At 39.6% G+C, this 115,343-nt stretch carries 77 protein-coding genes and 2 pseudogenes (2 of these 79 running past the window's edge); 45 read left to right on the top strand and 34 right to left on the bottom strand.

Annotated features, from left to right (window positions below; genetic code table 11):
* From IPO46_13325 to IPO46_13310, 4 genes are all read right to left on the bottom strand, one after another.
* Positions 1-10,372 carry the 5' portion of a hypothetical protein gene (locus tag IPO46_13325; protein QQS63028.1) on the bottom strand. Its footprint begins 1,808 nt before the window's first position, so only the first 10,372 of its 12,180 coding nucleotides appear in the window; its start codon is at positions 10,370-10,372; its stop codon lies off the left edge, out of view.
* Positions 10,373-10,741: 369 nt separating this feature from the next.
* Positions 10,742-16,858 (bottom strand): T9SS type A sorting domain-containing protein, encoded by a 6,117-nt coding sequence (locus IPO46_13320; protein QQS63027.1) that lies wholly within the window; start codon positions 16,856-16,858, stop codon positions 10,742-10,744.
* Entirely contained in the window at positions 16,743-19,199 is a 2,457-nt protein-coding gene (locus tag IPO46_13315; GenBank protein QQS63026.1) for a hypothetical protein, read from the bottom strand. The genes IPO46_13320 and IPO46_13315 overlap by 116 nt, the downstream gene beginning before the upstream one ends.
* A 453-nt stretch (positions 19,200-19,652) precedes the next feature.
* The gene (locus IPO46_13310; GenBank protein QQS63025.1) at positions 19,653-20,255 is read right to left on the bottom strand and encodes a hypothetical protein; all 603 of its coding nucleotides are present in this window, start codon (positions 20,253-20,255) and stop codon (positions 19,653-19,655) included.
* A 135-nt stretch (positions 20,256-20,390) separates the two neighbouring features.
* On the opposite strand from IPO46_13310, the gene IPO46_13305 reads away from it, so the two are divergent.
* Positions 20,391-21,944, top strand: coding sequence for a bifunctional metallophosphatase/5'-nucleotidase (locus IPO46_13305; GenBank protein QQS63024.1), 1,554 nt, complete (start codon positions 20,391-20,393; stop codon positions 21,942-21,944).
* Between the two features lie 23 nt (positions 21,945-21,967).
* On the opposite strand, the gene IPO46_13300 is transcribed toward IPO46_13305, so the two are convergent.
* A complete protein-coding gene (locus IPO46_13300; protein ID QQS63023.1) occupies positions 21,968-23,227 on the bottom strand; it encodes a nucleoside permease in 1,260 nt (419 codons plus the stop codon).
* A 166-nt stretch (positions 23,228-23,393) separates the two neighbouring features.
* Here IPO46_13300 and mqnE point away from each other — a divergent pair, with 166 nt between their 5' ends.
* From mqnE to IPO46_13270, 6 genes are all read left to right on the top strand, one after another.
* Positions 23,394-24,554 carry an aminofutalosine synthase MqnE gene (gene mqnE, locus IPO46_13295; GenBank protein ID QQS63022.1) on the top strand — a complete coding sequence of 387 codons (1,161 nt, stop codon included), beginning with the start codon at positions 23,394-23,396 and terminating at the stop codon, positions 24,552-24,554.
* A gap of 34 nt (positions 24,555-24,588) precedes the next feature.
* The gene (locus IPO46_13290; GenBank protein ID QQS63021.1) at positions 24,589-25,077 is read left to right on the top strand and encodes a dihydrofolate reductase; all 489 of its coding nucleotides are present in this window, start codon (positions 24,589-24,591) and stop codon (positions 25,075-25,077) included.
* 1 nt (position 25,078) lies between these two features.
* Positions 25,079-25,876 carry a class I SAM-dependent methyltransferase gene (locus tag IPO46_13285; protein QQS63020.1) on the top strand — a complete coding sequence of 266 codons (798 nt, stop codon included), beginning with the start codon at positions 25,079-25,081 and terminating at the stop codon, positions 25,874-25,876.
* Positions 25,877-25,927: 51 nt separating this feature from the next.
* Complete coding sequence (locus tag IPO46_13280; GenBank protein ID QQS63019.1) at positions 25,928-27,043, top strand: Re/Si-specific NAD(P)(+) transhydrogenase subunit alpha; 1,116 nt, start codon at positions 25,928-25,930, stop codon at positions 27,041-27,043.
* Positions 27,044-27,052: 9 nt separating this feature from the next.
* Positions 27,053-27,370, top strand: coding sequence for an NAD(P) transhydrogenase subunit alpha (locus IPO46_13275; protein ID QQS63018.1), 318 nt, complete (start codon positions 27,053-27,055; stop codon positions 27,368-27,370).
* Between the two features lie 259 nt (positions 27,371-27,629).
* Positions 27,630-29,030: an NAD(P)(+) transhydrogenase (Re/Si-specific) subunit beta gene (locus IPO46_13270; GenBank protein ID QQS63017.1), complete on the top strand. Its 1,401-nt coding sequence runs from the start codon at positions 27,630-27,632 to the stop codon at positions 29,028-29,030.
* A 9-nt stretch (positions 29,031-29,039) separates the two neighbouring features.
* Here IPO46_13270 and IPO46_13265 read toward each other — a convergent pair whose 3' ends face one another.
* Both IPO46_13265 and IPO46_13260 read right to left on the bottom strand, forming a co-directional pair.
* A complete protein-coding gene (locus IPO46_13265) occupies positions 29,040-30,641 on the bottom strand; it encodes a C1 family peptidase (protein ID QQS63016.1) in 1,602 nt (533 codons plus the stop codon).
* A 163-nt stretch (positions 30,642-30,804) separates the two neighbouring features.
* Complete coding sequence (locus IPO46_13260; protein QQS63015.1) at positions 30,805-32,415, bottom strand: OmpA family protein; 1,611 nt, start codon at positions 32,413-32,415, stop codon at positions 30,805-30,807.
* 155 nt (positions 32,416-32,570) lie between these two features.
* On the opposite strand from IPO46_13260, the gene IPO46_13255 reads away from it, so the two are divergent.
* The 3 genes from IPO46_13255 to IPO46_13245 all read left to right on the top strand — a co-directional run bounded on the left by IPO46_13255 (position 32,571) and on the right by IPO46_13245 (position 34,395).
* Positions 32,571-33,701 carry a 5-(carboxyamino)imidazole ribonucleotide synthase gene (locus IPO46_13255; GenBank protein ID QQS63014.1) on the top strand — a complete coding sequence of 377 codons (1,131 nt, stop codon included), beginning with the start codon at positions 32,571-32,573 and terminating at the stop codon, positions 33,699-33,701.
* A 104-nt stretch (positions 33,702-33,805) separates the two neighbouring features.
* Positions 33,806-34,018 carry a DUF1508 domain-containing protein gene (locus IPO46_13250; protein QQS63013.1) on the top strand — a complete coding sequence of 71 codons (213 nt, stop codon included), beginning with the start codon at positions 33,806-33,808 and terminating at the stop codon, positions 34,016-34,018.
* A gap of 260 nt (positions 34,019-34,278) precedes the next feature.
* Complete coding sequence (locus tag IPO46_13245) at positions 34,279-34,395, top strand: lipoprotein (GenBank protein QQS63012.1); 117 nt, start codon at positions 34,279-34,281, stop codon at positions 34,393-34,395.
* A gap of 78 nt (positions 34,396-34,473) precedes the next feature.
* Here IPO46_13245 and IPO46_13240 read toward each other — a convergent pair whose 3' ends face one another.
* Complete coding sequence (locus IPO46_13240) at positions 34,474-34,632, bottom strand: hypothetical protein (protein ID QQS63011.1); 159 nt, start codon at positions 34,630-34,632, stop codon at positions 34,474-34,476.
* Between the two features lie 109 nt (positions 34,633-34,741).
* On the opposite strand from IPO46_13240, the gene IPO46_13235 reads away from it, so the two are divergent.
* Together IPO46_13235 and IPO46_13230 are read left to right on the top strand one after the other, a co-directional pair.
* Positions 34,742-37,402, top strand: a complete 2,661-nt coding sequence (locus tag IPO46_13235; GenBank protein ID QQS63010.1) for a 4-alpha-glucanotransferase — start codon at positions 34,742-34,744, stop codon at positions 37,400-37,402.
* 23 nt (positions 37,403-37,425) lie between these two features.
* A complete protein-coding gene (locus tag IPO46_13230; GenBank protein ID QQS64426.1) occupies positions 37,426-38,445 on the top strand; it encodes a dipeptide epimerase in 1,020 nt (339 codons plus the stop codon).
* Positions 38,446-38,478: 33 nt separating this feature from the next.
* Here IPO46_13230 and IPO46_13225 read toward each other — a convergent pair whose 3' ends face one another.
* Positions 38,479-38,886 (bottom strand): DoxX family protein, encoded by a 408-nt coding sequence (locus IPO46_13225; GenBank protein QQS63009.1) that lies wholly within the window; start codon positions 38,884-38,886, stop codon positions 38,479-38,481.
* Positions 38,887-39,080: 194 nt separating this feature from the next.
* Between IPO46_13225 and IPO46_13220 the strand changes: the two genes are divergently transcribed.
* The 4 genes from IPO46_13220 to IPO46_13205 are packed head-to-tail and all read left to right on the top strand — an operon-like array spanning position 39,081 to position 45,331.
* A complete protein-coding gene (locus IPO46_13220; protein QQS63008.1) occupies positions 39,081-42,113 on the top strand; it encodes a tetratricopeptide repeat protein in 3,033 nt (1,010 codons plus the stop codon).
* Positions 42,114-42,125: 12 nt separating this feature from the next.
* Complete coding sequence (locus tag IPO46_13215) at positions 42,126-43,766, top strand: TonB-dependent receptor (protein QQS63007.1); 1,641 nt, start codon at positions 42,126-42,128, stop codon at positions 43,764-43,766.
* 13 nt (positions 43,767-43,779) lie between these two features.
* Positions 43,780-44,421 carry a hypothetical protein gene (locus IPO46_13210; protein ID QQS63006.1) on the top strand — a complete coding sequence of 214 codons (642 nt, stop codon included), beginning with the start codon at positions 43,780-43,782 and terminating at the stop codon, positions 44,419-44,421.
* A gap of 1 nt (position 44,422) precedes the next feature.
* Positions 44,423-45,331, top strand: a complete 909-nt coding sequence (locus tag IPO46_13205) for a class I SAM-dependent methyltransferase (protein QQS63005.1) — start codon at positions 44,423-44,425, stop codon at positions 45,329-45,331.
* On the opposite strand, the gene IPO46_13200 is transcribed toward IPO46_13205, so the two are convergent.
* Positions 45,323-46,132, bottom strand: a complete 810-nt coding sequence (locus IPO46_13200) for a glutaminyl-peptide cyclotransferase (protein ID QQS63004.1) — start codon at positions 46,130-46,132, stop codon at positions 45,323-45,325. The two genes, IPO46_13205 and IPO46_13200, sit on opposite strands and share 9 nt — an antisense overlap.
* A gap of 276 nt (positions 46,133-46,408) precedes the next feature.
* Here IPO46_13200 and IPO46_13195 point away from each other — a divergent pair, with 276 nt between their 5' ends.
* Positions 46,409-47,656 (top strand): T9SS type A sorting domain-containing protein, encoded by a 1,248-nt coding sequence (locus IPO46_13195; protein QQS63003.1) that lies wholly within the window; start codon positions 46,409-46,411, stop codon positions 47,654-47,656.
* 1 nt (position 47,657) lies between these two features.
* On the opposite strand, the gene IPO46_13190 is transcribed toward IPO46_13195, so the two are convergent.
* The 7 genes from IPO46_13190 to IPO46_13160 all read right to left on the bottom strand — a co-directional run bounded on the left by IPO46_13190 (position 47,658) and on the right by IPO46_13160 (position 57,071).
* Entirely contained in the window at positions 47,658-48,785 is a 1,128-nt protein-coding gene (locus IPO46_13190) for a saccharopine dehydrogenase NADP-binding domain-containing protein (GenBank protein ID QQS63002.1), read from the bottom strand.
* A 115-nt stretch (positions 48,786-48,900) separates the two neighbouring features.
* Positions 48,901-50,226, bottom strand: a complete 1,326-nt coding sequence (locus tag IPO46_13185; protein QQS63001.1) for an OmpA family protein — start codon at positions 50,224-50,226, stop codon at positions 48,901-48,903.
* 139 nt (positions 50,227-50,365) lie between these two features.
* Positions 50,366-50,848: a 5-(carboxyamino)imidazole ribonucleotide mutase gene (gene purE / locus IPO46_13180; GenBank protein QQS63000.1), complete on the bottom strand. Its 483-nt coding sequence runs from the start codon at positions 50,846-50,848 to the stop codon at positions 50,366-50,368.
* A gap of 37 nt (positions 50,849-50,885) precedes the next feature.
* Positions 50,886-52,208, bottom strand: coding sequence for a TolC family protein (locus IPO46_13175; GenBank protein ID QQS62999.1), 1,323 nt, complete (start codon positions 52,206-52,208; stop codon positions 50,886-50,888).
* Between the two features lie 26 nt (positions 52,209-52,234).
* Positions 52,235-55,324 carry an efflux RND transporter permease subunit gene (locus IPO46_13170; protein QQS62998.1) on the bottom strand — a complete coding sequence of 1,030 codons (3,090 nt, stop codon included), beginning with the start codon at positions 55,322-55,324 and terminating at the stop codon, positions 52,235-52,237.
* Positions 55,325-55,401: 77 nt separating this feature from the next.
* Positions 55,402-56,466: an efflux RND transporter periplasmic adaptor subunit gene (locus IPO46_13165; protein ID QQS62997.1), complete on the bottom strand. Its 1,065-nt coding sequence runs from the start codon at positions 56,464-56,466 to the stop codon at positions 55,402-55,404.
* 122 nt (positions 56,467-56,588) lie between these two features.
* Positions 56,589-57,071, bottom strand: a complete 483-nt coding sequence (locus IPO46_13160; GenBank protein QQS62996.1) for a nuclear transport factor 2 family protein — start codon at positions 57,069-57,071, stop codon at positions 56,589-56,591.
* A 41-nt stretch (positions 57,072-57,112) separates the two neighbouring features.
* On the opposite strand from IPO46_13160, the gene IPO46_13155 reads away from it, so the two are divergent.
* The 7 genes from IPO46_13155 (at position 57,113) to IPO46_13125 (ending at position 70,501) form a co-directional block, all read left to right on the top strand.
* Complete coding sequence (locus IPO46_13155) at positions 57,113-59,014, top strand: CocE/NonD family hydrolase (GenBank protein QQS62995.1); 1,902 nt, start codon at positions 57,113-57,115, stop codon at positions 59,012-59,014.
* Positions 59,015-59,021: 7 nt separating this feature from the next.
* Positions 59,022-59,699, top strand: coding sequence for a hypothetical protein (locus IPO46_13150; GenBank protein QQS62994.1), 678 nt, complete (start codon positions 59,022-59,024; stop codon positions 59,697-59,699).
* A 27-nt stretch (positions 59,700-59,726) separates the two neighbouring features.
* A complete protein-coding gene (locus IPO46_13145; protein ID QQS62993.1) occupies positions 59,727-62,018 on the top strand; it encodes a beta-N-acetylhexosaminidase in 2,292 nt (763 codons plus the stop codon).
* Positions 62,019-62,199: 181 nt separating this feature from the next.
* The gene (locus IPO46_13140; protein ID QQS62992.1) at positions 62,200-68,070 is read left to right on the top strand and encodes a gliding motility-associated C-terminal domain-containing protein; all 5,871 of its coding nucleotides are present in this window, start codon (positions 62,200-62,202) and stop codon (positions 68,068-68,070) included.
* Between the two features lie 113 nt (positions 68,071-68,183).
* Positions 68,184-68,957 carry an META domain-containing protein gene (locus tag IPO46_13135; GenBank protein ID QQS62991.1) on the top strand — a complete coding sequence of 258 codons (774 nt, stop codon included), beginning with the start codon at positions 68,184-68,186 and terminating at the stop codon, positions 68,955-68,957.
* Positions 68,958-69,021: 64 nt separating this feature from the next.
* Entirely contained in the window at positions 69,022-69,906 is an 885-nt protein-coding gene (locus tag IPO46_13130; GenBank protein QQS62990.1) for a hypothetical protein, read from the top strand.
* A gap of 16 nt (positions 69,907-69,922) precedes the next feature.
* Positions 69,923-70,501 carry a hypothetical protein gene (locus tag IPO46_13125; protein QQS62989.1) on the top strand — a complete coding sequence of 193 codons (579 nt, stop codon included), beginning with the start codon at positions 69,923-69,925 and terminating at the stop codon, positions 70,499-70,501.
* 13 nt (positions 70,502-70,514) lie between these two features.
* Here IPO46_13125 and IPO46_13120 read toward each other — a convergent pair whose 3' ends face one another.
* From IPO46_13120 to IPO46_13110, 3 genes are all read right to left on the bottom strand, one after another.
* Entirely contained in the window at positions 70,515-71,498 is a 984-nt protein-coding gene (locus IPO46_13120; GenBank protein ID QQS62988.1) for an amidohydrolase, read from the bottom strand.
* A gap of 55 nt (positions 71,499-71,553) precedes the next feature.
* Positions 71,554-71,790: a four helix bundle protein gene (locus IPO46_13115; protein QQS64425.1), complete on the bottom strand. Its 237-nt coding sequence runs from the start codon at positions 71,788-71,790 to the stop codon at positions 71,554-71,556.
* 87 nt (positions 71,791-71,877) lie between these two features.
* The gene (locus IPO46_13110) at positions 71,878-72,402 is read right to left on the bottom strand and encodes a 3-hydroxyanthranilate 3,4-dioxygenase (GenBank protein QQS62987.1); all 525 of its coding nucleotides are present in this window, start codon (positions 72,400-72,402) and stop codon (positions 71,878-71,880) included.
* A gap of 172 nt (positions 72,403-72,574) precedes the next feature.
* Between IPO46_13110 and IPO46_13105 the strand changes: the two genes are divergently transcribed.
* The 9 genes and pseudogenes from IPO46_13105 to IPO46_13065 all read left to right on the top strand — a co-directional run bounded on the left by IPO46_13105 (position 72,575) and on the right by IPO46_13065 (position 80,447).
* Positions 72,575-74,029, top strand: a complete 1,455-nt coding sequence (locus tag IPO46_13105) for an aldehyde dehydrogenase (GenBank protein ID QQS62986.1) — start codon at positions 72,575-72,577, stop codon at positions 74,027-74,029.
* A 77-nt stretch (positions 74,030-74,106) separates the two neighbouring features.
* Positions 74,107-74,472: pseudogene (locus IPO46_13100) on the top strand (four helix bundle protein).
* A 12-nt stretch (positions 74,473-74,484) separates the two neighbouring features.
* Complete coding sequence (locus IPO46_13095) at positions 74,485-74,973, top strand: RidA family protein (protein ID QQS64424.1); 489 nt, start codon at positions 74,485-74,487, stop codon at positions 74,971-74,973.
* A 23-nt stretch (positions 74,974-74,996) separates the two neighbouring features.
* Positions 74,997-75,402: pseudogene (locus IPO46_13090) on the top strand (four helix bundle protein).
* Between the two features lie 19 nt (positions 75,403-75,421).
* Entirely contained in the window at positions 75,422-76,720 is a 1,299-nt protein-coding gene (gene kynU / locus IPO46_13085; protein QQS62985.1) for a kynureninase, read from the top strand.
* A 337-nt stretch (positions 76,721-77,057) separates the two neighbouring features.
* On the top strand, positions 77,058-78,410 hold the full coding sequence (locus tag IPO46_13080; protein QQS62984.1) for an FAD-dependent monooxygenase: 1,353 nt from the start codon (positions 77,058-77,060) through the stop codon (positions 78,408-78,410).
* A 6-nt stretch (positions 78,411-78,416) separates the two neighbouring features.
* A complete protein-coding gene (locus IPO46_13075; protein QQS62983.1) occupies positions 78,417-79,028 on the top strand; it encodes an FMN-binding negative transcriptional regulator in 612 nt (203 codons plus the stop codon).
* Between the two features lie 4 nt (positions 79,029-79,032).
* Positions 79,033-79,887 (top strand): orotidine-5'-phosphate decarboxylase, encoded by an 855-nt coding sequence (gene pyrF / locus IPO46_13070; GenBank protein QQS62982.1) that lies wholly within the window; start codon positions 79,033-79,035, stop codon positions 79,885-79,887.
* Entirely contained in the window at positions 79,884-80,447 is a 564-nt protein-coding gene (locus IPO46_13065; protein ID QQS64423.1) for a thioredoxin family protein, read from the top strand. Before pyrF ends, IPO46_13065 begins: the two co-directional genes overlap by 4 nt.
* 14 nt (positions 80,448-80,461) lie before the next feature.
* On the opposite strand, the gene IPO46_13060 is transcribed toward IPO46_13065, so the two are convergent.
* Entirely contained in the window at positions 80,462-80,947 is a 486-nt protein-coding gene (locus IPO46_13060; protein ID QQS62981.1) for a YkgJ family cysteine cluster protein, read from the bottom strand.
* 145 nt (positions 80,948-81,092) lie between these two features.
* Between IPO46_13060 and gcvP the strand changes: the two genes are divergently transcribed.
* The 5 genes from gcvP to IPO46_13035 all read left to right on the top strand — a co-directional run bounded on the left by gcvP (position 81,093) and on the right by IPO46_13035 (position 86,505).
* Positions 81,093-83,978, top strand: coding sequence for an aminomethyl-transferring glycine dehydrogenase (gene gcvP / locus IPO46_13055; GenBank protein ID QQS62980.1), 2,886 nt, complete (start codon positions 81,093-81,095; stop codon positions 83,976-83,978).
* Positions 83,979-84,452: 474 nt separating this feature from the next.
* The gene (locus IPO46_13050; protein ID QQS62979.1) at positions 84,453-84,671 is read left to right on the top strand and encodes a DUF2892 domain-containing protein; all 219 of its coding nucleotides are present in this window, start codon (positions 84,453-84,455) and stop codon (positions 84,669-84,671) included.
* A complete protein-coding gene (gene trxA / locus IPO46_13045) occupies positions 84,661-84,954 on the top strand; it encodes a thioredoxin (protein QQS62978.1) in 294 nt (97 codons plus the stop codon). Before IPO46_13050 ends, trxA begins: the two co-directional genes overlap by 11 nt.
* Before the next feature lie 4 nt (positions 84,955-84,958).
* Positions 84,959-85,681: a thioredoxin gene (locus IPO46_13040; GenBank protein QQS62977.1), complete on the top strand. Its 723-nt coding sequence runs from the start codon at positions 84,959-84,961 to the stop codon at positions 85,679-85,681.
* A 293-nt stretch (positions 85,682-85,974) separates the two neighbouring features.
* Positions 85,975-86,505, top strand: a complete 531-nt coding sequence (locus IPO46_13035) for a cytochrome c (protein ID QQS62976.1) — start codon at positions 85,975-85,977, stop codon at positions 86,503-86,505.
* A gap of 402 nt (positions 86,506-86,907) precedes the next feature.
* On the opposite strand, the gene IPO46_13030 is transcribed toward IPO46_13035, so the two are convergent.
* The gene (locus IPO46_13030; protein QQS62975.1) at positions 86,908-87,894 is read right to left on the bottom strand and encodes a chorismate synthase; all 987 of its coding nucleotides are present in this window, start codon (positions 87,892-87,894) and stop codon (positions 86,908-86,910) included.
* A 9-nt stretch (positions 87,895-87,903) separates the two neighbouring features.
* Positions 87,904-89,169 carry a 3-phosphoshikimate 1-carboxyvinyltransferase gene (gene aroA, locus IPO46_13025; protein QQS62974.1) on the bottom strand — a complete coding sequence of 422 codons (1,266 nt, stop codon included), beginning with the start codon at positions 89,167-89,169 and terminating at the stop codon, positions 87,904-87,906.
* A gap of 86 nt (positions 89,170-89,255) precedes the next feature.
* On the opposite strand from aroA, the gene IPO46_13020 reads away from it, so the two are divergent.
* A complete protein-coding gene (locus IPO46_13020; GenBank protein QQS62973.1) occupies positions 89,256-90,071 on the top strand; it encodes an alpha/beta fold hydrolase in 816 nt (271 codons plus the stop codon).
* A gap of 1 nt (position 90,072) precedes the next feature.
* Here IPO46_13020 and IPO46_13015 read toward each other — a convergent pair whose 3' ends face one another.
* Entirely contained in the window at positions 90,073-90,981 is a 909-nt protein-coding gene (locus tag IPO46_13015) for an LD-carboxypeptidase (protein ID QQS62972.1), read from the bottom strand.
* Between the two features lie 40 nt (positions 90,982-91,021).
* On the opposite strand from IPO46_13015, the gene IPO46_13010 reads away from it, so the two are divergent.
* A complete protein-coding gene (locus IPO46_13010; GenBank protein QQS62971.1) occupies positions 91,022-94,141 on the top strand; it encodes a gliding motility-associated C-terminal domain-containing protein in 3,120 nt (1,039 codons plus the stop codon).
* Between the two features lie 2 nt (positions 94,142-94,143).
* Here the strand turns inward: IPO46_13010 and IPO46_13005 are convergent, their stop codons facing one another.
* On the bottom strand, positions 94,144-95,157 hold the full coding sequence (locus IPO46_13005; protein ID QQS62970.1) for an LD-carboxypeptidase: 1,014 nt from the start codon (positions 95,155-95,157) through the stop codon (positions 94,144-94,146).
* Positions 95,158-95,263: 106 nt separating this feature from the next.
* Between IPO46_13005 and metG the strand changes: the two genes are divergently transcribed.
* Complete coding sequence (metG, locus tag IPO46_13000) at positions 95,264-97,405, top strand: methionine--tRNA ligase (GenBank protein ID QQS62969.1); 2,142 nt, start codon at positions 95,264-95,266, stop codon at positions 97,403-97,405.
* Between the two features lie 184 nt (positions 97,406-97,589).
* Complete coding sequence (locus tag IPO46_12995; GenBank protein ID QQS62968.1) at positions 97,590-99,962, top strand: 3-hydroxyacyl-CoA dehydrogenase/enoyl-CoA hydratase family protein; 2,373 nt, start codon at positions 97,590-97,592, stop codon at positions 99,960-99,962.
* Between the two features lie 74 nt (positions 99,963-100,036).
* Here IPO46_12995 and IPO46_12990 read toward each other — a convergent pair whose 3' ends face one another.
* From IPO46_12990 to IPO46_12955, 8 genes are all read right to left on the bottom strand, one after another.
* Positions 100,037-101,965, bottom strand: coding sequence for a M1 family metallopeptidase (locus tag IPO46_12990; protein QQS62967.1), 1,929 nt, complete (start codon positions 101,963-101,965; stop codon positions 100,037-100,039).
* 3 nt (positions 101,966-101,968) lie between these two features.
* Complete coding sequence (locus IPO46_12985) at positions 101,969-103,117, bottom strand: M28 family peptidase (protein QQS64422.1); 1,149 nt, start codon at positions 103,115-103,117, stop codon at positions 101,969-101,971.
* An 86-nt stretch (positions 103,118-103,203) separates the two neighbouring features.
* Positions 103,204-103,869, bottom strand: coding sequence for a 16S rRNA (cytidine(1402)-2'-O)-methyltransferase (rsmI, locus tag IPO46_12980; GenBank protein ID QQS62966.1), 666 nt, complete (start codon positions 103,867-103,869; stop codon positions 103,204-103,206).
* Positions 103,870-103,928: 59 nt separating this feature from the next.
* Entirely contained in the window at positions 103,929-104,180 is a 252-nt protein-coding gene (gene purS / locus IPO46_12975; protein ID QQS62965.1) for a phosphoribosylformylglycinamidine synthase subunit PurS, read from the bottom strand.
* Complete coding sequence (gene pssA / locus IPO46_12970; protein QQS62964.1) at positions 104,177-104,938, bottom strand: CDP-diacylglycerol--serine O-phosphatidyltransferase; 762 nt, start codon at positions 104,936-104,938, stop codon at positions 104,177-104,179. Before pssA ends, purS begins: the two co-directional genes overlap by 4 nt.
* Positions 104,939-105,014: 76 nt before the next feature.
* The gene (locus tag IPO46_12965) at positions 105,015-107,528 is read right to left on the bottom strand and encodes a zinc carboxypeptidase (protein ID QQS62963.1); all 2,514 of its coding nucleotides are present in this window, start codon (positions 107,526-107,528) and stop codon (positions 105,015-105,017) included.
* Positions 107,529-107,611: 83 nt separating this feature from the next.
* Positions 107,612-108,958, bottom strand: a complete 1,347-nt coding sequence (locus tag IPO46_12960; protein ID QQS62962.1) for a RagB/SusD family nutrient uptake outer membrane protein — start codon at positions 108,956-108,958, stop codon at positions 107,612-107,614.
* A gap of 32 nt (positions 108,959-108,990) precedes the next feature.
* The gene (locus IPO46_12955) at positions 108,991-112,035 is read right to left on the bottom strand and encodes a TonB-dependent receptor (protein QQS62961.1); all 3,045 of its coding nucleotides are present in this window, start codon (positions 112,033-112,035) and stop codon (positions 108,991-108,993) included.
* A 390-nt stretch (positions 112,036-112,425) separates the two neighbouring features.
* On the opposite strand from IPO46_12955, the gene IPO46_12950 reads away from it, so the two are divergent.
* Together IPO46_12950 and IPO46_12945 are read left to right on the top strand one after the other, a co-directional pair.
* The gene (locus tag IPO46_12950) at positions 112,426-112,980 is read left to right on the top strand and encodes a fasciclin domain-containing protein (GenBank protein ID QQS62960.1); all 555 of its coding nucleotides are present in this window, start codon (positions 112,426-112,428) and stop codon (positions 112,978-112,980) included.
* Positions 112,981-113,150: 170 nt separating this feature from the next.
* The gene (locus tag IPO46_12945) at positions 113,151-113,489 is read left to right on the top strand and encodes a hypothetical protein (protein QQS62959.1); all 339 of its coding nucleotides are present in this window, start codon (positions 113,151-113,153) and stop codon (positions 113,487-113,489) included.
* Between the two features lie 15 nt (positions 113,490-113,504).
* Here IPO46_12945 and IPO46_12940 read toward each other — a convergent pair whose 3' ends face one another.
* Positions 113,505-114,794 (bottom strand): aminopeptidase P N-terminal domain-containing protein, encoded by a 1,290-nt coding sequence (locus tag IPO46_12940; protein ID QQS62958.1) that lies wholly within the window; start codon positions 114,792-114,794, stop codon positions 113,505-113,507.
* A 462-nt stretch (positions 114,795-115,256) separates the two neighbouring features.
* On the opposite strand from IPO46_12940, the gene pckA reads away from it, so the two are divergent.
* Positions 115,257-115,343, top strand: the start of a protein-coding gene (gene pckA, locus IPO46_12935) for a phosphoenolpyruvate carboxykinase (ATP) (GenBank protein ID QQS62957.1). Its footprint extends 1,518 nt past the window's final position; 87 of the gene's 1,605 nt are visible here — the first part of the coding sequence; the start codon lies at positions 115,257-115,259; its stop codon lies beyond the right edge, outside the window.

Genomic DNA, 115,343 nt, shown 5'->3' with positions numbered 1-115,343 from the left:
TATCGTAATTTATAAATACAGTTGAAGGAATAGCAGCCACCCATGCGGTTGTATCTGCCCTGCTTCTTAAATGCACATTGCCAGAATCAAGCACAAATACAGTATTTGGCGTGCTGTTATCAAATAGCATTTTTTGGTTTACTGCAATACTGTTTTTAAGCGTAACCGAACCGTTATTTTTTAAAGTAAGGCTATTTAGTTCAATAATTTGTTTTACAAATGCCGTATCAGTATAGGTTTGAGCCGTTGTACTATTTAACTCAACAGTACCATCGTTGTGCATAAATATTGCAGATGGCCTTCCGCCCTTGGTTAAATTACCCGCAACAACTATGGTTGCTCCGGCTGCAGGAGTTTTATTTCCATCTCCACTTAATATTAAGTGTTGATATGGTAAAGTAGTGGTTACCACCTGGTTGCCATTAGCAAGGCCAAGGTAAAAATTGCTTCTGTTATAATCAATGCTGCTTCCCGTTGCCAGGTTAATCGTTTCAATATCCGATTTTACTGTAGGAGCATTGAAGCCAATTAACGGGCCGTTAAAACCAAGGGTATTTGCTGTAAACAATTTTGAATTTGCTTCCATAATAAAACTTTGTGTTCCAGTGCCTGATGAGTCAACAATAGACACATCGTTCATGTGCAATACAGCATTTGATTTAATGGTAAATGTACCACCGTTCCTGATATTGATATTGCCCGATGACTGACCAACATTGGTGCCGGTAACTTCCACATTGTAATAGGCATTGGTTTGCGTACCTCGTATCGTTTGGCGAGAAACATTGCTTCCTGCAAATTCTACAACGCCTCCTGTGAGTTTATAAACGCCATCCATCAGTGGGCCAGGTGTGGTAACTGTTCCTAATCTTAAGCGGCCGCCATCCATAATAAAGGTTTCACCAACAGAAGAACCCAGGTTAAAACTCATGGCATCTACAACAGCTGTACCGGTAATAATTACACTATCGTGAACATTGGCTAGGTTGGTTAATAGTTTTGTACCACTGCCTGAGAACTTAATAGCATGATAAGTGCTACCGCCCAGCACACCCGAGCCTGTTACATTTTGGTTACCTGCAGCATAATATTCCACTAAGCTTCCGTGGTTTACAGTAACGGTTCCTGCACTTACCGTTGCAGTTCCGCCTCCTCTTAATCCATCTATAGCAGCGGTTCTTAAAGTACCATTAATGGTTACAGCGCCGGCGGTATTGCTCATATTGGTTGTGGTCATATCTGCCAAACCGCTTACTATAAAGTTGGCTGTGCCGGCTTTACTAATGGCAGTTGGTGAAACTGTACTTGATATCGTAACCGAAGAATCTTTGGGAACTACCACAGTTGCAGTTGTTGCAATATTGAGTGTTTTGGCCAAATTAAGGTTAAGCATAGTACTACCTCCCAAAATAGCTGTTGCTCCTGGAGCAGATATTGCAAATTGTGGTATTGGCGTTGTTCCAGTTATATTTTGCGAGCCGCTGCCGCCAGCAGGTATAGTAAGCGTACTGTTGCCTGTAATTCCGTTCTTAAATGTTCTGGCACCTGTTGCTGTGCTAAAGGTTACATTAGTTCTAATATCAAATATTCCATTAATCACCAAAGCCGTACCTCCAGTAGTAGCCGTAGTAGATAAAACGCTAAATACGGGTACATAAGCAGGCGTAGCCACATTGGGGAAATAAGTTGCATTTCCGCTAAAGGCAAGGCCGTTATTCCAGATAAACCAGGCGTCATGCCTCCAAACATTATCGGTACTTGTGGCAAAACCTTCGTAGCCTGTGCCGGTTGCGGCACCAGTGCCTATTTGTATCACACCCAATGTATCAACAATAATATCGGGATTTGAGGTAAAGCTCATTGCAGTTGCATAGTTTGCCGTAGTGGTTACCAAAAATTTACCATTTTCGTCAACATGCATATCTGTTCCGCCGCTATTATTCAGTTCCATTATTCCACCTGTTTGCAACACCAGGGTACCCTGTACTAATACATGATCCATAGATTCTCCTGCCAATCTTATATTCATTACATGACCTGCTTGTACTAAAATTCCGCTGTTTACATTTTTGGCAGGTTTTAATACTGCTGGGTAGTTCCAGGTACCACCTCCATCTGTTGATTCTTCCCAATCGGTATTGGTATCCCAGTTGCCCGTTGCAAAATGCGAACGGTACATGGGCCATGGAGAAAGCATCATAGCATCGGCACCTAAGTCCACAGGCGATGATGATGCCCTGTTGTCTCCATCAATATCGTCAGTAATACCGGCTATTGCGGTACCGGTTCCTTCCAGTAAAAAGTTGGCTGCATTATTTTGTATATGCAAATCAGCAGTGCTTACAAAAAGCGGGTTAATGTTTTGAGAAGCAGCATCGCCGCCGGTAGCTGTTTGCACCTGCGCAATCGTTTGGCCGGTTGCATACCAGTTGTTATTATTGGAGTTGGCAACTGCGCCAGTAAATGCCATCACATTGGCCGGAGTAACAGCTGTACCCAGGTTTACAAAAATATTGTTCTTCATTTCAAAAGCTGCAGCACTATTATTATAAACAGCCGTTGAGCTAAATGCAGCACCACTACCGGTACCAGCAAGCCTAACGGTATTAAAAAATAGTTTTTGGCCTGCATTGTTACCCAATATGCCTACCTGCGACCTTATTCCCGTAAGCACTGCATTTGCAGCAGGAACAGGCGCTGATGTTAAATCAATATTTACAAAATTATTATATACGGTTGCCAGTGTGTTTAATCCAAGTAAAATACCACGTACGGCAGAAGCGCCGGCACCCTGGCCGGGATAAAGTTCACTTACTTTATTTTGATAAATATTAGAAACGGTTGCGCTTACATTATTGATATTAATACCTCGAATATCGGCAGAGACTGTTGCACTGGTATACAGCTTTGCAATACTGTCTTTATATGCAGTAATATAACCTGTGCCAGCCGCAATATTTACGCCAGTAATTGTTGCTGTAGCTCCTGCTGCATTAGAGGCAAAATATAAATTACTTATTTTGTTTTCATATACCGCCGATCCATCTCCCGGAGCCTGCATTAAAAGGCCATGAATGGTAGCGCTGGTTCCGGTATTTGCGGCAAAATACATATTGCTGATGGTATTGCCATACATAGATGTGGCACCCGTTGCTGCGTTATTAATACCGGTTATTGTGGCCCCTGTACCGGCAGTAGTAAATACACTGTCAATTGTATTGTTATAAATACTGATAGGGTTAGTAAATGCAGGCAGGTTTACTCCGGTAATGGTGCTTGCACCTGCACTATTGCTGTAAATCCTGCGTATAGTATTTTGAAATAAATTAAATGGCGCATTGCTGCCTCCTGCATTAATACCCAACACCGTATTAGCAGTACCGGTAAGTGCAGCCAGTTTTTTAATGATATTGCCAGAGTAAGTTCTTGCTACAGGCGCAGCATCGTTATTATATATATTTAAACCCCTTATATGCTGTGCGGCAGTTGAAGTACCTTTTATATACAGGCTGTCAATAGTATTATTGGTAATGGTTTCTGTATTATAGGTTGTACCTGCGGAAACATTATTGGCAACAGCGTTTAAGGTAATTGAAACTGCGTTATTATTGTTTGCTGTAATACCATTATCAATAAACTGGTTACCAGAAATATTCAAAACATCACCTGCGCCAGTATAAAACAGCATACTTATTGTTCGGGCTGTTGAAAATGCACCGGTAAAAGTATTATTCCTGATAGTGTTTGTTGTAATGTCAACAATAGGTGTATTAGTCGCACTGGTAAAACTGATTACTGATGTGATGGCCAAACTTGCACAACTATTATTGGAAATGGTATTACCGGAAATAGTATTATTCGTATTAGTTCCTAATGTAGAAATTATAAAATTTGCGGTTCCCGTACCATTAATGGTATTATTACTTACCACATTGTTATTGATATTTAATACAGCATTACTGCTTCCAATGTTATAAATAGCTGACCAGGTTCCCGTACCTACATTGCTTACATTTTGAATACGGTTACCATTTATATTCATGGTAGGCGCATTTACATTTTGGTTCCTTATACCTTCCCATATTCCACTGGTAGCTGTAGTATAAGATCCTGTAATTATATTGCTGGTAATATTAACTGCCTGGCCCAATGCGGCGCCAATCCCTATTGCATTATCAATTGCAGAACAGGCAGCAGTAGTGCTTCCGCTTTTTACATCAATAGTATTGTTAGATATGGTAATATTGGCGCTTGCTCCATCGGCTGTTAATATTCCCTTAAGTACACCGGAATGAAATTCGCCGCTTCCATTGTTATTATTGATATTGTTAAACGAAATATTATTACTCCACTGGTAGCGCACCCTTATGGCCGCAGCAATATTTGCCACGGCAACGGAATTAGAACCATAGTTGGTAATCGTATTACCATTGGTATTTACCGCACCGCCAATATCGTTATTTAAATCACCATAGAAAGTTGCAGGGCTTGGTGAAGGGCCTACGCCTGCAGAAGCCGCAAACCCGTAAAGTACAATACCATTATGAACATTACTGATGGTGTTGTTATAAAAACGATTATTGGAATTGCTGCCGCTTGCAGCTGTTACCGTTAATGCAGTTGTAGGTGCCGTGCTTGTACTATTCACCATCCAAATACCTTTATTGCCTTCGTAAGAAGTACCCGCTCCTGTAACATTATTCACCTTGTTTAAAGTAATTACACAATTAATTACAGAGTCGTTTTGGCAACCATCGGTACCGCTTACTTTAAAAAAGCCATATCCATATTCCATGGTGGCGTTATTAAGTGTATTCTCATCCAGGAGGTCAATACCATCAATGGTTAAATTATCTACGCCGCTAATGCTCCAAATACCGTCTTGCGCTGTAACGGTAGCAGGAGTAGCCGAGCCGCCAGCAAAAGCTTTTAATAAAGGATGTGCTCCCAGGCCGTCGTTGGTAAAACGAATCCTTCTTGTGCCGGTATTGCCGGCAACCGGGCCAAGTTTTAAACCACCTACAGGTACGGTTTCCACAATACCTGAAACAGCTTGTATAGTTACATCGCCGCTTATTCCTCTTCTGTTTAAGGCAGAAACAGCGCTGTCGAAACTGGCAAAATTGCTGCAGGTTTGTCCACCCGGGCCAATGGTATAAGAGCCGTTGAGCGGGCTCATATCTATGGCAACGGCATGGCCTGTGGGGTTATGAGCCGTACATCCATAGCTATCGGTTACCTGCACCCAATAGGTTTGGTTAGCTACAAGGATATTATAACTAGGATTGGTTTCAATTACTACAGGAGTTGCCGGCCATGTGGGGCCAGTATACCATTGATAGCCGGTAATAGCTCCCGAGCCTGCAACCGGAATTGAGGAAAGTGAAGTAGAGGTAGAACCTTCACAAACCAGGTTGGGCCCACCAATAGTAACCGAAGGATTAGCAGCAGCAACTATAGTAAAGCTGCTGGTATCTTTACAACCGCCTGGGGTGCCGGTAGCTACCACGCTATAAGTACCACTGGCGTTAAAATTATGCGTAGGCATAGTAGCGCCTCCAATAGGCGTTACAGCTACACCATTGTACCATTGGTATGCTACTGCACCCGGGAAAACAGCGTTTGCCGTAATAGTAGTATTGGAGCTTGGGCAATAACCAAAAATACCCGTAGTACCTACCGATGGTTTACCATAGATCCTTAAAATCAATGTATCACTCGATGCCAGGTTACATGGAGATGGCGGCACATTGCTTAAAAGCACAATTTTTACAATACCGGCAGTAATATCTGCGGCTGAAGGGGTATAAGTAGTTGCTGTACCCCATGCTGTACTTGGGCTAAAAGTTCCCGAACCCCAGCCGGGAGCCGTACTCCATGTAGCTGTTGCTGCATTTACAACAGATGCGGATGCATCCGACAAGCTAAATACATTACCTGCACAAATATTTACGGTATCCACCATGCTTACTGAGGCCGGTGTATCACATCCAGCTAAACCAAACACTACATGAATGGTATGGTTTACATTAACATTTAAGAAAGTATAAACATACGGAGACGCCTGTGGCCCAAGGCTTACAGCATCAACTATTACATCCAAAATGGTAAAGCCCACATTGGCTACAGCAGTAAATGAGGTATCGGCATTACAATTTACTGGTACGGCTCCAATAGGCGTTAGCATTCCATTTGCCGTTGCAGTTGCAGTAATTGTATAGGTATTTGATGCAGTAATTACATGAGTTGCCGTATCAAAGCAGGCATTGCCGTTTATTACAGCAACACTATAATTACCGGGGCCGGGAGCGCCATAAACCTGAGCTGTTGCTCCTCCAATTGGCGTGCCGTTCAGCATCCACTGGTAAGTAATATCTACACTTGAAGGGTTAGCTGTAAGGTTAATATTGGGCGGTGCAACACAACCTGCGACTGCACCTGAAATAGTAGGCGAAGTATTGCTGTACCTGTAAACGGTAACTTGTGCAAATACTGAATCACCTGCAGGATAGGAGGTACAAGGGTCTGAGGGCTTTTTACGCATGGATACTTTAATATAGGATACTGCAGTTGCAGGAGTATAAGTATAGGTAAAATCCGGTGGCGTATTTGGACCTACCAGTAGTACAAATCCACCAGCACCCGGGCCATCCGCATCAAGCCACCACAAATAGTTGGCATTGGCGCCCATTTGGCCTGATGGTAAAGCAGAAAAAGTTATACTATCCCCTGCACAAACTTTATTATCTCCATCCGAAGAACTCAAACCAATTGAGGCTACTCCACCAGCGCTGGTAACCGTTACAATAGAGGTATCTGTTTTTGTGCATGCTCCAGAACCTGCATGAGCCACTACTGTATATGTATTTATGGTACCTGTTTCAAACCATACCTGAGTTGCATTTGTACCACCTACATAAGCTGCACCTCCAGAACCTGCATTTGTTGCCCAAAGCGGATTTGGCCCCGGGCTATAGGTCCAGGTTATTGGAGCAGTATTTGTACCGGTAATCTTTATGTTATCAATTGCCCAATAATAACCCCAGATACTTTCATAATGGAATCTTATTTGTACATTGGGTACACGGGGCACAGCTGTAAGTAATAGATTGGCATTAACAAAATTTGTGGCAGTACCCTGGCTGCTCCCGGTATAATCCTGTATATTATTCCATGCACCTGCACCTACCCTGTATTGCACCGCTACTTCTATATCATTAAACCAAGCTAAATAAGCATGCCAGAAATTAATTGCGCCATCTGCGCCAAGTCCTGTAAAGTCCATCACAGGAGAAACTATTTCAGTATTTGTTGTATTTCCAGGTCCGCCTGCATCGGCATCGGAGTAAAAGAAAGTACTGTTGTCGTTACTTATGGTATTAAAATAGCCCATGTAAGGGCTTGCCCTTCTCGTAAATTGAGTTACTGCAGGGCCGGAAATAAGGTTAGAAATCCAATCTGTTGGTACTATGAGGTCATCAGCCTGAAATAAACTTGGGCCGGTATTTACATTAGTATGCACAATGGTTTGGTTTGGAACAACGCCTCCCGTAACAAACAGATTCAATATATTATTCGGGCAAATTGAAGCTGTAGCTGGTGCAAGGTTAATATTTGCCGGCGTGGGGTTTACGGTAATTAAAATGGAATCTTTATTTACACAAACTGGTGTAGTTGTAATATCTGTAGCCGTTACTATATAATAGCCTGTACCGGATGGTGTAACCGAAATAGAAGCTCCGGCAATATTGCCCGGTTGCCATAAATAAGTATAATTGGGGTTTGCACTTGTTGCGGTAATCGTTACACTGCTTCCGCTGCATATTGTTGTTGATGGGCTTGCAGATAAAGTCATAGCCGGAGGAGTGTTTACTGTTGCTAAAACAGCAACCCTTGTTCCTTCGCAACCTTCTACTATTACAAAATCAAAAAACGAATTATAATATGCTGTAGAGGTTGAAGTTGTAGAAAAAATGGCTGAACCTACAATGGAAAAATTACCACCCGGGCTATTGAATGGGTATGAACAACTCATTGAAGGTATCCTGCCTACCCCACCACTAATATTTGTCAATTGGTAGTTTCCAGCTGTATTAATAACAAAGTTTAAAGGCAGGGTTGCAATACCTGCTGAAATTTCAGCAGGCGTATAAGTATGGTTGAATGTAGCAATATTTACATTACTCAGTGATGCACGCAGGCCAACATTTATTGAAGTACCTACCACCACTACCTTTACACTTTGTATGGTAATGGGCGCCATTACATCAAAACGTACCGGCCAGTCGGCTAAATTGCTCACCGAAATTCCTCCGCAAGTTGTACTACCTGGAGTTAAAAGTTGCGGGCCTACTATTGCCGGGCCGCTGCCTGCAGTTGCAGCTGCATAATAAGTTGTAGTAGTATTTATAGGAGGAGTAGTAAAGCTTGTGCCCGTTCCTATGGGAACCCCACCAGTTAAAGCAGTGTACCAGTTTACAGTGTAGCCCGGCGCAGTTGCCCCAAGGTTTACCGTACCATAACCGCAGCGTGTACCCGATGTTGTTGTTGCTATGGCCGGGTTATCTACTGTTGCCGAAATTATTGTAGAGGCATTTGAACCAAAGCCCGGGCAATTTACAAGCAAACGATAAAAAGTAGTTGCAGAAATAGCCACGCCAATTGCATCGGAATACACAGTTGATGGCGCACCAATATTTGCCCATGGGCCGCCTGCTGTAGGGCCCGATTGCCAAACATAGGTAACATTACCACCCCAGCCATAAGATGTAGCAAAAAGGTCAACCGTTCCGGTACGGCAAATGTTTTCTGCAGTTATTATAGAAGCAGCCGAAAAACTTGCCGTTCCACCTGCAGGTGCAGCATTACAGGGTACAGACGTAAATTCATCTGCGCCAATATCAGGTGTTGCTGAACGGGTATCGCCATCAATATCCGTTGTGATACCTGCAATTACGCTGCCCACATTATCCAAGGGTGAGCCGCTATTTAGATGAAGGTTGCTATTGGGGCCTACAAATTGCGGATTTACTGCTACAGAGTTGGCATCTTGTGTTGTTGCTGCCTGCCATGCCGCAAGAGTTGCCTGTTGGCCACCCATAAAGCCAATAAAGTTGTTGGAAAAATAATCGTTATAATTTAAGGCACCGCCGCTACCGGTTGCATAATTGGCATTGCCAACCGAAGAATACATGGAATAACGTACACCCGTGGTTTGGGTATTGGATAAAATATTATTACGGATATTTAACCCCGTGCCAACGCCTGAGCTAACAAAAATACATGAAGAATTAGCGCCATTATCCTGGTTTTGCGCCATGCTGATGCTGTTATTCCAAATATTATATCCACCTCCGCTGTTAATACCTATGCCATGTCCATTATCAGATACAAAAGAAGGAATAAAACTTTCTCCAACTGCCCGTACATTCCAAATAAAGTTGTTGTACACCCTTAGGCCTGAAACCCCGTTTGTATTTTCTAATGCAATACCAAAAGAAGCATATCTAGATAAGTTACCGTTATAAATATCACTTATCCTGTTTTTAAAAATTTCTCCATTGGTAATGGTTCCCACCACTTCAATTCCGGCAATGGTGTTTGTATTTGAAGCAATATTTCCATCAATACCATTAATGATATTCCGCCTTACAACTACATCGGTTTGGTTGGATATCATAATTCCCTGGTAATGTATTTTTTCAGCAACAATACCGGAGCCAATGGTACAGGTATCAATCATATTGGCTTCTTCATTACCTGGTACGCCCCAAAGGCCAATACCTATATAGCAGCTTTTGATTTTTAAATAGGCAAACTCATTACTCTTGTTGGCCGCATCTGCAGCGCCACGTATATTGGTTCCGCTGGATGAAATAACTCCGGCATATGTATTGGTACTGCCCATTGTGGTACCCGAACCTAAAATTGTAGTATTCAAAATATGGTTTTCGGTAGCGCCATCGGATGTAGATGCCGATGCAAGCCATACCACTACAGCATCTAAGGAAGTAGAAGTGTTGGAAATGGTCAACTGGTTATTACCATCTATGGTTACCTGGTCGGCGCCATTGAGTTTAATAATGGCACCAACAATACTTCCGGTTACAGTTACATTTGCCGTAGGCGTAACCAATACCGAAGTGTAATTTGCAGCGCCGGTTCCGCTTGAGTTAAGTACTGCTGTTACCGGTTCTGTAGTATTTGCATTAATGTTTACCGTAATAGCCCCAGTATGTGTACCGGCGTTAATAGCGGCAAAAGCAGCACCAACAGTTGTGTAGGGCGTTACTCCTACAGTTACCTGTGCAAAAGAATTTACTGTGGAAATCAGCAAAAAGGTTAAGAATGCGAAGTAAAATTTCTTCATCATAGTTTTGAATTATAGCAATAAGTGTCCTTAATTTTTTTAAGTAAAAAATTTAATCAATTTTAAAAACAGCATTTAATAGTGTATGCGGATTGGTGAATGCTAGTTAGCGGCATAGTTTGGGGGTCCTCTAACAGGGATATTGGGAGCGTAAGTTAATTGAATTAATGGAAATACAATACATTGTTAATTTATTTTTCTTTACAATGTGAATAATATAAATTTTCCCTTTTATCATTAATTATTGCTCTTAAATGCTACTTTATACAAAAATATTTTGCATCCTTATCCCTGCTGCAAAATTTAAAGAAAAGGCATAAAAAAAGGCTGCTTTTTGCAAAGCAGCCTTAGTTATTTATGGTAAAGAAACCCTTACAGTTTAATTACGGTAGCCGTTTTTCTGCGGCCGGATTGTAATACTTCTACAAGGTAAGTACCTGGCCTTAATTCCTGGCCAAACCTAATCAACTGGGAAGGCTGGGCTTTGAATTGTTTGTAAATTTTACCAGTTACATCGTAAATATTTACCAGCATCCTGTCTGTAGTATTTGCAGTGCTTACATTCAGTACAAACTCGGTAGAGCTTGGGTTTGGCGCAACTTTCAGGCTAAAGATATCTATATCTGTAGCTTCCTGCTGCATTGTAGTACCTCCTTTTGAAGTTTCTACGGCTATAGGAGGAGTTGTGGTATTGCCATCACCCTTCCAGCCCCATGGGTTACCTGGATTAGGGTTGCCATATCCTGGACCCCACCAGCCCCATCCTGGCCACCAGCCCCACCAGCCCCAACCTGGACCCCACCAGCCCCATCCTGGACCCCACCATGGCCATGGGTTGTGGTTGTGACAGTTGGTAGTACATTCTCCAAGATAATCTCCGTGTGCTAAGTGAGCAGCAACTGCACCTTGACTTACACACATTGTACGGCAGCCGTGTGTTCCTTGTTTATGACAAATCTTAACCAGGTTTCCAATTCCACCTAAGCACCTTACATCCTGTGCAAATATTGGCGTAGTACATTTTTGCACACAACCATTTGCATCGGTAATTGTTGCGGTAATTACAGCATCCTGCATCAACGAAACATTTAAACTGTAGGTTTCACCTGCATTCAATGTAGCAGTAGAAGTAGAAACCGGAGGTTGAGACAATGAGCCTGAACCTGGGCATACAGTGTAAGTATTTGTAGCAGTATTAGCAGCAGCTACCCATGTTTCATCGCTTGAACCCCATGAAATATTACATTTCAATGGCCTGTTCATGCTGAAAGAAATGGTATAAGGCCCAGTGCCACCTGTTGCAGATGCAATTATGGTTGCCGTATTATCCCCGGCATATCCAAAGAACAATTCTGGGTTATTAGTACCGCAAGCTGCAAGTAATGGATCGGGTTGGGCAATGGTCATCAATGTTGTTGCCATTGCGCCATCGGCATCCCATATTGCAAAGTTGTAAGTACCGGAGCCAACGGTAAATGTACCGGTTCCCCAATATGGCGGGTTGCCACCTGAGCCGGAAATAGTAACCTGGGTCATATTTCCGTTACACATTATTGGGTTATAAGTTACGCTAATTACCAGTTCTGGACGCCTTGTAACGTTGAAAGAACAATCTACTGAGTTACCGCCTGCATCCGTTGCAGTATAGGTAATAGTAGTTGTAGTACCGTTAGCAAATGTAGAGCCAGAAGCCGGACCTGCAGTTTGGGTTACAGTTAATCCATATCCGCAGTTATCGGTAGCTGTTGGCGCCGTCCATGTTGCTACACCCATGTGGGCTGGCAACATAATATCAGCAGGGCAATCTACCAATGCAGGTGCTGTAACATCCTGTATTACCACATCCTGATCGGTATAAGAAGTATTGCCATTGCCGTCGTCAAATACCCAACGGATGGTATGAACACCTTGTGTACTGAAGGTAAGTGAAGTAAGGACGTCACCTGTACCAGGATCGGTAGGGATACCTTCAATTGTTTTAGCACACTCATCTTCTACAGTAGGAACAACCGTTACAGAGTATTCACATTCTGCAGTATAAGTAGGCAGGCTTGCCGGAGCTGGCGGTGGTGTTACGTCATCTAAATTAACGGTTTGGTCAACGGTGGATATATTACCATGTCCATCATCAAAGGTCCAGGTAATGATATTTACACCTTGTTCAAACACCGTAACCGTAGTAACCACATCGCTGGTAATCGGGTCAATTGTTGTACCCGTTACATTGCCTACGCAGTTATCAGGTGCAATTGGAGCATCCACAGTTGCGGCACATTCACCTGTAATTACAGGCAGGCTGGCCGGAGCTAATGGAGCTTCATCATCAACTGCTGTAACCGTTACAATAGCGGAACCAGAGCAACCTGAAACTACTTCTGTAGCCACAATCGTAAAGTCAGCAGGGGTAGGCACATTTGCTGCATTAGGATTAATGTTAGTTGCCATTGGATTGGTAATACCTGTATTATCTAAAGTAGAGTTTGGTGCTGCTGTCCATGCAAAGTTGAATACATAGGCAGGAGCCAATACTTGTAATACATAGTCTTCTACTTCACCGTTCGTAGCCGTACCACCACCACTTGCAGCGCAAGAATTACTTGGGTTAGTAGTTAACCAGTTATTCATTACCCTAATTCTGTAAGAACCGGGATCAGTTGGTGCGGTAAAGGTTCTGTTATAAACATTTAAATACGAACCAGATGTTGTTATTTCTGATGATTCAAAAATTCCATTGCCATTTAAGTCAACGCAAACACCCCATCCATAAGTATCCGATGCTCCGCCAGTACCTGTAATTGTTACCGAAGTTCCAGGATTAGCAGTTACAATTTTGGTAGCGGTAAAATCACCATACCTGTTGGTTGATAAACCGGTAGGATTAGTGAAATTAGAAACACCACCACTGGAAACTACGTTTGAAATATAACGTGCTGTAGAAATAGCAGCATTAGCTACCGGAGGTGTACAAGCAGTAGCCAATGGAGTACTTCCACCACCACCTGTAGAGGCAGTAGCCAGTAATTGAGATGAACCACCAGGGCATACTGTAGCTGGTGTTGCGGTTGCTGTTACAGTAACAGCAGGGCCTACAACTACGGTATGTGTAGTAGAACCCACGCAACCGTTTGCATCGGTACCATTAACGGTATAGGTAGATGTGATAGCCGGAGTTGCTGTAACAACAGCGCCGGTAGTTGCAGATAAACCTGCAGCCGGGCTCCATGCATAAGTGCTGGCTCCACTGGCTGTTAATGTAGCGCTTGCTCCAGTACCGCATACTGCAGGTACTGAAGTAGCAACATCAATTGTAGGCAATGTATTTACTACTACAGTTTTAGAAACTGTTCTAACAACACTGCATAAATCCATAATGTCAACGGTGAAATTGTAGGTACCTGCAGGCAGGTTGGCTGTAATAGTAGCAGCGTTTGGATAAGTACCACCTACTCCATCGTTCCATGTATAGATTAGGCCAGGTGCGCCTGTAGCATTGCTGGTAAGTGTAAAGTTACCATTGGCACAATTAACCGGAGAAACGGTAATATCATTACCCACTAATGGAACCACATTTACTGCAACCGGAGCACTGGTTAAAGAAGTACAACCCGTTGCTGTGTTTTTAAATTTAACGGTATAGTTTGTGGTTACACTTGGGCTCACCGTTAATGTAGGCCCGGTAGCACCGGTACTCCAGGTATATATTCCACCTGAGTACAGGCCAAAGGTCATATTTGGTTTATTAGTGGATGTACCACTTACTGTATTTTCTGTACTTAAATCTCTGGGTGCACTGCTTGTATTATCATCATAGAAATAAACGGTAGATGCAAAAGTAGAATTAGAATAGGTAATATTTGGTCCGGAGCTCCAGCAAATTGGTGAACCGCTGGCACAAGTACCGTCTGCATTATTATCCCAATAAATATCTACAAGTAAATTATCTGTTCCGTTCCAAGTATAAGGAGCAGAGAAATTAAAGGTATTGGCTCCAAGTACTGCATTGTAACTAGCTGCAGTAAATACTGTAGTAAATGCAGGATTTTCAAAAGTAGTAATTGTTGCAGAACTTGTATGAGCAAGCCTGATAGTATAGCCATCTAAATTTGAACCTGAAGGTATGCTGGTAACATTAAATACCAGTGATGCTAAAGACGCTGCACCGGTAATACCGGCTGCGTTTAATTCTGAAGACCTTACCAGGTATTGAACACGCTGGCCTTCAAATAACCGGTACATTGGTGTATAGGCACTTGAATTACTTGTAGTAGCCGTACCAATTGGGTTACTTGCAGGCGCAACAACCGCCAATGCTGATGAGTTGCCTAAGCATATTGAAGCTGGCGTAGCAGTAAATACCGGTGTTGGAGGTAATGCATTTACTGTTACACTTACATTCGCATGTACAATACATACATTAGGTCCTGTTGCATCGGTACCAGTTACATTATAGCTATATACACCCGGCGCTGAAGGAGTAATAGACTGTAAGAAGCCTGTTACTGTGCCGGTAATTCCACTTCCAGTAGCTGGAGTTGCTGTCCAGTCATAAGTATAAGTTTGACCTACGCCCATTTGCATAGCAACCAGGGCTAAGGGGCTTCCGATACAAATTGCAGGATTAGAAGCAAAGGCTGTTATAGGGTTGGGTACAGTTACGGTAACTGTTACCGCAGCCCTTGGACCTTCGCAACCAAATGAATTGGTTTCGGAAACATAGAAAGTTGTAGTTGTATTTATAGAATGGGTATAAGTAGAACCGCCATCCTGTAATAATGAACCTCCGCTTGGAGCATCGTACCATTTATATGTACCACCGGCACCGGAAACTGATGCGGTTGGCACCTGATCTCCGCAATGTGCGGAATTAGTTGCAATAGGCGCTGCCGGTACTGGATGTACAGATACAGTAGCATAAGCAGGAACTGATGCACAACCACCAGGGCCAGTAAATACTACAGAATAGGTAGTTTCAATCAATGGATTTACATTAATTGAATTACCCGTAGCGCCTGTGCTCCATAAATAAGTACCTGAACTAGGATTAGAAGCTCCACCGGTAATATTTACCGAATAATCTTCCACCTGGCCATAAGATGAATTACCACAAGGTGTAGTATTTGCACCCAATGAATTATCATGCATACGAATCCTCATTCTTGTTGGCCCATTATATGCTCCGGATGGTATGGAAATAGTTCCAGACCATGGAGATGTAGATTCCGGAGTAACCAATACTGCTTCACCGGCATCATCAAAATCACCATCCTGGTTAAAATCTATCCATACCAATACCTGGTCAGAAGAATAGGAAGCGAATGTACCTGAAGTCAGGTTTATCGGGTAAGAACTTCCAGCGCTAACATTTGTAGAAAGAGCCGTGAAATCTTCATAACCTCCGGTTGAAGAAGAATAATTGTTTATTGAACCAAAAGTTACATTGCCAATCTTTTCACAACAAGTGCTGGTAGTAGGATTTACAGCGCAATAAGTATTAACTATTCCAGAAGGCACAGTTAATGAAGCTTCACTACCAGGGCATACTATTGTTGGTGTAACCGTAATTACCGGTGTAGCAGATATATCAATTACTAATACGCTTACAGATGACTGTGCAACACAATCATTTTCCACGCCATCCAAAGTATAAGTATAAGTACCTGCTGCTGTTGGAGTAACGGTAAGTGGGTTAGATGGAGTTACCGGGTTGGTAATTCCGCTTCCTGCTTCAGGGTTTGCAGTAAGGCTATATACATAGTTATTGGTACTACCGGTTTGGCTGTACGATAAATCTATACTGCTGCCAAAGCAAATTGAAGTAGAAGTAGTATTCAGAGTAATTGCATCCGGCTCAATTACATAAGCATCTACCTGAATCCTGGGGCTTTCGCAACCTACGGCATTTACTTCACAAACCCAAAAGGTAGTAGTTGTAGATATAATTGAGGAGAAATGATCTGCTGTTCCATCCTGTAACAGGTTTCCGGCATATTGGTCATCGTACCAGCGGAAAACCGGGGCTGGTTCACCTGAGGTTGAGGTAACTACTGTACCTACAGGAATTTGGGCGCCGCACTGGAATGAGAAACCAAAATAGCTGGGCGCAGCAGGTACAGCATTTACATTTACCAGTACATCGGCAGAAGATTCGCAACCTGCGCTATTGGTAACAACGGCTGTATAAGTAGTTGCACCGGCAACTGCTGTAGTAAATGGACTTCCTGAACCAATTACAGTATTGCCAATTTTCCAGGTATAAGTAAATGAAGCAGACGGGTTATTTACACCACCAGTAATATTAACATCGTAATCTTCATATTCAGCATAAGATGACCCTACTGAACAAGCATCGGTATCAAGAGATTCAGAAGAGTATTTACACAATACACGCAACCTGGTAATACCATTGTAGGCATTGGAAGGTATTGCTATTGTACCGGTTGCAATTGCTGAACTTGAAGCAGAGTTTAAATACACTTTCACCTGGTTCAAAAATACCATTTTGGTTAAAGTCTATCCACACACGCATAGTTTCACTCCAAGAACCTTCCGGTGATATAGATACCAGGTAGCTGCTACCTGCTGTTACATTTGCAGAGAGATTATAATAATTATAATCACCCGGGCCATCGCCTGTATTGTTATTTATTCCTGCAAAAGTAAAGTTGGTAATATTATCATCTGATAATTCATTTCCCGGGGTTGCAGATGTTGTGGGCGTACAATACGCAGAAGCAGCAGATACTACCGCCGATAACTCAACATTGCTGCCATCGCAAACAGAGTTTGGCGAAGCGCTCACTGTAGGTACAGGAGGCAATGCATTTACCGTAACCGTAATATCTTTTGTTGCCGCACAGTTACCGGCAACTCCAGTTACCGTGTAAGTATAAGTGCCCTCAGTAACTGGCGTAATATTTTGAGAAGCGCCTACCGGGTTTCCTGTCATTCCACTTCCCAGTTCCGGATTAGCAACCCAAGAATAACTATAAGCAGCAGCAGAAGCTGCGCTAAGCGCTAAATTGCTACCATAGCATATTGAGGTAGTACCCGTAATTGTAATAGGATCGGCCGCCAGAACTGTAGCTACAACAGGCGTTCTTCCACTTTCGCAATAACCATCTTTTATTGATACATAAAAAGTGGTAGTTGTATTTATTTCGTAATGCTGCAATTGGGAAGCAGACTCAACCGTATTTTCGTAACCAACCATATTACCGTTGAGCGCCGTACCACCTGTAGATGTTAAATACCAGCGGTATTGCTGGCCTCCTGTAGCCCCGGAAGCTTCAACCTGTGGAATACCAAGGCCGCAAAGAGGGCTTGAAGGTACAAAGGTGGTAGGAGGCGTAACAGGAGGGCAGGTGGCAAAGTCTACCAATAGTTGCCAGCTACCCGTAGGCACATAATTATACGTGGTATTACAACCAGATCCTCCATAAGTTCTAAAGGCATGTAATTGAAACTGAACTGTACCCGTAGCTCCAAGTGCAAAAGGTAGCGTACGGCTATAAGAAAGGGTTCCACCAGAAAAACCGGTACCAGAAGTAACACTCGATTCACCTAAGCCTAAAGAAGGCGAAGTAATATAAGAACGTTGTTCACTCATATAGCCACCGCCCTGGGCGGTAAAATTATATTGAGCCGTTATATTAGAAATATATTTACCTGCAGGAACTACTACCGAAAGCGTTCCAGGGCAGGTTGAAGCTGTTGAAGTAGTAGCTGAGGAAGTGTATAATGATTGTACATCACTACCATAAGTTGCTATAACACCATCATTGGTTGTAAAATTTACAACATTTGAATAATTTGATAAACCAGAATTTGAACAAGTAGTTTTTAAGCGATAGAAATAATTTCCCAAAATATTTTCTGCGGTAATATTACTTGTGGTATTTGTTGCACCGGCAATTGCTGACCACCCAGCAATACCATCTGCAGATTTTTCCCATTGGTAATTTATACCGGTACCATTTGTTGTGCCTGTTGCAGATGCAGAAAATACCTGGCCGCCTAAACCTGCAGAAGGTAATAGAGATGCAGTACCTCCAGTTGCAGGTGTGCCTGTGCAGTTGGAACCTGCAGTATAAGCAAACCGTATATTGGGGCGATTGGATGAATTTGTTCCGGCGTAATTTGTACAATTGTTAGTTCCGTCTGTTTGCACATAACGCATTACACCAGAGGTTCCGGTAGTATATCTTAAACCACCATAAGGGCTGGTATAAGGATTTGACCCTGTACATATATTTACTACTATATTACTGGTACCATTCCAAATAAAAGGAGTACCAAATGTAATCATATCAAAATTACCGGCAACTTGCAGCACCGGTAAATAGGTAGCAGCTGACCTTACCACCTGCAACCCAGAAGAAACCATTGGGTTGGCTATTGTTTGTACCGTATGCCCTAAGCTAATTTCAAAATTTGCAAGGCCGGCACCACCTCCCGGAACTTCCGAAATTGAAAAACCCAATCCCGTTATACTTGCACCTGCGGCCATGCCGCCAGCCGTTAAATCGGAAGCCAAATAAACTATTTGGGTATGGGTATAATTGTAAAATTGTTGTACCGGATCGGCAGATGTACCATTAGAAGTAGAAGTTCCTGTACCTATAGTTACTGTTTGTGCCTGGCCAACCATACCAGCAAGGGTAGTTGCCATTATGAGCAATAGTAACTGCAGCCATCGCCATCGTTTTGTAAATACAGCGGATGCCGTTTCATTTTTCGTGCTGTTCGTATGGCCTGCTGCATTACCAGTAGGAACATCGGCTAAGCAAGTTGCTGCATTTTTTGTAAAAGCAGCGATGGTAGAAATGCTCATAATTATGGTTTTAATTAAACAAATAAAAACGTAAATAAATATTTAAAACGCATACGTAACTTTATTACCTGCGTATTGGCAAACACTTGTAAACATTGGCTTTCGCCCTAATTCTTGTTGAGGATGGTTAGCTTATCTAAGTTGTAGCAGATTAGTGTTTTCTAAGAAGGAGAACGGGCTTTTTATAGGAAATTACGGTGTGAATATAGAGCAAACATTTAACAAACCAAAAGTTTTTTAACATTTTTTTTAACAAAGTGAGAAAATCCATAATTTTTCAAAGAATTTTTTAGTACATAAAATTGAAAAACAAGATATTAAACCCGCTATAATAAAATACAAAATGAATTAATCGAAAAAAATTAATAGGTTATACTATTACCAACCAAAAAACCGGCACTAAGGCCGGCGGATAAATAGTAAAGAAAAAAAATTGATAAGGTTACTTATTAGTTAGTTACCTGCGGTAACTGTTTGTGCGTTACTGTTATAAATTTCCACTACCGAGGTTAAAAATTTTCCTGCATTTTTATCGGGTTCATTATTATTGCAAAACTGTGCGGCGCCTGCATCATCTTTTATCATAGCAGCAAGTGTTTCGGCGCTGTAAGGCTGTATTGATTTATTATCGCCTTGTTGTAAATAATATTTTAAGGCAGTTACACGGCCATTATAATATTTAAGTGCAAAAACATTTATTTTACCTTTTACAATACGGTAAGCAAAACCATTTAATGCAGCAGTAGCTACATAGGTTTCTTTGGCATCTTCAAATAATTTTGCAGAGATGGCATAGCGGCCTTTAGAATCGTTGTACGCTTTTATTTCTTCGGGTTTAATAATAATATTATCATCGGCAATAAGGCGTGGCGATTTAAACATGGCGGTTACTAATTGCAGCTTTTGAAATTCTTTAATGCTGCCATCATTATACTCTACAAAACATTTTGCTGTTTCTTTTGTATCAAGATGCGTTTCGGTATTTGCCTGGGCAAAAATACCCATAGTGAAAAAAGGGTAAATCATTACAAAAACTAAGGGTAATAGTTTTTTCATAAAGTTAGCTTTAGCCATAAAACGACATTATAATAAATTTATTGTATAATTTTAGGGTGTATATAATACCAGTAACCTATCCATAATTTATCGCCATCCTTCTTTTCCTTATTTTTACGCCCCGAATAAATGAATATGAAACAAACAAAATTTTTGGCTGGCATAGCTGCGATGGTATTTCTTTTGTCCTGCTCTGCTCCACAGCAAACCACAACCGGCACTACAACAGATAACGGTAAAATAACCTTACAGTTTTTGCAAATAAATGATGTATATGAAATAGCGCCAATAGAAGCAGGCAAAACCGGCGGCATAGCTAGGGTTGCTACATTAAGCAAATTGGCAAAGGCCAAAAACCCCAATACTTTTTTTGTTATTGCCGGCGATTTTTTAAGTCCATCGGTTTATAACAGCCTTAAATATGAAGGCAAACGCATCCGAGGAAAACAAATGGTAGATGCGCTTAATGTTGCCGGCCTGGACATTGCCGTATTTGGCAACCATGAGTTTGACATTAATGAAGACGAATTGCAAAGCCGCATCAACGAATCTAATTTTCAATGGGTTTCTTCCAATAGTTTTCATAAAACAACAAATGGCATTGAACCTTTTGTACAAATGAAAAACGGCAATAAAAAAAATTTTCCCGAAACCTTAATTATTACTGTAAAAGATGCAGATGGCACTACGGCTAAAATTGGTTTTTTGGGCATCAACATCCCATTCACCAAAAAAGATTATGTGCATTATAGCGATCCCCTGCAAACAGCCATAAAATTATACAACCAAATAAAAGATAGCTGCGATGCCGTGGTGGCCATTACGCACCAGGCAATGGAAGAAGATATTAAACTGGCGCAACAAATACCCGGCCTTGCTCTTATACTCGGCGGACATGAACATGATATGCGGTACCAAAAAGTGGGTAATGTAATCATAAGTAAAGCACATGCCAATGCAAGATCGGTTTATGAATTAAAATTGCAGATCAACAAAAATTCAAAAAAAATTAAAACCAGGGCAAAACTGGTGTGGGTAACCGAAGACCTGGTATCGGACCCGGCAACTGATGCGGTGGTAAAAAAATGGACAGCCATTGCCGATGCCAATTTTGCATCGCTGGGTTTTAATGCAAAAAAAATAGTACTGGCAAGCGGAGAAAATTACGATGCAAGGGAAGCCGTTATCAGGTTGCATACCACAAATTTTTCAAGGATGGTTATAAAAGCTATGGAAAAAGCAGCGCCTCAAAGCGATGTATCCATTGTAAATGCAGGCTCTATAAGATTGGATGATGTACTTAGCCCTCCAATTTCCGAATATGATATTATAAGGAGCCTGCCCTTTGGTGGCGGCATTACCGAAGCAAATTTGAAAGGGAGTCTTTTAATAAAAGTGCTGGAAGCCGGGAGGAACAATAAAGGCTCCGGTGGTTTTTTACATTTTTCGGAAAAGTTATTTTACGATGCCATCAACCATGTGTGGACTATAAATAAACAACCCATTGATGCACAAAAAATTTATCGTGTTGCCCTAAGTGATTTTTTGCTTACCGGCGGCGAAGCCAATATGGGTTTCCTTACAAAAGACAATAAAGAAATTGAAAAAATATTTCCGGCAGCAACTAGCACTACCGATGCCCGCAGCGATATAAGGCTGGCTATAATACAGTATTTAAGCCAACCTTAAGCCTTTGTATTTGAGAAAAAAAATTAATGCTGTACGGTTGCCACTTCTTCCGGCACATGCTTGTGCTTAAATAAAACAGCAAATAAAATGGCAATAACCAAAGCATAAACGGCAAATGCAAACCATATACCCTGCCAGTTGCTGGAGCCATCGGCATTTATATAATATTTGCCAATTACCATGCCGCTCACTGTGCTGCCCAGCCATGCGCCTACGCCGTTGGTCATCATCATAAACAAACCTTGTGCGCTGGAACGTATGGATGAATCGGTAGAAGTTTCCACAAAAAGAGATCCCGAAATATTAAAAAAGTCGAAAGCCATACCATACACAATGCAACTTAAAATTATATGCACAGTACCCATTGCTGTGGGATCGCCGTAGGCAAATAAACCAAAGCGCAGCACCCATGCAAGCATGGCAAACAACATCACTTTTTTGATGCCAAATTTTTTCAGGAAAAAAGGGATGGTGAGGATAAATAAAGTTTCGCTCATTTGCGATATAGATAAAATAATGGTTGAATATTTTACCACAAAAGAATCTTTAAAGGCTTCAATTTTATCAAAGCTGGTTAAAAAAGAATCGCCATACATATTGGTAAGCTGCAAAGCTGCGCCAAGCAACATGCTAAATAAAAAGAACAGAGCCATTTTATAATTCCCAAAAAGTTTAAATGCCTGCAGGCCCATTTGCTCAGCAAAACCGGCATCTTTTGCAATAGATTTTGGCGGCGGGCATTTGGGCAATGTAAACGAAAAAATACCCAGTATAATGGCACCAATTGCGCCAATAATAAACTGGTTGCTGTTATCCTTGCTGCCACTAAGGTTGGTACTCCACATGGCTACAATAAACCCAATGGTACCCCAAACCCTGATGGATGGAAAAACTTTTACCACATCAAAACCATCTCTTTTTAAAATGGTATATGCAATGGAATTAGACAAAGAAATGGTAGGCATATAACATATCATTGCCCCAAAAATTACATAATACAATGTACCCGGGTCATCCACCTTGGGAACATAAAAAAGAATGAGGCCATAAACAATATGGAGGATGCCGTAAAGGCGTTCTGCATTTAACCATTTATCTGCAATAATACCAGTTAAAGCAGGCATAAAAAGTGAAGCCAGCGCCAGCGTTGAAAAAATTGCGCCAAACTGAGGAAAAGTCCAGCCTTTGGCATTAAGGCAATAAGTGCCAATTGTAATTAACCATGCGCCCCATACAAAAAACTGCAGAAAGCTCATAATGGTCAGCCTTAATTTTATGCTCATAGCAAGTATCGTTTTATTTATAAAGCGGTAAGATAATTATTTTTTTAATTGAACCTATATGGGCTTTGGGAATAATAGATTTATAAATAAACAGGTTAAATAAGGTTTTTACAGGATTTGCCGATAAAAAATGAAAAGCAATAACTTTGCATAAAATTTCAAAAAAATGGGAAGTGCAGCAGCATTTTTGGCAGCAGCAGAAAAAGACATGCAACTCCGGCAAATAGCCACATCTGTGTTAAACAATAAAAGGATAACCGATGAAGAATGCCTGGTATTATTTGAAAAAGGCAGCCTGGGTTTTGTGGGCGCTTTGGCCAATGATGTAAGAGAAAAATTGCATGGCGATAAAACATATTTCAACCGCAATTTTCATATTGAGCCTACCAATGTATGTGTGTTCAGTTGTAAATTTTGTTCCTACAGCAGGCTGTATGCACACCGGGAAGAAGGCTGGGAATTGAGCATTGATGAAATGCTGGATATGGTAAAAAATTACGATAACCAACCTGTAACCGAAGTGCATATAGTGGGTGGTGTACATCCAAAAATGGATTTGCATTATTTTATTGAACTCTTACAAAAAATTCATGCCCACCGCCCATCGTTGCACATTAAAGCATTTACTGCAGTGGAACTGGATTATATGTTTCGCAAAGCAAAACTTAATGTGGAAGAAGGCATGAAAGCGCTAAAAGAAGCAGGCCTTCAATCACTTCCCGGCGGAGGTGCAGAAATTTTTCATGAGGAGATAAGAAATAAAATTTGCGAAGATAAAGTGAGTGGAGAAGGATGGCTTAAAATACATGAAGCGGCACACCAGCTGGGCATACCAAGCAATGCCAGCATGCTTTATGGCCACATTGAAAAATATGAGCACCGCATAGACCACATGAAAAAATTGCGTGCCTTGCAGGACAAAACAAAAGGCTTCAATACCTTTATCCCACTCAAATTTCGCAATGCAAATAATGATATGAGCCATGTGCCCGAGTCTACTGTTGCAGAGGATATGCGGTTGTATGCCATTGCCAGAATTTACCTCGATAACTTCCCACATATTAAAGCCTACTGGCCCATGCTGGGCAGGCAAAATGCACAACTGAGTTTGTCTTTTGGCGTAAATGATATTGACGGTACCATTGACGACAGCACAAAAATATATTCCATGGCCGGCAGCGAAGAACAATCTCCTTCTATGACAACCGAAGAATTGGTAACGCTAATTAAACAGGCAAAAAGGCAACCAGTGGAGCGAGGAACGCTATACGATGTGATTAAAGATTATGGAACAGTGGAAGTACATGCAGAAGCAGAACTGCATTAAATTTTATTTCGCTTTTTTTTACAAAAAATAAAAAATGGTTTCACTATTAGTTGCGGCTGCAGAAAAAAATGAGATTGGCAAAAACAACCAATTGCTCTGGCATTTACCCAACGACATGAAATTTTTTAAAAACACTACCTGGGGAATGGTAGTAATAATGGGGCGCAAAACTTTTGAAAGTATGGGGAAGCCTTTGGCCGGCAGAATGAATATTGTAATTACTGCACAACCCGGTTGGAAAGCCGCAAATGTAACAACGGCAAATAGCCTTAAAGATGCAATTGAAAAAGCAAAAGAAGCCAGCTATAAAGAAATTTTTATTATTGGCGGCGGGGAAATTTATAAACAGTCCATGACGCTTGCAGATTGCATTTACTTAACCCGGGTACATGCCAGTTTTGATGCCGATACTTTTTTTCCTGAAATAAACCCGGAACAATGGAAACAGGTTTCCAATGAGAATTTTAGTAAAGACGGGAAACATTTATATGATTATTCTTTTCAAAAATGGGTAAGAAAATAATATGTACTCTTCTTATCAACTTGCTCAAAAATATCTTAAATATTATTTTTCTGCTTTCAACGGAAAAGGCCACGGCATACACTCCCCTTTCGTTTTTAATTTTATTGCAAAAATTTTAAACGATAAAAAAAATTATGCCTGTTACCCAACCATTGAAGCCGAAAGAAAAAAATTACTGCATAACACTGCTCAAATTGAGGTAAAAGATTTTGGCGCAGGCTCAGCACTAATTTCTTCAAACAAAAGGCAAATAAAAAGAATTGCAGCATCATCATTAAAGTCGCCAAAATACGGCCAATTGCTTTTTAGGATGGTACAATATTTTAAGCCGCAAACCCTTTTGGAGCTGGGCACTTCCTTTGGCATTAGCAGCAGTTACCTTGCCAGCGGAAATACATCAGGCAAACTTTACAGTTGCGAAGGTTCCCCGGAAATTGCAGCAATTGCCCAACAGGTTTTTAACCAGTTGCCCTTAAAAAACATTTGCCTTGTTGAAGGCAACTTTGATGAAACTTTAAGCAGGTTATTGCAACAATCTGGTAAAATTGACCTGGCTTTTATTGATGGCAACCACCGCAAAGCGCCTACCCTGCTCTATTTTGAGCAAATACTCCAGAATTGCCATGAGCAAAGCATCGTAATTTTTGATGATATACATTGGAGCAAAGAAATGGAAGAAGCCTGGCAAATTGCCAAAGCAAACGAGGCAGTAACCCTAAGTATTAATTTATTTTTTATAGGAATATTATTTTTCAATAAAGATTTTAAAGAAAAACAGGATTTTATTGTACGCTTTTAATATTATAAACAATTTTTACTTTTATAAAAACGAATGCCCTATTTTTAAGCCATGATAATTGGAGTATTAAAAGAACCGGTACCGGAAAAAAGGGTGTCACTATTACCGGAACATATTGCCGGCTTTACCAAATTAAATTGCAAAGTTTTTATAGAAAGAGGCGCCGGAAACAATGCCTGCACCAGCGATGAAAACTATTTGCAGTCAGGGGCAAATATCGTTTCCCGTGAAGAAGTTTTGGAGCAGGCGCAAATCATACTTTCTATAAATGCTTTAAATGATGATGCCCTAAAGCAGTGTAAGGCAAAAATACTGCTGGGCACATATAATGCATTATTGAATACTGCTGTAATCCAAAAATGTGCAGCAGCAAATTTTTCGGTTTTCAGCATGGAAATGCTGCCCCGTACAACCAGGGCGCAAAGTATGGACGTGCTCAGCAGCCAGGCCAATATTGCCGGGTACAAAGCGGTTTTATTAGCGGCAAATTTGTATCCAAAATATTTCCCCATGTTTATGACGGCTGCAGGAACCATTCCTCCGGCAAAAGTGCTGGTACTTGGTGCAGGAGTTGCCGGCTTGCAGGCTATTGCCACAGCAAAAAGATTGGGTGCAGTAATAGAAGTGTTTGATACAAGGCCTGCAGTAAAAGAAGAAGTAATGAGCCTGGGTGGAAAATTTATAGAAGTAGAAGGAGCCGCAGATGCCAGCAAGGCCGGTGGATATGCCGTGGAGCAATCACAGGATTTTTTACAAAGACAAAAAGAAAAAATTGCGGAATCGGTTGCCAAAGCAGATATCATTATTACAACGGCACAAATTCCCGGCAAAAAAGCGCCGGTACTCATCAGCAATGAAATGCTTGCCGCCATGAAGAACGGATCGGTGATAGTTGATTTAGCTGCTGCAACAGGCGGCAACACTGCACAAACGCAAAATGAAAAAACAATTGTTTACCATGGCATAACCATTGCAGGCAATAGCTTACTGGCAGGCGATATGCCCGCCGATGCCAGCAAATTATATGGAAAAAATATTTTAAATTTTTTACAACTTATTATTGATAAGGAGGGAAACCTGAATTTAAATTTTGAAGATGATTTGGTGAAAGGAACCTGTGTGGCACATGAGGGAAGAATAACCAATGAAAAATTATTAAACCTATAAAGAAAATATATGGAAAATATATTAAACTTCATTTCAGCGCAGCAGCAAATCATTTATATCATTATCCTCATGATATTTGTGGGCATTGAAGTGATAGGCCGTGTACCCAGCGTATTACATACTCCGCTTATGAGTGGTGCTAATGCAATACATGGCGTGGTAATTATTGGCGCCATCATTGTAATGGGCCGGGCCGAAGCCGATAATTACCTTGCGCTATGGCTGGGTTTTTTGGCAGTAATATTAGGTACATTAAATGTAGTTGGCGGCTTTGTGGTAACCGACAGGATGCTGGAGATGTTTAAACCAAAGAGCGGTAATAAATGAGAGGTGAGTTACGAATTATGAATTTTGAATTAAGTGTTATAAAAACAAAGAGGGAAGAAAAATATTAATTAGAAAGAACGAAAAAAGGTTTTTTACCCGGGATAAGGGATTTGTGCAGTTTACTTAATCAAAAAAAATCAATGTTCTGGTTAAAGCATTTACGAACTTATGATTTGAACGAAGCCGAAACCAGGAAATTAAATTACTTATTGAATTTTTAATTTATAAATGCTTAATATATAATTTGAACATTTAACTTATGTCATTAAACTTACTCACCTTCTGTTACCTTATTGCTTCCGTAACTTTTATTGTTGGTTTAAAAATGCTATCGCACCCTGCAAGTGCACGCAAAGGAAACCTGGTGGCTGCTGCAGGCATGGCGCTGGCTATATTAGGCACTATATTTTTATATGAAGATGAAGGCGTAAAACTTGGCAACCACTTATGGATTTTTGCAGGGCTTTTGATTGGTTCAGTAATTGGTACGCTTGCTGCAAAAAAAGTAAAAATGACCGCCATGCCCGAAATGGTAAGTATGTTTAATGGTATGGGCGGTGCATGTGCAGCATTAATAGGCATTGTAGAGTACAACCATTTGCAGCATCATGGAATTGTGGCGCCCAAAGGCATGATGCTTATCATTGTTTTGGGCCTTATCATTGGTTCCATATCTTTTGCCGGCAGTATGATTGCGTGGGGAAAATTAAATGGCAAAATAAAAGATTTTGCATTTAAAGGACAGCATTTTTTTAACATCGCCCTGCTCCTTGTTATACTTGCACTTGCAGTATTTTTTGTAGGATGGAACAATGAAAATGCAACGGTAATTTTTTATATAATTTTTCTCCTGTCGCTTTTATATGGTTTGTTTTTTGTGTTTCCCATTGGCGGTGCAGATATGCCGGTGGTAATTTCTTTACTTAATTCATTTACGGGTGTAGCAGCTGCCTGCGGTGGCTTTTTGTACAACAATAAAGTAATGCTTACCGGCGGAATTTTAGTAGGCGCAGCAGGTACTTTATTAACCATATTGATGTGCAAAGCCATGAATCGTTCTTTAACCAATGTATTGATTGGTTCTTTTGGAGGAAGCAATGCATCAAGCGCCGGCAACACGGTACAGGGTAATTATAAAGAAATAAGCATAAGCGATGCAGCAATGGTAATGGCTTATGCAAGTAAAGTAATGATAGTGCCTGGCTATGGCCTGGCAGTGGCACAGGCACAACATATTTGCCACGATTTGGAAAAACTCCTGGAAGAAAAAGGCGTTGAAGTAAAATATGCCATTCATCCGGTTGCAGGCCGTATGCCCGGCCACATGAATGTATTACTTGCCGAAGCTGATGTACCTTATGATAAACTGCTGGAAATGGAGCAAGCCAATGATGAATTTAAAAGCACCGATGTGGTGCTAGTACTGGGTGCAAACGATGTGGTAAACCCTGCGGCAAAAACTGATCCTTCCTCACCAATATACGGTATGCCCATTTTAGAAGTAGAGCGTGCAAAAAATACTATTGTAAACAAACGCAGTATGAAACCGGGTTATGCTGGTATTGAAAACCAACTTTTCTTTCAACCGAAAACCAGCATGCTTTTTGGCGATGCTAAAAAAGTACTGCAAAGCCTGGTTACTGAAATAAAATCAGTATAACCAAGTAAATTATTGTTTATCCATTTCCACAATAGTGGCAACAACATTATTGGAATTTTGCACCGAAGCATTAAAGTTTATTTTACCATCTGCTGAAGCTGTATATTTTACATTTTTTAATGCATTACCGGCAACGGCTTCATTTACTTTGGCCGCAAAATTGGGTTGGTTGCTGTTATTGATGGCCGTATTAAGTGCGTTATAATCCAGCTCACTTTTGCTTACTACTACAGCCATAATTTCTTTATTGCCTGCATCATCTGCCATTATAGATTCTTTCCTGGGAAACAAGCGATAGCCTGTAATACCACAATAAGCTGAGTGAATGGGTTTGTATGGGAATAATACGATGCTTTTACTTCCTGCCTGGTCCGGCGTAAAAATATAAATATAACATTCCACAGCATTTTTAATTTCCATTTTAAACTTTGTGCCTTTTTTTATAGGAGCAATAGTTTTAAATACATTTCCGTCAAATGATTTTAATGCAATGGGTTGTTTTGTATCGTTATTCATAAGCCCTACGCTGCACGCAAAAGCAATATTTAATGCTGCGCCACGCTTTGGCAAAGGATCGAGGCCATAAGCTTCTCTCACAAATTCTTTAAAATCTCCATAGCGTACATAGCCAATACCGTTTTGCCCCCATTCAGGGCCCCAGCTATTCATAATTTGAAATGCGCCTCCTTCCACCCTGTCGTCGTACCCAATTACACACATGGCATGGCCGCCAAAACCTACCTGCTGGTAATCAGATTGGTCTGGGTGCCACACTTTTTGGCCCAGCATACCCTGCATAAAACTTTGGCCCACCATCATACCAATTACCACGGGTGCATCTTTTGACAGATGTTCTTTAACTGCCCTAATATTTAATCCGTTTACGCCATCAGATTCTGTAAGCCTTGTAAATCCATGAATGGCATTTTGCGAAGCTTTTACCATCAAATCTCCATTGGCCATACGGGTACAATTATTTTCATCATATTGAAATTCCTTTAAGGGTAATGCGCCACGGTTTTGCATAAACTCCATTGCCCGCTGAATATATGAGCCCTGGCAATCATCTAATGCAATATTGTTGTAAACGAATGCCGGGCTATAAGCTACCTGGTTGGGATCCTGGCTTGTACTTGCGGCTTCCAAAATTGTTCTGGCTGCATAAGCGCTGCTCCATGCTACACAGCTACCCTGCTTACCCTGGTTTAATCTTTTTGGGGCAAATGCCGCCAACGACACGGCTTCGGGCAATGGGTTTTTTACATTATCGTCTTCAAGGCCCTCATATACTTTTGCTTTGCTAAATTCCTGCGCACTAAAATTATAGCCACTTTTCGAAAAAATAGAATTGATTACAGAACCTGTATCGCAACCACTACGGCCTAATAAAAAATAGGCGCCTACGCCAACCAGCAACAGCAAAAAAATACCTTTACCACCACGACGACCACCACTACCACCACCGCCGCCCCTGAAAAGGCTAAATAATAGTGGCAAAAAATTCAGCAAACCACCACCCGTTCCTCCCGTGTTTGTTGTATTGCGATTGGAATTATTGCTGTCATCATAATCATCCTGACTTTGCGGATCATCCACCATGTGTAAAGCCATAATATTAAAGTTTGAATACTAAAAATACAAATTTATGGCAGATGCAAGTACAGGAATTTTTAATCTGGAAATAATAAATTTAGAATAAGCCTGCTTTTGCCCATTTTACAAATTCAAAGGCAAATATTTTTTTTGAAATAAAAACCGGCCAATATTGGGTAAGCTAATTTTTTAAAATCTTAAATTCAACCCTTCTATTCAGTTGCCTTCCTTCATCGTTGTCGTTAGTTGATACTGGTTGCTGCTCGCCATAACCACGGGAAATTACCCTTGCAACTGCAATGCCTTTGCTTATGATATATTCCCTTACGCTTTTAGCACGGTTATCACTAAGGGTGAAGTTATATGTATCTGAGCCTTTTGCATCAGTATGTGCACTCAGCTCTATTTCCACATTGGGGTAATCGTTGAGGAATTTTACCACACGGTCCAGTTCGGCAAATGATTCGTTGCGTAAATCAAATTTATCAAAATCAAAAAATACATTGTTGAGCCGGAACACCTGCCCAATTTCAATAGGCGCCAGGTAAAGGTCTTTATGAATAATGGTATAGCCTTGTTTGATTAAAGAATCAAGATTCAGGTTTTCTGAAATTGCGAAATATTTATCTGCCGAAGCCCTTATGCTGTAATTTTTATTAAAAGGCAGTACAATTTTAAATGCTCCATCCGCAGGATTTGAGGATCCACTGCCTGCTTCCTTTCCTTCGGGCAATACTTCATAAATTAAATCGGCAGCCAAAGGTTGCTTGGTTTTAGCGTTATAAACATTTCCTGTAACCAGCACCACGGGGTCGGGCATTTCCTGTTCCAAAAGTTTTACCCTCACAATATCGCTTGCGCCAAAAGCGCCATCACTACTGGTTAAATAGGCGTATTCGCCACCTGCATCCATGGTAAAAAAGGCTTCACTGCCATGGGTATTTATAGGCGCACCCAGGTTTTTAGCTGTGGTCCATTTTGTCCAGCTTTCATCCAGTCTTTTGCTCATCCAAATATCCATTTCACCCAGCCCGCCGGGCCTGTCCGAAGCAAAGTATAAAGTTTTTCCATCGGCAGCCAAAAACGGGCTCATCTCATCGTAATCATTAGTGTTGATGGTTTTGCCCAGGCTTTTTGGCGTCGTCCAAATATCGGCCCCTTCATTAAAGCATACATAAATATCGTTATAGCCATATTCACCTTCTTTTGGGTTCATATAAAAAAGCATGGTTTTACCATCATTTCCCATACAAGCTCCAAATTGTGCCGTACGCATATATTTTTCAAAATTGCGTATGCGGAGCATTTGCGGTGGGCTCCAGTTGCCATCTTCCTGTAACTTCATTATACTTACGCCCATGCCAAGGTATTGGCCATGCCTGTAAGCGCCTTTTAGTAAAATGGTATTCATATCCGGAGCAATCCAAAATACAGCATTAAAATGAGTAGTATTTATATTGCCATTAAGATGTTTTGCTTTGCTCCAAATGCCTGATGAATCTCTTACACTAAACCAAATATCCTGGGCAATGGGAACGGTGCTAATTTGCACATTTGAAGGGTGGCCCTGCCGTATAAAAAAAAGCATATTTCCATCTGCAGAAACTGTGGGCCGCATTTCGGGATATTCGGTATTAATTTTATCACCCAGGTTTTCTACAGTAACAATTGTATTTTCCTTAATTACATTTTCTTTTTGAGCAACCAGTTTTACAGCAGTATCCATTAAAGGCTGTGTATAAGCTACTATTGCAATTAAAAGAACAACAATAAGCAGGTAAAGTTTTTTCATAGATCAGCTATTTGTCTAATAAACAAAACGCCTAAAATCTATTAAAATTGCCTTTAAACCAGCTTCGCTTCACAAAAGTTGCAGGTGCTAAAATCATATAATCCATTACAGTTTTACAGCCTTTTGAACAATTTACAAACTGCTATATTTGCCATATGAAAAAAGCCGGAATATTAGGTGGCGGCCAGTTGGGCCGTATGCTTTTACAATCTGCCGCCAACTACCCAGTTTTAACGCATGTATTGGAGAATGACGAAAATTGCCCGGCGGCACATCTGTGCCATTATTTTACCAAAGGCAACATTAATAATTTTGATGATGTTTATCAATTTGGCAAAAACCTCGATTGCCTTACCATAGAAATAGAAAGTGTAAATACCGATGCTCTGGAAAAATTACAGCAGGAAGGCGTAAAAATTTTTCCGCACCCCGAAGCACTAAAAACCATTAAGAATAAAATTTTGCAAAAGCAATTTTATGCAGATAACCAATTGCCAAGCAGCCCATTTTTGGTAACTCAAAACAAAGAAGATTTAAAGCTGCATAAAGATTTTTTACCCGCTGTTCATAAAGCTTCCACCGATGGATATGATGGAAGGGGCGTTCAGGTTTTACACTCTGAAGATGACTACGAGAAAGGGTTTGATGTGCCATCGGTATTAGAAAAAATGGTGCAGGTAAAAAAAGAAATTGCCATAATTGTAGCTGTTGCCAGCAATGGCGAAACTGCAATTTACGCACCAGTTGATATGGTGTTTGACAATAACCTCAACCTGCTGAGCCATCAAATATCTCCTGCAGACCTTGATGAAAAAATTTTTTGGAAACTGGAAGCAGTAGCTTTAACAACGGTAAAAAAATTAAATAGCCCGGGCATTTTTGCCGTGGAATTATTTGTAGATAACCACAACAATGTGTGGGTAAATGAAACGGCTCCCAGGGTGCATAATAGCGGCCACCATAGCATTGAAGCCTGCTACAGCAGCCAGTTTGATATGCTTTGGCGCATAATGCTCCAATATCCTTTGGGCAATACCAAACCCATAATGGCGGCTGCAATTGTAAACCTGCTTGGCGCCCCCGGCTTTACAGGCACTGTACAATATAAGGGCATAGAAGAGGTATTAAGCATGCCCAATGTATTTGTACATTTGTACGGAAAAGCGATTACAAAACCAGGCAGAAAAATGGGCCATGTAACCGTATTAAGCAGCGACAGGCAAGAACTTCTTTTTCGGGTAAATAAAATTAAAAATACACTTAGAGTAATAAGTGATACCCCATAATACAATGATTTTATCAACGCAAATTATGGGTACTAAAATTTTCTTTTATTACCATAATACAATAATTTCTTTGGCAAATTTTGTAATCACTCAAAGTAAAAAAGGTGAATTTTGTTTTTGTAATAAAAGCCAATAATGGCAAGGCAATTCTTTCAAGTGAAGGATATTCTTCAAAGTCAGGGGTGCTTAACAGCATGGAAACGGTGAAGAAAAGCAGTCAAAGTAAAATTAACTTTGAGCAAGAAACTGCTTCCAATGGAAAATATTTTTTAAATTTAAAGGCTGCAAATGGCCGCATTATTGGTACCGCCAAATGAATGATTCAACCGATTGTATGATTAACGGACTTGCAGCAGTTTTAAAAAATTCGCAGAATGCAGGCATCCTTGATAAAACGTTGTAATTAGATGAAACAAAACTGATAAAGCACCTGTAACTCCATTGCAGGTGCATTTATTTTACAACTGCTTTTGCTGCAAATTTCTATCCAAAAATGTAGTAAAACAGCCCAAAAAAAGCCCTCTATAAAACATTGTCTGGGGCCATTCGTTTACAGCTTGTATTAAAATCCGAATAAATGAAAAAACTCTTCACAATTTTAGGCATTATTTTTTTATTAAGTTCCTGTTCCCGTTCCATTACCATGGACCAGGCAGCAAGCGGTTATTACAAAAAAAGTAAGTCTATACGGTAATATCTGTTTAAGAAATTAAAATGTCCCGACAAACAAGACGGGACATTTATATCATCATACCAGGAAACGGGCAGATTGCTAAATTAAGTCTAAAGCCAATCCAAAAAAGGTTACCACAAAAGGCAAAACCAAAGTGCAATACCCGCCGCCAATGGAATAAACAAAAAAGAAGGCGCAAACACTCAATAAAAAAAGCACCCAATAAAGCAGGCTCGATTTTCTGGCAGTAGTATTCATTTGCAAATAATTTATGCAAATATAAGGCAGAAGATATGAACAGGAAATTTTTGGAAGGATTTTTTATGTGTACAATTCACACATTTATTCTTTCTGCTTATCTTGCGGCATGTTCGTTACTATTTTTATACCATACCATACGCACTATGGGCAGGAAGTTTTCTTAAAAGTTTATCCTTCTAAAAACAACCCTGCAATAAGCCACCAGGTTGACCTGCATTATTACAACGAACAATACTGGAAAACTACTATTGAAACCAGTGAACTGGAAATTAAGTCAAAATTAATTTTTAGCGCCAGTGTAGCCGATAAAAATAACCGGCAGGAATATGAAATAATTCCCGTAAAAACCGTTGACCTTAAATACAAAAAAAAGGAAATCACTTTATTTGAACAGGTTCCCCGGCAAAACGACGCACAGGTATTTGTAAATAGTAAAGCTTTTACTGTATTAAACACAAATAAAAAGCACCCCAAAACTGAGGATAAACCACCCAAAAACCTTACGCATCTTTTTCATGTACAAGCCCCGGCATTACCGGCAAACTATGTACTATGCCTTACCGGAGCCGACAAACAACTCGGCAACTGGACCGAAACAGAGCCAATTATACTGAACTACAAAAAAGGCCAATGGTATATAGGGCTCAATCTTTCCAAAACCCTTTTTCCTACGGAATTTAAACTGGCTGTTTTTGATATAGGAGCAGGAAAAATTGCCTCTTACGAAAATGGGGACAACCGTGTACTTTTTGGCTCTGCTGGCAACGATAGTTTGGTAATAAGTAATTTAAACGCAGTGTTCCCGGGCTTTAACTGGCGTGGAGCGGGTTTAAATATTCCCGTTTTTTCTTTACGCTCCGAAAAAGATTGGGGCATTGGCGATTTTAGCCACCTAAAACTTTTAACCGACTGGTCAGTAAAAACGGGTATCCGTATGTTGCAATTATTGCCCATAAACGATACTACGGCTACAAAATCTTTTAAGGATTCTTATCCTTACTCCGCTATTTCGCCTTTTGCATTGCACCCACTTTACCTCAATGTTCAACAACTGGCAACAGCAATTGGTTTTACGTTTCCAAATGAAATACTGATAAAAATTGAACAGTTAAACCAGAAACAAGAGTTGGATTATGACGGAGTTTTAGCTATAAAAATTGCTGCTTTAAAACTTATTTATCAATTAGAAAAAAATACATTTAAAGAAGATTTTGCCTGGATAGATTTTTTTAATCTGAACCGGCACTGGCTGGTACCTTATGCGGTTTTTTGTTATTTACGAGACAAAAACGGAACGGCTGATTTTACCCAATGGAAAGAATTTAGCAACTACAACGAAGAAGCTGTAGAAGAATTTGCCAATATTGGCACTGAACAATATGAAGAAATTTGCTTTAATTATTTTGTACAGTACCAGCTACACCTGCAATTAAAAGATGCGGTGGATGATGCCCACAAAAAAGGCATTATTTTTAAAGGCGACCTACCCATTGGTGTAGGCAGGCACAGTGTGGATACCTGGATGTATCCCAAACTTTTTCACATGGATATGCAGGCCGGAGCACCACCGGATTATTATAGTGCAACCGGGCAAAACTGGAATTTCCCCACTTATAACTGGCAGGCAATGGCCGAAGACGATTATAAATGGTGGCGGCAACGCATGGAACAGCTTGGCAATTATTTTGATGCCATCCGCATTGACCATGTGCTGGGTTTTTTTAGAATTTGGAGCATACCTGTGGCCAATAAAACCGGCACCCTTGGCATATTTCAACCTGCCTATTCTATTGCAGAAAAAACATTTAAAGAAAACGGAATTACCATTAACAAGCAACGTTTTTGCAAACCCTTTATCAGCAAAGAAATTATTGAAAGCAATTTTGCAGATAAAACAGGATGGGTAACAAATACTTTCTTTGATAATGGAAGTTTTAAAAGTGAATTCAACACCCAGGCTTCTATTGCTGACTTTTTTACAAAAAACAAGGAACATAAAAACCTGCAGCAGGCTTTGCAATTTTTGCTTACCAATGTTTTACTTATTGAAGATGAACAGCAGGCAAGCCATTATCATTTTCGTATTGGAATGCATCAAACGGAATCGTTTAAAGCGCTTCCTGATTTTGACCGCTCCGTAATGGACAGGTTGTACAATGATTATTTTTACCATATTCAAAATACAATGTGGGAAGAAGAAGGCATAAAAAAACTGAATGCCTTAAGGAACACAACCGATATGCTTATTTGTGCCGAAGACCTGGGCATGGTTCCTGAATTTATGGACAGGGTTTTGCACAAAATGGGAATGTTGTCTTTAAAAGTGCAGCGCATGCCCAAGGAAGAAGGTGAATTATTTTCCCGTCCTGTAAATGCGCCGTACCTGGCTGTTGTAACCACCGCAACACACGACATGAGTACCTTAAGGGAGTGGTGGGAACACGAAAAAGGCAATATCCAATATTTCTTCAAATCTATTTTGGGTCATTTTGGTACAGCGCCAAACAATTGTGAACCTTGGATTGTGTATGATATTTTAAAGCAACATTTGGAAAGCCCGGCAATGTGGGCGGTTTTTCTGTTCCAGGATTTAATTGCCTTTGATGGCAGCATACGTTCGGCAGGTATTGATAAAGAACGCATCAACAACCCTTCTAACCCTGACCATTACTGGAATTACCGGATGCACATAAGCTTGGAAAGGTTATTACATAACGAAGAACTAAATAACAGGATTTTGGAACTTATAAAAAGAAGCGGGCGTTAATTCGCTTGTTTGTTACAACTGCGGTGAAAGTAAAATCAAAAATATTCAACCTCCCTTTTACGCATCCGTTTACCATTTCAAAAGGCACAAAAACACATCAGCCCACTTTTGTTGTGGAATTGGAGCATTTTGGTATTAAAGGTTATGGTGAGGCCCCGGCAATAACGTATTATAACATCAGCACCGAACAAATGGCTGCCAACCTTGAAGCAAAGAAAATATTTGTTGAAAAATTTTCGTTCACCGATCCTGAAAGATACTGGCATTACCTCCACCACCTTTTTCCCGAAAACCCTTTTTTGGTTTGTGCACTCGATATGGCAGGCTGGGATATTTTTGGAAAAATAAAAAGGAAACCTTTGTATGAGTTATGGGGTTTAGATACTGATAAAAGCCCCGTTACCGATTATACTATTGGCATTGACAGTATTGAAAAAATGCTGAACAAAATAAAAGAAAAACCCTGGCCAATTTATAAAATTAAAGCAGGCGTAGAAAATGATATAGAAATAATTTCTGCATTAAGAAAAGAAACCAGCGCCAGCTTTAGAGTAGATGCCAATGCAGGATGGACTTTGGAGCAGGCCCTTGAAAAAATACCTGTACTCAAAAACCTTGATGTGGAATTTATAGAACAACCCTTAGCAAAAGAAGATTGGGAAGGCATGAAAATTTTGTACCAGCAATCTCCACTCCCATTAATTGCCGATGAATCCTGTGTTGCAGAAGATGATGTAGAGAAATGTAAAAATTATTTTCACGGCATCAATATAAAACTCACCAAATGCAGCGGCATTACCCCTGCAAGAAGAATGATTGCCAAAGCCAGGGAATTAAATATGAAAGTGATGATTGGCTGCATGAACGAAAGTTCCGTTGGTACTGCTGCCATTGCACAGTTAGCGCCATTGCTGGATTATGTAGATATGGATGGCCCACTGCTGCTTAAAGAAGATATTGCCGCAAGTGTAATATTTGACCATGGTAAAATAAATTATCCGCAGGTAAACGGTCTTGGTGTTACCATTGCAGCATTTGAATAATGCAACAATTTTCTAAACAAAAAAATATCCTAACTATTTTCCAAACAACCTGTCTACGCTAAACCTGCCCGGCCCTACCAGCAGCAAGGTTACAAATGCGCCAATGTATAATGTTGCTTTTTCGCCGTCACCAAAAAAATCGCCACTGTGTGCCATAAACAGGGCTACACACATTGCAATAATAAGTGGTATTACGGCAAAGCGGGTGAACAGTCCCAATACAATAAACAAAGCACAAAAGAATTCGGCAAAAACAACCAGGAGCAAAGATGTAGTTTGGCCCAGGCCCATAAAACTCATAAACTTTACTTTATACTCAGAAAAATGAATGAGCTTACCATAGCCATGGTTCATCATCAAAACACCTGATGCCACCCTCAGAATAAGAATTGCCACATCAAATGCTGTGGCAGAATACTTGGTTGATAAAAATTTTGCCATAAATATAGAAATAATTTTTGCGTAAAAATAGCTATTCCCTTTTAATTAAACCTACTTCTTTTACCATTCTTTTAACAGCAATTGAAAATAGTTTTGCCTCGGTAGATTGTTTTCAACATATTCACAACGGCTGCAATTAACGGCTTGTTTGGATTTAATTTTGTTATCTAGTTTTTAATTTAACTAACCCAATAATGCAAAAGCTTATTATATTTTTTGTGGTAATGCTATTTTTTTTCCCGTCTATTGCCCAGCCAACTCATTTTGTAACAGACAAGGAAAAAAAGTACAAAGAAGTAAAAGAACATATTACCAAAGAAGAATATGCCTTTGCGTACACTGCCGTAAAGGAATTAAAAACAATGTACCCGGAAAACATGGCAAGCAACCATAATTATATAAATGAAGATGTGGATTTTTTTTATGTGCTTTGCGGGCTAAAATTAATGCAGGAGCCTGCAAAAAATGAAGCCATAAATTATATTGCATCCGTTACCAATGAACCCCGCCGGCAGTTAATAAGTTTTCACCTTGCTCATTATTATTTTTTAAATGATGATTACCTGAATGCTGTAGAATATTTTTCCCGCTCCGGCTACGATAATTTAAGCAATGAACAAATTGCCGACGCTAAATTTGAAAAAGCCTACTCTTTGTTTAACTTAAAAAGATTTGCCGAAGCCAAACCATTGTTTAACGAAATACAACAGGTGCAGGAAAATAAATATTATATACCGGCAAATTATTATTACGGCTTTATTTCTTACTATGATAAAGATTTTACTGAAGCTTTAAGGGCCTTTAAACTGGTAGAAATTTACGAGGAATACAAAGGCGTGGTTCCATATTACATTACCGAAATTTATTATTTTCAGGGAAATAAAGATGAAGCGTTGAGCTATGGCCAGGCGGTATTACAAAAATATCCCAATATTTATTATGCTGACAGGCTAAGGCTACTGATGGGACAAGCCTATTTTGAGAAAAAAGATTTTGCAAATGCCCTGCCACTTTTAGAAAACTATGTGAACAATAATGATAAAGTGAGCAAGGAAGTGCTTTATGAACTAAGCTATTGCTATTATGTACAAAATCAAACCCAAAAAGCCATTGAAGGCTTTAAGCAACTCAGCAACGAAAAAGACTCCATGGGTCAAAACAGCATGTACCTTTTGGGTGGCCTTTATTTAAAAACAGGCAATAAAAATGCTGCAAGAAATGCATTTCAATTTTGTGCCTATAACAGCAGCAATGCAGCACAACAGCAGGTAAGCAGGTTTAATTATGCAAAGCTTTCATATGAACTGGGCTACCAGGATGTAGCTTTAAAAGAAATAAAAACTTATTTACAGGACTATCCCAATGCTGCTAACAATAATGAAGCACGGGAACTATTAGTGTTACTTTTAACCAATACCAGCAATTTTTCTGAGGCCCTGCAATTGTACGAAACATTTAATAGCCCTACGCTTGCCATGCAAAAAGCCTATCCCAAAATTTTATTTGGGCGGGCCATGGAATTTATTAACGACCAGCAAATTAATAAAGCCGATGACTTGCTGAGTAAGATTATTGCCAACCAATACGCAGGTTCTATTTTGCCTTATGCCCAGTTTTGGAAAGGGGAAATAGCCTACCGCCAGCAAAATTTTGATGCGGCAATAAGGTATTTCAATGCCTTTATCCCTACGAATTCACCCACACTTGGTGAAGCAAGTTTAACTACTGCAAAATACAACCTTGGCTATGCATGGATGCACAAACAGGATTATAAACAGGCGCTTGCTTTTTTTGAACAAGTAACCAAAACGGTAAACAGCAATTCATCAACAGTAATACAAGATTCATATTTACGCAGCGCCGATTGTAACTATATGCTCAAAAATTACCAGCAGGCAAATGCGATGTACACCCAAATTACCTTATTGGCCCTGCCCCAAAGTGATTATGCTTTATACCAAAGAGCAATGATTGCAGGTATTAAAAGCAGCAATGAAAAAATTAAGTTGATGAACAGCCTGCAAAATCAATATCCCGGCAGCAGCCTTGCACAGGATGCCAATTTGGAAATTGCACTTACCTACATTACCGATGAAAAATTTGGCGAAGCCATTCCTTACCTGGATAAAATACTGGTTTCCTCCAATGAAGGTATGAAGCCAAAAGCCCTTGCAAAAAAAGCATTGGCGTATTATAATGCCAATAACAATAAACAGGCATTAAGCAGTTATAAGGAATTGATACAAAAATATCCGCAAAGCGCCGAAGCCAATGATGCATTAATTAATATAAAAGATATTTATGTAGAAGAAGGCAACCCCAATGAGTACCTGCAGCTCATGAAGGAAAACGGGAAAATTGTATCTGCCACCGAAGCAGATGAACTCACCTATAACGCTGCATTGCTTAAATACAATACCGGCAACTGCGATGCGGCTATTCCGGCGCTCAACAGCTATATCAATACCTATTCCAACGGTGTGCATATTATTGAAATGTATTACCTGCGCAGCGAGTGTTACCGCAACCAGAAAAAACCCAATGAAGCGCTTGCAGGTTATGAGTTTATCAACAGCAAAGGATTGAACAAATATTACGAAAAAGCCACACTGCAGGCGGCACAAATAAATTACTTTGAACTAAAAGATTTTACCAAAGCAAAAAAATATTTCACCGATCTAAAAAACAATGCAACATCACAGGATAATTTGCTGGAAGCCTTGCGTGGCCTTGTACGCAGCCATTACCTACTTAAAGATTATGCAGAAGCCAATGTGATTGCAAAAGAATTGGTAAGCAAAAAAGGAATAAGTACCGACGATAAATCCATTGGTTACCTGCTGTTGGGAAAAGCCCAGCAACGCTCCGGCGATTGCGCTGCTGCCATTGCTTCATTTAAATCTGTTGCAGTCATTAATAAATCAGCATGGGGCGCCGAAGCAAGGTACGAATCGGCACAGTGCCAGTTTTTGCTCAATAACTTACCTGCTGCCGAAAAAGCCGCAATGTCTGTAATTAAAGAAACCGGCTCATATGATTTGTGGGTAACCAAAGCATACTTGCTTTTGGGCGATATTTTTATGCTGCAAAAAGATTATTTTAATGCAAAAGCCACATTTGAAAGTGTAGCTAAAAATGCTGCGATACCCGAATTAAAAAAAGAAGCAGAACAAAAATTTGATGCTGCAGTTGCTGCAGAAAAAAAACAATCTAAAATTGCCGATTAACCTATGCGTTTTATGTCAAATACCAAATTAAGATTTTGTTTTATTGTAACCGGAATTTTTAGCGTACTCCTGGCAAATGCCCAAAGAGACAGCACACAATCCATTAGCATCACTACCGAGTACCAACCTGTGCTACGCAATGCCGCTAAATTGAATTTTTCGGGCACACACCTGCCCGCCGATACCAACCGAACTGTTGCGCCTTATTATATTCCGCCCCAAAACCTATTTTATGCATACCAGCCAATTCCTTTAAGGCCGCTTGCCTTAGTACAGGACACAAACCTTTACCTGGGCAACAGGCATTTTATAAAAGCAGGTGTTGGAAATTATACAACCGGATATGCCGCAGCTGGGCTGGGTTTTGGCGATGGTAAAAAATATTTACTGAATATTACCGGAAATTTTGTTAGCTCAAAAGGAAAAGATATTGAATTTCAAAATTTCTACAACTTAAATGCCAAAGCTGCCGGGAGTTATTTTATCAATCAAAATGAATTATACGGCTCATTGTGCCTTGCCAAAAACGATTACAGCAGGTACGGATACAACCATACCCTTTACAATTATTCTAAAGCCGATGTAATTCAACACCTGCAGGAATTGAACTTAACCGCAGGCTTTAGAAACCTTGCGGAAAATTCGCTTGGCGTCAATTACAACCCCAATATAGCCGTTGATTTTTATGCCAGTGTAGATAACCTTAGCGAACGTACCATAAACATTAACCTGCCTGCAGAACTTACCATTAATAAACAGTTTTCTGCAAGTGCAGAAATAAAAGCAGACCTTACCCGATACAGTACAAAAGGGTACATACCCAATAATTATTTTTTCAATAATAATGTTGTTCAAATTTTACCTTTGGTAAAGTATAATGGAGATGCGTTTCAACTCAATGCCGGAATAATACCCACCTGGGACAATGGCAGGTTGAGCTTATTGCCCAATATTTATGGAGAAGCTTTTTTGCCGGATAAAAATTTTTCGGTGCAGGCCGGTATTGTAGGTGCATTAAATAAAAATACTTACCGGAACCTAAGCCTGCGGAACCCGTATTTATTGCACAACAACACACAGGTAAATACAAAAGAAACAGAAATATACGGCGGGCTAAAAACTACTTTAGGTAAACATTTTAACCTTGCTGCTAAACTGGGCATCGTATCTTACAACAACTTTGCTTTATTTATAAATGACACGGCAACGGATAGTAAAGGTTTTTTAATTGCTTATGAACCTACTGCAGGCAATTTACGCATCCATACCGATGCCAGTTATATTTTACAGGATAAATTAAGCCTTACTGCATCGCTTACTATGAACGGCTACACCGGCATTGATGTAAATAAGAAAGCCTGGCATACTTTGCCTATGGAATTCAACGGATCGGTAAGGTATTGGCCCTTAAAAAAATTAATGCTCAAAGGAGATTTATATATGTTTGCTGCACCAAAATATATAGAAAAAGGCGGAACACATGATTTTACAGGAAATGCCAGCGACCTTAGCCTTGGTGCAGAGTTCACTATAAACAGGCAATTCTGTGTGTGGCTCAATGCCAATAACCTTTTCAGCAACAAATATGAACGCTGGCACAACTACCCTGTTTATGGCATTAATGTTTTAGGCGGCATTATAGTTCGTTTTTAATATTTTTGCAAAAGTGGAAAAGCATATTGCAACATACCTGTTTCAGCACAAAAACTGTCCCTTACCGGGAATCGGTTCTTTGGAACTCCTCGACGGAAGCGCCTATATTTCTGTAGGAGATAAAAAAGCCATTGCCCCGGTGCCTACAATCTACCTTTCTGAAACAGGTACAAAAATATTGCCGGAAGAATTTGAATTGTACATTGCGGAAATAGAAAATATCCCAACCTGGGAAGCCAAAAATAGGCTTACACATTTTTGCAGGCAAATTTCTGAACTTCCTGTTCACGGGGAATTACCATTAGCATCCATAGGTGTGTTTTATAAAGACCCCGGAAATAAAACCGGCTTCCGTAATTTTCCATTACCCAAAACCTTTGCACCGGATGTTAAAGCAGAAAAAATAATCCATCCCAATGAGTCGCACGATATGGTAGTAGGTGATAAACTTACCACTACTGCAGCTATGTCGGAATTTTACAGCGAAAAAACAATGGCTACACGAAATAAATGGTGGATTGCACCTGCTATTATTGCTTTGCTTTCTCTACTTTTCATACTCATTTATTTCAATAGCCAAAGGCACAATACTAATTCAGGAAATGCACAACCGGTACAATCCAATAACCTCACAGAAAGCTACCAACTAAAATAAAATGGTTCATTACAGCAGTTGCCCTGTTTGCGGCAGCAATGAAATTGAAATTTTTTTACAGGCAAAAGATTATACCGTAAGCGGAAAATTTTTCCCGGTTATTCAATGTAAAAAATGTACGGCTGCTTTTACCAATAACATTCCGGCACCGAACGAAATTGGCGCCTATTATAAATCGGAAAATTATATTTCTCACAGCGATACGGCACAAGGCCTGGTAAATAAACTTTACCATAAAGTGCGAAACATTACGCTGGTTTCCAAAAAAAATATGGTAACCCGTTTTACTCAAAAAACTACAGGTACTATTTTAGATATTGGCTGCGGCACTGCTGCATTTTTACATACAATGAAATCGGCAGGCTGGCAAATAACCGGCCTTGAACCGGATAATACTGCAAGGGAAAAGGCACAAAGCCTCTATCAAATTGCTCCATTGCCTTCGGAAAACTTTAAAACATTACCCGCCAATAGCTTTGATGCTATTACCTTATGGCATGTATTGGAGCATGTGCACGACCTGCAAGGATACCTTCAACAAATAAAAATTTTATTAAAACCTGCCGGCAAATTATTTGTTGCAGTGCCCAATTATACTAGTTACGATGCAAAAAAATACGGGCTGTATTGGGCGGCATATGATGTTCCCCGCCACCTTTATCATTTTTCGCCTTCCAGCATATCGGTATTAATACAGGCACATCAGTTAAAAGTAGTAGCAGTAAAACCTATGTGGTTCGACAGCTTTTATGTAAGCATGCTCAGTGAAAAATATAAAACAGGAAATACCAATTTAATTTCGGCCTTCCTCACCGGTTTTATTTCCAATGTAAAAGCATTTATGAATACACAAAAGTGCAGTTCAGTAATTTATATAATAGAGCACGAAAATAACCCGGTTTTAATTTAACCTTATTTCATATAGTTTTGGCCAGCGCTTACCGGTAATAAAAATAGATTTGCTTGCACTATCATAAGCTATCCCATTAAAATAATCGGTACGTGTTGTTTTTTCATTATCGGGCAGCAAGCTATCAAAATTCATATACCCTACTACATGGCCGCTTTCAGGGTCTATTTTAACTATTTTATTGGTAGTGTAAATATTGGCATAAATAAACCCGTTAATAAATTCCAACTCATTTATATTCTCTACAGGGCCCTTATTATCCACCACTCCTACCTGGGTTTTAATCCTGAAGGTTTCGGGGTCCACAAAATAAATATTGGAAGTTACGCCGTCGCTTATAATTAAATCTGTTCCATTATTGGTAATTCCCCATCCTTCGCTGGCCCATTTAAATTGCTTTATGGGTTTGGTAATATCTTTAATATCATATACATAAACTACATTGCTTTCCCAGGTGAGTTGATAAATCTTATCATGCAAAATGGTTATACCTTCTCCAAAAATATCTTTGGTACCCATTTTGTGAATTTGTTCTACCCTCCCGGTTTTATAGTCGGTAATGCGTATAGAAGAATTTTCGTAATCACCTGTACTTTCATACATTTTACCTTTATACAATTGCAGGCCTTGCGTATAAGCGCCGGTATCATGCGAATATTGGGAAATTACAGCATAAGATAGTAAGGTAGGTGCAGCCAACCCAGCTTTACTGTTGGATACTAATTCCGGGTCGCTATCGGGATTGTTATTATTGCAGGATACAAGAAAAGTCCATACCAGAACAAAGAAAAAAACTTTCATTAATTGATAAATTTTGCACAAATGTAACAAAGGATAAGGCTATTTGATATTAGTAAAATTTAAATTATTCAAAAAATTTTGACTTTTGGCATATGGATATTATATTTGAACCATCCTCTGGACCTGTTTGTACTCTTCCCCCAATAGTATAAAAATGGTTACCCCCTTACCTGCATTACCAATATCCAATTAAAGGCTACTCATACCTCCCTCGTAGAACTATGTATCCATTATCGTTTGCAATGCCCATGCGTAAACTTACACATTCGGGGAAAAATGAAATTTATTTTTGGCCTAATTATTTTTTTGTTGAACTCCTTTATTTTAAAAGCACAAAGGATTTGCGCTTCGGATTTTCATGCATTAGCGGTAATGCAAAGCAATAACCGTATTTTTGATAATTCAGGAACCAGTTTAAGAGATACTGTTCCCAATGAAATCATCAATATCCCTGTGGTAGTACATGTTTTATATAATACTACTGCTCAAAATATAAGTGATGAACAAATACTTTCTCAAATTGCCGTTCTCAACAAAGATTACCGGAAACATAATAGCGATGCCATAAATGTTCCTGCTGTATTTAAAAATAAAGCTGCAGATTGCCGTATAAATTTTTGCCTGGCAAAAGTGGCTCCAGGAGGGTACAGTACTTCAGGAATTGTAAGAAAATATACCGGTAAAAATGCCTTCCCGGCAAATGACGACATGAAGTTTTCTTCCAAAGGAGGAGCAAATGCCTGGGATAGCCGGCAATACCTGAATATTTGGGTGTGCAATATGCAAAGCCGTGTGCTGGGGTATGCCACTACTCCCGGTGGGGATTTATCAAAAGATGGGGTTGTAATTAGCTATACTGCCTTTGGTACTATTGGCAACCTGCAACCGGAATTTACCAGGGGCCGCACTACAACTCATGAAGTTGGCCACTGGCTGGGTTTAAAACATATTTGGGGCGATGCCAACTGCGGTAGTGATGATGTGGATGATACACCTCCTCAATATTACCGCAATTTTTATTGTCCAAGTTTCCCCAGGGTATCGCTTTGCTCTGTAAACGAAAATGGAGATATGTTTATGAATTTTATGGACCTTACCGATGATGACTGCATGAACATGTTTACCTACGGACAAAAAAATAAAATGCGTGCCTTTTTTGCAAAAGGGAACTCCAGGAATGGCATTTTAAATTCTTATGTATGCGATGGTTCTTTGGCCACAGCAGGGCCTTTACCTGTGGATACTACCAGCCCGGTAAATAATCCCAATCCTGTTACGCAAGTAAACATTAAACTATTTACGAACCCGGTGAGCAATACTATTGAAATTGGTAGCAACAATGCCGATGAATTGCAAAATAAAGAACTAAGGTTATTTACGGTACATGGAAAACTATTACACAAAGAAGTACTTGGCAAAGCAACACATCATTCCATTTCGGCAATTCATTTACCGGCAGGTATTTATATTTTAAACATAGGCAATGGAAAAGCAAAAGCAGTATTTAAAGTAATAAAACTTTAGTTTACTGCCTTACCGTTTTTTTATAAACTACAGCTCTATCTTTAAGATATTTAATAATAAACTCAAAGGTTCCCGGCGTGCCTGCTACCAACTCTGGAGGGAAAACGCCTTTTTGCGTAAAAAGGTTTTGATGAAGCAGGTTTACGGCTGCAGTACAGGTAAACCCTGTTGTTCTGCTCATAGATGAAAAGCCGGTAGCCCTATCGTTTTCGTCGTATAGGAAATATTCAATGGTTGTAGGCTTGTTATCCATTATGCCTATGCAGGTAATGTACATAATGGTAAACTCCGGTTCATTGGGATGCAATTTCCATTGGTTCAAAAGTAATTGCGAAGTTAGCTCCAAAGGGACTACCGGCTTGCCCTTTACCAATACATCATCGTTACTAAAAAACCCGGCTTTTTGTAGAGATTGAATGAGCGCAATATGGCCGGGATAGCGAAGTGTTTTTTCTTTCATATTTGGAATATGCTTCATCGTAAATAAAATGCTGCGTAAGCCATCGGTATTAAAACTTTCCAAAGTGCCCACTACAGGAAAGTCAATGAGTTCTGCATCGCTTAATGCAGGCCTGGTAATTATTTCGCCGTTCACCACATACCTTGCCGGCCTGATATATTCTTCAATTACATCTACAGGACTAAATGGCGCTTTGTATTCCCATGGCTTTATCCTTTGCATGGGCAAGCCGCCCACCATACATTCAAATTCCTGTATTTTCATTTGGGTATTATAATGGCCAAGCACCCAGTTGCTCATTCCCGGTGCTACGCCGCAATCTACAATTGCCGTAACATTTTTTTGCTTAGCCAATGTATCCAATGTCAGTGCATCTTGCGAAAAAAAAGAAATATCCACCACATTTTTTCCGGCGTTAATTATAGCCTTTAAGGCCTGGTAACCCATAAACCCAGGTACGGCACACACGGCCATATCAAAGCCATCTAACAGAGATGTATAACCATCAAAATTTGACAAATCTGAAATAGTGGTTTTAACCTTTGGAAATTTTTCCAATAGCAATAAGTTGCTTTGGCTAATGTCAAAAGATGTGGTATCAAAATTAGCGCTTAAGTCAGCAGCAATTGTTCGGCCTACCATACCGGCGCCCAAAACGGCAATTTTCATGTGCTCAATTTTTTACTGAAGCGAAGATAAATTTTACTGCGATGATTCAAGAGAAGCAAAATAAAAAACCTTTTGCCTATTGCACAAAAGGTTTAATAAAAAATTTGTATGCGCATTATTGCTTAATAAATTCCACACGCCTGTTTTCGGCTTTGCCCAGCGCTGTTTTATTGTCGCCAATTGGCTTTATTTCCCCTTTTCCATCTGTGCTTAACCGGCCCTGGTTTATTCCAAATTCGTTCACCAAACAATTTTTAATAGCGCTGGCCCTTTTTTTGGAAAGTTCAATATTGGCATCATCCGATCCATCACTATCGGTATGGCCTACAATGAGCACATTCACACTTTCGTTTTCTTTTAAAACACTTGCAATATCTTTTACGGCGCCATAACTTTCGGGCTTTATCCTATCACTGTTTACATCAAACAAAATTCCATGCGTAACAAATTTGCCTTCTGTTATCAATTTGTTCCGGGTATCGGGTGCGCCTACCGCCAACCTGAAATTGGCAAAATAGTATCCGTCGTTTTCATTGGAAGAACCATCGTTACGAAAGTAAACAGAACTAAGTTTAATACCTTCCGGCAATGCCTTGGGTAAATCCCACACTTTTTTATCGTTAATATAAACCCTCACCCTGTTTTTTTGCCGCCAAATAGAAATATGTGCATTTCTATTTCCGGCTACAATAAACCTGTCCTGGCTTACATCATGGCTAATAACATCAGCCTTTTTTGATGTAGATAAAAACGCAGTGGTACCTAATTTAAAAGCCGCATCCTGCGGATGAAAACTTACTTCAAAACCACCACCATCATCCAGTTTTCCTTTTCCAAATCGTTCGAAAGATTTGAAATTTTTGCCCACACTTTGTGAAGTACTAAACCCTATAAAAAATGCACCACTGTAAAAACTGAATTTATCGGTACATAACAGGTCAAACTCTGCTGTAAAATTATCCGGCAGGCTTTTGATCCATTCCGGATAAAAAACAACTTCCTTTTGGGTTAAAAGATATTTTCCGGCAGCGCTATTTGTTGTTACTATTTCTCCTCCACTGTTTGTATTCCATTTTGCCGGAAAATCTCCCACAGCATCTTGTGAAAAATCTTCTGAAGCAATTAATTTTTCTCCGGGAACAAAATCAAACTTGCTGTAACTTTTTAATGAAACCTCCTTCCCACCCGGCACTTCTCCTGGTTTACCATCGGTACCTTTTTCGTCATCTCCAGGATTATCAGTTTTGTTTTTATTTCCTTTTTTGGTGGATGATTCCGCATTGTCCAAAGTTTTATCTATGGTTTTATCCATTTTTTGATCAATGCGCTGGTTTACTTTATCCTTAGTTTTTTGTTTTGCTTTATTTAGTAAATTATCAAACTGGGCTTGTACATTTAGCATCAAAAAAGAAAAGAAAAAGAGCAGAAGTTTTTTTTTCATAACTTTTATTTTTGTGACTTGAATACCGGGATACAATAGAATAATTAAAGTAATCAATTTATTTTTTTGCCGGTAGCTGCTATTAGGAGCGTTTCTTTCTTATGGTAAAACAGAAGTGCAAACTAAAGATAACACAAATCTATTTTTTCTGTAATTTTTTGGCTGCATTTATTACGTCTTTTTCCATTTGGGTTTTATACGCATCTAATTTTAATGCCACAGCATCATTATTACAACCGATTATTTGTGCGGCGAGAATTCCGGCATTTTTTGCACCATTTAAAGCTACTGTTGCTACAGGAACCCCGGCAGGCATTTGCAGTATGGACAAGACAGAATCCCAGCCATCTAAAGAATTGCTGGATTTTACTGGAACGCCAATTACAGGAAGAGAGGTATAAGAAGCCACCATACCGGGCAAATGTGCAGCGCCGCCTGCGCCTGCAATTATTACTTTAATTCCTTTTTGCCGGGCTTCGGTTGCATAGCTACGCATCCTTTCGGGTGTACGATGTGCACTTACAATGGTAAGTTCATAGGCAATGGCAAACTGTTGCAACATATTTGCCGCTTCCTTCATTACGGGTAAATCACTTTCGCTGCCCATTATTATACCTACCATAATTATATAAATTATAGGGCAAAGATATTATTTTCTATCACTCGGGTTTTGCAAAATCTCCTTTGAGTCTCAATAATTCCGTTTCGGCCTGCTTGGCGCCATAGCGGGCAAGTATAAGGCGGTTATAAGCATCTTCCAGGCTCTTTTGGGTTTCTCTCAATTCTAAAATGGTGGTTAAACCCAGCCTGTTGCGCTCCAATGCAATTGTTACATTTTCTTTTGCCAGCATAATATTTTCTTCTTCTAATTGCAGGGTTTTCTTTTGCAGTTCGTAATTTTTATAGGCTTTACTTATTGCAATACCGGTACTGAATTTTTTATAATTGTACAGCAATTGCTGGTAATTAAGGTCCAGTTGGGCGGTTTGTATTTGCCGCTTTACATTGTAGTTATTAAATACGGGAATGTTTACAGAAATGCCGTAATTAAAGCCATAGTTTTGGCTAAATAAAGGCGTAAACGGATTAATTACACTATGGTTGTTGGCACGGCTGAAATTATAGGCGCTTACCAGTGAAACAGTAGGATAACGGTCGGCTTTTTTTTCTTTGAGAGTAAGTTGTGCTAGTTGTATATTTTGTTTGGCTACCAGTAAATCGGTATTGCTGTTTTCTGCCGTACCCATTACATCAGCAACTATAATGTTTTTATTGATGGGGATGCTGTCGGCAACTTCGTAAAGGGTTCCCTGGGCAAAGCCCAATAACTGGTTTAAATCTTCTTTTACCTGTTCAATGAGCGTTTGCTGAACAAGCTTGTTGGCTTTTTGTGCATTTAAATCTAATTTGGCCTGTAATAATTCCGGCTTGGCGCCAAGGCCAACGCTCAGTTTTTTTTCGGCTTGTTTTACTCTTTCTTCGTTAATGCCCATTTGCTCTTCAATGGATTTAAGCTGCTGCTTTTCTTTTACAATGCGGTAATAGCTGTTGATTACAGCGGCAATGGAGTTTACCACCTGGTTTTTAATAGTTAAATCGCCCAGCTTTACATATTCGGCAAGCTTTACTTTGGTAACAAACATTTTAAAGCCGTCAAACACAAGCCAGTTAAGGTTTACCGATGAGTTAATATTGCCGGAGCGTATATTGTTTGCTTTTCGTTTTGTACCATCAGCCAGTTTTTGATTTTGGTTATTATGGTTAAAAACCGCACCAGTAGTTGCATTTACCCTTGGCCAAAAAGCAGCTTTTGCATAGCTGTTGTTTAAAGCATAAACTGCAGAATCGTTTTTGAGCAATTGAATATCAAAATTACTTTTTAACGTGGCGGCTACTGCTTCTTCAATACTAAGCATTGGTTGTGCTTTTACGGCAACTACCATTAGCAATGTAAAAAGTAAAATACAAAAACGTTTATTCATTATATTCATATGCTCCAAATCTTTTATTAGGCAGATGCTGCCGGTTTATTGTTCATTTCATCCAACTTGCTTTTGTGCTTAACGGTAGATAAGAAGGAATAAATAGCCGGTATTACAAATAAAGTAAGCACCAGCGAAAACATTACGCCGCCAACAATTACAATACCCAGCGGAATGCGGCTGGTTGCAGCATCTCCAAGAGATAAAGCAAGCGGCAATGCACCAAGGCTCATAGCAAGGCTGGTCATTAAAATGGGCCTGAAGCGGGCAACTGCAGCTTCTTTTACCGCCTGAAATTTTTTGATACCCTGTAATTGCTTTTGGTTGGCAAATTCCACAATTAAAATACCGTTTTTAGTAACCAGGCCAATAAGCATTATCATACCAATTTGCGAAAATATATTTAAGGTTTGTCCAAAAATAGAAAGTGAAATTACAGCACCTGCAAGGGCAAGTGGAACTGTAAACATAATGGTAAAGGGATCAACAAAACTTTCAAACTGCGCTGCCAGAACCAGGAAGATCAATACTAATGCCAGGAAAAAAGCAAAATAGGTATTGCCAGAGCTTTCGGCATAATCCCTTGATGCGCCGGCTAGTGATGTATGGAAACTTTCATCCAGTACAGTATCGGCTATTGCTTGTATTTCCTTTATTCCATCGCCTACCGTCATGCCATCTTCCAATCCTGCACTAAGGGTTGCGGAGCGGTAACGGTTAAAGTGGAATAATGTTGGCGGTGTTACGTCTTCTGCAATCGTAACCAGGTTATTGAGTGAAATAGACTGGCCTTTACTATTGGTTACATACAATTTTTTTAAATCGTTGGGGTCATCACGGTTAATACGTTCTACCTGGCCTATTACAGAATATTGCTTGCCATCTTTTGTAAAATAACCCATTTGCTGGTTACTTAAAGCCATTTGCAACACTTGTGAAATATTTTGTACGCTCACACCCAGTTCACTTGCCTTCATACGGTCTATACTTATCCTCAGTTCCGGTTTATTGAATTTTAAATCGGCATCGGCATTTTGTAAAATTTTACTGTTGTTTACCGCCTGCAGCATACGGGGAAGCGCCTGTTTCAGTTTTTCGTTATCGGTATTTTGAATTACAAATTGCACCGGCTGCCCGCTTCGCCGATTTACCTGTATGGTTTGCTCCTGAATGGCAAAAGCACGCCCATCGTTAAACCTGGGCATATTTTTATTTACCCATGCTACAATTTCCTGCTGGCTCTTTTTTCTTTCGGATGGTTCTACAAGGGCAATTCTAATAAAACCGCTATTGGCTCCTCCGGAAATAAATCCTGGCGCAGTCATGCTGGTTACATATCTTTTCTCGGGCAGTGAATCAATAAAGAAATTGGTAAGCTTATCCATGTATTTATCCATGGCATCGTAAGAGGTTCCTTCCGGTGCACTTACGGCAAGCCGAAAACCACTTTTATCTTCCAAAGGAGCCAATTCTGATTTTAAAGTTTTACCTAAAAAAAATATAATGGCAAAGCAGGCTGCCATTATTACCCAGGCCATATATCTTACCCTCATAAAAGTATTTAACAGCCTTCGATAGCCATTTTCCATGCCGGTAAAGAAAGGTTCAGTTTTTATATAAAACCATGAATGTGAATGTGTTTTTTTAGATAAGTAAACATTTAATACAGGTGTAAGTGTAAGCGATACAAATGCAGAAATAAGCACAGCACCTGCTACCACAATGCCAAATTCCCTAAAGAGCCTGCCGGTAAAACCCTGCAGGAAGATAATGGGCAAAAACACCACAGCAAGCGTTATGGATGTAGCGATTACGGCAAAGTAAATTTCTTTGGAACCTTCTTTGGCGGCCTTCCATTTATCCATACCGCCTTCCATTTTTTTATAAATATTTTCTGTAACCACAATACCATCGTCTACCACAAGCCCGGTTGCCAACACTATGGCAAGCAGGGTGAGCACATTAATAGTAAACCCTGTGAGGTACATAATAAAAAATGCACCAATTAAAGAAACAGGTATATCAATTAAAGGCCTTATGGCAATAAGCCAATCCCGGAAAAAGAGGAAGATAATTAATACAACAAGTACAAAAGCTATAAGCAGTGTTTCTTCAACCTCGTTAATAGATTTGCGGATATTATCGGTTTGGTCCCAGGTTACTTCAAGTGTTACGTCATCGGGCAGGGTTTTAATTATTTCGGCAAGTCTTTTTTTTACTTCATCAGAAATGGAAACATAATTGGTGCCGGGTTGAGGCGTTACAGCCAGCGCAATCATGGGCACATTACTTTCTTTAAGGATGCTTTCTTCGTTTTCGGGCCCTAATACAGCCGCTCCAATATCGCTTACACGGATATCCCGGCCGCCGATATTTTTTACAATAAGGTCATTAAATTCTTTTTCGGTACTTATTTTTCCAAATGTACGAATGCCAAGTTCGGTGGCATTACCGCTTATTTTACCTGCCGGCAGTTCAATATTTTCACGAAGTAATGCCGCTTGTACATCATTGGGAGAAAGTGAATAAGCGCTCATTTTTGCCGGGTCGAACCAAATACGCATTGCATAACGTTTTTCGCCCCACACATTTACACCACTTACGCCATTTACGGTTTGCAGCCTTTCTACAATATTATTATTGGCAAATTCCGAAAGCTGTAAGGAATTACGCTTGTCGCTTTTCAGCAGCATAATAATTATGGGGTCTCCACTGTTATCGGCTTTGGAAACTACCGGCGGCATTAATAAATCCGTAGGCAATTGCCGCTGTGCCTGCGATACCTTGTCCCTCACATCATTTGCCGAGGCTTCCAGGTCGCTGCCCAGTTCAAACTCAACGGTAATACTGCTGCTGCCCATTGAACTTTGAGAAGTAATATTGCGGATACCGGGAATGCCGTTCACCGCCTTTTCAAGCGGCTCGGTAATTTGTGTTTCAATAATTTCTGCATTGGCACCGGGGTAACTGGTGCGTACATTAATATTGGGTGAATCAATGGCAGGGTAATCCCTTATTCCTAAATATTTATATCCAATGGCGCCAAACAGTACTATAATAATATTTAGTACAATGGCAAAAATTGGCCTGCGTAAACTAAATTCGGACAATGTCATGTAAAAAAATTTTCATGAACCGGCGGCTAAAAATCTCAAGCAAAAATAATTTTCAGTTAATGCGGTTCAACAATAACCTATTTATTAACTATTTTTCCCAAAGAAACTTTGCTATTGGGCCTAAGGCTCATTATACCCGATACTATTATGGTATCTCCTACTTTAAGGCCTCTTGTGATTTGCACCATACTGGTATCTCTCAAACCCGTTTCCACATCCTGAAAAAATGCGGTACCTTCTTTAAATAAAGCAATTTTTTTGCCACGGGCCTGTGGAATTACAGCCTGTGTAGGCACCATTATGGCATTGGGGTCGGGCGCAAAATTGGTGGTAACTTCCACAAAATTTCCGGGTAAAATTTGACCATCGTTATTCATCACCAGTGCCCTCACATTCAGGCTACGGCTATCTTCTGCAATACCCCGTTCTGTTGCCATAATTTTTGCCGAATATTCTTTGGCATTGTTTTCCATTTTAAAATAAACCAATTGCCCTACCTGAATTTTTATTGCATATTTTTCCGGAAGGCTAAAGTCGAGTTTTAACTGCGTATTTTGACGAATGGTTGTGAGTATTGTAGCAGGCGTTACATAAGCGCCTGGGCTTACCAATTTTAAACCAAGTGCACCGGAAAAGGGTGCCCTTATTTCGGTGCGTTTTATATTACTATGTACAATGGCCATATCGGCTTTTATATTGCTGATGTTGAGCAAATGCTCATCATATTCCTGCTGGCTTACGCCTTGTATTTTTAAAAGCTCTTCGTACCTTTTTGCCGTACGCTGCGCCTGCTGTAATTGAATAGAAAGCTTGGAAAGTTGGGCACGCAGGTCGCCATCGTAAATTTTACCGAGCAATTCGCCTGCTGCTACGGTTTTACCTTCTGCAATATTTAATAAAGTAAGCCTTCCGCTTATTTCGGGATGAATTTCCGATACTTCATTGGCCAAAATATTTCCAGGCAAACTTATATTATCGCTCAGGGGTGTGGCAGCAACAATAAACATATCTGTATTAAGCACCGGTGGCGCTATTGGTCCTTTTTTTGCCTGAGCTTCCAGCCCGGATTTTTTACTGCTGCATGAGGCAAAAATCCCCAAAAAAAGAATGCTTATCAAATATGGAAAGGAAAAATTCTTCACTATTAAAACGGAAATTTTTTAGTGGGCAAAGGTACGTATTTAAAAATGGGCAATCGGGCTCACTTTATGAGCGGTAAGCTTGCCGGATAATCTTAAATTTTCGTTAACAGGAAAAGCAGGAATTAAATGGCATTTTTTTGCATATAGGCCAAAAGTGTTTTACGGGCATTGTTTTTTATTTTTCTTTGAAAAAAACGGTTCCATCCAAATAATTTGCCTGAGAAACCCAGCGCCTGCGAAGCCCATTTATGCATGCTGAACCCATCGCTGTGTTCAATTATTTTCCCGTTTTCAATTTTCATATATGCCTTTACATGGTTCACTACTTTTTTGCCGGTTTTAGAAAAAGTATAAGTTGCCGTCCAGTTGCAGGTATAATATCCATCTCCTTTATTGGTAATATCCGAAAAGGTAAGCGAAAAATCTTGGGCATTAGCACACAACATTTGCCACATACTTTTAACTTCGCCGGCTTTTAATAATTCAAATACAGGATCAAAAAACACTATATCGCTGCTGTAACTGTTGTTCATACCACCTGCATCGAGCCGTTGAAACGCAGTATAGAAGCCGGTTATCAAATTTTCGTTCGTTAATGCATCCATTCAGCAATTGTTTTGGTAAATTTAGCCTTTAAAAATAGTATATGAAAAAAATTCTGTTTATCGTACTCGGCTTTTTTGCCAGTTTACCTCTAAGTGCACAAAACAACGACAGTACATGGTTTGTAAATAATTATACCAAGCAAGAAGTAATGATACCCATGAGGGACGGAATTAAATTATTTACTTCTATTTATATTCCCAAAGACCAGGCGGAGCAGCACCCGATATTAATGAAACGTACGCCTTACTCCTGCTATCCTTATGGAGAAGGTAAATTTATGCCAGTATGGCATTCCTATCAAATGGCGTATGCAAAAGAAAATTATATTTTGGTAACACAAGATGTAAGAGGAAGGTTTATGAGCGAAGGCGATTTTGTAGATGTACGACCTTTTATTCCCATGAAAAAAAGGCCCAATGATATTGATGAAAGCAGCGATACCTACGATGCCATATCCTGGATGATAAAAAACATTGCCAACAACAATGGAAAAGTGGGTGTATTTGGCATTTCTTATCCCGGATTTTATAGTACCATGGCTGCTGCAAGCAACCACCCAGCTTTAAAAGCCGTAAGCCCACAGGCTCCGGTTACCGATTGGTTTATTGGTGATGATTTTCACCACAACGGCGCTTTTTTTCAAATGGACGGATTTAATTTTTATTCTGTTTTCGGGCAACCCAGGCCCAAACCAGTTGAAGATTTTCCTAAAGGGTTTCAACAACCCATAAAAGATAATTACCAGTTTTACCTCAATGCCGGAACTTTAAAAAACCTTTCTGCAATGATTGGCGACAGTATTAAATTTTGGCATGAGGTACAACAACATCCCAATTACGATAACTGGTGGAAAGAACGCAATGCAAGAAATGCCATTCACAATTTGCAACCTGCCATGCTTTGGGTAGGCGGCCTTTTTGATGCCGAAGATTTATGGGGCGCATGGAACTGCTATAAAACCACAAAAATAAAAAGCCCAAATACAAACAGTAAAATAGTGATGGGGCCCTGGTACCATGGCCAATGGGCAAGCAATAATGGCAACTACCTTGGCAATGTACGTTTTGCCTCTAACACATCTGCCTGGTACCAGCAAAATATTGAAGTACCCTTTTTTAATTATTACCTAAAAAATAAAGGAACAGTAAATAATATTGCAGGCGCTACCATATTTTTTACCGGCAAAAATCAATGGGAAACTTTTGTAAGCTGGCCGCCAAAAAATGTAGAAGAAAAAGAATTGTACATTGTTTCCGGCAACCAATTATCTTTTAATAAAGAAAACAAACCTTCAAAGTTTGCGCCAAAAGGCAGCAGGGAAAAAAGTTATACAGAATACATCAGCGACCCTGCACACCCGGTTCCTTATACAGATGGCGTGCTTGACGACCGCACCAGAGAATACATGACCGACGACCAGCGCTTTGCCAGTTACAGGCCCGATGTACTTTGCTTTAGTACCGGCGCTCTTACCGAAGACCTTACCCTTGCAGGAGAAGTTGCTGCAAATCTTTTTGTAAGCAGCAGCGGCACCGATGCAGACTTTGTAGTAAAACTCATTGATGTTTTCCCCGAAGATTTTCAATATGCCGATTCGATAATAGGCAATAACCAAAACCATATAATGGGTGGCTATCAAATGCCGGTAAGGGCAGAAATTATGAGGGGAAAATTCAGGAATAGCTTTGAAAAACCCGAACCTTTTATTCCTAATAATGTTACCGCAGTAAATTTTTCGTTGCCCGATGTTGCCCATACATTTCGCAAAGGCCATAAAATAATGATACAAATTCAAAGCAGTTGGTTTCCGCTGGTTGACCGCAACCCACAACGCTTCCTGGATATTTACAAGGCCAATGCAGATGATTTTTCCAAAGCAGAAATACGTATATACCACAGCAGTTCGGCAAGAACTAAATTTATTTTGCCTGTATTAAAATAATTAAAGAATGAAATTTGTAATCCTTCTTTTTTATTGTGCTGTTTTTTTTTCCTGCAGAATTGGCGGCGACAGGAATTTTCCTTTTTTTCCCAAAGGCGATAATGCCGATGAGTTGGATAAATATGAAAATTTTACCATTTGCTACCGGCAGGGAAATTTTGAAAGGGAACAAGGCTTTATTGGAACCATTGGTGAAAAAAAGTTTTTCTACGACGTGTGGAAGGTACCCAGCATAAGGGAGATGACGGTGAAATATTTATTTTTACGGACTGATACTTCAGAAGTAAATGACTTTGATTTTTGTGTACAGGAAATACCGCTCAACGAAAATTTTGACAAAGATTTTATTTTAATGTTTAAGAAAAATAAAGGTAACTATAGTATTGATACAAGCCTTACCCTTTACCAGGTACCCACCTATATTCAACCACTTATTTTGTATTTAAATGGCTGGCAAAATTTTAATCATTTTAACCGTGGCAGAAAATACGACCCGGAAATATTTATAAAAGATGATATTTTACATATTGATTATTATAAATTTGATGCGGCATCCAATAAAATATTTGAAAAAACGGCATATCATTACAATGGAAAAACTTTTGATAACATCAGCATAAAAGAACCCTTACCTTCAATGTACGGCGAAAACGAGCAAGACAGCAGTTTAAATACAACAGACTAAATTCATCAGCATATAAAAATTCAATACATGAAAGCAAAATTAATTACCTTTCTTTTTTTCTTTTTCAGTTTAAGCAGTCTGTTCGCTCAGCAACTTAATATTATACCAGTACCCGTTTCTTACACCGTAAACCCGGGAAGTTTTACGATAGATAAAAACACTATCATTTTAGTGAACGGTGAAAAGTTTGATAACGCTGCTTACCGGCTGCAGGAATATATTCTCCGTATTTATGCAATGGATTTAAAGGTTATTGATTTTGAAACCTCAAAACAGGTACGCTTAAGTAATACCGTTGCTAAAATTAGGCTGGCATACGACGAAGCAGCTAATACAACAGAAGGCGCATACAATCTTACTGTAGAAAAAGATGGCATAACCATTACCGCACAAAATGCTAATGGAATTTTTTATGGCACACAAACTTTATTGCAACTTTTACCTCCGCAAAAAAATGTGGAATATAAATTACCCTTTGTACAAATTACCGATTTTCCAAGGTTTACCTACAGGGGCATTCACCTTGATGTAGGCCGGCATTTTTTTCCGGTTTCGTTTATAAAAACATATATTGATTACCTGGCCTTTCATAAATTCAATACTTTTCACTGGCACCTTACCGAAGACCAGGGCTGGAGGATTGAAATAAAAAAGTATCCCAGGCTTACTGAAATAGGCTCATGCAGGGCGCAAACCTTAGTGGGTAATTACGGCAGTAATAAATACGATGGCGAAAAATATTGCGGCTTTTATACACAGGAAGAAATAAAAGAAGTGGTAAAATATGCTACAGAAAGATATATAAATGTAGTACCCGAAATTGAAGTACCCGGCCATAGCGTGGCAGCGCTGGCAAGCTATACTTATTTGGGATGCACCAAAGGGCCGTATAAAACTTATGAAACCTGGGGCGTAACCGATGATGTGTATTGCGCCGGCAACGACAGCACTTTTGTATTTTTAGAAGGCGTACTTGATGAAGTTGTTGAACTTTTTCCCTCTTCAATAATACATATTGGTGGCGATGAATGCCCAAAAGAAAGATGGAAACATTGCTCTAAATGCCAGCAACGCATGAAGGATAATAACCTTAAAGATGAACTGGAATTGCAGAGCTATTTTATACAACGTATAGGAAGTTATTTAAAAACCAAAGGCAAAAGCATTATTGGCTGGGATGAAATACTGGAAGGTGGTATTGCTGCCAATGCAACTATTATGAGCTGGCGTGGAGAAGAGGGTGGAATTGCTGCAGCAAAGCAAAAGCATAATGTAATTATGACGCCAGGCGGCTGGTGTTATTTTGACCATAGCCAAAGCCGCAATGAAGACAGTATTACATTTGGCGGATATACACCATTAGAAAAAACATATAGCTACGAACCCATACCTAAAGAGCTCAACAGCGATGAAGCAAAATATATTTTAGGCGCACAAGGAAATTTATGGACGGAATATATTACCAATCCTTCAAAAATTGAATACCAGGTTTTTCCCAGGATGAGCGCTTTGAGTGAAGTGGTTTGGAGCCCAAAAGACAAAAGAGACTGGAAGAGTTTTGAGGCACGCATCCCCACACTTTTTAAAAGGTACCAGCTTTGGGGCGCCCATTACAGTAATGCTTACTACGATTTAAAATCATCTGTTGTGCCCGTAAAAAATCAGGGTATTGGCTGGATGCTGGAAACCAAAAATGCTTCAGGCAAAGTTTTGCTCAAAAAAAATCATGTGCTCCTTAGTCCGGCGGATATTAAAGAGCCAATTTCCGTTAGAGAAACATCTACATTATCTGCAACACTAATAGATGAAAACCAAAAACCCATAAGCAGTAAAATTTCCCAAAAATTTTATATCAATAAAGCTTCGGGCAAAAAGGTTAAGCTGCTTACCGAAACTGCAAAAAATTATTCAGGGTTAGGTGGTTTTACCTTGGTAGATGGCGTACAAAATACAAGGGGAATGGCAAGGTCTTTTGAATTTTTAGGTTTTAAAGGCAATAATTTAGAAGCCATTATAGACCTGGGCAAAATGCAATTAATAAAATCCATCAGTTTACATTCTTTTGAACAGCAGGCAAGCTGGATTTATTTGCCCAAAGAAGTACAGTTTTATAGCAGTGCAGATGGCAAAAAATTTAAGTTGATTAAAGCCATAACCCAACCTGCAAAAGCAGATAATAATATTGTGTACAAAACCACCGCTGCTGCCAAAACAAAGTATATAAAAGTAATAGCACAAAATGTAGGCATTATACCCGATGGCCAGCCAGGCGCAGGTAACCCTGCATGGCTTTTTGTTGATGAAGTTGAGATAAAATAATTTTAGCTTTCCATAAAACTTATTGATTAACAAAGCATTGAATATCAAAGTAGCATTTGTGAAAAAGCTATGAGTAAAATTTGTATTTTCTTGCACCAGGTTTAAGGAGAAAAGAAGCAATTTTCTTAACTTCACGCACTTAATTTAACTAACCGTTATGTATTCCAAATAAAAAATCCAAATGAGAAAAATTTTACCGTTTATTTTTTTGTTCATTTGCATAGGAAAATGGGCTTTTTCGCAGAGTTGTATCCCTACCAATTTAAACGGCTCTACCATTGTCATTTCCTGTAATGCACCCTGCTCTGATATTGGCTTTCAGGTACCGCATTTAAAAACAACTGAAGATTATATTGTAAATAGCATACCCTATAATGCCTTTGCATATACCGGGGGCACCGTAGTAAGCTCTATATATATAGACGATAAGTTTTCTCCATTAATTACTATGGGTTTCCCTTTTTGTTTTTATGGCCAAACCTATAATGATATTGTAATTGGCTCAAATGCAGTAGTGACTTTTGAAGCTATTTGTGCAAATGCTGCAAATGCTTATACTCTTGATGTAGGTGGAGTTCCTCAACCTATACCTTATAATTCACCTGCAAGTCCTGCTGGTATTGGTACTACTTATTATCCCAGGGCATCCATTATGGGCGTTTATCAGGATATTGACCCTGCCAATTCTCCCTTACCCACACGCAGGATAGAATACAGGGTGGAAGGCACGGCTCCCTGCAGAAAATTTGTGATTAGTTATAAAGATATTAGGATGTTTAGTTGCAATAACCTTATTGCTACTAATCAAATTGTATTATATGAAAATACAGGTGTAGTAGAAGTGTATATTCAAGATAAGCCTGTATGTCCTACATGGATAAGCGGATTAGGTATTATAGGTGTTCAGGATTTCACCCGTACAAAAGCCGTGGCAGCGCCCGGTAAAAATTGTACGGCATTTAGTGAATCCAATACAGGTTACCGGTTTACTCCATCAGGCACCAATAGCCGTTATTTAAGTTCGGAGCTTTTAGATATGGGAGGCGCCGTAATTGCACTTGCAGATACGGCAACTACGGTACCGGGCATACTCGATATTAACTTTCCCAATATTTGCCCAGGCCCATCGGTAACGCAATATATAGTGAGAACAAGGTTTTCATCCTGTCCTGTTGGGCCCATTATGGAAAATCTGGATACCATAAATGTGGTTAGGAATAATGTATTACCTGTTGCTGTAGATTCAGTACCTACCACCTGTAATACCAATTCGGGTTCAATTACCATTACGCCATCTGCTGGGGTTGCGCCTTACACTGCTACAGCAACCGGCCCCGGCGGCCCCTATAATTATAATGGCGCTTCGCCAATTGTATTTAGCAATTTACCGGCAGGTATGTATTCCATTTATGTAACCGATAATTTTGGTTGCGATACATCATTTAATATTGAAGTTACTGCCATCACAAGCCTTTCACAAACCGTTACTTCTACTAATACATCCTGCGCTGGCGCTAATGATGGAACCATTACGGTTACGCCTACATCGGGTGTAGCGCCATTTTCGGCAACAGCAACCGGCCCGGGTGGGCCTTATACTGTTGCAGGGCCATCTCCGCTTGTTTTTACCGGGCTTCCGGCAGGTACTTTTAATATTACTTTTACAGATGCCTTAGGCTGCACTGGTAATTTAATAAGAACAATCAACCAGGGTGTTGGCTTAACCGCAGTACCATCAAGAACCAATACAACCTGCTTTGGAGGCAGCAACGGATCTTTAACTATTACACCAACAGTTCCCGGCGCCTATACTTTTGTACTTAACCCGGGCGGCTTTACTAATACTACGGGTGTGTTTACCGGCCTTGTAGCAGGTTCATACCAATGTACTTTTACAAATGCTTCGGGCTGTAGTGGTACAATTGTAAGCCTTGTGGTTCTCTCTGGCCCACAATTAACGGGCACCCATACGTTCACCAATGCATCTTGTTCAGGCGCCCCAAATGGAACTATTACGGTAACGCCAACAACTCCGGGCAGCTATACTTATTTTCTTAATCCGGGTGCAATTACTAATACCACAGGAATTTTTACCGGGCTTATTCCTGGTACTTATTCGGTATTAGCAACCAATAGTGTAGGTTGTACTTTTGTAAGGTCAAATATTGTTATTAATGCCGGTTCCTCTTTATCGGGTACTGCTACTTCGGGTACTACTACCTGTCCCGGTGCAACAGATGGAACTATTACCGTAACACCTGCAACCCCCGGAACATATAATTATGTATTGACTCCCGGAGGTGCAACCAGTACCACTGGTACATTTACCGGGCTTGCTCCCGGAACTTACAGTGTATTGGCAACAAATACCGTTTCAGGATGCACATTTAACGTATCAAATATTAATGTAATTAATGGTACTGCTCCTACGGGGAGCGCAACTTCAGGCACAACAACCTGTCCCGGTGCAACAGATGGAACTATTACCGTAACAACTGCAACCCCCGGAACTTATACTTATGTATTAAATCCCGGCGGCGCAACCAATACAACAGGTGTATTTACCGGACTTGCAACCGGAACATATACTGCAACAGGCACTAATACAGTTTCGGGTTGCATATTTACTTTAAACAATATTAATGTAACCAATGGCCCGGCTCTTACAGGCAGTGCTACTACAAATACCACTACCTGCCCTGGTGCAACAGATGGTACTATAAACGTTACCCCAGCAACTCCCGGAACTTATACTTATGTTTTATCTCCCGGAGGCGCAACAAACACAACAGGAATTTTTACTGCACTTGCTGCGGGAACTTTTTCCGTTACGGCTACAAGCGCCTTGGGATGCAGCTTTACCGTTAATAATATAAATGTAACGAATGGTACTGCGCCCACTGGGAATGCAACAACAAATACCACTACCTGCCCTGGTGCAACAGATGGTTCTATAAACGTTGCACCTGCAACTCCTGGAACTTATACTTATGTATTAAATCCCGGCGGCGCAACCAATACAACAGGTGTATTTACCGGACTTGCAACCGGAACATATACGGCAACAGGCACTAATACAGTTTCGGGTTGCATATTTACTGTAAACAATATTAATGTAACCAATGGGCCGGCTCTTACAGGCAGTGCTACAACAAATACCACTACCTGCCCTGGTGCAACAGATGGTACTATAAACGTTACCCCTGCAATTCCCGGAACTTATACTTATGTTTTATCTCCCGGAGCCGCAACAAACACAACTGGAATTTTTACAGCGCTTACCACAGGCACATATTCCGTTACTGCAAATAATGCAATTGGTTGCAGCTTCACAGTAAATAATATAAATGTAACAGATGGTACAGGGCCTACAGGTAATGCAACAACAAACACTACAACCTGCCCCGGCGCAACAGATGGAACTATTACGGTTACTACTGCAAGCCCCGGAGCATATACTTATGTACTAACTCCCGGTGGCGCAACCAATACAACAGGTGTATTTACCGGACTTGCAACCGGAACATATACGGCAACAGGCACTAATACAGTTTCGGGTTGCATATTTACTGTAAACAATATTAATGTAACCAATGGGCCGGCTCTTACAGGCAGTGCTACAACAAATACCACTACCTGCCCTGGTGCAACAGATGGTACTATAAACGTTACCCCAGCAATTCCCGGAACTTATACTTATGTTTTATCTCCCGGAGCCGCAACAAACACAACTGGAATTTTTACAGCGCTTACCACAGGCACATATTCCGTTACTGCAAATAATGCAATTGGTTGCAGCTTCACAGTAAATAATATAAATGTAACAGATGGTACAGGGCCTACAGGTAATGCAACAACAAACACTACAACCTGCCCCGGCGCAACAGATGGAACTATTACGGTTACTACTGCAAGCCCCGGAGCATATACTTATGTACTAACTCCCGGTGGCGCAACAAATACAACTGGAATTTTTACGGCGCTTACCACAGGCACATATTCCGTTACTGCAAATAATGCAATTGGTTGCAGCTTCACAGTAAATAATATAAATGTTACAAATGGGGCCGTGCCAGTTTCTACCGCTTCATCTACGGCTACAACATGCCCAACGATAAATAATGGCAGCATAAGTGTTACCGAACCCGGCGTTGCAGGCACTACGCTATTTACCTTAAACCCCGGAGGTATTAGTAATACAACAGGCTTATTTAACGGGCTTGCTCCTGGATCTTATACTATAACCTTTGCAACTGCTATTGGATGTACAGGAACTGTAACACCTAATTTAATAAATGTTGTAGCTGGGCCAACACTCAGCTCTGCTGTAGCACAAACAAATCCGGTTTGTAATAATATAAATGATGGCGTAATAACAATCACGCAACAGCCGGGAACAACAGCGCCCTATTTTGCAACACTTACCGGCCCAGGCGGACCTTTTACCTACAATGGACCGGCGCCAATTGTGTTCAACAACCTTGCACCCGGTATATATAGTTATTCATATTCTGAAGCAGGTGGTTGTGCCGGAACAGGAGGCCCTGTAACCCTTTCATCAAACCCGGCAATTAATTCTCTTTCTACTTTAGTAATGCCAGGTTGTAATGGATTTACTAATGGTACCATAACATTTAACCCAACTGGTGGCGTGGCTCCTTATTCGTATACATCTGTAAACGCAGGTACTGCAGCAGGAAATGTGTTCAGCGGCCTATCGGCAAATATTGTGTATTTATTTACGGTTACCGATGCTGTGGGATGCACAAAAGATACCAGTATTACACTTACCGAGCCCAATGTTTTGGTTGCTTCCGCAAACAGCCCAGTGCCATCCACCTGCTTTGGTAATGATGGAAAAATAACCGTTTCGGCAACAGGAGGCACAACTGCTTATCAATATTCTATTAACGGAACCGCATTCCAGTCATCACCCAATTTTACAGCGCCCAATATTGGCGCTTATAATGTAGTAGTGGTAAAAGATGCAAAAGGATGTAAAGACACAACTAACGTTACCGTTGTAATGATTGATACCATGCGGTTGAGCGCAGGAGTTGATACAGTAGTTTGTGTAAGAAGTGCTGTTACGCTTCAGCCACAGGTAAATGCTATTGCCCCTTCTGCAATTACCTGGCAATGGAGTTCTACCAATGCACCTGCATCTACTATTGCAAATCCATCTGTACAAAATGCAGTGGTGAGCCCTGCAGATACAGCAACCTATGTAGTACACGCCATTTGGGGCCTATGCGAAAGATGGGATACTTTAATTGTAAATGTTTTGCACGAACCTATAGCCAACGCCGGAAACGATACCGCAGTTTGCCATCGCTTCACTGCCCTACTTAATGGTAGCCATAGCAACAGTTCCGGCCCGGTAATTTATACCTGGACGCCTAATTTATACATTACCGATATACATGCACCAGTTACTTCTGTGCTGTTGCCGGATGCCGGAAATTATATTTATACTTTAAATGTTCAGGACGATTATGGTTGCAACTTTATTACAAACGATGCCATGCAACTTATAGTTACTCCACCTGTACCTGCTTTTGCAGGCCACGATACTATTGCCGTATTGGGTGAGCAACACCAGCTTTATGGTAGTGGCGGTGTACAATTTACCTGGTTGCCTGCTGCTCCGTTAAATAATGCTGCTGCACAAAACCCTTTAGCAACACTTTATAACGATACAAGGTTTACTTTGGAAGTGATGGATATTGCAGGCTGTAAGGGTTGGGATACCGTATTTATTAAAGTATATGCAGGTCCAACTTATTATGTGCCTACTGCATTTTCTCCAAATGGTGATGGCAGAAACGATATTTTCAGGCCCATACCTTCTGGCATTGTAAAAACAAACTGGTTTAGGGTGTACAACCGGTTTGGCAACCTTTTATTTGAAACCAATGAATGGCTGAAAGGCTGGGATGGCCGCTACCGTGGCCGCAAACAACCTATTGGCGCTTATGTGTGGATGATACAGGGCGTTGACAACAATGGAAAAATTATAGAAAAGAAAGGCACCGTAATACTGGTGGAATAAATTTACAGCGCTTAATTTTAGTAAGTACAATAAAATGCCCAGCAACCTGCAGGGCATTTTATTATTAACAAGTGTTTAGACCCTTTCAATAAATATTCAATTATTTTTACCACATGGCAAAGTATAATTTTATTTTTTATTTACTGGCAATTTTTATGTGGGGATGCAGCACTTCTTCAAATACCAGGCAAAAGAACAGTACATTGCAAAACCAATTTGAAACAAAACTCAACGATACCTTACAAAAAAAATTTATAAACGGAATAGATTTTGTTGCCAACGGAGAAATACCGGCCTCATGGAACCTTGAACTTGATTTTGATAAAAATTTTAATTTTACCACAAATGATGGCATCAGCATTACAATGTATGCAGCTAAAGCTATAGACAAAAATGATTTTGTGTATTATGCAGCTTCATCCAGCGCAGGCCAATTGGAAATATTTATTTATAAAGAAAATTGCAGCAGCGCCAAGAAAAAAGTTGCAGTAAAACTATTAAACAAAAAATATTCCGGCTGCGGCCAATTTCTTTATAACAATCAATTGAACAATACCTGGGTTTTGGAACAGGCAGGCTCTCAAAAGCAGGATGCAAAATCCTATTCAAAAGGGTTGCCCACACTCACAATTGATCTGGTAAACAATACCATGAGTGGCCATGATGGCTGCAATAACCTGCTTTCTGGCATTTCTGTACAAGGCACAAGGATACATTTTGGCCCTATTGCACAAACCAAAATGTTTTGCCATAATAACAACCCGCTTTTTGAAAAAATTGCAGGAGAAAAAATTTCTGAAAAAGTAGTCAGTTATTTCTTTAAAAACGGGAAACTTTTTTTGTACCTTATTGATGATAGCCAACTTGTTTTTTCACCCAAAAAATAAATCTCCCTATATTTCCACTTTACAGAAAACTGATTTCATTCTTTTTTGCCGCTACCTTTGTACAATGAAAAGGCAAATAACCATAGCATTTTTTTTATTTAACTTTTTTTTTGGCCGCATTTCAGCTACACCCTTGCCCTCTATTTCTACACTAAAGCAAGCAATTGAATTTGTAGACTCTATTAAAACTATTGAGAAAAGCCCCTATTGGGTAAATGTTTCACCAGAATTGTTCCTGCAAAATTTAAAAAGTAGTGTACACAACCCTATAAGCATTTATCCCGGGCGCAGTACCAACTTTTGTGCATTTGGGGTAATTTCACAATTGGTTTTGGAACATAACCCATTGGGCTATGCAAAATTTATGGTACAGCTATATTTCACAGGCCATGGAGATTACAATAATATCCATTTTCGCCCTTCTGCCGAAGTAATAAACGCAGCTGGCAACCTGCGTTTTAAAGGTGTTTTAGATATTAACCATGCCGAACAAATTTGGTTCCTTACCCTTGCCGATCACTTTAAGGGATACCTTAATTTTTTTAACCACAGGTACAACCCAGGAGATGAAGATACCTTTTGGGCCGCAACCAATTTAAAAAAATTCAACAAGATGGCCAGGGCTGTTACCGGATTTAAAACAAAATCTGTTGGCGGAGATTTAATTCATCCCCGCCTGAAAAATACGGTTGCTTATTTAAACAATTGCCTTAAAAAAGGCTTTGTGGTTTTATATATCAACAACCGCATTCTGCATAAAAAAAATCATGAAAAAGTAAAATTTGCCACACCTACTCACTATATTATCCTGGAAAAAATTGAAGAGGTTAACGGCACTGTAACGCTCACTTACTGGGATAGTGGCGGAAAATCACTAAGGCAAATGAGTGTAAAAACTTTTAAAAAAATCCTTTTTGGTATAACACTGGTTTCATCAGATGCAAAATAAATATTATACCATAGCATTGATCTTTGCAATACTCATTGCAGCAAGCTCCTGCTCTTCAAAAATTATTTCTACCAATTATTATACGCTGCACCAAAAAGAACTGATGCATATAGAAACCATCTACAAATACCTATACCAGCAAAAACCATTTTCTATTGCTTTTACCAGTAAAAATTTACAAATAGTTTCGGTAGAAATGAAAACGGACAGCCTTAACTACATTTATGAGTTTAATACAATAGATGCAAGGCTTAAAGACAGCCTTTTAAAATATGGATACGATGCCGAAAAAGTAATATGGCTCATTAACGCCATGCAAAAAATTGAATGTACCTGGATAAACAACTACGATTATTATACCAACAATAAAGAACAGCGCTTAATATTCATAAGTATCAAACCCAAAGTTATACGCAGGCCTTTTTCCCCATCAAAATATTACATGCTGGCCTATTTTGACGAACCCCAGCACTTTGACGAAAATGGACTTTTGCTTGATGGCTCTAATACCAAAAGGCTGAGGCGTTTCAATTATTTGTTATTTAAAAAAATTACAGATAAAATCTGCTATACGGTTTCAGAAAAATTCAGGTAACAAATTGTAAAAATTATTGCAACCAATCCTGTGTATTTTTATACAGTAATTTGTCGGCAACAGGTTTAGAAAAATCCATTTGTTCAATCAATTTTCCCGGGTGATGTTCTCCCAAAGGGAAAGGATAATCACTACCCAGGCAAATTTTATCTTCACCCATTATATCCATTATTAAGTGCAAAGTTTTTGCATCATGCACCAAACTGTCTATCCAAAATTTTCCAATATACTCCCGTGGGTTATGGGCATTATCAATAGCCACCAAATCGGGCCGCACATTAAAGCCATGTTCAATGCGGCCAATGGTAGCTGGGAAAGAGCCACCACCATGGGCAAAGGCAACTTTTAATTTTGGAAATTTTTCAAATACACCGCCAAAAATCATGGAGCAAATAGCTCTTGATGTTTCTGCAGGCATACCTACCAGCCAGGGCAGCCAGTATTTTGGCATTTGCGCTTCGCCCATCATTTCCCAGGGATGTATAAATAAAGAGCAGCCCAGCTCTTCTGCCCTTTTATAAAATGGAAAAAATTTTTCATCGCTTAAATTTGCACCATTAATGTTACTGCCAATTTCCAGGCCAGGCATTTTTAATGCTGCTACACAACGCTCCATTTCTGCAATTGCCATATCCACATCCTGTAAAGGCACAGTGCCTATACCCATAAATCTTTCAGGAAACTTAATTACAGAGTTGGCAATATGGTCGTTCAAATAACGGCTGGTTTCCAACCCGTCTTTTGGCTTTGCCCAGTAATTAAATAATACAGGAATTGTTGAAAGCACCTGCATCGTTACACCCGTTTCATCCATTTCTTTTTGCCTTAAGCTTACATCAAAGCAGTTGTCTTCAACTTCCCTAAAAACCTTATCGCCCTTCATCATACAGGCCTTGCAGTTACGCTGCTCCAAATGTACAAATTCCCCATAACCAAATTTTTTTGCCCAGTTGGGCATTTTATCAGGCATTATGTGGGTGTGTATGTCTATTTTCATCTTAATTGAAAATTAAAACTGGATAACTATTTACCCAATTTGGTCTTTGTGAATTTTACAATTCTTGTAAAATATTTTCACCATCTCTGTTGCAGAAGCCATAAGAAAAATCTTTTTTCTCAACATAATTTATATCCTTTAATAAAGAAAGCCAATAAAGTATTTCATTGGCTTCTTTAAATGCACTATTCACATTATGCAAAAAGTAAAGCTTCGATTGCCCATGCTCAGCTTTTCTCACCAGCGTGCCAATTGTAGTTCCGCTTCGCAGCAATAGCTTAATTAATATAATTCTTTTTTAGCAGCACAAAACCATTTTTACAAACCTTCAGCTTTCAACTTTCAATTTTCAACACTCAACTTTCTACCTTCAACCAGCCTACCCTTTCTTTATCGGCGCTTCCATTACTGCTCCGCATTTATTGCAGGTACGCTTGTGTTCATCGCTGTAAAAGCCATTCATAATGGGTGGCAGCTGAGTTACAATATCATTTATTACCTCAAACTCCTCGTACAATTTATGTCCGCATTTTTCACAGTACCACAAAAATCCGTCTTTTTCATTTTCCCTTATTTTTTCAATTACCAGTCCCACAGTTCCTGCTGCACGTTGCGGACTGTGCGGCGTTTTAGGAGGCAACAAAAACATATCACCTTCATTAATTGAAATGTCCTTAGGCACACCATCGTCAATAATTTTTAAAACAATATTTCCCTCCACCTGGTAATATAGTTCTTCACTTTCGTTAAAGTGATAATCCTTTCGGGCATTGGGCCCGCCCACTACCATCACAATAAAGTTTTCTGCATTTTTGTATATACATTGGTTGCCCACAGGAGGTTTTAGCAAATCCCTGTTTTCAGCAATCCATTTTTTTAAATTAAAAGGCGCTATAACTGCCATAACAATAATTTTAAGCCTGTAAGTTAATATTTTTTAGGGAACCGGCAGTATCGCCTTAGGCATCATCGTTGTGTCACTCACTTCTACCTCATACCCTTTATCAGCAATTAAAAACAAGTAAACTGAGCAGCCCAAAATATAAAACCTATTAAGTTTCCGTACCTTTATACTTATGCAATTTACCATTCCATTTCACATCGAAAATTATATTGCCGGAAAATTTATTGGCCCATTGAGCGGTAAATTTATTGACAATGTGAACCCTGCAACAGGCGAAATATATGGCCAAATACCCGATAGCAATGAAAAAGATGTGGAACTTGCCGTAACCTTTGCCCAAAAAGCATTTACTGAATGGGCTGCAACAGCTGCTGAAACCCGTTTTAAAATACTCAATAAAATTGCCTGCCTAATAGATGAAAATATTGAAGCGCTAGCCCTTGCAGAAACCAACGACAATGGCAAGCCGCTATGGCTTAGTAAAAAGGTAGATATTTATCGTGCTGCTGCCAACTTTCGTTTTTTTGCAACAGGCCTCATGCATTTTGCATCCGAAAGCCATGCCATGGAAAACAAAGCCGTAAATTATACATTGCGCCAACCCGTAGGTATTGTTGGTTGCATCTCTCCATGGAACCTTCCGCTTTATTTATTTACCTGGAAGATAGCGCCGGCGCTGGCTGCAGGCAATTGTGTTATTGCCAAACCATCTGAAGTAACACCGGTTACCACATTTTTATTAGGGAAAATTTGTAAAGAAGCCGGGTTGCCCGATGGCGTATTAAACATAGTGCATGGCACAGGCCCTATTTGTGGCGAAGCAATAGTAATGCACCCGCAAATAAAAGCCATTTCATTTACCGGCAGTACAAGGGCTGGCGAACGCATTGCTTCTATTGCAGCGCCAATGTTCAAAAAATTATCGTTGGAACTGGGAGGCAAAAACCCCAATATAATTTTTGCCGATTGCAATTGGGATAAAATGATGCGTACCACTGTTCAATCTTCTTTTAGCAACCAGGGGCAAATATGTTTATGCGGCAGCCGTATTTTAATTGAAGCAAGTGTTTACGAAAAATTTAAAACTGAATTTGCAGATAAAGCCAAACAACTTACTATTGGAGACCCTTTGGAAAATAATAAACAGGGCGCCATAGTGAGCAAAAATCATTTTGAAAAGATTTTAAATTGTATTGAAACAGCCAAAAAAGAAGGCGGAACAATTATTTTGGGCGGCAATGCCATAAAACCTGCAGGCAGGTGCAGCAATGGCTATTTTATAAAGCCTACCATCATCGAAAACCTTGGCCCCGGTAGCAAAACCAATACCGAAGAAATTTTTGGCCCTGTGGTAACCTTGCAGCCTTTTACTACAATTGAAGAAGCGTTGCAACTCGCTAATGCAACAGAATATGGACTTGCAGCCACAGTATGGACGCAGGATATCTCAAAAGCCAATTTAATGGCCGCAAAAATTGAAGCAGGTATTGTATGGGTAAACTGCTGGCTCCTCAGGGATTTAAGAACCCCATTTGGCGGTATTAAAAACAGTGGCGTAGGTAGAGAAGGCGGCTGGGAAGCATTGAAATTTTTTACCGAAGCGAAGAATGTGTGTATAGAATTTTAATTTTATTTATTAATTCTATTTTTTCCATTGCTCGTCAAGAGTAAGTTAAGCTGAAACTCTTTATAAACATTTAAATTATGGGTGCAGTTAAAAAATTTACAGATTTAGAAGTTTGGCAATTGTCAAATGAATTAGAAAAAAAGGTTTTCTCTATTATACAAACAACCTCTTTATCTAAAGATTTTGCTTTGAAAGATCAGATTAATAAATCTGTTGGGTCAATACCAGATAATATTGCTGAAGGTTTTGGCAGAGGGGGACGACTGGAATTTATTCAATTCTTGAGTATAGCAAGAGCATCCACTTCAGAATTACAATCGCAACTCATTAGAAGTTTAAATCGAAATCATATTTCTAAAGAATTGTATGTGGAACTATTTGAATTAACAGATAAAACGGGTGCAAAAATTGGTGCATTTATTAAATATTTAAACAGCTCAGAAAAAACTGGTATTATGTTTCAAAATAGAGTGCCAACAAACAGAAAACAAGAAACGCAAAACGAGAAATCAAAAACGAAAAATGAGAATCAAAAAACAATCCATACAAATTCTGCCGCAAAACCACTAGGAGCTTACCCTCATGCAAGAAAAGCAGGAAATTTACTCTTCCTCTCCGGCATTGGTTCCCGTCAGCCATTCGACAATAAAATACCCGGGCTGGAATTAGACGCCGAAGGAAATATTTTAAAATACGACATAGAAGCAGAATGCCATTCAGTTTTTGCCAATGTAAAAGCAGTACTGGAAGCCAGCGGCAGCAGTTGGGATAAAATACTGGATGTAACGGTTTTCCTCACCAATATGAAAAAAGATTTTGCAGTGTATAATAAAATTTACGGCCAATATTTTGAAGGCATTGATGCCTGCCGAACTACGGTAGAAGTTAAAAGCCTGCCCACTCCCATTTGTATTGAATTAAAAATAATTGCATTAATTGAATAATTTATCATATACTATTAACCATTATGTCAACAATAAATAGATTTGAGGACTTAGAAATTTGGGCGCTTTCGGTACTTTTAGCAAAAGAGATTTTTGGATTAACAAAAATAACAGGATTGTCAAAAAATTTTGCCCTTAAAGACCAGCTTGAACAGAAGTTCAGGCTCAATAATGGACAAAATTGCAGAAGGTAATGGGAGCGCCAACCGATTTGCATTTATTCAATTTTTAAATATCGCTTTTGCCACTGCAGCCGGGTTAACTTCACAGATATATCGTTCACCCGACAGAGAATACCTCAACAAAGATGAGTTTACTGATTTATATGAAAAAACAAATGCAGTGTACAAAAAAATTAATGGTTTTATTAAATATCTTAATACATCAAATGTAAAAGGCACTAAATTTAAAGACAGGAATACCAAATAAAATAAATAATAAATAATAAATGCCTCCTAAACTCGAATACAAAAACACCCAGGCCTACGCCCAATACCTCGACAGCCAGGATTCTTTAAAAAGCTTTAGAGAAAAATTTTATATTCCCCTGATGCATGGCAGGGATGCAATTTATTTTACGGGCAACTCCCTGGGACTGCAACCAAAATCTACACAAGAGTATGTATTAAATGAACTCGAAGACTGGGCAAATTTTGCAGTAGAAGGCCATTTTCATGCACGCAACCCCTGGATGCCTTACCACGAATTGTTTACGGCGCTACTTTGCAAAATTGCCGGCGCATTGCCACATGAAGTAGTAGCCATGAACCAACTTACGGTTAACCTGCATTTATTAATGGTTAGTTTTTATAGACCCACAAAACAACGGTATAAAATTATTTGCGAAGCAAAAGCTTTCCCATCCGATCAGTATGCAATGGAAAGCCAGGTAAATTTTCATGGCTATAAATATGAAGATGCAGTAATTGAGGTGGAACCAAAAGAGGGGGAACACAGTATAAGAACAGAAGATATTTTAGCTGCCATTGATAAAAATAAAAACAGCATTGCCTTAGTTTTATTTAGCGGCGTAAATTATTATACCGGCCAGTTGTTTGATATGCCAGCAATTACCACAGCGGCACACAAAGCAGGCGCTTATGCAGGTTTCGACCTGGCACATGCCGCAGGCAATGTGCCTTTGCAATTACACGATTGGGATGTAGATTTTGCCTGCTGGTGCAGTTATAAATATTTAAATAGTGGGCCAGGTGGCGTTTCGGGCGTGTTTATACATGAGCGCCATTCTTCCGATACTTCGCTGCAGCGCTTTGCCGGCTGGTGGGGACACGATAAAGAAAACCGCTTTCTTATGGAACAGGGCTTTTTACCCATTCCTTCTGCCGAAGGCTGGCAATTAAGTAATGCGCCGGTACTTAGCATGGCGGCACACAAAGCAGCGCTGGATGTATTTGAAGAAGCCGGATGGGAAAATGTATTTGCCAAAAACAAAATGCTCAACCAATATTTATGGCATGTACTCGATGAAGTCAATCATAGCTTTGGCGAAAAAGTATTTGATATTATTACTCCACTTAATGAACAGGAACATGGCTGCCAAATAAGCCTGCTCATTACCAAAGATGGCAAAAAAATTTTTGAAGTGTTAAAGAAAAACTCAGTAATTGCCGATTGGCGTGAACCCAATGTAATTCGCATAGCGCCTGTAGCTTTGTATAATAGTTTTGAAGATGTGTGGCAATTTGGAAATATATTAAGAAATTACTTTCAAAGTAAAACTCAGTAATATTACAACACTAAAAGTTTCCGTATCCCATATTTCCGTCTCCTTCTTCACAGTTATTAAGTTCCTATTCAATATATGCCATTCCTGCATTTCAAAATATAGATTTTATTTGGCAGCAGGAAATTGGGCGTATTGTAGTGCTGTTTTCATTGCCCGTAAGTAAATTTCACTGCTTAGATAAATTGTAAATTTATTCATCTAAAGAGCTTAGCCGTGCATATCTTTGCCGTCTTATCCCTCCAGCTTTTGCGATTTATGAACAGCAGCCAAAATTGAATGAATACGATAACTATCAAATTAGAAAAGGATAACACCAAACAAGAAACGATTTGCGAATATGAAAAAAGAAGTAACCATCATCGGCGCAGGATTGGTTGGCTCCCTGCTTTCCATCTATTTATCTAAAAGAGGCTACAAAGTAACCATCTTCGAACGCAGGCCTGATATGCGTAAAGAAAAAATGAGTGCAGGCCGGTCTATCAACCTTGCCTTGAGCGACCGTGGAATTAAAGCGCTGGAAGAAGTTGGCATCATGGAGGAAATAAAAAAAATTGCCATTCCCATGCATGGCCGCTACCTCCACCAACCCAACGGCAGCACGGCATTTCAGCCCTATGGAAAAGAAGGGCAGTTCATCAACTCCGTTTCCCGTGGCGAACTCAACAAAAAATTAATGGATTTGGCAGAAGCAAAAGGTGTAAGAATTTTCTTCAGCCACAAAGCCGAAAAAATTGACTGGGAAAAAAAAATCATCCAATTTACAGCTGAAAAAACAGCAGCCAACGCTCAACTTTCAACTTTCAACTTTCAATTGCTCTTTGGTGCCGATGGCGCTTACTCCGCTGCAAGGCTCAACCACCAGTTGCAGCACGAGCGCTTTCAATACCAGCAATATTATATCAACTATGGTTATAAAGAATTACTCATACCACCTACTCTACAAAATGATTTTGCTTTAGATAAAAATGCCCTCCACATTTGGCCACGTGGCAACTATATGCTCATTGCCCTGCCCAATATGGACAGGAGTTTTACCTGCACCCTATTCTTCCCTTTTGATGGCGAACCTTCTTTTACATCGCTCAACAGTAATGATAAAATTCAAGACTTTTTTAAAACTCATTTTACAGATGCCGCAAAGCTGATGCCAACCCTGCTACATGATTTTATCCAAAACCCAACCTCATCGCTGGTAACCGTAAAATGTTTTCCCTGGATTAGAAACAACAGTTTTGCATTAATTGGAGATGCCGCCCATGCCATAGTTCCATTTTTTGGACAAGGCATGAATGCCGGCTTTGAAGATTGCATCGTATTAAACGATTTAATCACAAAAAATAATGAAAACTGGAGTTTAATTTTGCCACAGTTTGAAGAATTACGTAAACCCGATGCCGACGCCATTGCAGACCTTGCCTTAAATAATTTTATAGAAATGAGGGACAAAGTGGCAGACGCTCAATTTTTATTACAGAAAAAAATTGAAGGAAAATTCAGTGTAAAGCACCCTGACAAATGGATTCCGGCCTACAGCATGGTAACCTTTTGCCCGCAAATAAGGTATAGCGAGGCATTGGAAAAAGGCTCTAAACAGCAAACTATAATGGATGAAATAATGGCCTTGCCCAATATTGAAAATATTTGGGACAGTATTGAAATTGAAAATTTAATTTTGAGCAAACTCAGCTAAACGCAAATGTATCAATTGCCCCATTTTATTGAAAAAAACAAGCAGCAGGTGGTTCAATTTATGAAGCAACAAAACTTTGCTATAGTAATTGCTTTGGGTAATGACTATCCTGTGGCAACACAATTACCACTGGAAATTATTGAAGAAGGAGAAAAATTATTTTTATCCGGGCATTTTATGCGTAACACAGCCCATCATAAAGCTTTTGAAAAAAATAAAAATGTGCTGGTGCTTTTTCACAGCCCACATGCTTATATAGATGCCAATTGGTACAGCAACCCACAGCAGGCCAGCACCGTAAATTATATTACCGTACAAGCCGCCGGAGCCATGCTATTACTGGATACTGCCAGTTCTGTTGCAATATTAAAGGAGGTAACAGACCGGCATATTGGAACAAAAACTGCTGCATCTTTTGAAAATTTATCAACAAAATATGTGGAGGAAATGGCAAAAGCCATTGTGGGCTTTAGAATAGAGGTAGTTACTTTACAAAATGTTTTTAAATTAAGCCAAAACAAAAGCCGGCAAGATTGCGAAAGCATTATTCACCACTTGGAGCAAAGAGCAAAACCCGGCGATATTTATATTGCCCAAAAAATGAAAGAACGACTTTAAAAATATGCACCGCAGTATTTTAACAGAACAGATAAAACAAAAAGGCACTTACCTGTGCGTTGGGCTCGATACCGACCTTACAAAAATCCCAAAGCATTTACAAAAGCACCCAAATGCAGTAGTAGAATTTAACAAAGCCATTATTGATGCTACGATCGACCATTGTGTAGGTTACAAAATAAACACGGCTTTTTATGAAGCAATGGGCATTAAAGGCTGGCAGGCTATGGAAGAAACCGTTGCCCATATCCCATCTACTCATTTAAAAATTGCTGATGCAAAAAGAGGCGACATCGGCAATACCTCATCCCAGTATGCAAAAGCATTTTTTGAAACCATACCTTTTGATGCCATTACCGTAGCGCCGTATATGGGCGAAGACAGCATTCGCCCCTTTTTGGAATACGAAAATAAATGGACGATAGTACTTGGCCTAACCAGCAACTTGGGAGCACGGGATTTTGAAATGCTCAAATTAATAAACGATTCGGTAAATAATATTACCGAAGAAGAAACTACCTCATTGCGAAACGAATTTTTATACGAAAATGTATTAAAAAAAGTGGCTTCCTGGGGTACGCCCAACAACCTTATGTTTGTGGTGGGCGCTACGCAGGCAACGGAATTTACCAATATACGCAATATTATTCCCCAGCATTTTTTACTGGTACCAGGCATTGGCTTCCAGGGCGGTAGCCTTAAAGAAATAAGCCTTAATGCTATGAACCAGGATTGTGGTATCTTAGTAAATGCAAGCCGGGCAATTATATATGCCGGTTTGGATGAAAATTTTGCTGCCGAAGCCAAAGCCATTGCAACGCAGTATCATACAGAAATGAAATTATACTTAAAAAAATAAACATGAAATCATTATTCTCTTCGCTGCTATTTTGCTTAGCCTTTTCTTTTGGCTATGCACAAAACCCACTATCTGCCAAAGAAATTATGAACAATGCATTTGCCCAGGCAAAAAAGGAACATAAAAATGTATTTGTAAAATTTTCGGCAAGCTGGTGTGGATGGTGCAAAAAAATGGACGCTTCCATGCAAGACCCCGCCTGTAAAAAATCATTCGAGGATAATTTTGTAATAGTTCATTTGGTAGTAGATGAATCAAAAGATAAAAAAAACTTAGAAAACCCCGGGGCAGATGATGTACGCATACAATATAACGGAGATAACAAACAAGGCATCCCTTTTTGGTTTATTTTAGATGATAAAGGTAATTTACTGGCCGATTGTTATATGCGTACCAAGGGCCAGCTGGCTACAGAAAAAGGCGAAAATGTGGGCTGCCCGGCCAGCAATGAAGAAGTGGCCTATCTTTTAGCTGTATTAATGAAAACCACTTCCATGTCAAAATCTGAATTAAATATTATTGGGGAAAGATTCAGGGAAAACCAGTTAAAAAAACAATAACTGAAAATGGGTTGTTATTTTTCCAGCAACCTCTCTAAAACATAATATACCGCCGGGCAAAATTCAGCATTTTTTAATGTTATTTGCTGTCGTTTAAGCAATACATCTACATCGGTATAGGGAAATTGCCGGCAATCTGATGGCCGCATTTCATAAATACCACATTGGTTATTGTTGCCTAAAAAAGGGCAGGGTTTTGTTCTTAATACATAATCGCCATCGCTGTCAATTTGCAAATAAGTATCTATAAAAACGGCTTCTTTCAAGCCAAGCCCTTTTGAAATACGTTTAATATCCGGCGTTTTAAACCGTGGCGAATAATTTTTACAACAGGCAGCACAATCCAGGCAATCAATTTTTGAAAATGCTTCATTATGCAAGGCGGGCAAGCGCTTTATATCTTTTTTGGTATCTACCTTTTGCAAGTATCGTTTATACTCTTTTTTACGGCCTTTTGCTTTCAACTCCCAGTTTTTGAGCAGGTCGGTTTCCTTGTTCACCAGGCTTGTATTTATTTTTTAAAAAAGCTTTTCCACAACTAATATACAATGAAACAGCAATCAGCCAAAAATGTTCTCTGCTTATTGTAAATTTGCAAAAATTTTACCAGCAGCATTTGCTCCGGTATATACCAAATTTACATATATGAACCTATTTGTGTTACAGCAATCAGAATTTCAGCAAAGGCATATTGGGCCAAACGAAGAAGAAACAGCAGAAATGTTACAAACCATTGCCCTTGATTCTATTGACCAGTTAATTGACCTTACTGTACCCAAAAATATAAGGCTGGATGAATCATTAGATGTTGCCGGCCCGGTAAGTGAATCTGAATATTTAAATGAATTAAAAAAAATAGCTTCGCAAAATAAAATCTTTAAAAGCTTTATTGGCCAGGGATATTACCCTACCATTGTGCCGAATGTAATTTTAAGAAATGTATTTGAAAATCCGGGATGGTATACTCAATATACGCCTTACCAGGCCGAAATTGCACAGGGCAGGCTGGAGAGTTTGCTCAACTTTCAAACCATGGTAAGCGACCTAACCGCTTTGCCCATTGCCAATGCCAGCCTGCTGGATGAAGGCACTGCCGCAGCAGAAGCAATGATTATGCTCTTTAACCATAAAAACAAAGACCATAATAAACTTACCGCACCTAAATTTTTTGTGGACGAAAACAGTTTTGCACAAACAAAAGATATACTCATTACCCGTGCAACTCCATTTGAAATAGAATTAGTTTTTGGCAATTACAAGCAGGCAATATTAGATGAAAGTTTTTTTGGCGCATTTGTTCAATACCCCAACAGTAACGGATTTATAGCTGATTACCGGCAATTTATTGCAGATGCTCATTTGGTAAATGCCTTAGTGGTAATGGGTGCCGATATACTTGCACTTACCTTACTTACCGCCCCAGGTGAAATGGGCGCCGACGTTGCCATTGGCAGTACACAGCGCCTGGGTGTACCCATGGGATTTGGCGGGCCACATGCGGCATACTTTGCCACAAAAGATGAATTTAAAAGAAATATTCCCGGCCGCATTATTGGGGTAAGTGTAGATGCACAGGGCAACCGCTGCCTTCGCATGGCTTTGCAAACAAGGGAACAACATATAAGAAGAGAAAAAGCCACCAGCAATATTTGTACTGCACAGGCGCTATTGGCAAATATGAGCGCTTTGTATGCCGTATATCACGGGCCAGTTGGCTTAAAGCAAATTGCCAAACGCACCAGTTTGCTGGCCAAATCTTTATCTGATAAATTAGAACAGGCAGGTTTTAAAAATGAAAACCAGTTTTTCTTTGATACCATTCAATTGAAAATCGAAAAAATACAAGCCGTAAAAGAATTGGCCGAAAAAAATGAAATGAATTTTTATTACGGCAATGGCTTTATCAATATTTCGTTAGATGAAACCACCACACAAAGGGATGTGCTGGAGATACTCTATATTTTTACTTCTTTAAAAAATGAAGATGCGGCAGTTATGGAATTTGATGAAGAAGCATTGCTGGAAAATATACCATCGTCGCTTACCCGTACTTCACCTTATCTCTCCCACCCAGTTTTTAACAGCCATCACAGCGAAAGCGAAATGATGCGCTACCTGAAGCAACTGGAAAACAAAGACCTGAGCCTTAACAGCAGCATGATTTCGCTGGGCAGTTGCACTATGAAACTGAATGCCGTAACGGAATTGATTCCTGTAAGCTGGCCGGAGTTTAGCGCCATACATCCATTTGCACCAAAGAATCAATGGAAAGGCTACAAACAAATTATTACAGAGCTGGAGCAATGGCTGAGCAATATTACCGGCTTTGCGGCTACCTCTTTGCAACCCAATAGCGGAGCACAGGGAGAATATGCTGGTTTGCTGGTAATAAAGGCATACCATGCCGATAAAAAAGAACCACAAAGGAATGTAATGCTCATCCCTATTTCTGCACATGGCACAAACCCTGCAAGTGCAGTAATGGCTGGCTTCCAGGTAGTAGTTACCAAATGCGACGATGCAGGCAATATTGATATTGCCGACTTAAAATCAAATGCCGAAAAACATAAAGATAAACTTGCCGGCTTAATGGTAACCTATCCCAGCACCCATGGTGTATTTGAAGAAGGTATTAAGGAAATATGCCAAATTATTCATCAAAACGGTGGATTGGTGTATATGGATGGCGCCAACATGAATGCACAGGTTGGCTTAACATCTCCCGGAAAAATTGACGCCGATGTGTGCCACCTCAACCTTCATAAAACTTTTGCCATACCGCATGGCGGCGGCGGACCGGGAATGGGTCCAATATGCGTAAACGAAAAATTAGCGCCTTATTTGCCAGGACATACTTCGCAAAACAACCCGGCTAAAGCCATAAAAGCCGTGAGCGCAGCGCCTTTTGGCAGTGCAAGCATTTTGCTCATAAGCTATGCCTATATAAAAATGCTGGGCGCAAAGGGTTTGAAAAAAAGTACCGAATTTGCTATTTTAAATGCCAATTATATGAAAGCAAGGCTCCAGCAAGAATACAAAATTTTATACAGCGGCGCCAATAATACCTGTGCACATGAATTTATTGTTGACCTAAGACCTTTTAAGCAAAGCGCTGGCATTGAAGCCGAAGATGTAGCAAAAAGACTGATGGATTATAATTTTCATGCGCCCACTTTAAGCTTTCCTGTTGCCGGAACCATTATGATAGAACCTACCGAAAGTGAAGACAAAGCCGAACTCGACCGCTTTTGCGATGCCTTACTTTGCATAAGGGCCGAAATAAAAGAAATAGAAGAAGGCAAGGCCGATAAACTAAATAATGTTTTAAAAAATGCACCGCATACCGCTTTTGTAATTTGTGCCGATGAATGGAACAACCCTTACAGCCGTTCAAAAGCAGCATTTCCCCTGCCCTATGTAAAAGCCAATAAATTTTGGCCTGCAGTAAGCAGGGTAAACAATACACAGGGCGACCGCAACCTTGTATGCACCTGCGAACCATTGAGTGCTTATATGGAAGAAGGAAGTTAAGAGCTAAGAGATTTTAGATACTAGATTATTAGATATAAGATATTGGCGCTCCGCAAGGGGCGCTTTTTATTTATAAAATTTTAAAAATTAATATTCAATTTATTGCAACAATTAATGGCAATTGAAAGTCATTTTATACCAACTAATCCAAATATTTGGTTTATTTTTTGATATAAATATATGGCCTGATTTTTAAGAATTAGCAGTTGTAACTTGCCTTTGAAATTAAGCGAAAAAAACAAAAAGCCAGATTCCCCAATTCTTCAAAATGCGAATACCCTGAACATACATCAGTAGAAATTAACCATGCCAATTTTGAGGGGATATTGAGTTGTACTTAAAACCAATCCCCGTCACGCTGTCTTTTTTTATTTAATTTTTAATTACCTAATTTTGTGAAATAAAGCAACCTTACATTTATTACATTCAACCGCCACAAACTCCGTGAGCATTGTATCATAAAAAAATGAGCACATGAAAAAAAATATGGGCGCTATTGATAAAACAGTTCGCCTGGTAGTTGCTGCCTTAATTGCAGTCCTGTATTTTACAAAAATTATTACAGGCTTTTTGGCATTGGTGCTGGCTATTTTTGCTATTATCCTAACCATTGGCGTTTTTATAAGCTTTTGTCCGCTGTACAACCTTTTTGGCATCAATACCTGCACTAAAACACAGAAAAATGACTTTTGACGAAATAATAAACCGGGATAAACCGGTGCTCGTAGATTTTTTTGCAACCTGGTGCGGACCATGTAAAGCAATGGCGCCTATTTTGGAAGAAGTAAAAAAACGTGTGGGCGATAAGGCAGCTATTATTAAAATAGATGTGGACAAAAACCCGGCTGCCGCTGCTGCTTTCCAGGTAAGTGGCGTACCCACATTAATAATTTTTAAAAATGGACAAATAAAATGGCGCAGTTCCGGGGTGAGGCACGCTACTGAACTGGAAAAACTTTTAACCGATAATTTTTAATACCATGCAAAAAATATTTTTATTTTTTATTGCTGCATGCTTCACTTTTGGGTGCAGCAACAACCAGCCACAGGGAAACGCAAGTCCGGTTGATGCCAAAACTTTTTCCAAAAAAATTGCCCATGCACCCAATGCGCAAATATTAGATGTGCGTACGCCGGAAGAATTTGATAAAGGCCATTTGGAAAATGCCATAAACATAAACTGGAACAGCAGCGATTTTTTCCAAAACCTAAGTGAAATTAAAAAAAGCAGGCCGGTATTTGTGTACTGCCTAGGCGGAGGCAGGAGCGCAGCAGCTGTAGCCAAGCTTAGAGAAGAAGGTTTTAAAAAAGTGTATGATATGAAAGGCGGTTTTATGGCATGGAATGCTGCCGGGCTACCCAGTACCACACAAAAAACCTTAAAAACAAAAGGCCTCAGTTTAATAGAATACGGCAACCTTATGAAAGACAGTTCAAAACTGGTATTGGTAGATTTTTATGCCGACTGGTGCGGACCCTGTAAAAAAATGGCGCCTTTTATAAAAAAAATTGCACAAGAAAAAAACCAAATACTTACCCTGGTTAAAATTAATGTTGATGACAACATGGAACTTTGCACGCAACTGGGTATTGAAGCCATCCCTGTTTTAAAATTATATAAAAACAAAATGGTTGTGTGGCAAAGCGAAGGATATATTAATGAAAATATGCTGAGGGAAAGTATTGAAAAAGCCCGGCAGTAAAGTCTTCATAAAATATTCTATTAAAATATTTATTAGTTTAAATTTTTATTTAAGAAACAAACTCCCTTAATGCAGTTTTTTTTTGCCGGCAATATTATTAAACCGAAATAGCTCAAGCCTTTTACGGCAATGGCACATGCTTAATTTAATAACTCACTGTATTTCAGACAATTTTGTCCTTTTTTGGCATGATGCCAATCATTTGTGCTGTTAACCAGCATCATTGCAGCAAAAGCATTGCCTGTATATTTTTACGCCTTAGAAATTGATCACCGATAAAAAAATATAAAGGGATGAAATTACTGAAACTAACCCTACTTGTAGTAATAGGCTTTGCAGGGCAACAGGTCTATGGATCGCCAATTGAAGAAGGCAAAAAAACGTTTACCAGCCGCTGCAGCAGTTGCCACAAAGTAGATAAAGACTTTGCAGGCCCGGCCCTTGCAGGTATTTACGACCGCAAAAGTATGGACTGGATAAAGAAATTTGTACATTCCTCACAGGCCCTTATCCAAAGTGGCGATACTGCGGCAATTGCCATTTTTGAAAAATTCAAAAAATTTCCAATGCCCGACCATAAAGATTTAACCGATGCGGACATAGAAAATATAATGGCTTTTATTAAAGATGAAACCGGCAAGCTGCAACCCACTGCAGCGCCACAATCGCCTGCTACAGGCGTTGCCACCGATAACCCTTTTAGTTTTAAGCAAAACCCCGGCTTAATGACCAGCATTATACTGGCGCTTGCACTTTTAATGGGCGTAATTTATTTTGCCACTACAGTGAAAAATTACGAAACCTACCAGGATGAAGATTATTAATTGCAACGGCCACAATAATATATAAGAAAAGTAGGTTACTGTTTTTTGTTTTCTTTGGCATATACAAAAACACGGTAGAGGTTTTTGCCTTTATTTTTCGTATTAATGAAGATAACGCTTTTGCATAGCAAGTCAATGCATCCCTTACCGTCATCCGGCTTTTTTTAACGGTACTCAAATGGCGCTATTTTTTAACAAAGAAATACAAAAAAGTAAAAAAACCAGGATTGTTTTTGCGACTACATATTCGTTTTATGTATCTGCCCAATCTTTGGAAAATTATAAGGAACGGTCAATTATTTCATTCCAGCTTAGGGTCATTCTTATTCTTCTAAATTATTTTTCGGCATTAAATTGTTTGTTTGATTTAGAAACTTTACAACTAAGTAAAATCTATATAATTTATTTATTCATCAAAGCAAGGTCGAGTAGCACACAAGCAGTAACGGCTTCTATTACTACCGGAACCCTCAGAGCAATGGCAAGGTCGTGGCGGCCGGCAATAGTAAAATCTTCCATTTTACCGGTGGTGGTATTAAGCGAGTTTTGCTGCTGCGGCGTGGATGATGCTGGCTTTACCACAACCCTAAATACCAACGGGTTGCCATTGCTAATGCCCCCTGTAATTCCGCCTGCATTATTGGTAGCTGTTTTGCCGCTTGCATCTGTAATAGGATCGTTATGTCTGCTGCCGGGCATTTTAGCTGCGCCAAAGCCGGAGCCAAACTCTATACCTTTTATAGCCGGTATGCTGAAAACGGCATGGCTTATCAAAGCCTCCACAGAATTAAAAAAAGGCTCACCTAAACCAACCGGCAAAGGCTGTGCAACACATTCTACAATTCCGCCCACACTGTCGTTTGCTGCTAATGCATTTTGTAAACCGGTTTCTATATTTTTTTCGCCACCCAGTTCAATAAGCTTTGCCTCTATTGAAAGAAGGGGAAAAATATTTTTCAAAACCTTTTTGGCAACCACCGCAGCCGCAACAAGGCATACCGTGAGCCTACCGCTAAAATGCCCGCCGCCCCTGTAATCCTGAAAACCCTTAAACTTTTTTTCGGCCACAAAATCTGCATGGCCGGGTCGGAAAATTTCTTTTTGATTTTCATAATCCTGGCTCCGGGTATTTTTATTTTCAAAAATTATGGTAAGGGGTGCGCCTGTGGTTTTGCCATTAAATACACCCGAAAGAAATACCGGCATATCATCTTCCTTACGGGGCGTAGTGCCTTTTTGTTTGCTGCCTTTTCGTCTTTCCAAATCTTCTTCAAAATCTGCTTCAGTAAGGGAAATCCCAGGTGGGCAACCATCAATAACCACACCAACGGCGTTGCCATGAGATTCCCCAAAAATGGATAAACGAAATAAATTACCAAAATTATTCACTATATTATTTTATGCTTTTGTAATTATAATACCTGCCAATTGAAGATGGCTTAAAAAAGCGGGATACGATTTATTGACTGCTTCTGCTGCTTCAATATCAACAGCGCCTTTTGCGCCCAAAGCTGCCACAGCACAGGCCATTGCTATACGGTGATCGTTGTGAGAGAATACCTGTGCCGCATTTACAGTTCCACTTCCTTCAATCATCATTTTATTATCTTTTAATGCTATTACTACCCCAAGTTTTGCAAATTCCTGCTGCAAAGTTAAGGCCCGGTTGCTTTCTTTGTGTAGCAGCCTTTCACATCCTTCAATCACCGATGTTCCGTGGGCATAAGCAGCCAATGCAACCAATGGCGGAAATAGATCGGGGCAATGGGTTGCATCAAAACAAAAAGGCCGAAGCATAGATTTGTTTACTGAAATTTCATTTTCTTTTACGGAAATATCTGCAGCCGCAAGTTCCAGAGCCTGCAATACGGCTTTATCTGCCTGCGCCGAATGGATATATAAATTGCTGATCACGGCTTTACCGGCAATAGCTCCGGCTACAAGCAAAAATGCAGCATTGCTCCAGTCGCCTTCTACTGTGTAATTTATTTTTTCCCCTTGTTTTTGGCTTAATGGTACAACTTCAAATTTTTCGTAGTTATTATTTTTTATGGTATAGCCAAAATGCTTCATCATTTGCAGGCTTAAATCTATATACGGTTTGCTTTTAAGGTTTTTTACATTTATTGTACCTGGTTTTTCGCAATGGGCAAATGCCAGCAAAAGCCCGGTTAAATATTGTGAACTTACAGAGCCATCAATAGTAATATCCTTACTCTGTAATGGCCCTTTTATGTGCAATGGTAAAAAGCCGTTATTGGTTTTTATAGTTACTGCTAATTGCGGTAAAATTTCTTCAAAAAAATGCATCGGTCTTTTCAGTAAACTGCCTTCACCTGTAATGGTTAACTTCACCTTGCATAATGCCGCAATAGGTGCAAACATACGTGCTGCAAGGCCGCTTTCGCCACAATTTACTGAGTTGGCAACAGGGTTTACGCCCAGGGATTGTACATATAACAAGCCGTTTTTTTCAATTACTTCGGCACCAAGGATTTTAATAATTGCCAATGCAGCCAAATCATCATTGCTTTTTCCCGGGTTTTCAATAACGGTTGGGCCATTATGCAGCAAAGCCAGCGCACAAGCCCGCTGCATACAGCTTTTAGAAGCAGGTGCAATAAAATTCCCATCAAAAATGCCGGGTTGTACTTTTAGGTTCACAGGCACAAGATACAAAGCCTGGTTAAAATAAATTTAACGCTTGTAAAAAGCGGAAATTTTTACCTTTGCCTACTATAAAATTATAAATGGCAACTAAAAGAAAAAAAATATTCAGGCTCCTTAAAATAACAGTACTTGTGTATTGCACTATTGGCATTGCACTTTATTACCTGCAGGAAAAGTTTTTATTTCACCCGGTAAAATTGAATGCATCCCATCAATTTAGCTTTACCCAAAAATTCAGGGAAATCAATATCCCTTTTAATAAAGAAGACACCTGCAACCTGGTTAAATTTTTACCGGAAGGAAACATTACAAGAGGCGTTGTGTTATACTTTCATGGCAACAGGGAAAATGTGGAACGCTATGCAAAATTTGCAGAAGTATTTACAAAACAGGGCTACGAGGTTTGGATGGAAGATTACCCCGGCTTTGGAAAAAGCAGCGGGGAAATAACCGAAAAGAAATTATACGACCAGGCTTTATCTATTCGCAAAATGGCGCAACATGCTTTTGCCAACGATAGCATAATTGTTTACGGAAAATCGCTGGGCACCGCCATTGCAGCCTATACTGCATCTACCTTTAAGCCCAAAGCGCTTGTTTTGGAAACGCCGTATTACAGCATACCCGATTTATTTGGCTCTTACGCATTTATTTACCCCGCCGGCAAAATGAGTAAGTTTAATTTACCTACCTATAAATTTTTGGAAGATACACAGTCGCCTGTAACTATTTTTCATGGTACAGATGATGGCGTTGTTTTTTTGGGTTGTGCCGAAAAATTAAAAAATAAGTTGAAACCAACAGACCAGTTTATAACTATAACCGGAGGTACGCACCATAATCTTGCAGCATTTAAAGAATATAAAACCGCTTTAGATTCTATTTTAATAAAATAAATTATTGCTCTTTAAGCGCTACTTTTTCTTTGCTTACATTTAACTGGTAAGTTGCCCCTATTTTCAATGCATAGTTATGCAATGCATGGCTCACAGGGAAGTGGAAACATACGGGATAATTATATTCCTGCACCACATCCAGCAAAAGTTCTTCAATAGTTTTACCAAAAGGCCTTTCGGTATCTTTCATATCGGTAAATCCGCCCAATATAAGCCCGGCAAGGTTTTTTAGCTTTGCACTTCTTTTAAGCTGGTGCATCATCCTGTCTATACTGTATAAATATTCACCGGTATCTTCAATAAATAAAATACAATTTTTTGTAGTAAAGTCAGATTTTGTGCCCACAACATGCGCCAGCAAAGCCAGGTTGCCACCAACCAGTTTGCCGGTGGCTTTTCCTATTTTATTTAAAGAATAAGGCGCACTATTGTATTTTGCCTTTTTATTGAGCAAAGCATTTTTTAGGGAAAGTACAAATTCCGTATCCTGCTCATTAAAAGCACCAGCCATAGGTGCATGTAAAGTGGCAATAGCATAATTATTAAAAATATGGGTATGCAAAATAGTTATATCGCTAAAGCCAATAAGCCATTTTGGGTTTTTCAGGAATTTTTTAAAATTTAATTTATCAATGATGCGGCCCATGCCGTAACCGCCACGGCCAAACAGTATGGCTTTTATGGAAGGTTCATCAAGCATGGCCTGCAGTTCAATTAACCTTTCTTCATCGGTTCCACTAAAATAGTTTTGTGTATTGCTTCCTAAAGTTTTACCTACCATCACATTAAAACCCCAGCTTTGCAATGTGTGGATACAGGTTTGCGCTTTTTGCACCGCCATATAACCGGCCGGGCAAGTAATGGCAATACAGTCGCCTTTCTTAAGGTATGGTGGAAATTTCGTTCTCATAACTTCAAAATTATAAATTAAATTTACCAAAATTGGATAAATGCGGTTTATTACTTTATTTTTATTAGTGCTCCCTTTTTTTATCAAAGCACAAAATTGCTCTTCGCCAGGTTCAACAGCACAAACTGCTACCGTAATTTGCAGTAGCAGTACTTTTTTTCAAAGCAATATATCTTCTTGTTTCGGCCCAACTATCCCTTTTGCAGGCTGTGCTGGGTGGAGCTTTAATGCCGATAATGCAGCCTGGTATTCTTTTCATTGCTATGCAACCGGCGCACTTGGATTTTTATTAACTCCTTTGGGTCCTGCAGATGATTATGATTGGGCAGTATATGATGTAACCAGTATAAGCTTTTCGCAATTGTTTAGTGGAGGTCATGAAATATCTGTAAACCTTAGCGGCAATACAGGCCCAACAGGCTGTACCTCAACAGGCACAGGTAATGTAAATTGTGCCGGCGTCAACCCTCAATTTAATGCTATGCCTACTATTTTAGCTGGCCATGATTACCTAATAGTTGTTTCCAATTGGTCAAATTCCGGTCTTGGGTATAATTTGGATTTTACAGGAGGCTCTTCCGTTTTAACCAGTAACCCCAATCCGCCTACTATTACAAGTGTTGGAATTAATGGTTGCGATGCATCTAAAGTAAAAATTACTTTCTCTGAAGATATCTTATGCAGTAGTATAACTGCTGCCGGATCAGAATTTACAATTTCCAATGGTTCTCATGTGATTACAGGAATTATATCCAATTGCAGCAGCACCAATGCCGTAACTGAAATTATTTTAAACTTACAAACAGCTCTCACGGCTGGCAATTATACATTAACAGTAAATAACGGAACCGATGCCAATACTCTGCTTGATGTTTGTCAGCAGGCAATGATAGCCGCAGTACCCATTGCATTTACCATTCCTGCACAATCACCTGTAAATATTACCGGCGTCACTTATCACGGTTGCGCACCTACGCAATTAAAAATAGCTTTATCAAAAAAAGTATTGTGCAACAGTATTACAGCTACAGGCTCTGAATTTTCAATAAATGCTCCCGGTAACAGCATACTTTCAGCACAAACAATCTGTACAGGTTCTCCTTTAATTACCGATACTATTTTATTAACACTACAACAACCGCTTCCCTGGGGGAATTATACGGTTTCATTGGCCAATGGAACAGATGGCAATAGCTTTGTGGATACCTGCGGAACTGCGCTCACCCTACCCTTCAGCATCCCATTAGTAATCAATCAAACAACCGTTGCGCCACTAATTCAAAATGTAATTTTCAATGAGTGTTATCCAAATAAATTGACCGTTCAATTTGATAAGCCTGTGCTTTGCAGCAGCATTTCCGGCATTAGCGAATTTTCTATAACCCCCGGAACCTGGCTCATTAATACAATTAATTTAAATTGTAACAGTACAGGATATGCAACAGAAGCAGAAATTTTACTTAACAGCAATATACCTGCAGGAAATTTTAATGTTACCATAACCAATGGTACAGATGGCAATACCTTTAGCGATAGCTGCTACTCATTTATTGCCAATGGCTATTCCTTTGCATTTACCACAACACAGGCGCCATTACCCATTTTTGATTCGGTTCAATTCTTAAAATGTACTCCTTCAAAAATAAAAGTTTTTTACAGTAAACCTATTAAATGCAGCAGCATCAGCGCCAATGGTTCAGATTTTTCAATAGCCGGACCGGCATCGGTAAGTATTGCTTCTGCCACTACAAACACTACTTGTACGCAGGGCTTTACGCAGTGGGTTGAATTGCATTTAACCGGGCCAATATCTTTAGGAGGAAATTATACTTTGCACAACCTTACCGGTAGCGATGGCAACGGAATTATAGATACCTGTAATGCCCTACAAAGTAATACAAACAGCATTTCTTTTTCAACTTTATCACAGCCCGATGCACACTTTACCGGCAATATCCTTTGGGGCTGTGTAGAAGACACAATTGTTGTTGCCCATGCAGGCGGCGCTGCTGTCAACTCCTGGCAATGGTCTTTTAATGGCGGGTCTGCAATTTCTGGTCAAAATGTAAGCCAGTATTTTCCGGTTGCAACCAATAATGTAAACGTAAGCTTAACTGTATCCAACGGGTTTTGCAATAGTACTCAAAGCCAAAATTTTATTTTGAACAACGCCTTTAATGCTGCATTTAGCATAAACCCTGATACAACCTGTGTAAACAAACCAGTTAGTTTTAGCAATAATTCTACCGGCAGCGGATTGCAATATATTTGGCTAATGGGAGATGGAACACAATTCAACGGGCAGGTTCCGGCGCCCTATTTGTACAACAGCAGCAATACATATTTTATTCAGTTAATTGCCACAGATATACATGGTTGCAGAGACAGCAGTGCATTAGACAGTGTGCATATTACGGCATTGCCATTAGTTAGCTATACTGGTTTGCTTAATAATTATTGCAGCAACGAAAGGGTAAAATTATTTACAAACCTCAACGGCTATATCAGCAATTTTGTTTGGAACTCCGGCCATGGCGCTACTGTTGCAAATACAGATTCTGTATTATTCAATTATACAGGGCAGGGCCAATATTTGATTAGTCTTACAGCAACTGACCGGTTTTGCGGCAGCTATACCTATAAAGACAGCACACAAGTTTATACGGTACCAAGGCCTTATCTTGGCGCAGACCAAATATTGTGCCCAGGATACACTACAATTTTAAACGCTAACGAAAATCCTTTATATCAGTTTACCTGGAGTACCGGCGCTCAATCCCCTACAATTATCAGCAACCCCGTTTCTGAAATCTATACCGTAACCGTTAATAATAATGGTTGTACAGGTACAGACGATGTATTGATAAAAGTATTGGACAACTGCCTCATTAAGGTACCTAGTGCATTTACACCAAATGAAGACGGGCTGAATGAAACCTTAAAACCTACTAATGCGATGCTGGCAACCGAATTTACTTTTCAAATTTTCAACAGGTATGGAGCGTTGGTTTTTATGACACATAACCCTGTGGAAGGATGGAACGGAAAATTTAAAACCATACCTTCACCTACAGGTGCATATGTATGGCTATTAAACTACCGCGACCCGATAAGCAGGCAAAAAGTATTTGCAAAAGGCAGCAGTTTACTTTTACGGTAAATTTATTTTTCAGTTAAGGTTGTTTGGGTATTGTTTACAACAAGCCTGTGCAACATGCCGCATTTTAAGGCATAATTATTTTTTTGATGCCCTACAGGAAAATCAAAACATACAGGATAATTAAAGCCTTTAACTTTTTCCTTTACAATTTCCTCAATAGATTTTCCAAATTCTTCGCCTTCCTCATCTTTTTTATTTTTAAACCCACCGATGATTAACCCTTTTAAATACTGCAATTTACCGGTGCGTTTTAGGTTCCAGAACATGCGGTCTATACTGTACAGGTATTCTTCGGTATCTTCCACAAACAATATTTTATTACGGGTATCCAAATCACTTGCAGTGCCGGCAAGGTTTACAATAGTAGATAAATTTCCACCCACCAAAACCCCACTGCAAGTTCCGGTACGGTTATTGAAATTAAAGGAAGCGCTGTAATTCATTTTTTCCCCGGTTATACATTTGCGAATACTTTCAATCGTATTTTTTTGTTCATCATCGGCAAGCAACCAATCGTTGGGGAAACTGTTGCACATTTTAGCATGTAAAGAAGCAATGTGAAATTGCCGATTGATATGGCAATGCAATACCGTAATATCGCTAAAGCCAATAACCCATTTTGGTTTATTGGAAAAGTGGGAAAAATCAATTTTATCTATAATCCGTACCAGGCCATATCCTCCCCTTGCACACATAATGGCATTTACACGGTCATCGTCAAGCAATTGCTGAAAATCATTGCGGCGCTCCTCATCGGTACCGGCAAATGTAAAATCTTTTTTACCGATGGTATTGCCCAGCTTTACTTTAAAACCCCACTCATTTATTTTTTTTATTGCCGGTTGAATGGCATCAATACTGATAAAACCTGCCGGCGCCGTTATTCCAATTGTATCCCCGGGCTTAAGGCTGGCTGGTGTTTTAAGGCTGCCGCCGGAATTGTTTAAACCCGATGCAATAGCTTTGGCCGAAAGGGAAAGCGGAATTAATGAGGCAAGGAACTGATGTCTTTTCATGCCATGAATTTAGTTAAATTTCAGTATTGCCTAATCATTTGATATTTTTGCATGATAATTATTTTAAGAAGATATTTAAAAAATTAAGGCATACCATTCAACAATAATGAAACAACCGAAAAGATATTTAATTACCTCTGCCCTTCCTTATGCAAATGGCTTAAAACATATTGGCCATCTTGCTGGCGCTTACCTGCCTGCCGATACTTATGTGCGCTACCTGCGTGCCCAAAAAAGAGATGTGGTTTTTGTTTGCGGAAGCGATGAACATGGTACCGCCATTCCCATACAGGCAAAGAAAGAATGCACTACACCTAAAGCCATTATAGATAAATATCATGAAGCCATGAAACAGGATTTTAAGGATATGGCCATGAGCTTTGATATTTATCACCGAACCAGCGCACCCATACACCATGAAACTGCCCGTGATTTTTTTACCAGCCTGAACGACCGTGGCGAACTGGAAATAAAAGAGAGCGAACAATATTTTGATGAAGAAGCGCAAATTTTTTTGGCAGACAGGTATATAAAAGGTACCTGCCCCAATTGCGGCAGCGACAGGGCTTTTGGCGACCAATGCGAAAATTGCGGACGTACCCTGAGCCCTGATGAACTGATAAACCCGGTAAGCACTTTAAGCGGCAAAGTGCCGGTTAAGAAAAAAACATCGCACTGGTATTTGCCTTTAGGAAAGCATGAAACTTTTTTAAGAGAGTGGATTTTAAATGACCACAAAAACGACTGGCGCAGCACCGTTGTGGGCCAATGCAAAAGCTGGATAGAAGGCGGGCTGCAATCCCGTGCCGTAACCCGTGACCTGAACTGGGGCGTAAAAGTGCCCGTAATTAATGCCGATGGCAAAGTGCTGTATGTATGGTTTGATGCACCCATTGGTTATATAAGCGCAACTAAACAATGGGCGCTTGATAATGGCAAAGCCTGGGAACCTTACTGGAACGATAATGACACAAAACTGCTGCACTTTATTGGCAAAGACAATATTGTATTTCATTGCATAATTTTTCCGGTAATGTTGAAACTGCATGGCAATATTTTACCCGAAAATGTACCCGCCAACGAATTCCTAAACCTTGAAGGCGATAAAATGAGCACCAGCCGCAATTGGAAACTGGAAATGAGGGATTACATCAACGATTTTGTAAAAAATGCCGATGGCACCGATAAAGAAAACGGCGGCGGGCAATGTGTGGATATGCTCCGGTATTACCTTACCCAAATTGCCCCCGAAACCAAGGACAGCGAATTTACCTGGAAGGGTTTCCAGGATGCAGTAAACAGCGAACTAGTGGCTATTTTCGGCAATTTTGTAAACCGCTCTTTTGTTTTAATGCATAAATTATGTAACGGCAAAGTGCCCCTTTTTCATAATGATATTATAGATGACAAGGACAAAGATTTAATTACAAGGATTGCTACTGCAAAAGAAAATATTACAGCAAGCCTTGAAGCTTACCGGTTTAGAGATGCCATGTTTGAAATAATTGACCTGGCAAGGGCTGGCAATAAATACATGCAGGAAAAAGAACCCTGGATTGTTGCAAGGCAGGCAACAAAAGCCGGCGTTCCAATACCCGAAGCACAGGAACAAATTGACAACTGCCTGCACCTTTGCATGCAACTCTGCGCCAACCTTGCTATTTTGGTAAACCCTTTTTTACCCTTTACTGCAAAAAAATTGTGCTTCATGTTAAAGGTGGTAGATAAAATGCTGCATTGGGAAAATGCGGGCAGCATGAAATTACTCAGTGTTGGATACTCACTTAGGGCGCCGGAATTGCTCTTTAGAAAAATTGAAGATGCCGAAATTACGGCCCAGGTAGAAAAATTAAAATCGGGATTGATTAAAACAAACAACAATAATGCAAAACTAACCCCAGCAATGAAACAAGAATTAAAACCAATAATTCAATTTGATGATTTTGCAAAAATTGACCTGAAAACAGGCACCATAATTGCTGCCGAAAAAGTGGAGAAGGCAGATAAATTACTTAAACTTGAAGTGGATTTGGGTTTTGAAACAAGAACAATCGTAAGCGGAATTGCATTGCATTATACAGCCGAAGAAATTATTGGTAAGCAGGTAACCGTTGTTACCAACCTTGCCCCAAGAAAAATGAAGGGAATAGAAAGCAACGGAATGATATTAATGGCCGAAGACCAATCAGGAAAACTGCATTTTATAAAACCCGAAACAACCATTGATAAAGGCAGCAATGTGAGTTAAGATAAAAACTATAAAACTTAACTGGGCCAAACTTTAATATTTTTTAGGAAAATTTGCCATATAAACCTACTACCTTTTGAGGTAATTAAAAAAACATACTATCTTCGATTAAAATTAGTTAGCTATGCAACTAATTTTGAAAAATGAGAGATTTTCCCGTTTTAATTAAATTTCTATAGCAGATATGAAACGTACAATAAAAAAAGTTGCCGTATTGGGCAGCGGGGTTATGGGCAGCCGTATTGCCTGTCATTTTGCAGGTATTGGTTTGCAGGTTTTGCTGCTGGATATACAACCAAAGCCCGAAGAAGGCAAAAAATTTGATCCCAACAAAATTGTAAATGATGCATTGGCGGCAGCGCTCAAGTCGAACCCTTCGCCTGTTTATACTAAGGATACTGCAAAAAAAATTAAGACAGGCAATTTTACCGACAACATGAAAGATATTGCCTCAGCAGACTGGGTGATAGAAGTAGTGGTAGAAAGGCTGGACATAAAAAAATCGGTATTTGACGAAGTGGAAAAATACCGCAGGCCTGGCACATTAATTACTTCAAACACTTCGGGCATTCCCATACAATTAATGGCCGAAGGCAGGAGCGAAGATTTTAAAAAACATTTTTGCGGTACGCACTTTTTTAATCCGCCAAGGTATTTAAGACTTTTGGAAATAATACCTACACCATTTACCGACACCGCTGTGGTAGATTTTTTGATGCATTATGGTGATTTATACCTGGGCAAAACCACAGTGCTTACCAAGGATACGCCGGCATTTATAGCCAACAGGATTGGTGTATTTGGCATGATGGCCATTATGAAAATTATGGAAAAACTTCAGCTTTCCATAGATGAAATAGATGCTTTAACGGGCCCGCTTGCTGGCCGTCCAAAATCGGCAACCTTTCGCACCGCCGATGTAGTGGGTATTGATACGCTGATAAAAGTTGCCAAAGGTGTTTATGATAATTGCCCAAATGACGAAGCAAAAGATATTTTTAATATCCCGGCCTGGTTAAATAAAATGGTAGAAAATAACTGGCTGGGCGATAAAACGGGCCAGGGATTTTTTAAAAAAGTAAAAACACCCGAAGGAAAATCCGACATACAGGTTTTAAACCTGCAAACCATGGAATATACTGCCAGGCAAAGACCAAAATTTGCTACGCTGGAAGCAGCAAAGCCCATTGAAGATTTACCGGCAAGGTTAAAAATATTGATAAATGGAACAGACAAAGCAGGAGAATTTTACCGGCAGTTCCATTATTCATTGTTCTCTTATATATCTCACCGCATTCCCGAAATAAGCGATGAAGTGTACCGCCTTGATGATGCGATGATGGCCGGTTTTGGCTGGGAAATTGGCGCTTTTGAAAGCTGGGATGCATCAGGGCTTGCAAAAACTACCGAAGCAATGAAGGCAGCAGGGTTTACTGTGGCAAAATGGGTAGATGATATGCTTGCAGCAGGCCACAACACTTTTTATAAAGTAGAAAATGGCAAGCGACTTTATTATGATGTTGCAGGCAAAACCTATAAAAATTTACCCGGTGGCGATACATTTTTGGTAATGAAATATTTTACCAACCAAACCATTTGGAAAAATAGCAGCAGCAGGGTTTATCACCTGGGAGACGATGTATTGGGACTGGAATGGAACACAAAAATGAACAGCATTGGCGGAGAAGTTTTGGAAAGCATACAAAAAGGCATTTCACTTGCCGAAGAAAAATATAAAGGCCTTGTAATTGCCAATGAAAGCGCCAACTTTAGCGCAGGCGCCAATATAGGTATGATTTTTATGCTGGCCATTGAGCAGGATTACGATGAGATTGATATGGCAATACGCATGTTTCAAAATACCATGATGAGGGTACGCTACTCATCAATACCCGTGGTAATAGCGCCACATGGATTGGCATTGGGTGGAGGTTGTGAAATTTGCCTTCATGCCGATAAAGTAATACCAGCAGCAGAAACATATACCGGCCTTGTAGAAGTGGGCATTGGCGTAATACCCGGCGGTGGCGGCAGTAAAGAATTTGTGCTGCGTGCATCAAATGAAATGCAGCATGGCGAACCGGAAACCATACCCTTACAAAACAGGTTCCTCACCATTGCTACTGCAAAAGTGGGCACATCGGCAATGGAGGCTTTTGATTTAGGTATTTACAGAAAAGGAACCGATAATGTATGTATCAATATTGCCAGGAGAATTTCTGAAGCCAAAAAAGCAGTAATAGAAATATTTGACAGCGGTTATACTATGCCGGTACAGCGCAAGGATATTAAAGTGCTCGGCCGTTCTGCTCTTGGCGCCATGCATGCAGGCATTAATGGAATGTGGCGTGGAAATTATGCTACAGATCATGATGTAACCGTAGCCAAAAAACTGGCGTATGTAATGTGTGGCGGTGATTTGAGCGAACCAGCATTGGTGAGCGAGCAATACCTGCTTGACCTGGAAAGAGAAGCATTTTTAAGCCTCACTGGCGAAAAGAAAACTTTGGAACGCATACAATCTGTACTTAAAACAGGCAAGCCGCTTAGAAATTAATAAAATAAAGAGCCGGTAAATTACCGGCTTTTTTAAAGCTTCACCCTCTTCTAAAATAAAATCAACTATAAATTTTATTGCTCCTTTACATTGTTGCTGTGGTTTATGTCGGCCATTCGTTTTGAAGGGTCAATTTCAATTTTTGTAATTACGTTTAAACCTGTTTTAATAGTGATCTTATACTCAGGGTGTGTCCAACGCCATTCCTCATGTACAAAATATTTTTCTCCTGCATTTTCATTTTTTTTGGCGCCAAACATAAGGTTGAGAGGAATATTATGTATTTCTTTTGAACCATCCTTATAAGTAACCTCTAAATCAACAGGCATAGGCATTTCACCAATCCGTTGTAAAACAATAGTTGTTTTGCCTGAATCGCTGCTTACATCGCCTATACCGTAATCAATGGTTTTTGTGGTATTGATCCAGTATTCTTTATACCAATCCATTTGCAGGCCACTCACCTGCTGGGCAATAACCATAAAATCGTTTGCATTGGGATGCTTAAACCTCCATTGCTTATAATATTCCAATAGTATTTTATCCCTTACGGCTGCGCCAACAATATAACCAAGTTGTTCCAAAAACATTTCGCCTTTGGAGTAAGATGCAATACTGTAGGCAAAATTGCTGTTGTAATGATCGGCATGTGTAGTGAGCGGCTCTTCCAAACCAGACTGCACCAGGCGGTAATAACCATTATAAGCTCCTGTATGGTCTTCAGGCAGTGTATTCACCAATCTTTGGTAATTTTCGTTGCCTGGATATTTTGCCAGCGAATCCCTAAGCGGTTGCAAAGATGATTTCCCGGAATAAAATTTTGTAACCAGGTCTTCAGCATAACTGGTAAACCCTTCATCCATCCAGGGATACAAGCTTTCATTTGTACCCAGCATCATTTGGTACCAGCTATGCATCCATTCATGAAAAGCCGTACCTAATGATGAAGTATGGATTAATGTAGCCATTGGGTATTCCATTCCGCCATCGCCGCCATGTATAAAAGAATATTGCGGATATGGATATTGCCCAAAATGTTTTTCAATAAAGGGCAATACTTTTTCTGCAGCAACCATCACCTGCTGCCAGCCTTGTTCGTATACAGCATTATCCGGTTTATATTTATAAATTACATGTAACGTAACCCTGCTATTTACTTTTTTTGTAAGATGGTTATAAGCCGTATCAGCGGCCCACACAAAATCGTGTATATTTTTACCAACAAAATGCCAGTTTCTTTTTACCGCAGTAATAGGTTTCAATGCTGTTCCGGGTTTATCGTAACCCCAGCCAATTTCAGCAGCGTTTACCAAAACGCCTGTTCCGCCAAGTTTATAATTTTTGTCAATACTAATTTTTACATCAAAATTGCCCCACACTCCATAAAATTCCCGGGCAACATAAGGCGTAGGATGCCAGCCTTCATAATCGTATTCGCATAGCTTGGGGTACCACTGGCTCATGCTGTATTGCACACCTGTAGAAGGGTTATCCCTTCCCGATCTCCTTATTTGCAAGGGAATCTGTGCTTCAAATTCCAAATCAATAATTACTTTGGATTTGGGCAATATTGCATTGTTTAAATTCACTTCCAAAATTGTTTCGTGGTATTTAAAGGGTTGTGCAACACCATTTACTTTAAGCGATTTTATTTTTTGGTAACCTATTTCATCATCCGTAAGTTTACTTATCCTGTCTTTTACACGGGTGTCCCAGTCGGGGCGGTTATTGAATAATTTTTTTCCCAATTCCCGACTTCGCACATCCATGCTGCTTCCTGGCTGAAAGGCATTAAAATAAAGGTGATAAAACAAACGGTTCAGTTTATCGGGTGAATTATTAAAATACTCGATGCGCTGCTTTCCTGTAAAGCGGTTGGTTTGTACATCCATATCAATATGCATGGTATAATTAGCACGCTGCTGCCATCTGCCCGGCTGGGCCAGCATTTGAATACATGCGGTAACGAATACTACAGTTAAAAAAAGTTTATTTGCTTTCATAATTTATTTACTCATCAATTTGTTATTAAATAATACGATTAGTTTAAAAAGGTCTTCAAATTCATTGAGCGGAAGTGCTTCGGCCCTATCGTAAATATCATGATAAGCGGTAACACCTCCAAGTGTATAAAAGAAAAAAGAGGGCACGCCTTTTTCTGTAAAAAAATAATGGTCGCTGTTGGCTGCTTTTCCCCTGGAATTAATTTTTACCAATAATTTATTTTCATCATTCACCTGGTTCATCCAGGCAAATTCTTTAGGAAATTCGGTGGCATTTACCACGGTTATACCATTGGTGCCCGTACCTGCCAAATCTGTATTTAATAAAAAACGAATGGAAGTTAAAGGCACCAAAGGGTTTTCTGTAAAATATTTTGAACCTATAAGGCCTGCTTCTTCACCTGCAAAAGCAATAAACGCCATGGAATAAGGCTGTGGGTTTTGGGCATAATACCGGGCCAGTTCCATCATTAGCGAAACGCCACTGGCATTATCATTGGCGCCGGGAAAATAAGTTGTTTTCCCCATTCCACCCAGGTGGTCGTAATGTGCAGTAACCACTAAAAAAGAATCAGGGTGCATTGTTCCTTTTACAAATGCGCAGATATTTGCGGCTGCAAATTTTTCAACAAAACTGTTTTCAATTTTAACAGAAAAGGAAACCGGCTTTTCCTTCATGGAATTTTTATTAAGCTGCACCATAGTATAGCCGGCCAGTTGCTTGCTTACACTCCAGGTGAGTTTATTTTCTACTTTAAAAATAATGCGATCATCGGGGTTTACAAATGTTATGCTATCGGCCAGTTGCAACTTGCCGGATGCTTTAATACCACGGCTTTCAGGCGACACTATAAAATCGGCACCGGCAACTAATTTTTTGCCGTTTACTTCAACTTCCATTGCTCCGGGAAACGTATTTACGGGTAAATTAAAATTTTGGAAAAATGATTTACCATATAAGGGCGAAAGGCCATAATCTTTGAATTTTGATGCAAGGAAATTAGCGGCTTTGTGAAGGCCATCATTGGTATAGCCACGCCCCCAAAAATGAGTGGAGGTAAGTGTATCCAGCATTTTTCTACCTATAAGCACATCTTGTGCCGATACTGAAAAACCAGGAACAATAAAAAGGAAGAAAAGTATTTTTTTCATCATCCACTTTATTTTGCCATACTGTAAAAAAAGTAAAAAAATGGCGGAATGGCTTACCATTTAATTATTTTAACAAACCTCAAGCATCATTTTTTTCCGGCTACCACAATTACAATTTCCCCTTTCACCTGCTTTGCCAAAAAATAATCATGCACTTCCTTCAGGCTGCCACGCTTGTTTTCTTCAAATTTTTTACTGAGTTCCCTGCTTACGCAACATTGTCTATCGTTCCCAAAATATTGTATAAAATCTTTTAAAGTTTTTACCAACCGCATAGGGCTTTCATAAAAAATCATCGTACGCTCCTCTTCGGCCATTTTTTTAAAAAAAGTTTGGCGGCCTTTTTTTAATGGCAAAAAACCTTCAAAGCAGAAGTGATGCATTGGGAGCCCGCTGTTTACCAGTGCAGGAACAAAAGCCGTAGCGCCAGGAAGGCACTCAACTTTTACCTGCTGATTAATACATTCTCTTACCAGTAAAAATGCTGGGTCGCTAATTCCCGGTGTGCCTGCATCGGTAATTAATGCCATGGTTTTCCCATTTTGCATTTGCGCTACTAAATGAGCCGTTACTTTATGTTCATTATGCTGGTGATAGGGTGATAAAGGTTTTTGAATGGCATAATGATTGAGCAAAACCAGTGAGGTTCTGGTATCTTCTGCAAGTATTACATCTACCGATTGTAATACTTCAAGTGCCCTAAATGTAAAATCGGCTAAATTACCAATTGGCGAAGGAATAATATACAGCATTACCGGTTGATTAAAGGCATTCAAAAAGATGAATCAGGTGCAATGATGATGCAACGCCATCACACATCATCTATTTCAATTTCAAAAGTTTCCATTACAGGGTTGGCCAGTAATTTTTTTGCAGCTTCTGCTGCTATACTTTTGGCTTCATCTTTTGAAGCTGCTTCTATTTGTAAATTAATATGTTTGCCAATTCTTACATCGGCAATAGTTGGGATATTAAGGTTTTTCAAACCATCTAAAACCGCTTTTCCCTGGGGATCGAGTAAATCTTTTAAAGGCATCACTTTTACCTGGGCCGTATATATCATATTCTACTTTTAAACAACAAAGATAAAAGAATATAAACGATAAAAATTAATGGCACTGCAAGCCATTTAAATAAAAGTATTGTTACAATTGATATTAAGAATAAAACAATTTTTGGCCAGTTATTTTTTATTGCAAAATCGGGAAACTTTAAAGCCATAATTCTAAGGTTGCTCACCATTAACCAACTTACCAGTACAACAACAGCATACAGCACCCATTTGTTCAGCAAAATAGAATTTATCGCTTCTGTACTGCTGTACCAGTAAATGAGTGGAAAAGAAGCAATGAGCAAGCCTACGGCAGGAATTGGCACTCCTTTAAAGCCGTATTGCTGCGCTTTATCAATATTAAACCTTGCAAGCCGGTATGCGCCTGCTGCCGCAATCAAAAACGCAGGCAGCAACCATAGAGTATTTACTTCAATGCCGTTTTCCTGCCGGGCAAAACCTGCCCTTAAAAACTGGTAAATTATCATGGATGGTGCCACACCAAAACTTACAACATCAGCAAGTGAATCGAGTTGCCTGCCCATTTCGGAACTTGCATTAAATAACCTTGCTACAAACCCATCAAAAAAATCAATAATTGCCGCAAGCCCTATTAATACTGAGCCCAAAACTATTTTTTCGGGCAACTCAGCATACTGGCCACCATCGGCACTGTATTGCAGGGCAATACCGTTTTGTAAAATAAATACAATGGCCAGGCAGCCAAAAACAAGGTTGAGTAAGGTAAAAATATTGGGTAATTGTTTCATAAAAGTTTATTAGCCTGCTGTTAATTTTAAACAGGTTGTAAGATAAGCACAGATAACGACATGATAAAAACGGTAACTATTGACCCACTAAAAATACAGCATTGAAAAATATTTGTTTCCCGTTTTCCCAAAACCGGCGAAAGAGTACATCATCTGTTAAATAAATAATATTACCCCGCCCCAAATCCTGTACGGCAAACAATACACCGTTATTAAGGTTTTTTGCCAGCTTAGCCCCTACAAAACCAGCCATTTGCTTTTCCGATTTAATTATGCCTGTATTCCACCCATCCTCTGCACCCAATGGCTGATAAAGCACATCGTCCATTTTTAATGTATAATAAAAATCGGGGTAACCAAACATTAACGGGTGCGTATTATCCAGCCAAACTTTAAAAATTGCTCCGGGTGTATTTTGGGAAATTGCATCTTTTTCGCTATTGGCATATTTTGAAAGTAAGGATACATTTTTTTCTTTAGCCTGGTCTTCATCACTTTCTTTTGGCTTTAGGCGGCTCCAGCTTTGTTTGCTCAGGTGTTTTACTGCCCTTTCCAGGGCTACAATTTTTCCACCGGAGCGCACCCATGCTTCTAACTGCTCCGCCATTTCTTTATTTTTTAAAAACTCGTAATTGCCATCTGCCAGTACCAGCACATCAACATTATTCCAGCTTAAACGGCCCATATCTTGTGCATTCACCAATGATACCGGGTAATTGAGCTCTTCTTCAAAATAACTCCATACTTCTCCCATGGCATTGGCATTTACGTTATCGCCAGATATCAATACCACTTTGGGCGGCTTTATGGAATGAACGCTGCTACTGCCAAAATCGGCCCCTTCATCTACCATACCGGAATTTACTTCGCTTAATTGCAAATTATTTGCATTTGCTATTTCTCTTACTTTTTCCCATAGCACATTACTCAAATTACGATTCCCGTTTTTTAAAATAATAACCGAGCCATTTGCAAATTTTTTATTGCCTGCTGTAAAAGCCTTTTCTGCAAAACGCAGGCGAATGCCATCTTTTAACATTTTTGCCACTGCTTTTATACTCCCGTTTCCCGACAAGGGAAATACATAACCGTAAGGATTTGATGATGCATTTTTTGTAACCATTTTCCCTTCGCCAGTAATAATATTAAAAACCTGGTTACTGGCAAAAGCGGTGAGCCCGTAAGCATAAGGCATAGCCCAGGCAGTAATATCGTAAGTGGCGGAATCACTTAGATGTGGATTGGGTTCAAACAAAGATTGTACTAATGCTGCTTTGGCTTGTACTGCACTAATTACCAAATCTTCTTTGGTAATGCTAAAATTTTCTTCTTTTAAAGAGTAATAATTCAATCCTTTTCCTATACCTGATGAGGTACCATATTGGATATTATTTTTATTGAGCAGTTCTTTTAAACTTAAAATCCTTTGTGCATCAGCTTCTTTATATTTTATTATATAGGTTTTATAAGTACCCATTTTCCCCGCCACAGCATCATCAAAATATTGCTTAAAATGCGTTAGCAGCGCTTTGCCATAGTTTGCCGATGTTTCAATAGTGGCAAGGCTTGCAACAAAATGGTGCTGTACCCTTTGCACAAAAGTAAGTGTATCGTTTTCGGAGGTAATTACACCCAGTCCACCGCTTATACCGCCTTGCTCATACGTCATACCAATTGATCCGTTGTACATAGGATAAGTATCGCCATAAGAAGGATAAAACAAATCAAAACGTTCCCGGGTAAAATAAAGCCAGTTATTTTGGTCGAAATATTTAGCATTATTTTTTCCTATAAAAAACTGGAACTCCCTTTGCCATTTAGTAATAATGTCGTGAAAAGGTTCTGCTGCCGGGGCAAAATAATACGGTGCGTTATAACCTTGCTCATGAAAATCTACATGCACCTGTGGCAGCCATTTGTTGTAAAGCGCCATTCTTTGCAGGCTTTCTACCTGTGTTTGCCAGGCCCAATCTCTGTTCAGGTCAAAGTTATAATGATTGCTCCTGCCTCTTGGCCAGGGTTCTATGTGTTCACGGCAAATAGGCTGTACGTTATAATTTTTTCCTGCAACGCTGTTGTACCAGTTTACGTAACGGTCTCTTCCATCGGGGTTTTCGCAGGGATCAATTACTACAATTGTATTTTGCAACCATGCTTTGGTTGCTGAATTTGAAGGCTCGGCCAATGCATACAAAGTAGCCATGGCAGCTTCAGTTGAAGTAGGTTCGTTACCATGAACGTTATAACTCAACCAAATAATTGCAGGGGTATTTGTGCTGCCAGCGCCGGCAGTAACAGACTGCCTTGCCAGTTGCAAATTATTATCCCTTATTTTTTCCAGTTGACCAATATTGGCTTCTGTACCTACAAATGCAGCAAGCAAGGGCCGGTGTTCGTAGGTTTCGCCATATTGCTGCAATTGTACCATTTTGGAATTTTGGGCTACATGCTCACAATACGCTACTACTTTGTAATGCGGCGTAAACCTGGAACCTAACCGGTACCCCAAAAAAGCATCAGGAGATTGCAATTGTGCCGATGCGTTAATTGTAAAAGCAAAAAACAGGAGTGTAAAAAATAAGTTTTTCAAATCAAAAAATATTTATGGTATAAATAAAAAGGCAAAAGCATTAAGGTAAATGCTTTTGCCAGGTGAGTCAATTCCCATTAAAATCAGTACCCATCATTTTGCTGCAAAATATTTGCGCCTACCGCATTTATTTCTCTCAATGGAATGGGCAATACCAGTTCATTGGCATCATAGTCAAACCCTTCTATAGATTGCTTTAGACGCTTGATGTCATTGATTCGCTGGCCTTCATGCGCCAGCTCCAAATGCCGTTCAAATAAAATTTCATCTAATGTAACCGTACCCACTGTGCCCAAACCTGCCCTGTTGCGAATGGCATTAAAATCATCAACAGGTGAGGCGCCAACAACAGTACTTAATATTTCATTACATTCTGCACGGGTTAATATCATTTCTGCAAGGCGTACCTGGGAAAGGAAGCGGTATTGATAACGATATTTTCCGCTGTAATAAATATCATCTACATCCCAAAACAAAGCCAGGCGCTGATCTGCAGGGTCATATAAATCCAAATGCTCCTGGTTTACTTCCACATCGCCATCACGGGCACCGTAATCGCTGGTTGACCAAAAAAGCCACATATCATTTGTACCGTCCTGGGCTGTAACGGGCAATACAAAAATATCTTCAGATGATGGGTCGGCATTATTAAAAGCTCCAACATAAGTAGTAGTTAAGGAAGCCCCGGAATTTTCAATTACTTCATTAGCTTCATCTCTTGCTTTTGCATAATCCCCCATTTGAAGATAAACACGGGAAAGTATTGCTGCTGCTGCATACTTGCTGGCAAATACGCCAATTTCATCATTAAGCAATGGCTTGGCTGTTGTTAAGTCGGCAAGTATTTGTGCATAAGTGTCCTGCACACTGCTGCGTGGCACAAGGTTGGCAGAAGTTACCTGGCCATTTACCGTGGGTGAGGTTACAAGTTGCAAACCAAGGTTTGTTGTTAAATTGCCTGCACTGTAAGGTTTTGCATAAAGTTCTGCAAGGCCAAAATACATTAAGCCTCTTAAAAATAAGGCTTCTCCATGTACTCTGTCTCTGTCATCTTCATTTACCTTACTTATATTGGCAATAATATTATTGCAAATATTTATTACCCGGTAACTAAGAGACCATGTGTTGGCAACAAATAAATTATTGGTAAGAATAGATTTATTATAAATTTCCCTTGGTTCATTATAAGTTCCTACCCAGGTAATTTCATCTCCAGCGCCAAGCAATTCCGAATACAGCATAAGGTCGCCACCTAAAACATAGCCATCGCTGGCCACATCATAAGCGCCGTTTAGCGCTGCCAAAATATTAGCATTATTATCAAATACTAACTCCTGAGGTACACTTTGCGTAGGATTGATATCTAATTTTTTATTACAGGCAGTAACCAATAAAACAACTGCAGCTAAAAATATAATTTGCTTTTTCATATTTTAATGTTGTGTGGTATGAATTTTTTAATTTAAAAGCCAATATTAAGGCCGATAGAAATATTTTTTATCTGCGGAGCAGAGTAAAAATCAGAGCCCTGGTTTACGTTATCGGCCCGGTAATCGGTATTTACTTCAGGATCCCAACCGGGATAATCGGTAAAGGTGAGCAAATTTACGCCTGTGAAATAAATACGTAAACTGCTTAACCTGATTTTATCAGCCAATACTTTTGGCAAAGTATACCCCAGGGTAAGGCTTTTGAGCCGCACATAAGTACCATCATAAATATACCTGCTTGATGCGGCAATACCATTATCATAACCCAGCCTAAACTGTGGCACGTTGGTTATATCACCGGGTTTTTGCCACCTGGCCAGTTGGTCAAGTGTTTGGTTATCGAACCAGGCAAAACTGGAGCTCATAAATCCACCTGCACCGTTTTGGATATCATTACCAAAAACGCCCTGGAACAAAAATGAAAAATCAAAGTCTTTATATTTTAAGGTATTGCTTAAGCCCACAATCATTTTGGGATTGGGATTACCTACAATAAAATTACCGGCTTCGTTATAGTCATTGGTGGTGGTTTTTCCATCGGCTTTATAATACAGTGCATCGCCATTTGCAGGGTCGGCGCCTGCAAATTTTGGTCCGTAAAAAACACCAATGGATTGGCCAACGATTAAGGAATTAAGGTACCGGCCATCGTTACCTGCAAGTAAAGTTTGTATGCCATCCAGCTTGGTTACTTTATTTTTATTTCTGGATAAATTAAAACTGGACGACCATTTGAAATGTTTCGTTACAATATTATCTGAATTTAAAACCAGTTCAATACCCTTATTGCTTATACCTCCAATGTTTACAGTTTTGCTGGTATAACCTGTATTTCCCGGAACGGGAACCTGGTAAATAAGGTCGTTGGTTTGCCTGTTGTAATAATCTATTTCACCACTAATGCGGTTGTTTAAAATACCAAAATCAAGACCTATATCTACCTGGTTTGATTTTTCCCATTTAAGATCTGGATTTGCAAGTTGCGTAGAAACTAGGCCACCTGAACCGTTATAAGCGCCGCCGCCCCATAATCCTAAATGTGCAAAATTGCCAAAGCCAGCGGCATTACCGGTTAAACCCCAGCTTGCCCTTAATTTAAGAAAGCTAATGAAGCTTGCACTTTGCAAAAAGTTTTCTTCACTTAAAACCCAGCCAGCAGATAATGCAGGGAAGAACCCATAGCGGCTATTGGAACCAAATACAGATGAGCCATCTATTCTTGTACTCACTGAAAAAAGATACCTGTCCATCAGCTTATAATTTACACGGGCAAAATATGAAAGAAAGGAAGAGTTGGAACTTGATGATGTTCCGCCTTTAATTAAACCTGCACTGGCCAGCTTTTGTAAAGATTCTACCGGAAATTGCTCACCTATTACATTAGCAAGTTCGGTAGAATATTTTTGGTAAGATGTACCCAGTACAGCATCCACATCATGTATTCCTTTATATGTTTTTATATAACTAAAATAATTATTTACGTTATAATCAATAGAACGGAACCAGCTGCTTTGGCCATAACCATTGGTGCCATTTCCGTAAGTGGTATTGAAACCATAAAACTCATCATCGTTTTGGTTTTGCAAATCAATACCAAATTCAGACCTGAATGACAGTGCTTTTGTAAAATTATATTGCCCAAAAATATTGCCGATATTACGGTAGATAAGCGCTTTATAATGGCCTTCCTTATAATCAACATAAGGGTTGCTGTATGTAGTAGTGGGAGAATTATATAAATTACCATCAAGGTCTCTTACGGGAGTTACCGGCGATAAAGCCACCATTTGCAAAGGCGTTGCAAACTCGTTATCCACCGGCACACGGTTCATATTGGTTTGAGATAAACTGAGGTTAAAGCCCAGCTTAAATTTATCGGAAACAGCTTGTTCCAGGTTGATTCTGCCTGAATATCTTTTTAAACCATTGCCCACTAAAATACCATCTTGAGACATGTGTGCAAGGCTGATGTAAAATTTGGTTTTATCTGAACCGCCAGATGCAGAAACATCAATAGCCGAAGATTTGGCATCGTCATCAAAGGCCAATTTTTCCCAGTTGGTATTGGTTTCCACTTTTTTCCAATCGCTCCAGCCGGAGTAACGGGTCAACCTTCTTTCGGCAAACTCCAGCCATGAGCCAGGATAATCGGCAGGGTCCAAAGGATTGATGCCATCAATAACATCGCTGTTAATAGCAGCTTCCCTCAATAAATCTATATATTGCTGTGCATCTAAAAAACCACGCAAATGCGTAGGCTTGTTCATACCATACTGCATATTTACCTGGAAGCTCACCTTAGAAGCTTTACCTTTTTTGGTTGTAATAAGTACCACTCCATTTGCAGCTCTTGAACCATAAATAGCCGCAGCAGAGGCATCTTTTAAAATATCAAAAGATTCTATATCGTTAAAATTAATATCTGCAAGCGGGTTGCCGGAGTAAGAATTTGTACTGATAGGCACACCATCAATAACATACAAAGGACTATTGGATGCAGAAATAGACGAAGAACCCCTGATAAGTACTTTAATGCCTTCTCCAAGTTTTCCACTATTGCCTTCTACAAAAACACCGGCTGCCCTGCCCTGCAAAGCCTGGTCGAGGTTGGCTACCGGCATGTTTTGTACTTCGGAACCTTTTACTTTGGCAATATTGCCGGTTAAATCTTTTTTAATTTTTGTGCCGTAACCCACCACCACAATTTCATCGAGGTTGGCTGCGTCTGCTGGTTGTAGCCTGATGTTCATAGACGTACCGGCAGCAGCTTCCTGCGTTTTATAACCCACAGCAGAAAATACCAGCGTGGCATTATTTTTTGAAACTGGTAAAATAAAGGAGCCATCACTTTCTGTTGCAGTGCCCGAATTGGTAGCTTTTACCACAACCGTTGCATTGGGAACCGGGTTACCGTTTTTGGCATCTGTAACTTTTCCCCTTGCAGTTAATTGCGCCTGTGCCGTTGAAGGCAGAAGAAACAGCGCAAACCCAAGGTAGAGTAGAATGGATTTTCTCATAATAAATAGATTAAGTTGTTAGTTTCCCAAATTTATTTTTTTTTGACAGAATTATTACAAAAGAAAAAAGAAATCTTTATTTAATTTTCAACAGCATTTGCACATTTTAAGGCTACAAAAAAATGGGCTTCTAAATATATCTACTCTTAAGCATTAAAAAAATAAAACCTTGCAATTAAAAATGGTTTTAGCTCAAGTATTTTTTCCCAGAGGTACTTATATAGAAGGCAATAAAAAACATAATTTGTTGCATGAAAAAACTTGAATAATCGGAAGAATATTTTCAATATTTCTAAGTCGAGAAAAATATGATTAAAATCATATATAGCAATGACGATGCATATTAAACTCGAACAACTATCCCAATATCTTGCGCTAAAATTAATAAAAATGAGAAAGTTAACATTCAGTTCTATTCTTTTTGCCGGTATTGTACTTTTGGGCTGTAACTCTAATAAGGAAAGCGCTTCTGCGGAAGCCTCTGCACCTGCTTCCGAAACCCAGGTAGGCCAATCTGGCGTAAAAGATGATGTTTCAAATCCAAACATTGTACAGGTTGCAGTTGCCAGTAAAGACCATAGTACCCTGGTTGCAGCAGTTAAAGCAGCAAGCCTGGTTGATGCTTTGAGCAATGCAGGGCCGTTTACTGTATTTGCTCCTACCAATGCCGCTTTTCAAAAATTACCTGCAGGCACAGTTGATGGACTGATGAAGCCCGAAAAGAAAGCTGATTTAGAAAATATATTAGGCTACCATACTTATGTAGGTGTATTAAATGATGTATTGCTACAGGATGGAGCAGAATTTGATATGGTATATGGCGGTAAAGTAAAAATTACAAAACAAGGCAATAAAATATTGGTAAACGGAAGCCCTATTGCCGGAACAGTTAAGGCATCAAATGGCATCATTCATGTAATAGATGATGTGTTGTTGCCAAAATAATATTTGAACAGGTTAGTTGATTTTTGTTTTTGAAAAACTGAAGAAAGAACCCCTCCATTATTTTGGATTGGGTTCTTTTTTTTAGGAAAAAAATTTCTGTCTTTCTTTGCCCAATGCTTTAAAACAACCCTTACGATTAGATAAAGGAATAGAAAGAAAAATACGTAAAAATGACAAATAAGTCAAAACTGATTTTAATAAAAATAATTCATACCGCCGTATGGATATTCTTTAACGTAGTTATTTTTTATATGCTCTATGCAGTTACAGCCAATAAAATAGATTTTCTCCTGTGGATTTGCTACACATTAATTGCTATTGAAGGAATTGTTTTGCTGATTTTTAAACTATTTTGCCCACTAACTATTTGGGCAAGGAAGTACTCTGCATCCACAAAAGAAAATTTTGATATTTATTTGCCAAATTGGCTTGCCAAAAACAATAAACTCATCTACACTATAATTGTAGCCGGCATAAGCATCATTACCATTTACAGGCTTTTACAATAATACTTTCAGCAAATTTTATTTTTTCATCAAAGCTTCTATTTCCTCCACCGATATTGGTATATTTTTCATTAAATCTTTATTGCCGCTTTTTGTAACCCAAAAATTATTTTCAATGCGTATGCCCATTTGTTCTTCTTCGATATAAATGCCGGGCTCTATGGTAAAAACCATTCCTGCTTTAATGGGTTCGGTTCTTGAGCCAAGGTCGTGCACATCAATACCCAGGTGGTGAGAAATACCATGATATAAATATTTTCTGTAGGCCCTGTTTTCCGAATCTTCATTTTTTATATCGGATTTCTTAAGCAACCCTATTTTTTGAAATACCACCGTTGCTTCATCTCCAATTTTTTCTGTATAATCAACAATGCTAATGCCCGGTTTTAAAATACTTGCTGCGTAGTGGTGCAGGTGAAGGCAGGCATTATACACTGTTTTTTGCCTACGGGAAAATTTACCACTCACTGGTACTGTCCTGGTTAAATCGGCACAGTAATTACCATATTCTGCACCAAAATCCATGAGTATCAATTCCCCATCTTTACACTCCCTGCTGTTTTCAACATAATGCAAAACTCTTGCCCTGTCTCCACTGGCAATTATTGAGCTATATGCCGGGCCTGTTGCCCTTTGAGATAAAAAGGAATGATAAATTTCTGCTTCAATTTCGTATTCCATTATTCCTGGCTTAATTTTTTGGAGCAAACGGCGAAAGGTTTCATTGGTAATATCCATTGCTTTTTGCATTATTTCTACTTCGAGCGCTGTTTTAATGCCGCGTAAATCTTTTAATATCCTGGCGCTGCGTTTATAATTATGCAATGGATACCTGCGCCTCATTTCACGGGCAAAGCGGTAATCCCTTACTGGCACAAGGTTTGCCTTACGGTCGTTTTCATTACTATTTAAATATATAGTATCTGCTAAATGTATCCAGGGTTGCAGTAAACCATCCACCACATCGAGCCATACTATAGTTTGTATGCCCGAAATTGCCTGGGCTTCATTAACACGCAACCTATGGCCATCCCATTTTTCTTTAAGCTCATTGGGCCTCAGCAGCACCAGCACTTCTCTGTACTTAGGGTCAGGGTTATCGGGAAATAAAATTACCATGCTTTCCTCCTGCTCAATACCCGAAAGCCAAATGATATCTGAGTTTTGCTTGAACCGGTGTTGTCCATCTCCGTTGCTGGGCAATTCATCGTTGCTGTTAAAAATAGCAATGGCGTTTTTCTCCATTTTAGCAATAAACCTTTTCCTGTTTTGAACAAATATGTCGGGATTGAGCGGTAAATATTTCATAATAGTTTTTTAAGTATTGCAATTTAACCATTATGATTTATGCTTGTAAAGAAAAATTTTTGCAAATAGTTCAACTGTAAAAATTTAATCTTGTTAAAATGGCATAAATGAAACAAGTAAATATTTATTAGAAAACATCAAAAAATAATTTGTTGCTGAAGTTAATTGAAGATGAATATACAGTATAAACCGCCTGATGCTTTTTTAAGAATCGAAACCAACCAAATTGAATGAAAAATTATATACTATTTCAGCATTAAATATTTTGTAAAAATTTTGCCGTTTTGTTAAAGTAAATAGTAAATTACTTAAACGTATTTTTATAATAAATTAATATATTTAGAAATCATCAAACAAAATTAGACTTCAGGTAAATGTTGTTTAAGTTGTAGCTTTTACGCATTGGGTTTTTTTTGACGAGACTTAGCATTACATTTGTTATCTAAACAAAAAATGCTTGCTATGTCAGTATCTATCATGCCAGGTACGCCATTAGGTGCCCTGGGTGAAATGGGTTTGCAAACCTGCAAAGCCGTTCATTACCAACTT

It is taken from the genome of Chitinophagaceae bacterium (genome assembly GCA_016699815.1).
Classification (GTDB): domain Bacteria; phylum Bacteroidota; class Bacteroidia; order Chitinophagales; family Chitinophagaceae; genus Ferruginibacter.
The sequence above is the reverse complement of the archived record's forward strand: the minus strand, read 5'-3'. Positions and strand labels throughout refer to the sequence as shown.

Excerpts from the sequence above, each read along its gene's own strand:
- IPO46_13315 (QQS63026.1), bottom strand. The coding sequence starts at position 19,199 with ATGAGCATTTCTACCATCGCTGCTTTTACAAAAAATGCAGCAACTTGC.
- IPO46_13310 (QQS63025.1), bottom strand. The coding sequence starts at position 20,255 with ATGAAAAAACTATTACCCTTAGTTTTTGTAATGATTTACCCTTTTTTC.
- IPO46_13305 (QQS63024.1), top strand. The coding sequence starts at position 20,391 with ATGAAACAAACAAAATTTTTGGCTGGCATAGCTGCGATGGTATTTCTT.
- IPO46_13300 (QQS63023.1), bottom strand. The coding sequence starts at position 23,227 with ATGAGCATAAAATTAAGGCTGACCATTATGAGCTTTCTGCAGTTTTTT.
- mqnE (QQS63022.1), top strand. The coding sequence starts at position 23,394 with ATGGGAAGTGCAGCAGCATTTTTGGCAGCAGCAGAAAAAGACATGCAA.
- IPO46_13290 (QQS63021.1), top strand. The coding sequence starts at position 24,589 with ATGGTTTCACTATTAGTTGCGGCTGCAGAAAAAAATGAGATTGGCAAA.
- IPO46_13285 (QQS63020.1), top strand. The coding sequence starts at position 25,079 with ATGTACTCTTCTTATCAACTTGCTCAAAAATATCTTAAATATTATTTT.
- IPO46_13280 (QQS63019.1), top strand. The coding sequence starts at position 25,928 with ATGATAATTGGAGTATTAAAAGAACCGGTACCGGAAAAAAGGGTGTCA.
- IPO46_13275 (QQS63018.1), top strand. The coding sequence starts at position 27,053 with ATGGAAAATATATTAAACTTCATTTCAGCGCAGCAGCAAATCATTTAT.
- IPO46_13270 (QQS63017.1), top strand. The coding sequence starts at position 27,630 with ATGTCATTAAACTTACTCACCTTCTGTTACCTTATTGCTTCCGTAACT.
- IPO46_13265 (QQS63016.1), bottom strand. The coding sequence starts at position 30,641 with ATGGCTTTACACATGGTGGATGATCCGCAAAGTCAGGATGATTATGAT.
- IPO46_13260 (QQS63015.1), bottom strand. The coding sequence starts at position 32,415 with ATGAAAAAACTTTACCTGCTTATTGTTGTTCTTTTAATTGCAATAGTA.
- IPO46_13255 (QQS63014.1), top strand. The coding sequence starts at position 32,571 with ATGAAAAAAGCCGGAATATTAGGTGGCGGCCAGTTGGGCCGTATGCTT.
- IPO46_13245 (QQS63012.1), top strand. The coding sequence starts at position 34,279 with ATGAAAAAACTCTTCACAATTTTAGGCATTATTTTTTTATTAAGTTCC.
- IPO46_13240 (QQS63011.1), bottom strand. The coding sequence starts at position 34,632 with ATGAATACTACTGCCAGAAAATCGAGCCTGCTTTATTGGGTGCTTTTT.
- IPO46_13235 (QQS63010.1), top strand. The coding sequence starts at position 34,742 with ATGTTCGTTACTATTTTTATACCATACCATACGCACTATGGGCAGGAA.
- IPO46_13225 (QQS63009.1), bottom strand. The coding sequence starts at position 38,886 with ATGGCAAAATTTTTATCAACCAAGTATTCTGCCACAGCATTTGATGTG.
- IPO46_13220 (QQS63008.1), top strand. The coding sequence starts at position 39,081 with ATGCAAAAGCTTATTATATTTTTTGTGGTAATGCTATTTTTTTTCCCG.
- IPO46_13215 (QQS63007.1), top strand. The coding sequence starts at position 42,126 with ATGTCAAATACCAAATTAAGATTTTGTTTTATTGTAACCGGAATTTTT.
- IPO46_13205 (QQS63005.1), top strand. The coding sequence starts at position 44,423 with ATGGTTCATTACAGCAGTTGCCCTGTTTGCGGCAGCAATGAAATTGAA.
- IPO46_13200 (QQS63004.1), bottom strand. The coding sequence starts at position 46,132 with ATGAAAGTTTTTTTCTTTGTTCTGGTATGGACTTTTCTTGTATCCTGC.
- IPO46_13195 (QQS63003.1), top strand. The coding sequence starts at position 46,409 with ATGAAATTTATTTTTGGCCTAATTATTTTTTTGTTGAACTCCTTTATT.
- IPO46_13190 (QQS63002.1), bottom strand. The coding sequence starts at position 48,785 with ATGAAAATTGCCGTTTTGGGCGCCGGTATGGTAGGCCGAACAATTGCT.
- IPO46_13185 (QQS63001.1), bottom strand. The coding sequence starts at position 50,226 with ATGAAAAAAAAACTTCTGCTCTTTTTCTTTTCTTTTTTGATGCTAAAT.
- purE (QQS63000.1), bottom strand. The coding sequence starts at position 50,848 with ATGGTAGGTATAATAATGGGCAGCGAAAGTGATTTACCCGTAATGAAG.
- IPO46_13175 (QQS62999.1), bottom strand. The coding sequence starts at position 52,208 with ATGAATAAACGTTTTTGTATTTTACTTTTTACATTGCTAATGGTAGTT.
- IPO46_13170 (QQS62998.1), bottom strand. The coding sequence starts at position 55,324 with ATGACATTGTCCGAATTTAGTTTACGCAGGCCAATTTTTGCCATTGTA.
- IPO46_13160 (QQS62996.1), bottom strand. The coding sequence starts at position 57,071 with ATGGATGCATTAACGAACGAAAATTTGATAACCGGCTTCTATACTGCG.
- IPO46_13155 (QQS62995.1), top strand. The coding sequence starts at position 57,113 with ATGAAAAAAATTCTGTTTATCGTACTCGGCTTTTTTGCCAGTTTACCT.
- IPO46_13150 (QQS62994.1), top strand. The coding sequence starts at position 59,022 with ATGAAATTTGTAATCCTTCTTTTTTATTGTGCTGTTTTTTTTTCCTGC.
- IPO46_13145 (QQS62993.1), top strand. The coding sequence starts at position 59,727 with ATGAAAGCAAAATTAATTACCTTTCTTTTTTTCTTTTTCAGTTTAAGC.
- IPO46_13140 (QQS62992.1), top strand. The coding sequence starts at position 62,200 with ATGAGAAAAATTTTACCGTTTATTTTTTTGTTCATTTGCATAGGAAAA.
- IPO46_13135 (QQS62991.1), top strand. The coding sequence starts at position 68,184 with ATGGCAAAGTATAATTTTATTTTTTATTTACTGGCAATTTTTATGTGG.
- IPO46_13130 (QQS62990.1), top strand. The coding sequence starts at position 69,022 with ATGAAAAGGCAAATAACCATAGCATTTTTTTTATTTAACTTTTTTTTT.
- IPO46_13120 (QQS62988.1), bottom strand. The coding sequence starts at position 71,498 with ATGAAAATAGACATACACACCCACATAATGCCTGATAAAATGCCCAAC.
- IPO46_13110 (QQS62987.1), bottom strand. The coding sequence starts at position 72,402 with ATGGCAGTTATAGCGCCTTTTAATTTAAAAAAATGGATTGCTGAAAAC.
- IPO46_13105 (QQS62986.1), top strand. The coding sequence starts at position 72,575 with ATGCAATTTACCATTCCATTTCACATCGAAAATTATATTGCCGGAAAA.
- IPO46_13095 (QQS64424.1), top strand. The coding sequence starts at position 74,485 with ATGTTTCAAAATAGAGTGCCAACAAACAGAAAACAAGAAACGCAAAAC.
- kynU (QQS62985.1), top strand. The coding sequence starts at position 75,422 with ATGCCTCCTAAACTCGAATACAAAAACACCCAGGCCTACGCCCAATAC.
- IPO46_13080 (QQS62984.1), top strand. The coding sequence starts at position 77,058 with ATGAAAAAAGAAGTAACCATCATCGGCGCAGGATTGGTTGGCTCCCTG.
- IPO46_13075 (QQS62983.1), top strand. The coding sequence starts at position 78,417 with ATGTATCAATTGCCCCATTTTATTGAAAAAAACAAGCAGCAGGTGGTT.
- pyrF (QQS62982.1), top strand. The coding sequence starts at position 79,033 with ATGCACCGCAGTATTTTAACAGAACAGATAAAACAAAAAGGCACTTAC.
- gcvP (QQS62980.1), top strand. The coding sequence starts at position 81,093 with ATGAACCTATTTGTGTTACAGCAATCAGAATTTCAGCAAAGGCATATT.
- IPO46_13050 (QQS62979.1), top strand. The coding sequence starts at position 84,453 with ATGAAAAAAAATATGGGCGCTATTGATAAAACAGTTCGCCTGGTAGTT.
- trxA (QQS62978.1), top strand. The coding sequence starts at position 84,661 with ATGACTTTTGACGAAATAATAAACCGGGATAAACCGGTGCTCGTAGAT.
- IPO46_13040 (QQS62977.1), top strand. The coding sequence starts at position 84,959 with ATGCAAAAAATATTTTTATTTTTTATTGCTGCATGCTTCACTTTTGGG.
- IPO46_13035 (QQS62976.1), top strand. The coding sequence starts at position 85,975 with ATGAAATTACTGAAACTAACCCTACTTGTAGTAATAGGCTTTGCAGGG.
- IPO46_13020 (QQS62973.1), top strand. The coding sequence starts at position 89,256 with ATGGCAACTAAAAGAAAAAAAATATTCAGGCTCCTTAAAATAACAGTA.
- IPO46_13015 (QQS62972.1), bottom strand. The coding sequence starts at position 90,981 with ATGAGAACGAAATTTCCACCATACCTTAAGAAAGGCGACTGTATTGCC.
- IPO46_13010 (QQS62971.1), top strand. The coding sequence starts at position 91,022 with ATGCGGTTTATTACTTTATTTTTATTAGTGCTCCCTTTTTTTATCAAA.
- IPO46_13005 (QQS62970.1), bottom strand. The coding sequence starts at position 95,157 with ATGAAAAGACATCAGTTCCTTGCCTCATTAATTCCGCTTTCCCTTTCG.
- metG (QQS62969.1), top strand. The coding sequence starts at position 95,264 with ATGAAACAACCGAAAAGATATTTAATTACCTCTGCCCTTCCTTATGCA.
- IPO46_12995 (QQS62968.1), top strand. The coding sequence starts at position 97,590 with ATGAAACGTACAATAAAAAAAGTTGCCGTATTGGGCAGCGGGGTTATG.
- IPO46_12990 (QQS62967.1), bottom strand. The coding sequence starts at position 101,965 with ATGAAAGCAAATAAACTTTTTTTAACTGTAGTATTCGTTACCGCATGT.
- IPO46_12985 (QQS64422.1), bottom strand. The coding sequence starts at position 103,117 with ATGAAAAAAATACTTTTCTTCCTTTTTATTGTTCCTGGTTTTTCAGTA.
- rsmI (QQS62966.1), bottom strand. The coding sequence starts at position 103,869 with ATGCTGTATATTATTCCTTCGCCAATTGGTAATTTAGCCGATTTTACA.
- purS (QQS62965.1), bottom strand. The coding sequence starts at position 104,180 with ATGATATATACGGCCCAGGTAAAAGTGATGCCTTTAAAAGATTTACTC.
- pssA (QQS62964.1), bottom strand. The coding sequence starts at position 104,938 with ATGAAACAATTACCCAATATTTTTACCTTACTCAACCTTGTTTTTGGC.
- IPO46_12960 (QQS62962.1), bottom strand. The coding sequence starts at position 108,958 with ATGAAAAAGCAAATTATATTTTTAGCTGCAGTTGTTTTATTGGTTACT.
- IPO46_12955 (QQS62961.1), bottom strand. The coding sequence starts at position 112,035 with ATGAGAAAATCCATTCTACTCTACCTTGGGTTTGCGCTGTTTCTTCTG.
- IPO46_12950 (QQS62960.1), top strand. The coding sequence starts at position 112,426 with ATGAGAAAGTTAACATTCAGTTCTATTCTTTTTGCCGGTATTGTACTT.
- IPO46_12945 (QQS62959.1), top strand. The coding sequence starts at position 113,151 with ATGACAAATAAGTCAAAACTGATTTTAATAAAAATAATTCATACCGCC.
- IPO46_12940 (QQS62958.1), bottom strand. The coding sequence starts at position 114,794 with ATGAAATATTTACCGCTCAATCCCGACATATTTGTTCAAAACAGGAAA.